The sequence below is a fragment of the Duganella margarita genome, from assembly GCF_009857535.1.
GTDB lineage: Bacteria > Pseudomonadota > Gammaproteobacteria > Burkholderiales > Burkholderiaceae_D > Rugamonas > Rugamonas margarita.
Genome location: NZ_WWCS01000019.1, coordinates 1 through 105,268 on the forward strand (window position 1 = coordinate 1; position 105,268 = coordinate 105,268).

Annotated in this window: 92 protein-coding genes and 2 riboswitches; of the genes, 47 read left to right on the top strand and 45 right to left on the bottom strand. The window is 64.2% G+C overall.

Features of this window, described 5'->3' with window-relative positions; translation table 11 throughout:
* Positions 1-173: 173 nt before the first annotated feature.
* Both ribA and GTP55_RS23230 read right to left on the bottom strand, forming a co-directional pair.
* Positions 174-827, bottom strand: coding sequence for a GTP cyclohydrolase II (gene ribA, locus GTP55_RS23225; protein ID WP_161047187.1), 654 nt, complete (start codon positions 825-827; stop codon positions 174-176).
* A gap of 130 nt (positions 828-957) precedes the next feature.
* Complete coding sequence (locus tag GTP55_RS23230) at positions 958-1,662, bottom strand: pirin family protein (RefSeq protein ID WP_161047188.1); 705 nt, start codon at positions 1,660-1,662, stop codon at positions 958-960.
* A gap of 143 nt (positions 1,663-1,805) precedes the next feature.
* Here GTP55_RS23230 and GTP55_RS23235 point away from each other — a divergent pair, with 143 nt between their 5' ends.
* The 5 genes from GTP55_RS23235 (at position 1,806) to GTP55_RS23255 (ending at position 6,949) form a co-directional block, all read left to right on the top strand.
* A complete protein-coding gene (locus GTP55_RS23235; protein ID WP_161047189.1) occupies positions 1,806-2,744 on the top strand; it encodes a LysR substrate-binding domain-containing protein in 939 nt (312 codons plus the stop codon).
* A 39-nt stretch (positions 2,745-2,783) separates the two neighbouring features.
* The gene (locus GTP55_RS23240; protein WP_161047190.1) at positions 2,784-3,767 is read left to right on the top strand and encodes an EAL and HDOD domain-containing protein; all 984 of its coding nucleotides are present in this window, start codon (positions 2,784-2,786) and stop codon (positions 3,765-3,767) included.
* On the top strand, positions 3,760-5,907 hold the full coding sequence (locus GTP55_RS23245; RefSeq protein WP_161047191.1) for a putative bifunctional diguanylate cyclase/phosphodiesterase: 2,148 nt from the start codon (positions 3,760-3,762) through the stop codon (positions 5,905-5,907). The genes GTP55_RS23240 and GTP55_RS23245 overlap by 8 nt, the downstream gene beginning before the upstream one ends.
* An 87-nt stretch (positions 5,908-5,994) precedes the next feature.
* The gene (locus tag GTP55_RS23250; protein ID WP_161047192.1) at positions 5,995-6,576 is read left to right on the top strand and encodes a BPSL1445 family SYLF domain-containing lipoprotein; all 582 of its coding nucleotides are present in this window, start codon (positions 5,995-5,997) and stop codon (positions 6,574-6,576) included.
* Between the two features lie 7 nt (positions 6,577-6,583).
* Complete coding sequence (locus tag GTP55_RS23255) at positions 6,584-6,949, top strand: glutaredoxin (protein WP_161047193.1); 366 nt, start codon at positions 6,584-6,586, stop codon at positions 6,947-6,949.
* Positions 6,950-6,955: 6 nt separating this feature from the next.
* On the opposite strand, the gene GTP55_RS23260 is transcribed toward GTP55_RS23255, so the two are convergent.
* The 6 genes from GTP55_RS23260 to GTP55_RS23285 are packed head-to-tail and all read right to left on the bottom strand — an operon-like array spanning position 6,956 to position 11,976.
* A complete protein-coding gene (locus GTP55_RS23260; protein WP_202423835.1) occupies positions 6,956-7,261 on the bottom strand; it encodes a protealysin inhibitor emfourin in 306 nt (101 codons plus the stop codon).
* 24 nt (positions 7,262-7,285) lie between these two features.
* On the bottom strand, positions 7,286-8,311 hold the full coding sequence (locus GTP55_RS23265; RefSeq protein ID WP_161047194.1) for a M4 family metallopeptidase: 1,026 nt from the start codon (positions 8,309-8,311) through the stop codon (positions 7,286-7,288).
* Positions 8,312-8,369: 58 nt separating this feature from the next.
* Positions 8,370-8,594: a DUF3820 family protein gene (locus tag GTP55_RS23270; protein WP_161047195.1), complete on the bottom strand. Its 225-nt coding sequence runs from the start codon at positions 8,592-8,594 to the stop codon at positions 8,370-8,372.
* A gap of 14 nt (positions 8,595-8,608) precedes the next feature.
* The gene (fumC, locus tag GTP55_RS23275) at positions 8,609-10,057 is read right to left on the bottom strand and encodes a class II fumarate hydratase (protein ID WP_161047196.1); all 1,449 of its coding nucleotides are present in this window, start codon (positions 10,055-10,057) and stop codon (positions 8,609-8,611) included.
* Between the two features lie 12 nt (positions 10,058-10,069).
* Positions 10,070-11,587, bottom strand: coding sequence for a malate dehydrogenase (quinone) (gene mqo / locus GTP55_RS23280; protein ID WP_161047197.1), 1,518 nt, complete (start codon positions 11,585-11,587; stop codon positions 10,070-10,072).
* Entirely contained in the window at positions 11,584-11,976 is a 393-nt protein-coding gene (locus GTP55_RS23285) for an AraC family ligand binding domain-containing protein (RefSeq protein ID WP_161047198.1), read from the bottom strand. Before GTP55_RS23285 ends, mqo begins: the two co-directional genes overlap by 4 nt.
* A 173-nt stretch (positions 11,977-12,149) precedes the next feature.
* Here GTP55_RS23285 and GTP55_RS23290 point away from each other — a divergent pair, with 173 nt between their 5' ends.
* The 6 genes from GTP55_RS23290 (at position 12,150) to sppA (ending at position 20,390) form a co-directional block, all read left to right on the top strand.
* The gene (locus tag GTP55_RS23290; RefSeq protein WP_161047199.1) at positions 12,150-13,043 is read left to right on the top strand and encodes a VOC family protein; all 894 of its coding nucleotides are present in this window, start codon (positions 12,150-12,152) and stop codon (positions 13,041-13,043) included.
* Between the two features lies 1 nt (position 13,044).
* On the top strand, positions 13,045-14,490 hold the full coding sequence (locus tag GTP55_RS23295; protein ID WP_371868420.1) for an alginate export family protein: 1,446 nt from the start codon (positions 13,045-13,047) through the stop codon (positions 14,488-14,490).
* A gap of 13 nt (positions 14,491-14,503) precedes the next feature.
* Complete coding sequence (locus GTP55_RS23300) at positions 14,504-15,601, top strand: aromatic ring-hydroxylating dioxygenase subunit alpha (protein ID WP_161047200.1); 1,098 nt, start codon at positions 14,504-14,506, stop codon at positions 15,599-15,601.
* 84 nt (positions 15,602-15,685) lie between these two features.
* Positions 15,686-16,888 (top strand): MFS transporter, encoded by a 1,203-nt coding sequence (locus GTP55_RS23305; RefSeq protein ID WP_161047201.1) that lies wholly within the window; start codon positions 15,686-15,688, stop codon positions 16,886-16,888.
* Between the two features lie 123 nt (positions 16,889-17,011).
* Positions 17,012-18,457, top strand: a complete 1,446-nt coding sequence (locus GTP55_RS23310; protein WP_161047202.1) for a sodium:solute symporter — start codon at positions 17,012-17,014, stop codon at positions 18,455-18,457.
* A 40-nt stretch (positions 18,458-18,497) separates the two neighbouring features.
* The gene (gene sppA / locus GTP55_RS23315) at positions 18,498-20,390 is read left to right on the top strand and encodes a signal peptide peptidase SppA (protein ID WP_161047203.1); all 1,893 of its coding nucleotides are present in this window, start codon (positions 18,498-18,500) and stop codon (positions 20,388-20,390) included.
* A gap of 81 nt (positions 20,391-20,471) precedes the next feature.
* On the opposite strand, the gene GTP55_RS23320 is transcribed toward sppA, so the two are convergent.
* Both GTP55_RS23320 and GTP55_RS23325 read right to left on the bottom strand, forming a co-directional pair.
* Positions 20,472-21,728, bottom strand: coding sequence for a sensor histidine kinase (locus GTP55_RS23320; RefSeq protein WP_161047204.1), 1,257 nt, complete (start codon positions 21,726-21,728; stop codon positions 20,472-20,474).
* Complete coding sequence (locus tag GTP55_RS23325) at positions 21,728-22,465, bottom strand: response regulator (RefSeq protein WP_161047205.1); 738 nt, start codon at positions 22,463-22,465, stop codon at positions 21,728-21,730. Before GTP55_RS23325 ends, GTP55_RS23320 begins: the two co-directional genes overlap by 1 nt.
* Before the next feature lie 253 nt (positions 22,466-22,718).
* On the opposite strand from GTP55_RS23325, the gene GTP55_RS23330 reads away from it, so the two are divergent.
* Genes GTP55_RS23330 through GTP55_RS23370 form a run of 9 tightly spaced genes read left to right on the top strand, consistent with a single transcriptional unit; the run spans position 22,719 to position 39,587 of the window.
* The gene (locus tag GTP55_RS23330) at positions 22,719-24,047 is read left to right on the top strand and encodes an efflux RND transporter periplasmic adaptor subunit (protein ID WP_161047206.1); all 1,329 of its coding nucleotides are present in this window, start codon (positions 22,719-22,721) and stop codon (positions 24,045-24,047) included.
* Positions 24,044-27,214 carry an efflux RND transporter permease subunit gene (locus GTP55_RS23335; protein WP_161047207.1) on the top strand — a complete coding sequence of 1,057 codons (3,171 nt, stop codon included), beginning with the start codon at positions 24,044-24,046 and terminating at the stop codon, positions 27,212-27,214. Before GTP55_RS23330 ends, GTP55_RS23335 begins: the two co-directional genes overlap by 4 nt.
* Positions 27,211-30,504 carry an efflux RND transporter permease subunit gene (locus tag GTP55_RS23340; RefSeq protein WP_161047208.1) on the top strand — a complete coding sequence of 1,098 codons (3,294 nt, stop codon included), beginning with the start codon at positions 27,211-27,213 and terminating at the stop codon, positions 30,502-30,504. The genes GTP55_RS23335 and GTP55_RS23340 overlap by 4 nt, the downstream gene beginning before the upstream one ends.
* Positions 30,501-31,946 carry an efflux transporter outer membrane subunit gene (locus GTP55_RS23345; protein WP_161047209.1) on the top strand — a complete coding sequence of 482 codons (1,446 nt, stop codon included), beginning with the start codon at positions 30,501-30,503 and terminating at the stop codon, positions 31,944-31,946. The genes GTP55_RS23340 and GTP55_RS23345 overlap by 4 nt, the downstream gene beginning before the upstream one ends.
* A 46-nt stretch (positions 31,947-31,992) precedes the next feature.
* The gene (locus GTP55_RS23350) at positions 31,993-34,572 is read left to right on the top strand and encodes a chemotaxis protein CheB (protein WP_161047210.1); all 2,580 of its coding nucleotides are present in this window, start codon (positions 31,993-31,995) and stop codon (positions 34,570-34,572) included.
* Between the two features lie 2 nt (positions 34,573-34,574).
* Positions 34,575-36,260 carry a sensor histidine kinase gene (locus tag GTP55_RS23355; protein WP_161047211.1) on the top strand — a complete coding sequence of 562 codons (1,686 nt, stop codon included), beginning with the start codon at positions 34,575-34,577 and terminating at the stop codon, positions 36,258-36,260.
* A gap of 32 nt (positions 36,261-36,292) precedes the next feature.
* Positions 36,293-38,428 carry a S46 family peptidase gene (locus GTP55_RS23360; RefSeq protein WP_161047212.1) on the top strand — a complete coding sequence of 712 codons (2,136 nt, stop codon included), beginning with the start codon at positions 36,293-36,295 and terminating at the stop codon, positions 38,426-38,428.
* Positions 38,425-39,069, top strand: coding sequence for a nicotinamide riboside transporter PnuC (gene pnuC / locus GTP55_RS23365; protein ID WP_229258129.1), 645 nt, complete (start codon positions 38,425-38,427; stop codon positions 39,067-39,069). Before GTP55_RS23360 ends, pnuC begins: the two co-directional genes overlap by 4 nt.
* Positions 39,066-39,587: an AAA family ATPase gene (locus GTP55_RS23370; protein WP_161047213.1), complete on the top strand. Its 522-nt coding sequence runs from the start codon at positions 39,066-39,068 to the stop codon at positions 39,585-39,587. Before pnuC ends, GTP55_RS23370 begins: the two co-directional genes overlap by 4 nt.
* 86 nt (positions 39,588-39,673) lie before the next feature.
* Here GTP55_RS23370 and GTP55_RS23375 read toward each other — a convergent pair whose 3' ends face one another.
* Positions 39,674-41,806, bottom strand: a complete 2,133-nt coding sequence (locus GTP55_RS23375; protein ID WP_161047214.1) for a TonB-dependent siderophore receptor — start codon at positions 41,804-41,806, stop codon at positions 39,674-39,676.
* Positions 41,807-41,863: 57 nt separating this feature from the next.
* A riboswitch (TPP riboswitch) is annotated at positions 41,864-41,962 on the bottom strand.
* Between the two features lie 108 nt (positions 41,963-42,070).
* Between GTP55_RS23375 and GTP55_RS23380 the strand changes: the two genes are divergently transcribed.
* Positions 42,071-42,580, top strand: a complete 510-nt coding sequence (locus GTP55_RS23380; protein WP_161047215.1) for an Imm26 family immunity protein — start codon at positions 42,071-42,073, stop codon at positions 42,578-42,580.
* Here GTP55_RS23380 and GTP55_RS23385 read toward each other — a convergent pair.
* Genes GTP55_RS23385 through ompR form a run of 3 tightly spaced genes read right to left on the bottom strand, consistent with a single transcriptional unit; the run spans position 42,543 to position 45,416 of the window.
* Positions 42,543-43,268 carry a hypothetical protein gene (locus GTP55_RS23385; RefSeq protein ID WP_161047216.1) on the bottom strand — a complete coding sequence of 242 codons (726 nt, stop codon included), beginning with the start codon at positions 43,266-43,268 and terminating at the stop codon, positions 42,543-42,545. The genes GTP55_RS23380 and GTP55_RS23385 overlap by 38 nt on opposite strands.
* On the bottom strand, positions 43,268-44,635 hold the full coding sequence (locus tag GTP55_RS23390; RefSeq protein WP_161047217.1) for an ATP-binding protein: 1,368 nt from the start codon (positions 44,633-44,635) through the stop codon (positions 43,268-43,270). Before GTP55_RS23390 ends, GTP55_RS23385 begins: the two co-directional genes overlap by 1 nt.
* A gap of 13 nt (positions 44,636-44,648) precedes the next feature.
* Entirely contained in the window at positions 44,649-45,416 is a 768-nt protein-coding gene (ompR, locus tag GTP55_RS23395; protein ID WP_161047218.1) for an osmolarity response regulator transcription factor OmpR, read from the bottom strand.
* A gap of 234 nt (positions 45,417-45,650) precedes the next feature.
* On the opposite strand from ompR, the gene GTP55_RS23400 reads away from it, so the two are divergent.
* The 3 genes from GTP55_RS23400 to GTP55_RS23410 all read left to right on the top strand — a co-directional run bounded on the left by GTP55_RS23400 (position 45,651) and on the right by GTP55_RS23410 (position 50,069).
* Positions 45,651-45,986, top strand: coding sequence for a hypothetical protein (locus GTP55_RS23400; RefSeq protein WP_161047219.1), 336 nt, complete (start codon positions 45,651-45,653; stop codon positions 45,984-45,986).
* A 315-nt stretch (positions 45,987-46,301) separates the two neighbouring features.
* Positions 46,302-48,092 carry a flagellar assembly protein A gene (locus GTP55_RS23405; RefSeq protein ID WP_161047220.1) on the top strand — a complete coding sequence of 597 codons (1,791 nt, stop codon included), beginning with the start codon at positions 46,302-46,304 and terminating at the stop codon, positions 48,090-48,092.
* A 111-nt stretch (positions 48,093-48,203) separates the two neighbouring features.
* Positions 48,204-50,069, top strand: coding sequence for a flagellar assembly protein A (locus GTP55_RS23410; RefSeq protein ID WP_371868423.1), 1,866 nt, complete (start codon positions 48,204-48,206; stop codon positions 50,067-50,069).
* On the opposite strand, the gene GTP55_RS23415 is transcribed toward GTP55_RS23410, so the two are convergent.
* Both GTP55_RS23415 and GTP55_RS23420 read right to left on the bottom strand, forming a co-directional pair.
* Positions 50,044-50,778: a hypothetical protein gene (locus GTP55_RS23415; protein WP_161047221.1), complete on the bottom strand. Its 735-nt coding sequence runs from the start codon at positions 50,776-50,778 to the stop codon at positions 50,044-50,046. The genes GTP55_RS23410 and GTP55_RS23415 overlap by 26 nt on opposite strands.
* A 72-nt stretch (positions 50,779-50,850) precedes the next feature.
* Positions 50,851-51,741: a LysR family transcriptional regulator gene (locus GTP55_RS23420; RefSeq protein WP_161047222.1), complete on the bottom strand. Its 891-nt coding sequence runs from the start codon at positions 51,739-51,741 to the stop codon at positions 50,851-50,853.
* 77 nt (positions 51,742-51,818) lie between these two features.
* Here GTP55_RS23420 and GTP55_RS23425 point away from each other — a divergent pair, with 77 nt between their 5' ends.
* Both GTP55_RS23425 and GTP55_RS23430 read left to right on the top strand, forming a co-directional pair.
* Positions 51,819-52,544, top strand: a complete 726-nt coding sequence (locus GTP55_RS23425) for a sulfite exporter TauE/SafE family protein (protein ID WP_308494747.1) — start codon at positions 51,819-51,821, stop codon at positions 52,542-52,544.
* A gap of 73 nt (positions 52,545-52,617) precedes the next feature.
* Complete coding sequence (locus GTP55_RS23430; RefSeq protein ID WP_161047224.1) at positions 52,618-52,974, top strand: Arc family DNA-binding protein; 357 nt, start codon at positions 52,618-52,620, stop codon at positions 52,972-52,974.
* An 18-nt stretch (positions 52,975-52,992) separates the two neighbouring features.
* Here the strand turns inward: GTP55_RS23430 and arfB are convergent, their stop codons facing one another.
* Positions 52,993-53,388 carry an alternative ribosome rescue aminoacyl-tRNA hydrolase ArfB gene (gene arfB / locus GTP55_RS23435; RefSeq protein WP_161047225.1) on the bottom strand — a complete coding sequence of 132 codons (396 nt, stop codon included), beginning with the start codon at positions 53,386-53,388 and terminating at the stop codon, positions 52,993-52,995.
* Positions 53,389-53,502: 114 nt separating this feature from the next.
* On the opposite strand from arfB, the gene GTP55_RS23440 reads away from it, so the two are divergent.
* The gene (locus tag GTP55_RS23440) at positions 53,503-53,982 is read left to right on the top strand and encodes a chemotaxis protein CheW (protein WP_161047226.1); all 480 of its coding nucleotides are present in this window, start codon (positions 53,503-53,505) and stop codon (positions 53,980-53,982) included.
* Here the strand turns inward: GTP55_RS23440 and GTP55_RS23445 are convergent.
* The 8 genes from GTP55_RS23445 to dapC form a co-directional block, all read right to left on the bottom strand.
* On the bottom strand, positions 53,979-55,985 hold the full coding sequence (locus tag GTP55_RS23445) for an ATP-binding cassette domain-containing protein (protein ID WP_161047227.1): 2,007 nt from the start codon (positions 55,983-55,985) through the stop codon (positions 53,979-53,981). The genes GTP55_RS23440 and GTP55_RS23445 overlap by 4 nt on opposite strands.
* An 89-nt stretch (positions 55,986-56,074) precedes the next feature.
* Positions 56,075-56,962, bottom strand: a complete 888-nt coding sequence (prmB, locus tag GTP55_RS23450) for a 50S ribosomal protein L3 N(5)-glutamine methyltransferase (RefSeq protein ID WP_161047228.1) — start codon at positions 56,960-56,962, stop codon at positions 56,075-56,077.
* Positions 56,963-57,008: 46 nt separating this feature from the next.
* Positions 57,009-58,142, bottom strand: coding sequence for a succinyl-diaminopimelate desuccinylase (gene dapE, locus GTP55_RS23455; RefSeq protein ID WP_161047271.1), 1,134 nt, complete (start codon positions 58,140-58,142; stop codon positions 57,009-57,011).
* Position 58,143: 1 nt separating this feature from the next.
* Entirely contained in the window at positions 58,144-58,497 is a 354-nt protein-coding gene (locus GTP55_RS23460) for an ArsC family reductase (RefSeq protein WP_161047229.1), read from the bottom strand.
* An 87-nt stretch (positions 58,498-58,584) separates the two neighbouring features.
* Positions 58,585-60,489, bottom strand: a complete 1,905-nt coding sequence (locus GTP55_RS23465) for a hypothetical protein (RefSeq protein WP_161047230.1) — start codon at positions 60,487-60,489, stop codon at positions 58,585-58,587.
* 79 nt (positions 60,490-60,568) lie between these two features.
* Positions 60,569-61,711 carry a PilT/PilU family type 4a pilus ATPase gene (locus GTP55_RS23470; RefSeq protein ID WP_161047231.1) on the bottom strand — a complete coding sequence of 381 codons (1,143 nt, stop codon included), beginning with the start codon at positions 61,709-61,711 and terminating at the stop codon, positions 60,569-60,571.
* Positions 61,712-61,735: 24 nt separating this feature from the next.
* Positions 61,736-62,563, bottom strand: coding sequence for a 2,3,4,5-tetrahydropyridine-2,6-dicarboxylate N-succinyltransferase (gene dapD / locus GTP55_RS23475; RefSeq protein ID WP_161047232.1), 828 nt, complete (start codon positions 62,561-62,563; stop codon positions 61,736-61,738).
* A gap of 10 nt (positions 62,564-62,573) precedes the next feature.
* Positions 62,574-63,785, bottom strand: a complete 1,212-nt coding sequence (gene dapC / locus GTP55_RS23480; protein ID WP_161047233.1) for a succinyldiaminopimelate transaminase — start codon at positions 63,783-63,785, stop codon at positions 62,574-62,576.
* Positions 63,786-63,873: 88 nt separating this feature from the next.
* Here dapC and GTP55_RS23485 point away from each other — a divergent pair, with 88 nt between their 5' ends.
* The gene (locus GTP55_RS23485; RefSeq protein ID WP_161047234.1) at positions 63,874-65,691 is read left to right on the top strand and encodes a DUF4153 domain-containing protein; all 1,818 of its coding nucleotides are present in this window, start codon (positions 63,874-63,876) and stop codon (positions 65,689-65,691) included.
* On the opposite strand, the gene GTP55_RS23490 is transcribed toward GTP55_RS23485, so the two are convergent.
* Positions 65,684-65,824: a hypothetical protein gene (locus GTP55_RS23490; RefSeq protein WP_229258130.1), complete on the bottom strand. Its 141-nt coding sequence runs from the start codon at positions 65,822-65,824 to the stop codon at positions 65,684-65,686. The genes GTP55_RS23485 and GTP55_RS23490 overlap by 8 nt on opposite strands.
* Entirely contained in the window at positions 65,817-66,371 is a 555-nt protein-coding gene (locus GTP55_RS23495; RefSeq protein ID WP_161047235.1) for an isochorismatase family protein, read from the bottom strand. Before GTP55_RS23495 ends, GTP55_RS23490 begins: the two co-directional genes overlap by 8 nt.
* Before the next feature lie 57 nt (positions 66,372-66,428).
* On the opposite strand from GTP55_RS23495, the gene GTP55_RS23500 reads away from it, so the two are divergent.
* On the top strand, positions 66,429-67,046 hold the full coding sequence (locus GTP55_RS23500) for a TetR/AcrR family transcriptional regulator (RefSeq protein ID WP_202423838.1): 618 nt from the start codon (positions 66,429-66,431) through the stop codon (positions 67,044-67,046).
* On the opposite strand, the gene GTP55_RS23505 is transcribed toward GTP55_RS23500, so the two are convergent.
* Positions 67,047-68,039 (bottom strand): dipeptidase, encoded by a 993-nt coding sequence (locus GTP55_RS23505; protein WP_161047237.1) that lies wholly within the window; start codon positions 68,037-68,039, stop codon positions 67,047-67,049. It abuts the gene before it with no gap.
* Between GTP55_RS23505 and GTP55_RS23510 the strand changes: the two genes are divergently transcribed.
* Together GTP55_RS23510 and GTP55_RS23515 are read left to right on the top strand one after the other, a co-directional pair.
* A complete protein-coding gene (locus tag GTP55_RS23510) occupies positions 68,032-68,484 on the top strand; it encodes a hypothetical protein (protein WP_161047238.1) in 453 nt (150 codons plus the stop codon). The genes GTP55_RS23505 and GTP55_RS23510 overlap by 8 nt on opposite strands.
* A 42-nt stretch (positions 68,485-68,526) precedes the next feature.
* Entirely contained in the window at positions 68,527-69,783 is a 1,257-nt protein-coding gene (locus GTP55_RS23515) for a DEAD/DEAH box helicase (RefSeq protein ID WP_161047239.1), read from the top strand.
* On the opposite strand, the gene GTP55_RS23520 is transcribed toward GTP55_RS23515, so the two are convergent.
* Positions 69,784-70,737, bottom strand: coding sequence for a GlxA family transcriptional regulator (locus GTP55_RS23520; protein WP_161047240.1), 954 nt, complete (start codon positions 70,735-70,737; stop codon positions 69,784-69,786).
* 88 nt (positions 70,738-70,825) lie between these two features.
* Between GTP55_RS23520 and GTP55_RS23525 the strand changes: the two genes are divergently transcribed.
* A complete protein-coding gene (locus GTP55_RS23525) occupies positions 70,826-71,452 on the top strand; it encodes a cysteine hydrolase family protein (RefSeq protein WP_161047241.1) in 627 nt (208 codons plus the stop codon).
* Here the strand turns inward: GTP55_RS23525 and GTP55_RS23530 are convergent.
* Genes GTP55_RS23530 through GTP55_RS23560 form a run of 7 tightly spaced genes read right to left on the bottom strand, consistent with a single transcriptional unit; the run spans position 71,449 to position 76,624 of the window.
* The gene (locus GTP55_RS23530) at positions 71,449-71,793 is read right to left on the bottom strand and encodes a translation initiation factor Sui1 (protein WP_161047242.1); all 345 of its coding nucleotides are present in this window, start codon (positions 71,791-71,793) and stop codon (positions 71,449-71,451) included. The genes GTP55_RS23525 and GTP55_RS23530 overlap by 4 nt on opposite strands.
* Before the next feature lie 3 nt (positions 71,794-71,796).
* Positions 71,797-72,771 carry a nucleoside hydrolase gene (locus GTP55_RS23535; RefSeq protein ID WP_202423839.1) on the bottom strand — a complete coding sequence of 325 codons (975 nt, stop codon included), beginning with the start codon at positions 72,769-72,771 and terminating at the stop codon, positions 71,797-71,799.
* 31 nt (positions 72,772-72,802) lie between these two features.
* Positions 72,803-73,312 carry a DUF2867 domain-containing protein gene (locus GTP55_RS23540; RefSeq protein ID WP_161047243.1) on the bottom strand — a complete coding sequence of 170 codons (510 nt, stop codon included), beginning with the start codon at positions 73,310-73,312 and terminating at the stop codon, positions 72,803-72,805.
* A complete protein-coding gene (locus tag GTP55_RS23545) occupies positions 73,309-73,959 on the bottom strand; it encodes a hypothetical protein (RefSeq protein ID WP_161047244.1) in 651 nt (216 codons plus the stop codon). The genes GTP55_RS23540 and GTP55_RS23545 overlap by 4 nt, the downstream gene beginning before the upstream one ends.
* Positions 73,956-74,924 carry an MlaD family protein gene (locus GTP55_RS23550; protein WP_161047245.1) on the bottom strand — a complete coding sequence of 323 codons (969 nt, stop codon included), beginning with the start codon at positions 74,922-74,924 and terminating at the stop codon, positions 73,956-73,958. The genes GTP55_RS23545 and GTP55_RS23550 overlap by 4 nt, the downstream gene beginning before the upstream one ends.
* 4 nt (positions 74,925-74,928) lie before the next feature.
* Positions 74,929-75,717, bottom strand: coding sequence for an MlaE family ABC transporter permease (locus tag GTP55_RS23555; RefSeq protein ID WP_161047246.1), 789 nt, complete (start codon positions 75,715-75,717; stop codon positions 74,929-74,931).
* A 40-nt stretch (positions 75,718-75,757) separates the two neighbouring features.
* Positions 75,758-76,624, bottom strand: a complete 867-nt coding sequence (locus GTP55_RS23560; RefSeq protein ID WP_161047273.1) for a LysR family transcriptional regulator — start codon at positions 76,622-76,624, stop codon at positions 75,758-75,760.
* A gap of 84 nt (positions 76,625-76,708) precedes the next feature.
* On the opposite strand from GTP55_RS23560, the gene GTP55_RS23565 reads away from it, so the two are divergent.
* Positions 76,709-78,091: an MFS transporter gene (locus GTP55_RS23565; protein WP_161047247.1), complete on the top strand. Its 1,383-nt coding sequence runs from the start codon at positions 76,709-76,711 to the stop codon at positions 78,089-78,091.
* Positions 78,092-78,195: 104 nt separating this feature from the next.
* Here the strand turns inward: GTP55_RS23565 and ribB are convergent, their stop codons facing one another.
* Positions 78,196-78,855, bottom strand: coding sequence for a 3,4-dihydroxy-2-butanone-4-phosphate synthase (ribB, locus tag GTP55_RS23570; RefSeq protein WP_161047248.1), 660 nt, complete (start codon positions 78,853-78,855; stop codon positions 78,196-78,198).
* A gap of 96 nt (positions 78,856-78,951) precedes the next feature.
* Positions 78,952-79,082: riboswitch (FMN riboswitch) on the bottom strand.
* Positions 79,083-79,175: 93 nt separating this feature from the next.
* Between ribB and GTP55_RS23575 the strand changes: the two genes are divergently transcribed.
* Both GTP55_RS23575 and GTP55_RS23580 read left to right on the top strand, forming a co-directional pair.
* A complete protein-coding gene (locus GTP55_RS23575; protein WP_161047249.1) occupies positions 79,176-82,001 on the top strand; it encodes a M16 family metallopeptidase in 2,826 nt (941 codons plus the stop codon).
* Between the two features lie 9 nt (positions 82,002-82,010).
* Positions 82,011-82,211: a hypothetical protein gene (locus GTP55_RS23580; RefSeq protein ID WP_110848843.1), complete on the top strand. Its 201-nt coding sequence runs from the start codon at positions 82,011-82,013 to the stop codon at positions 82,209-82,211.
* Here the strand turns inward: GTP55_RS23580 and GTP55_RS23585 are convergent.
* A complete protein-coding gene (locus GTP55_RS23585; protein ID WP_161047250.1) occupies positions 82,208-82,606 on the bottom strand; it encodes a VOC family protein in 399 nt (132 codons plus the stop codon). The genes GTP55_RS23580 and GTP55_RS23585 overlap by 4 nt on opposite strands.
* 68 nt (positions 82,607-82,674) lie before the next feature.
* On the opposite strand from GTP55_RS23585, the gene GTP55_RS23590 reads away from it, so the two are divergent.
* Genes GTP55_RS23590 through GTP55_RS23600 form a run of 3 tightly spaced genes read left to right on the top strand, consistent with a single transcriptional unit; the run spans position 82,675 to position 85,130 of the window.
* The gene (locus tag GTP55_RS23590) at positions 82,675-84,120 is read left to right on the top strand and encodes a cytochrome P450 (RefSeq protein WP_229258131.1); all 1,446 of its coding nucleotides are present in this window, start codon (positions 82,675-82,677) and stop codon (positions 84,118-84,120) included.
* Between the two features lie 33 nt (positions 84,121-84,153).
* Positions 84,154-84,678: an SRPBCC family protein gene (locus tag GTP55_RS23595; RefSeq protein ID WP_161047251.1), complete on the top strand. Its 525-nt coding sequence runs from the start codon at positions 84,154-84,156 to the stop codon at positions 84,676-84,678.
* Positions 84,679-84,689: 11 nt separating this feature from the next.
* Positions 84,690-85,130 carry a hypothetical protein gene (locus GTP55_RS23600; RefSeq protein ID WP_161047252.1) on the top strand — a complete coding sequence of 147 codons (441 nt, stop codon included), beginning with the start codon at positions 84,690-84,692 and terminating at the stop codon, positions 85,128-85,130.
* Here the strand turns inward: GTP55_RS23600 and GTP55_RS23605 are convergent.
* Positions 85,127-86,149 carry an AraC family transcriptional regulator gene (locus GTP55_RS23605; protein ID WP_161047253.1) on the bottom strand — a complete coding sequence of 341 codons (1,023 nt, stop codon included), beginning with the start codon at positions 86,147-86,149 and terminating at the stop codon, positions 85,127-85,129. The genes GTP55_RS23600 and GTP55_RS23605 overlap by 4 nt on opposite strands.
* Before the next feature lie 102 nt (positions 86,150-86,251).
* On the opposite strand from GTP55_RS23605, the gene GTP55_RS23610 reads away from it, so the two are divergent.
* From GTP55_RS23610 to GTP55_RS23630, 5 genes are all read left to right on the top strand, one after another.
* The gene (locus GTP55_RS23610) at positions 86,252-87,841 is read left to right on the top strand and encodes an FAD-binding oxidoreductase (protein ID WP_161047254.1); all 1,590 of its coding nucleotides are present in this window, start codon (positions 86,252-86,254) and stop codon (positions 87,839-87,841) included.
* Positions 87,838-89,415: a glycerol-3-phosphate dehydrogenase/oxidase gene (locus GTP55_RS23615; RefSeq protein ID WP_161047255.1), complete on the top strand. Its 1,578-nt coding sequence runs from the start codon at positions 87,838-87,840 to the stop codon at positions 89,413-89,415. Before GTP55_RS23610 ends, GTP55_RS23615 begins: the two co-directional genes overlap by 4 nt.
* A 16-nt stretch (positions 89,416-89,431) precedes the next feature.
* On the top strand, positions 89,432-90,994 hold the full coding sequence (locus GTP55_RS23620; RefSeq protein WP_161047256.1) for an FGGY-family carbohydrate kinase: 1,563 nt from the start codon (positions 89,432-89,434) through the stop codon (positions 90,992-90,994).
* A gap of 79 nt (positions 90,995-91,073) precedes the next feature.
* On the top strand, positions 91,074-91,310 hold the full coding sequence (locus tag GTP55_RS23625; protein ID WP_161047257.1) for a type II toxin-antitoxin system Phd/YefM family antitoxin: 237 nt from the start codon (positions 91,074-91,076) through the stop codon (positions 91,308-91,310).
* A gap of 1 nt (position 91,311) precedes the next feature.
* Entirely contained in the window at positions 91,312-91,737 is a 426-nt protein-coding gene (locus tag GTP55_RS23630; RefSeq protein WP_161047258.1) for a type II toxin-antitoxin system VapC family toxin, read from the top strand.
* Here GTP55_RS23630 and GTP55_RS23635 read toward each other — a convergent pair.
* Positions 91,732-94,158 carry a TonB-dependent receptor gene (locus tag GTP55_RS23635; RefSeq protein WP_371868425.1) on the bottom strand — a complete coding sequence of 809 codons (2,427 nt, stop codon included), beginning with the start codon at positions 94,156-94,158 and terminating at the stop codon, positions 91,732-91,734. The two genes, GTP55_RS23630 and GTP55_RS23635, sit on opposite strands and share 6 nt — an antisense overlap.
* 212 nt (positions 94,159-94,370) lie before the next feature.
* On the opposite strand from GTP55_RS23635, the gene GTP55_RS23640 reads away from it, so the two are divergent.
* The 3 genes from GTP55_RS23640 to GTP55_RS23650 are packed head-to-tail and all read left to right on the top strand — an operon-like array spanning position 94,371 to position 98,135.
* Positions 94,371-95,756, top strand: coding sequence for a flavin-containing monooxygenase (locus tag GTP55_RS23640; protein WP_161047259.1), 1,386 nt, complete (start codon positions 94,371-94,373; stop codon positions 95,754-95,756).
* A 10-nt stretch (positions 95,757-95,766) separates the two neighbouring features.
* The gene (locus GTP55_RS23645) at positions 95,767-97,278 is read left to right on the top strand and encodes an aldehyde dehydrogenase (protein ID WP_161047260.1); all 1,512 of its coding nucleotides are present in this window, start codon (positions 95,767-95,769) and stop codon (positions 97,276-97,278) included.
* Complete coding sequence (locus GTP55_RS23650) at positions 97,272-98,135, top strand: SDR family NAD(P)-dependent oxidoreductase (RefSeq protein ID WP_161047261.1); 864 nt, start codon at positions 97,272-97,274, stop codon at positions 98,133-98,135. Before GTP55_RS23645 ends, GTP55_RS23650 begins: the two co-directional genes overlap by 7 nt.
* Here GTP55_RS23650 and GTP55_RS23655 read toward each other — a convergent pair.
* On the bottom strand, positions 98,132-99,226 hold the full coding sequence (locus tag GTP55_RS23655) for an AraC family transcriptional regulator (protein ID WP_161047262.1): 1,095 nt from the start codon (positions 99,224-99,226) through the stop codon (positions 98,132-98,134). The two genes, GTP55_RS23650 and GTP55_RS23655, sit on opposite strands and share 4 nt — an antisense overlap.
* Before the next feature lie 176 nt (positions 99,227-99,402).
* On the opposite strand from GTP55_RS23655, the gene GTP55_RS23660 reads away from it, so the two are divergent.
* Positions 99,403-100,539 carry an MFS transporter gene (locus tag GTP55_RS23660; RefSeq protein WP_161047263.1) on the top strand — a complete coding sequence of 379 codons (1,137 nt, stop codon included), beginning with the start codon at positions 99,403-99,405 and terminating at the stop codon, positions 100,537-100,539.
* Here the strand turns inward: GTP55_RS23660 and GTP55_RS23665 are convergent.
* From GTP55_RS23665 to GTP55_RS23680, 4 genes are all read right to left on the bottom strand, one after another.
* A complete protein-coding gene (locus GTP55_RS23665; RefSeq protein WP_161047264.1) occupies positions 100,517-101,875 on the bottom strand; it encodes a diguanylate cyclase domain-containing protein in 1,359 nt (452 codons plus the stop codon). The genes GTP55_RS23660 and GTP55_RS23665 overlap by 23 nt on opposite strands.
* A gap of 368 nt (positions 101,876-102,243) precedes the next feature.
* Positions 102,244-103,437, bottom strand: coding sequence for an aminotransferase-like domain-containing protein (locus GTP55_RS23670; protein ID WP_161047265.1), 1,194 nt, complete (start codon positions 103,435-103,437; stop codon positions 102,244-102,246).
* 84 nt (positions 103,438-103,521) lie between these two features.
* A complete protein-coding gene (locus GTP55_RS23675) occupies positions 103,522-103,983 on the bottom strand; it encodes a RidA family protein (RefSeq protein WP_161047266.1) in 462 nt (153 codons plus the stop codon).
* A gap of 95 nt (positions 103,984-104,078) precedes the next feature.
* Positions 104,079-105,038, bottom strand: coding sequence for a DMT family transporter (locus GTP55_RS23680; protein ID WP_229258132.1), 960 nt, complete (start codon positions 105,036-105,038; stop codon positions 104,079-104,081).
* Positions 105,039-105,268 lie beyond the last annotated feature (230 nt).

Sequence of the window (105,268 nt, forward strand, 5' to 3'; positions counted from 1 at the left end):
GGCGCCGCGTGGGCCGATTGACCGGCGAGCGGCTTAGCGGTGGGCTGGGCCGGCGCGGCAGCGGTAGCCGTGGCGGCAGCGGCGGCAGCTGCGGCAGCGCCATGGCCGGCGGCGGCCCAGATCAAAACAAGCGTACTAGCGAGCCTGGTGACTTTCATGCATTCCTTCAAGCGTTACAGCGCGCCATCCTCCACCGGCGCCGGCATCAGCGGCGTCATCATGTGGCCCAGCTTGGCGGCCTTGGTATCCAGATAGTACTGGTTGAAGGCATTGCGGTTGACCAGCAGCGGAACGCGCTCGGCCACTTCAATGCCCAGTTTGGTCATGGCATCGATCTTACGCGGATTATTGGTCATCAGGCGCAGGCTTTTCACGCCGAACTGCGCCAGCATCGGCTGCACCAGGCCGTAGGTGCGCTGATCCGGCTTGAAGCCCAGCTGCTCGTTGGCCTGCACCGTGTCGGCGCCGGCTTCCTGCAGGCGGTAGGCGCGGATCTTGTTGATCAGGCCAATGCCGCGGCCTTCCTGGCGCAGGTACAGCAGCACGCCGCGGCCTTCGTCGGCGATCTTCTTCAGCGCGCCTTCGAGCTGGGCGCCGCAGTCGCAGCGCTGCGAGAACAGCACGTCGCCGGTCAGGCATTCCGAATGGACGCGCGCCAGCACCGGCTCGCCGTCGCCGATCTCGCCCAGCACCATGGCCAGATGTTCCTTGCCGGTGGCCTTTTCAACAAACGCGTGCAAGGTGAACTGGGCCCAGGGAGTCGGCAGGGCGCAGGAGGTAACGTAGTTCAGTTCGTCCTGGGACGGGATTTCTGCGCTCTGCGACATGGTTTTGCTCTTTATTCTGTTCATATAAGGTAAAAAAGGCGCGCCGGGCTGTTCCAACAGACCCGGCGCGCCCTTCATGATACCAAAACTGGCGGAAATGTTTCTGAGACCCCCTCGGGCCTCCAGATCCTTATTGTTTTGGCAGGTCGAACAACAGCAGTTCGGCTTCTTCCGCCTGTTCCAGCGTGACCAGCGTTTCATCGCTGATTTTCAGCGCGTCGCCCTGTTTCAGGTGCACGCCGTTGACGGTGACCGCGCCGCGGATCACGTGGACATAGCCGAGGCGGTCTTCGTCCAGCGTGTGTTTCAGGTGATCGCCTTCATCCATGATGGAAGCGTAGATCGCTGCGTTCTGGTGAATCAGCACCGAACCGTTGCGGCCATCGTTGGACGCGATCAGCGCCAATTTGCCTTTTTTATGCTCCGGCGTGAAGTGCTTTTCCTCGTAGCTCGGTGGAATGCCCAGTTCGTTCGGCTGGATCCAGATCTGCAGGAAGTGCACTTGCTGGCTGCGGTCGCCGTTGTACTCGCTGTGACGTACGCCGGTGCCGGCGCTCATGCGCTGGACGTCGCCGTAGTGCAGCACCGAACCGGTACCCATGCTGTCCTTGTGTTCCAGCGCGCCGCTCAGCACGTAGGAGATAATCTCCATGTCGCGGTGACCGTGGGTGCCGAAGCCCTGGCCGCCCTGGACCTGGTCTTCATTAATCACCAGCAACGGACCGAAACCGACGTGCTCCGGATCATGGTAGTGGCCAAACGAGAAACTGTGTTTGGAATCCAGCCAGCCGTGGTTAGCTTTGCCGCGGGAATCAGAATGGCGTACTTGTAACATGATGAGCTCCGTTTCTTTGTGGGTTAATGTGCGATAATTTTGAAAGCGTTCTTTCGTATCGCTGCATCCATGAATCACATTGTAGACCTGTGTTCCGGATTAAAAAAACGGAAAATTTACCCCTCTACTATCGATAAATTCGAATGCTCAGATTAAGCCTGGAAGCCCTGCAAATCGTGGACGCCATCGACCGGCGCGGCTCTTTCTCTGCCGCAGGGAAGGAATTGCACCGCGTTCCCTCGACCATTTCCTATACGGTCAGCAAACTGGAAGACGATCTGGGTGTGCAAGTTTTCGAACGTAACGGCCCGCGCGTCGAGCTGACGGCCGCCGGGGCTGAACTTCTGAAAGAGGGCCGCTACCTGCTTAAGGCAGCGCTGGACCTGGAACACCGCGTGCGCCGTGTCGCCTCCGGCTGGGAAACCGAGCTGGCGGTCGGCATGGATTCGATGTTTTCCGCCTGTCTGTTCCATGATGACGTGCCGGCGTTCTACGACGTCGCCCAGCAGACCCGGCTGCGCATCGTGCAGGAAGCGCTGTCCGGCACCTGGGAAGCCCTGATCGAGCGCCGCGCCGATCTGCTGGTGGGCGCGGCCGGCGACGGCCCGGCCGGCGGCGGTTATGTGTCCGAGCCGATCGGCAAGATCGGGTTTGTGTTCGCGGTGGCGCCGTCGCATCCGCTGGCCGCTGTCGAGGGCAAGCTGAGCCGCACGGATCTGCAGCATTACCGCGCCATCAGCGTGGCCGATTCCGCCCGCAAGATGGCGCCGCGCACCGTCGGCCTGCTGCTGGGGCAGGACACGCTGACCGTGCCGGACATGAAGACCAAATACCAGTACCAGCTGGCCGGCATGGGCTTCGGTTTTCTGCCCGAGCCGTGCGCCCGCTACGCCATCGCCCAGGGGCTGCTGGTGGAAAAGCAGGTGGACGAGCCGAAGCCGGCCGAGACCTTCTACCTGGCCTGGCGCAGCGGCGAAAACGGCGCCGCGCTGAACTGGTGGATCGAGCGCATGCGGCGGCCGGGCCTGTTCGAGCGCCTGCTGAGCCATCTTCCGCATCATAAAGTTGACCAAGGCCAATAATTTCGGGCAACATAGCAGAACCACTGAACGGACCATGTCATGACCGCACTGATCGCCACGCCTGTATTGCTGCATTTGCTGGCTGACCGCAAGGGCAGCCCGGCGGCCTTGCTGCTGGACGCCGGCCGCGTGCCGGCACGCGCGTCGGAACCGCCGGTGAAACTACTGGAAGAACTGGCCAGCGGCGGCATGCATTGCTTCTACCGCGTCGGCATCGACCAGGCGCTGCATCAGGCGCTGGCGCAAGTCGGCTGGCAGGCGCTGGCGGCCGACAAGGTGGTGCGCGCCGACGACGCGCTGCCGAGGGAACTGCCGCCCGGCGTCAACTGGATCGAAGGCGACTGGTTCCTGGCGCCGCCACCCAAGCCGGTCGGCGCCCAGGCCGCTTCGCGCGCGCTGGCGCTGCAACTGGTGCAACTGGTGTCGGCCGATGCTGATACCCATGAAATCGAAGCGCTGCTGCGGCAGGATCCGACGCTGTCGTATCACCTGCTGCGGCTGGTCAATTCGCTCGGCATGGGCACCGGCCGCCGCGTCACCAGTTTTTCGCAGGCCATCCTGATCCTCGGCCGCGCGCAGCTGCGGCGCTGGCTGAACCTGATGCTGTTCTCGTCGCGCGAAGGCGATCCGCGCTCGGCCATGCTGCTGGCGCGGGTGGCGGTGCGCGCGCGCATGATGGAGCTGCTGTCCAAAGCCTGCGGCGAGGACAAGCCGCACCAGGAGCAGGCCTTTATGGTCGGCATGTTCTCGCTGCTGGGCGTGCTGTTCGGCCTGCCGCTGGAGGAAGTGATGAAGCCGCTGACCATCAGCGACGCCGTGCAGCAGGCGCTGCTGGCGCACGCAGGCGAGCTGGGGCAGCTGCTGTGCGTGGTGGAATCGGCCGAGCGCGAGGACCACGACGCGCTGGATGGCTGCCTGGCGGCGCTGCCGCTGGACGCCGACAGCTATAACCGCATCGTCATCGACGCCTACCTGTGGATGCAGGACGTCACGGCAGGCAAAGCAGGTAGCAGCCATGCATGATGCGATCCAGCGTTGTCTTGCACTGAGCCGCCAAGCACGGAATGAGCAAGGCGAGGCGCTGACGCACACGCTGAACGCGCTGGACGCCGCCCTCAATCAGGCGCAGGCGGCGATCAAGCCGGCCGACCTGCCGCCGCAGGACGCCACGCTGGCGCTCGACCTGACCGGTTACGTCACCGCCTGGAGCCTCGGCGCGCAGCAGATGTTCGGCTACACGGCCGACGAGGTGATCGGCCAGCACGTGCTGTTCCTGTACGCCGAGGACGACGAGGACGGCAATATCGCCGAGCTGTTCTTCGATCACGATCCCGGCGCCTCGGCGGCCCGCACCGAAGTGCGCCGCCGCAAGAAGAATGGCGAGATCATCTGGGTGCACCTGGACATCGAGCTGCATGCCGACGACGCCGGCATGCTGGTGACGCTGTCGCAAGCCAACCAGACGCTGTCCGACCTGGACAAGGTCAATCTGCATGCGCGCATTATCGAAGACAGCGAGCAGGGCGTGCTGATCACCGATGCGCATGAACGCATTGTCTCGATCAACTCCTCGTTCACCCGCATCACCGGCTACACCCCGGCCGAATCGATCGGCAAGACGCCCGACCTGCTGCGCTCGGGGGTGCACGACGCCGACTTCCGCGCCAAGGTGCGCAGCGCCATGCAGGGCGGCGGACCGTGGCGCGGCGAGATCATCGGCAAGCGCAAGAACGGCGAACTGTTTCCGCAGTCGGTGACCATCAGCGCGGTGCGCGACCAGCATGGCAAGATCAGCCATACCTTCTCGCTGTTCTCCGACATCAGCGTGCACAAGGACGCCGAGGCGCGCATGCAGCGCATGGCCAACTACGATCCGCTGACCGGGCTGCCGAACCTGTGCCTGCTGACCACGCTGGTGGGCCAGGCGCTGACCGAGACCAAGCGTTCCGGCGAACATGGCGCGCTGCTGGTGGTGGAGATCACCCGGCTGGGCGCGATCAGCGATACGCTGGGCCACGACCTCGGCAACGACCTGCTGTGCGAGATCGGCCGCATCTTCCGCGCCACGCTGCGCGAGGCCGACGTGCTGGCGCGGCTCGATGGCCACCGGTTTGCGATCGCGCTGCTGCACGTGGAGAAACGCGAGCACGCCGGCATCGTCGCCGAAAAGCTGCTGGCGGCGCTGGCGGCGCCGATCGCCATCGCCGGCCATAACCTGCAGGTCGGCGCGCACGTCGGCATCACGGTCTACAACGAGGACGGCGCCGACGTGCCGACGCTGATCCGCTACGCCGACGTGGCGGTGGCCAAGGCCGCGCAGAGCATCGAATCGACCTTCCTGTTCTACAGCGAAGAGATGAACCAGCGCGCCAAGGAGCATCTGCGCATCGAAAGCGAGTTGCGCCAGGCGCTGCAAAATAACGAGTTGCAGCTGTATTACCAGCCCAAGGTCAGCCTGCGTAGCGGCCGCATCGTCGGCGCCGAGGCGCTGCTGCGCTGGCGTCATCCGCTGCGCGGGCTGGTGTCGCCGGGCGTGTTCATCCCGGTGGCGGAAGAGACCGGCCTGATCCTCGAGCTCGGCGCCTGGGTGCTGGAAGAAGCCTGCCGCCAGGTGCGCGAATGGCGCGACGCCAACATGATCACGCCGCCGATTGCGGTCAACCTGTCGGCGCGCCAGTTCGACGCCGAGTTGCCGAATCGCATAGCGGCGGTGCTGGAACGTCATCAGGTGCAGCCAGACCAGATCAACCTGGAAATTACGGAAAGCCTGCTGGTGCGGGGCACTGATAAAGTGATCGCCATCATGAACCAGCTGGTGGCGATGGGCATGTCGCTGGCGCTGGATGACTTTGGCACCGGCTATTCCAGCTTGGCCTACCTGAAGAAATTCCCGATCAGCACCTTGAAGATCGACCGTTCTTTCGTCATCGGCCTGCCGTACGAAGAAAACGATTGCGCCATCGCCCGCGCCATCGTCACCATGGCGCAGCAGCTGCGCCAGGAGATCGTGGCGGAGGGCGTGGAGACGGCCGAGCAGATGGCTTTCCTGCGTGAACTCGGTTGCGACCAGCTGCAGGGCTACCTGTTCAGCCAGCCGGTGCCGGCCGCCGAATTCGCCGCCATGCTACGCGAAGGCAAGAGGTTGGCCTTCGCCAATCGTTGAGCTGCGGTGTGCTACGGAAGAGAGATAGCGTGGTAATGTAGAAGATGAAACAATGGTCTGTTTAATCCACACCTACTGGAGACTTCCATGCAAAAACGTACTTTCCTGATGCGCGCTACCGCCGCTGTTGCTTTCGCTGGTCTGGCCCTGGGCGGCTGCACCACCACCACCGGCGCCGCCAAGCCAAGCTCGGCCGCCGTGAAGACTGAAATCGAACAGGGCTCCTACAACACGCTGGAGCGTCTGTACAAAGAAGTGAAGGGTTCGCGCGAGCTGGTGCACAAGGCCAACGGCGTGCTGGTGTTCCCGAACGTGGTGGCGGCCGGCCTGGTGGTCGGCGGCGAATACGGCAAGGGCGTGCTGCGCACCGGTGGCCAGGTAGCCGATTACTACAGCGTCGCATCGGTGTCGGTCGGCTTCCAGGCCGGCGCGCAATCGAAGGCCGTGGTGCTGCTGTTCATGAGCCGTGAAGCGCTGGACAAATTCCGCAACGGCAAAGGCTGGACCGCTGGCGTCGATGGCTCGGTGGCGCTGATCAAAGTGGGCGCCAACGGCGAGGTCGACACGGCCACCGCCAACAATCCGATTCAGGCGTTTGTGCTGACCAACGCCGGCCTGATGGCGAACCTGAATCTCGAAGGCACCAAAATTTCCAAACTCGACTTATAAGGCAATAATGACCCGACCGCTCCTCGATCAAGCACGCATCCACCCAGCCGCACTGGCGCAGATCGGCAGTTATCATACCGATCTGATCGCCGAGGTGGAGGCCGCCGTCGCCGCCAACAAGGTAGTGGTGGTCGGTATGGGATTGAATCCTTTCCCGGCCAAGGCGCGCAAGATCCTGGACGGTCAGGGCACGCCGTATAAGTATCTGAGTTACGGCAATTATTTCTCGCAATGGCGGCCGCGCCTGGCGCTCAAGCTGTGGAGCGGCTGGGCGACGTTCCCGCTGATCTTCGTCAACGGCACGCTGATCGGCGGCGCCACCGACCTGCAAAAGTTGATCGCCAGCGGCGAGTTCGCCCGCCTGCTGGGCTAGATCAACTTAGTCGGGATCGACTTCGTCGTTGAGTTTTTCGGTCAGCGCCTTCAGCGCCGGCGACGCCTGATCGAGGTGGTAGTGCACGCAATGGGCCTGACCATCATCCTGCACTTCCAGATCGTATTGAAAGTCCCACGACTTGGGCGCTTCCTTGACCAGCTTGGGCGGCAGCGTGAAGAAGTCGCTGGCGTGCAGCAGCTGCTGCAGCTGGCTGGCCTGGTCCTGCGGCAGCTGCGCCAGATCGACGGTGCGGGTTTGCGCGCCAGCGGGGCCGGCGAAGCCGCCGGTGCATTTCAGAGTCAAACGCATGATGCTCCCTTACTTTAATTTGCTCTAGCTCACGCCAACCACTTTCCAGGCCGCCTGCACGGCGTGCTGTTCGGCCGAGTCGGCGCCATACAGCAGCGACGCCGCCTGCGCGGTGGCCTTGGCCATGTCGGCAAAGGTGGCGTTGGGCGTCAGCAGCGACAGCGACTTGTACCAGATCGGCGCGGCCTTTTCCCAGGCATTGCCCTTGAGCGCAATCGCGGCTGCGTAAAATGCGTGGTTGGGGATGCCGGAGTTGGTGTGGACGTCGCCGTTTTCCACATATCCTGCCATAGTTTTCGGCTGGTCGTCGCCCGACCAGGTGAGCGCCTGGTTGCCCGGATCGGCCATCGAGCGCAGCGCCTTGCCGACCGACGGCGCCATGATGCCGGCGCCGATCAGCCAGTCGGCCTGCTCGGCGCTCTGCTTCAGCGTCCATTGTTTGACCACGCTGCCGAAAACGTCGGAAATCGACTCGTTGAGCGCGCCGCTCTGGCCTTCGTACACCAGCCCGCCCGGCACCGCGTATTGCGTTACGCCGTGGGTCAGTTCGTGGGCGATGACGTCGACCGCGCCGGTGAAGCCCATGAACAGCTTGCCGTCGCCATCGCCATACACCATCTGCTGGCCGTTCCAGAACGCATTATTGAATTTGTTCTGGTAATGCACCGTCGAATCGATGCGCAAGCCTTTGTTGTCGATCGAGTTGCGCTGCAGGATTTCCCGATAAAAATCGTAGGTGGCGCCGGCGCCGTCATAGGCCTGGTTGACGGCCTTGTCGGCGGATGGTTTGCTGTCTTCTTCGCGCACCAGCTTGCCGGGCAGCTTGGACTTGTTCTGGGCGTCGTAGACGGTGCGGCGTTTTTCACCGGTGGCGGCAGCAATGCCCAGCGTCATCGGCGCGATGGAGCGCTGGCCGCGCAGATGGGCGGATAACTCAGCCGTATCCAGCAGGCAGTGGCGCTCTTGCTGGTCGCTGGTTTGCTCCGCCAGTTTGCGCAGCATTTTGGACGGAATGATGAAGCAGGTGCAGCCAAGCGGATGCGCAGCCATGACGTTCTCCTAAACAATGCAATAACGTATTTATACACGTATTTTCATTGCTGGGACGTCACGCTGAGCGCGGTGGCTGGCGCAGCGGATCGAGCAGCATGCGCAGGTCGTTATGGTCGAGTTCGTACATCAGCGCGATCAGCGCGCCGAGTTCGCCGGAAGGGAAGCCTTCGCGCGCGAACCAGCCCAGGTAATGCCCGGGCAGGTCGGCGATTTTGCGGCCTTTGTACTTCCCGTAAGGCATTTCTCGGGTCAGCAACAGGGCGAGTTTGTCGGAGTTCATGCGGCGATTTTAACTCAGGCGCCGGCGACTCCGTGGCCGATCATGGTGCGGGCGTCGACCACGCGGTCGAAGGTGGCGGCGTCCACGTAGCCGGAGGCCAGCGCCGCTTCGCGCAGCGTCGAGCCGCTGGCGTCGGCCTGCTCGGCGATGTGGGCGGCGTGCTGGTAGCCGATCACCGGCGACAGCGCCGTCACCAGCATCAGGCTGTTGTCGAGGTAGCTGGCGATTTTGGCCCGGTTCAGTTGCGTGCCTTCGACCGAATAGGTGCGGAACTTCTCGCAGCCGTCGGCCAATATGGTTGCCGAATGCAGGAAGGCGTTGATGATGATCGGCCGCATGGCGTTCAGTTCAAAGTTGCCCTGCGACCCGGCAAACGCCACCGCGCTGTCATCGCCCAGCACCTGGATGGCGATCATCACCATCGCCTCGCACTGGGTCGGATTGACCTTGCCCGGCATGATGGACGATCCCGGCTCGTTCGACGGCAATTTCAGTTCGCCCAGGCCGCAGCGCGGGCCGGACGCCAGCCAGCGCATGTCGTTGGCGATTTTCATCAGCGCCACCGCCAGCCCGCGCAAGGCCGCATGCGCGCGCACCATGGCGTCCAGCGAACCCTGCGCCATGAATTTGTTGGGCGCGGTGATGAACGGCTTGCCGGTCAGCTCGGCGATCTGCTGCGCCACCTGCACCGAAAAGCCGGGCGGCGCATTGATGCCGGTGCCCACCGCCGTGCCGCCGACCGCCAGTTCGTACAGGCCGGTCCGGCTGTTCTCGATGTCGAGCAAAGCGGCGCGCAGCTGGGCCGCGTAGCCGGACCATTCCTGGCCCACGGTCAGCGGGGTGGCGTCTTCCAGGTGGGTACGGCCGATCTTGACCACGTCCATCCACTCGGCCGCCTTGTCCTCGATGACTTCGGCCAGCTGCGCCAGTTCGGGCAGCAGGCGCCGGTCCAGCAGGTCCAGCGCGGCGATGTGCATGGCGGTGGGGAAGGTGTCGTTGGAGCTTTGCCCCATGTTGACGTCGTCGTTGGGGCCGACCGGCTGCTGGCTGCCCAACGTGCCGCCGAGCAGCTGGATGGCGCGGTTGGACAGCACTTCGTTGACGTTCATGTTCGACTGGGTGCCGGAGCCGGTCTGCCACACATACAGCGGGAAATGCTCGTCCAGCTGGCCGGCGATGGCTTCGTCGGCGGCGCGCAGGATGGCTTGCGCCTTCCACGCCGGCAAGCGGCCGGCGGCCTGGTTGACCAGCGCGCAGGCTTTCTTGACAATGCCGTAGGCGTGGTACACCGCCTTCGGCATGCGGTCGTCGCCGATGGAGAAATGCTGCAGCGAGCGGGCCGTCTGCGCGCCGTAGTATTTGTCGGCCGGCACCTCGACGGTGCCCATGGAATCGAATTCCTGGCGCAGGCCGGTGGCCGCCAGCCCGATCGGCAGGTCCTTCAGTTCAGGGATCGCGTTCATGCTGGCGCTCCTTCAGACATTCTCGATTTGCAGCAGCGCGGCGGTGGCGGCGCGGCTCTGACGGCAAGCCTCGGCATCCTGTTTGAGGTCGATGCCGTAGGTCGGGATGATGGCTTTCAGCTTGGGCAGCCAGGCCGTCTCGGTCAGCTGGCCGCCGAAGCAGCGTTGCAGCACTTCCAGCGCGATGTAGGCGGCGGTCGAGGCGCCCGGCGAGGCGCCCAGCAGCGCCACCAGCGACTGGTCGGCGGCCGACACCAGTTCGGTGCCGAATTCCAGCTTGCCTTCCTCATGCTTGAACCAGCCGGCGCTTTCATGCGGGGCGATGGTCTGCACGCGCTGGCCGGCGATGGCTTTTTTCCAATCCTGCTGCACCGCCCTGGGGAAGAATTCCTTGAGCGCGGCAAACTGGTGATCGGCGCTTTGCATCACCTGGCCGATCAGGTATTCGGTCAGTTGCAGGTTGTCGCGGGCCACATCCAGCAGGGGAATGATATTGCTGTGCGTGAGCGTGGTGAACAGGTCCGACAGGCCGCCATGCTTGAGCAGTTTGGTGGAGAAGCCGGCATACGGTCCGAACAGCAGCGACTGCTTGCCGCCGATGATGCGGGTGTCCAGGTGCGGCACCGACATCGGCGGCGAACCGCTGGCAGCCTTGCCGTAGACCTTGGCGTGGTGGCGCTGGCTGACCGCGTCGACATCGCAGCGCAGCCAGATGCCGCTGACCGGGAAGCCGCCGTAGCCCCTGGCTTCCGGGATTTTCGATTTTTGCAGCAGCGGCAGTGCGCCGCCGCCGGCGCCGATGAACACGAAGCGCGCCGTCAGGTGGCGTTTGGCGCCGCTGCGCGTGTCTTCCGCCGTCACCCGCCAGCGTTGGTCGTCCTGCCGTTCCAGGCCCTCGACCTTGCTGTTGTAATGCACCGCAAAGCCGGGCTGCGCGGTCAGGTGCTTGACCAGCAGGTGCGTCAGCGCGCCGTAGTCGACGTCGGTGCCGGTGACCATGCGGGTGGCGGCGATCGGCTGCTGCGGGTCGCGGCCTTCGATTACCAGCGGCGCCCATTTGGCGATCACCGCTGCGTCTTCGCTGTATTCCATGCCGTGGTAGCAGTGGTGCGCCGACATGGCCTGGTAGCGCGCGCGCAGGAAGGCGACGTTTTCCTCGCCCCACACAAAGCTCATGTGCGGGCACGGATGCAGGAAGGCGCGCGGATCGGGAATCGCGCCGCGCCCCACCAGATAGGCCCACAACTGGCGCGAGATGTCGAACTCGGTGTTGACTTCCAGCGCCTTGCTGATGTCGATGCTGCCGTCGTCGCGCTGCGGCGTGTAGTTCAGCTCGCAGTTGGCGGCGTGGCCGGTGCCGGCGTTGTTCCAGCCGTCCGAGCTTTCCTGCGCGCAGTCGTGCAGCGCTTCCAGCATGACGATCGACAGCGTTGGGTCCAGTTCCTTTAGCAGCGTGCCGAGCGTGGCGCTCATGATGCCGCCGCCGATCAGGACGATGTCGTGGTTTTCAGTCGGTAAAGTTTCGCTCATGGTTTGCTCCGTGGGGTGAAGAGGGTGGCCACTTCCGGGCCGACGATGATGTAAGCCCGGCGCCATGGCTGGTCGTCGACCAGGCGCCAGCTGTGGCCGCTGCCGCTGAGGTCGTCGGCCAGCAGCACGTCGCCGGGATGGATGGTGAAGCTGGCGCCGCTGGCGGTGGTGAATTCCAGCGTGCCGCTGAGGGTCAGCACCAGTTGCAGCGCCGGCGCGTGGTGCGGGGCGAACTGGCCGCCGGCCGCGGTTTCGCGAAACGAAATGCTGGCGGCCTGGAGTACCTCGCTCAGCACGTCGCCGCGCTCGCCTTGCAGCAGAGAAATCTGTCCCTCTTCAAACAGCGAATCACCAGCGGGGCCGGTCCATATGCGTATGCAACGTATCATGATTGCTCTCCTTGCAAGATTGCGTGGTGTGGAGCGACTATGCCCTGCATTCGTACCGGACGGACCTCCCGAACGGTAGAAAATCGGCCGACCTGATCCGATGGTAGGGCAATCCGGGCGCGGCGATCGGTATAGTGAAACCATCCCTCATTCACGTTATTTCAGGAGTTTTCATGACCATGCAATCCTTCCGTCACCGTATTCTTGCTGGTGCATTGTCGGCGGCGCTGATGCTGCCGGCGCTGGCGATGGCGGCGCCGGACGTCGCGGTCGGTCCGCAGTACGACACCACCCACGTCTACGTGCAGGACGCCGATCTCGACGCCTTCATCCAGAGCTTTACCGGCACCTTCGGCGGCAAGGCGACCCCGCGCGCGGTGTTCACCGTGACGCCGACGCCGAGCAAGACCGCCTCCCAATATGTGCAGACGCCGGTCGGCATGCTGTCGGTGTTTGCGTTCCAGACGCCGATTCCGTATGGCTTCGGCGAAGAGCGCACCGGCTATCTGGTGAGCGATATTCACACCGCCACCAAGGCGGCGGTGGAGGCGGGCGCCGATGTCACCGTCGAGCCATTCGATGACCCGATCGGCAAGGACGTGATCATCCAGTGGGCCGGTGGCGTGAACATGCAGCTGTACTGGCATACCAAGGCGCCGTCGTACGCGCCGCTGCACAGCGTGCCGGATAACCGTGTGTATGTGTCCAAGGTCTCGGGCGATAAGTTCATCGGCCAGTTCAAGCAGTTTGCGCATGCCAAGGTTACGGCTGACGACAAGATCGATGGCGCGGAAATCGGCCGCGCGGGCACCGAGATTCGCCGTGTGCAGCTGTCGTCGGGCTTCGGCAAGATGACCGTGTTTGTCAGCGACGGCAAGCTGCCGTTCCCGTATGGCCGCGAGACTACCGGCTATCAGGTGGACGATGTGGCGGCCACGCTGGAGAAGGCGGCCGCCAATGGCGTCAAGGTGCTGGTGCCGCCGGTGAAGACGAGTCAGGGTAATGTGAGCGCCATGTTGCAGTTCCCGGGCGGTTACATCAGCGAGATTCACAATGCGGCGAAATAGTTTGACCCTGCGCCGCTGCGGCGGCGCGCTGGCGCTGGTCGTCAGCAGCGCGGCGGGCGCGCAGGCGCTGACGGCGGCCGACGCGGCGCCCGCCAGTGCAGCATCGGGCAGCGCCCCGGAGTCGGTGTGCGACGCCAAGCGGCCTGCCATCAACTTCAATCGCTGGAACGAGAACTGGGGCGTGCTGGGCGATCCCTGTCTTGCGCGTCAGCCGCTGGACGGCCTTAAATACATCCCGCTCAGCGACGACGGCGTCTCCTACCTGTCGCTGGGCGCCGGCCTGCGCGAGCGCTACGAGCATATCGACGCGCCGCTATACGGCGCCGGCACCACGCCGTCCGACGGCTACGTGATCCAGCGCACCAACCTGCACGCCGATCTGCGTCTCGGTCCTTACGTGCAGCTGTTCGGCCAACTGGTGGACGCCCGCACCTTCGGCAAGAAGACCATCGCGCCGCCCGACCGCGACAAACTGGACGTGGAGCAGCTGTTCATGACCGTCGCCGTGCCGACCGCCGACGGCGCCGTCAAGGTCCGCGTCGGCCGCCAGGAAATGGCGTTCGACTTGCAGCGCTTTATCGCCGTGCGCGACGGCCCCAATGTGCGCCAAGCCTTCGACGGCGTCTGGGCCGACTGGGAGCACGGCCCATGGCGCCTGATCGGCTACGTCACGCAGCCGGTGCAAAACCGCAGCGTCGACAGCTTTGACGACTATTCCAACGGTCACCTGACGCTGAACGGCCTCCGGCTCGAATACCAGGGCCTGGGTCCCGGCGACCTGTCCGGCTACTACTCGCGCTATCGGCGCGACAGCGCGCGCTTCCTCGACGCCACCGGCGACGAACGCCGCAACGTCTGGGACATGCGCTACAACGGCAAGAGCGGGGCAGTGGACTTCGATATCGAAGGCATGCGCCAGACCGGCCAGGTGGGCGCCAAACAGGTATCTGCGTGGGCCCTCGGCTCGATCGCCGGCTACACCTTCGCCAAGACCGAATGGACGCCGCGCGTCGGCCTGCAATTCGACATGGCCTCCGGGGACAGGCACGCTGGCGACGGCGAGCTTGGAACGTTCAATCCGATGTTCGCCAACGGCTACTACTTCGCGCTGGCCGGCCTCACCGGCTACAGCAACTTGATCCACCTGAAGCCATCGGTCACGCTCAAACCGGCCAAGACGCTCAGCGTCACAACCGCGCTTGGCATGCAATGGCGCCAGACCACCGCCGACGCGGTGTATGTGCAAAGCATGGCCGGCGTGCCGCGCACTGCGGGACAGGGTTCGCGCTGGACCGGCGCCTACGGTCAGCTGCGCGTCGACTGGGCGGTGACGGCCAATGTGGCGGCGGCGGTGGAGGCGGTGCATTTCCACGCCGGCGACACGCTGCGCAACGCTGGCGGCAGGGATGCCGATTACCTCGGCGTGGAGCTCAAGTTCGGCTGGTAGATTAGAATGCGGCATGCTGATTAATCTCTGGTATGTAGTGCTGCCGTCCGCGCAACTGACGGACGGCCTGAAGCCCGTGCAACTGCTCGGGCAACACTTTGTCGCTTTCCGCGATGAAGTCGGTACGGCGCGGCTGCTGTCGGACATCTGCGTCCATCGCGGCGGCGCGCTGTCGGCCGGCGTCAAGGTCGGCGGCAGCGTGCAATGTCCTTATCACGGCTGGCGCTTCGGCGGCGACGGCGTCTGCAACCACATTCCGGCCCAGCCCGACCTGCGCATTCCGCTGCGCGCACGCGTGGATGCCTATCCGACCATCGAACGCTATGGCTGGATCTGGGCCTTCCTCGGCGACCTGCCGGAAGCCGAGCGGCCGCCGCTGCCGCAGCTGGACTGGGTGGACGATCCGAACGTGCGCGTGGTCTCCGGCCACTTCGACTGGGATGCGAGCTGGGACCGCGTGATGGAAAACGGTCTCGATTTCGCCCACGCGCCGTTCGTCCACGGCTCCACTTTCGGCGATCCCGATCATCCGGAAATCGGCGGCTTCGAGGTGGAGCGCGAGCCGTGGGGCGGCAGCGCCCTGATGACCATGCGCCGGCCGGTGCGCAAAGGCTGGCGGCGCAAGCCGACCGGCGCGCATGTGGACGTGGCCACGCGGCCCGGCTTCCACCTGTCGGGCCCCTGCGTCACGCTGGAACTGGCGCCGCGCGACGGCTGGAAAATCTTCATCGTCTCGGCGCACACGCCGGTGGATGGCAGGCGCACGCGCACCTGGTGGATGATGGGCCGCACCTTCATGCGCTGGCCGCTGCTGGATCGCCGTGTCGTCGCCAGCAACCTGAAAATCTTCAACCAGGACCTGGTGGTGCTCAATAAAGTGCGGCCGGAACGGGTGCCGGATTCGTGGCTGCAGGAGGTGTCGATCAAATCCGACGCGCTGCAAATCGCCTTCCGCCAGAAAATCCATGCGCTTGAGGAGCGCGGCTGGCGCATCGACGAAGTGCGCGTGGAGCGCGAGTTCACCGGCCGCACCGCCTGCGTGGTGCCGTGTCCGGATCGGCGCGAAGGCGGCCCATGGGCCATCGAGACCATCCCCATTATTGCGCAGTAAGCAAAGATGTTTTGGATTTTCGTGTCTTTTTCCCATGCGCGAAAGTCCTGATACTGCATGACATCAACTTCAAGGAGTGACGTCATGCCCATTGCACTACTCGCGCTGACCATCAGCGCTTTCGCCATCGGGACCACCGAGTTTGTCATTGTCGGCCTGCTGCCGACCATCGCCGCCGATCTGGGCGTGAACCTGCCGTCGGCCGGACTGCTGGTCAGCCTGTACGCTCTGGGCGTGGCCGTCGGCGCGCCGCTGCTGACCGCGCTGACCGGCAAAGTGCCGCGCAAGCTGCTGATGGTGTCGCTGATGGTGCTGTTCACCCTCGGTAACCTGCTGGCCTGGAAAGCGCCCGGCTACGAATCGCTGGTGATCGCCCGCATCCTTACCGGCCTGGCGCACGGCGTATTCTTCTCGATCGGCTCGACCATCGCCACCTCGCTGGTGCCGAAGGAGAAAGCGGCCAGCGCGATCGCCATCATGTTCACCGGCCTGACCGTGGCGCTGGTGACGGGCGTCCCGCTGGGGACTTTCATCGGCCAGCATTTCGGCTGGCGCGAGACTTTCCTGGCCGTGGCGGCGCTGGGTGCAATTGCGGTGATCGGCAGCATGCTGTTTGTGCCGGCGACTATCCAGCACAACAAACCGGCGTCGCTGCTGCAGCAGATGAAAGTGCTGGCGGAGCCGCGCCTGTTGCTGGTGTACGCCATGACGGCGGTGGGTTACGGCGGCTCGTTCATTGCCTTCACCTTCCTGGCGCCGATCCTGACCGACATCACTGGCTTCAGCGCCAGCGCGGTGGGGCTGGTGATGCTGGTGTACGGTGTGTCGGTCGCGGTGGGGAATATCTGGGGCGGCAAACTGGCCGACAGGCGCGGCCCGATTGGCGCGCTGAAGATCATCTTCCTGGGGCTGGCCGCTGTACTGGTGGTGTTGAGCTTCGCCGCGTCGTACAAATGGCTGATGCTGGCGACTGTACTGGTGTGGGGCGCGGTGGCGTTTGGTAACGTGGCCGGCTTGCAGGTGTATGTCGTGGAGCAGGCGGAACACTACACGCCGCGTGCGGTGGATGTGGCCTCGGGCCTGAACATCGCGGCGTTCAACCTGGGGATTGCAGGTGGCGCATGGGGCGGTGGTCTGATCGTTGAGCATGTGGGCCTGGTGCACACCGGCTGGATCGGCGGGCTGGTGGTACTCGGCGCGCTGGGCCTGACCGCCCTGAGCGGACGGCTGGATCGGCTGAATCCACGTGCCGTGCGGGGCAGCAGCGTGCGCGTGGCCGCACACTAAGCCCGCACTGCGCTTGGGGTCTGACCACGTACGGGGTCAGACCCCGGTTTGGCTTCGGGGTAAAAGCCAGCGCCGCCAACTGGTGTATATTGGCGGCGATCTGAATTCTTCGCCGCCCACCCCATGTCCGCAGTCTCGCTGTTTTGCCTCGTCTCCGCTTATTTCGCCGTGCTGCTGATCGTTGCCTGGCGCACCTCCCGCAACGCCAACAACGACAGTTTCTTCATCGGTAACAAGCGCAGTAACTGGCTGCTGGTGGCGTTCGGCATGGTGGGCACCACGCTGAGCGGAGTGACGTTCATCAGCGTCCCCGGCGCGGTCGGCCGCGATGGTTTCGGCTACCTGCAGGTGATCCTCGGCTATGTGCTGGGCTACATCGCCGTCACCTTCATCCTGCTGCCGCTGTACTACCGCCTCAAGCTCACCTCGATCTACACCTATCTCGAACAACGCCTCGGCCAGCGCGCCTACCAGAGCGGCGCCGCGTTCTTCAGCATCTCGCGCCTGCTGAGCGCCTCGGCGCGGCTGTACCTGGTGGTCAACATCCTGCAACTGACGATCCTCGACAGCATGGGCGTGCCGTTCTGGCTGACGACCACCGTCATCCTCGTCATGATCCTGCTGTACACCTACGAAGGCGGTGTCAAGACCATCGTCTGGACCGATACGCTGCAAACCACCGGCATGGTCCTGGGCCTGGTGATCTGCGCCGGCTGGCTGCTGCACGCCATGCACCTCGGCCCGCTGGACAGCTTCGCGCAGATGCAGGCGCACGGCCTGACGCGGGTCATCACGACCTCGGTCGACAGCCCGGCCAACTTCTGGAAGCAGCTGCTGGCCGGATTCTTCATCGTCCTCGCGATGACCGGCATGGACCAGGAGACCATGCAGAAGAACATCTCCGTGCAAACGCTGCGCGACTCGCAAAAGAACATGCTGCTCACCACCGCTGTACTGACCGGTGTACTGGTACTGTTCATGTACCTTGGCGGGTTGCTGTACCTGTACGCGCCGACGGCCGGTGTAACGGCGGCAGGGGACAAGCTGTTCCCCGCCGTGGTGATGGGCCACATGCCGGCGGCGCTGCAACTGATATTCTTCATTGGCCTGATCTCGGCGCTGTTCCCCAGCGCCGACGGCGCCATGACCGCGCTGACCTCCAGCTTCAGCATCGACATTCTCGGCGTGCAGCGCCGCAGCGAGCTGACGGAAGCCGGCCGCAAACGCCTGCGTCACCGCGTGCACCTGGCGTTCTGCGCCATCTTCCTGGCGCTGGTACTGGTATTTAAATGGGTGGACAACGCCAGCATGGTCGGCCTGGTGCTCAAGCTGACCGGCTACACCTATGGCCCATTGCTGGGGCTATTCGCCTTCGGTATCCTGACGCGCCGTGCCGTGCGTGACCGCTGGGTGCCAGTCGTGGCGCTGGCCGGCCCGCTACTATGCTATGTTATTGATTTTAATCAGCAATCGCTGTTTGGAAGCTATCGGATCGGGCTGGAATTGCTTATCCTGAACGGCTTGCTGGTGTTCGCCGGCCTGCTGGTCATTTCCAAAAAGCCGCTGTAGCGGTATTATCATTGCAAATTACGCAACCACTGGAGTGTTGATGAGTCAGTCCCCGCAATCCCCGCAAAAACCGCGTTCGTTTGTCCGTCGCGGCTTCGCCTTTTTCTGGCGTTCGGTCGACGCCACCCGCCGCACGGTGCTGAACCTGATTTTCCTGGCCATCGTGCTGATCCTGCTGTACGCCATCTTCGGCGGCGGCGCCAAGCCGCTGCAGCCGAAAACCACGCTGGTGCTGGACCTGAAGGGCCAGCTGGTCGAACAGTCCAGCGTTAACGCCACGGAAGCGCTGCTGGCCAATGCCCGCGGCGGCGAAGTGCACAAGATGATCCAGCTGCGTGACGTGCTGGCCGTGCTGGACACCGCCGCCAAGGACCCGAACGTGGAATCCGCCGTGCTGCTGACCGACGACCTGCAAGGCGCCGGCCAGGCTTCGCTGCGTGAAGTGGCGGCCGCCATCGATCGCTTCAAGGCGGCCGGCAAGCCGGTCATCGCCTGGGGCGCCAGCTACGACCAGCGCCAGTACCTGCTGGCCGCGCATGCCAGTGAAGTCTATCTGCATCCGATGGGTATGGTGATGATCGAAGGTTTCGGCCGCTATCGCAATTACTACCGCGATGCGCTGGACAAGCTGGGCGTCACGGTCAATCTGTTGCGCGTCGGCACCTACAAGAGTTTCGGCGAGCCGTACATCGCCAACGGCCCGTCGCAGGCCGCCACTGAAGCGGAGTCGTATCTGAACAATGCGCTGTGGGCGTCGTACACCGACAATGTCGAGAAAGCGCGCAAGCTGCCGCAAGGCCAGATCATGAAGACCATCAATGACCTGCCGACGCAAGTGGCGGCGGTGAATGGCGACCTGGCCAAGCTGTCGCTGGCCGAGAAGCTGGTCGACGGCCTGAAGACCAAGGACGAAATCCGCCAGATGATGATCAAGCGCGGCGCCGCCGATGCGGACGCCAAGAGCTTCCGCCAGGTAGCGTTTGACGAATACCTGGCGCGCGTGCCGCACAAGCTGACCGGCGACGCCGTCGGCGTGATCGTGGCGCAGGGCGAGATCAGCGACGGCAGCGCCGGTCCTGGTTCGATCGGCGGCGATTCGACCTCGAAGCTGATCCGCATGGCGCGTGAAGACAACAGCATCAAGGCCGTGGTGCTGCGCATCGATTCGCCCGGCGGCAGCGCCTTCGCTTCGGAGCTGATCCGCCGCGAACTGGAACTGACGCGCGCCGCCGGCAAGCCGGTGGTGGTCTCGATGGGTAACGTGGCAGCTTCGGGCGGCTACTGGATTTCGATGTCGTCCGATGAAGTGATCGCCGAGCCGACCACCATCACCGGTTCGATCGGCGTGTTCGCCATCCTGCCGACCGCCGACAAGGTGATCGACAAGCTTGGCATCCACACCGCCGGCCAGCCGACCACCTGGCTGGGTGATGCAGGCAACCCGCTGCGACCACTGGACCCGCGCTTCGGCCAGGTGATCCAGGGCAGCATCAACCATATCTACGCCGAGTTCACCACCAAGGCGGCGCAGGCGCGCAAGACTACGCAGGAGAAGATCAACGAAGTGGCGCAGGGCCGTGTGTGGACTGGCGCGCAGGCCAAGGATCGCGGTCTGGTCGACCGTCTGGGCAGCTATGGCGACGCGCTGAAATCGGCCGCCGCCCGCGCCAAACTGCCGGCCGATTACCGCGTGGTGTACGTCGAGCGTGATATCAGCAAGTTTGACCGTTTTGTGGAGATGATCGGCGGCGGCACAGCGCAAGCGGTGGCGCAGGCGGTGTCGGCACAGCTGAAACTGGGTGCTGCGGCCACCACCGGCCTGCCGCCAAGCGCGGCAACCGGTATCGCCCAGGACCTGGGCTGGCTGACGGAGATCACGGCGCAGCACAAGCCGTTCACCGCGATCACCCACTGCCTGTGCGAATCGCCGTAACGTCATTCCCGCGAACGCGGGAATCCATGCCGAGTCTGATGAGCTAGCGTTCTATGGATCCCCGCTTTCGCGGGGAGGACGTCAGGCTAGCGGCAACTCCACCTCGAAGCAGCTGCGCCCATCCCGCATCAGGGCGCAGCGGGCTTCGCCGCCATGGCGCCGGGCGATCTGGCGCACCAGTGCCAGACCCAATCCCGCACCATTGTTATCCAGCGTGCCGCGACGGCGGAAGAAGGGTTCGAATACGCGCTCGAATTCCGGATCCGGCACGCCAGGACCCTCATCCCATACCCGCAACGTCGCCACATTATTCGCGCAGGTGATGCGCACGCTGGCCGGCGGCACGCCGTGGCGGTGCGCGTTCTCCAGCAAATTGCGCAGCAGTCGGCGCAGCAGGCGCGGATCGCCCTGCATCAAGGCCGACTCGCCATCCAGCATGGTGTCGTCGTAGCGCGCGCATTCTTCGGCGGCTAACGCCAGCAGGTCCAGTTCTTCGGAGTCGGTATTTTCCGGGATTGCGCCCAGGCGGCTGGCCAGCAGGATTTCGTCCAGCAGGTGATTCAGTTCGGCGATGTCCTGTTCCAGGCCCTTGCGGCGTTTCGGGTCGATGCCTTCCGGGATCAATTCCAGCGCCAGCCGGATGCGCGCCAATGGCGTGCGCAATTCGTGCGAAGCGTTGGCCAGCAGCGTCTTGTGCGCGCCGACCAGCTGCTCGATCTGGTCGGCGGCGCGGTTGAAACTTTGCGCCAGCCGCGCCACTTCGTCCTTGCCTTCGATCGGCACGCGCGCGGTGAAATCGCCGGCGCCGAGTTTTTCGACGCCGATCTGCAGCCGCTCCAGCCGCTTGGTCAGATGCCGCACCAGCGGGAAGGCCGCCACGCCAATGCCCAGCGCCACCAGCAGCAGGGCGTTGTGCAGCATGGCCTTGGGCCGCGTGAAGCCCAGCGGTTCGCTCGACAGCAGCTTGCGCCCGTCCGGCAGGCGCACGAACGATTCCGGCGGCGGTCCGGTCACGCCCTGGCGGCGCCAGTGACGCGCCGGGATCAGGTCTCCCACCACGGCCAGCGGACGCCAGTCGCGGGTGTACAGCGTCATGTGAGCGTTATTCAGGTTGGCGGCGACGCGCGCCAGCGCGGCCTGTTGCATGTCTGGCGGCGCGTCGGGCGGCGCCAGCACGTTTTGCATTACTTGCGCCAGCGTGGCGTTGGAGCGCTCCAGCGGGCTGCCGGTACGGTTCCAGATTTCCAGCGTGGCGAAGGCGAAGATCGCCAGGATCACCAGCAGCGCGACGTAAAAGCGGAAGTAAAGGCGCGGCAGGCCTATATTAAAACGCTTCATCAATCCTGCACCTTGGCGAACAGGTAGCCGGCGCCGCGCACGGTGATGATGCGGCGCGGTTTTTTGGGATCGTCTTCCACGGCAGCGCGGATGCGCGACATGTGGACGTCGATCGAGCGGTCGAAGGCTTCCAGCGGCTCGCCCTTGAGCAGGTCCATCAGCGCATCGCGCGACAGCACGCGGCCGGCGTGTTTTGCCAGCACCAGCAGCAGGTCGAACTGGTAGGCGGTCAGTTCGCACGGCACGCCGTCCAGCCGCGCGGCATGGGCGGCCGGGTCGACTTCCAGCCGGCCGAAGCGCAGGAACTCGTCCTGACCGGGCTGCGCGCGCTGGCCGGCGCCGGGTGGCGTGTCCAGGTGGCGCACGTCGACGCGGCGGCGCAGGATCGCGCGCAATCGCGCCAGCAGTTCACGCGGTTCGAAAGGCTTGGGCAGGTAGTCGTCGGCGCCGATTTCCAGGCCGACGATGCGGTCGATGGCGTCGCCGCGCGCGGTCAGCATCAGCACCGGCACGTCGGAGGTGGCGCGCAGCTGGCGGCACACGTCCAGGCCATCCATATCAGGCAGCATCAGGTCGAGGATCACGGCGTCGATCTCGGAGGCGGCGATATGGTCCATGGCGATGCGGCCTGTGGGCGCGTGCAGCACGCGAAAGCCGGACTGGCCCAGGTACTCGGTAAGCATCTCGGCCAGGCGCGGGTCGTCTTCTACCAGCAAAATTCGGTCTACAGGGTTCATGCGATTAATTCTACGCTACGGTGAGGGTACGGTCAGTGCGGCCAGTATGCCGCGCGCGCATGTAGGAGCGATGTCGGCTCGGTAAAGATATGTAAAGGTAGTTTAACGATAAATGCGCAAAGTCCTTGATTTGTAGCGAGTTTGTAACCCCAGACAAAGGCCGACAGACAGCGGCAGGACCTTGTGCTAGAGTCCACGCATTGATTCCATGGCGCGTTTGCCATGGACACGCACGCCTAGAAAAAGGATAACGATGGATTCGCAAGCCAAGCCGACTTTGAATGCCAAACCTCCCAAACGCAGCCGCAAGCTACTCGGCAGCGTGATCGCCGTCGCCGTGATGGCGGCGTTAGGGGGATTGGCGTGGTATCTGACGCACCAGCCGGCAGGCGGCGCGCCCGGTGCGCAAGGTGCCGGCGGTCCTGGCCCGGGCGGTCCCGGTGGTCCTGGCGGTCCTGGTGGCGGTGCAGGCGGCCGCCGCATGCCGGCCACCACGGTCGGCGTGGCGACTGCTGAAAAAGCCGACGTGCCGGTCACGCTGGAAGCCCTCGGCACGGTGACGGCGGCTGCCACCACCACGGTGCGTCCGCAGGTGTCGGGCATCCTGCAATCGGTGTTGTTTAAAGAAGGTCAGATGGTCAAGGCCGGCCAGGTGCTGGCGCGGATCGATCCGCGTCAGTTTGAAATGGCGCTGATGCAGGCCACCGGTAACCGCCAGCGAGACGAAGCGCAGCTGGAAAACGCCAGGCTGACGCTGAACCGCTATCGCACGCTGTTGACCCAGGACTCGATCGCCCGCCAGGACGTGGACACGCAGGCGGCGCTGGTCAAGCAGCTGGAAGGCACGGTGCTGACCGACAAAGCGGCCGAAGGCACGGCCAGGCTGAATCTGGGCTACACCAAGGTGGTGGCGCCGATTTCCGGCCGCGTGGGTTTGCGCGTGGTCGATATCGGTAACCTGGTCAGCTCCAGCGACACCGGCGGCCTTGCCGTGATTACCCAGCTGTCGCCGATCGACGTTGAATTCTCGATCCCGCAGGACAGCGTGCCGGGCGTGGCGCAGCGCGTCAACGACGGCGCCACCTTGCCGGCGCTGGCGCTGAACCGCACCCGCACCGCGACGCTGGACAGCGGCGCCTTCAAGGCCATGGACAACCAGATCGACACCCAGACCGGCACCGTCAAGGCCAAGGCGCGCTTCGCCAATGCCAAGCTGGCGCTGTTCCCGAGCCAGTTCGTCAACGTGCGCCTGGAACTGAACACCATCAAGGACGCCGTCATGGTGCCGGTGAACGCTGTGCGTCACGGTAACAGCGGCGACTTCGTCTACGTGCTGAAAGAAGACAAGACCGTTACCGTGCGGCCGGTCACGCGCGGCGTCGCCACGGTCGACAAGGTGCAGATCACCGACGGCCTGAAACTGGGCGAACAAGTCATCACCGAAGGCGCCGACCGCCTGAAAGAAGGCGCCAAGGTCACGCTGCCTGGCGCCAAAGGGCAGGGCGCTGGCGCGGCCGGCGCCGCATCGTCGCCGAACGGCGAGCATCATCGCCGTAACAAGGAAGGCGCAGCGAAGCAATGAGTCCATCCGCACCCTTCATCCAGCGTCCGGTAGCGACGTCGCTGCTGATGCTGGCGATCGTCCTGGCGGGTATCGTCGGTTTCAAGTTCCTGCCGTTGTCGGCGCTGCCGCAGGTGGACTTCCCGACCATCCAGGTACAAACGCTGTACCCGGGCGGCAGCCCGGAAGTGATGGCGCAGACCGTGACCGCGCCGCTGGAACGCCAGTTCGGCGCCATGGCCGGCCTGTCGCGCATGAGTTCCACCAGCGCCGCCGGCGTTTCCATCATCACGCTGCAGTTTGGCCTGGGCCAGACGCTGGACGTGGCCGAGCAGGAAGTGCAGGCCGCGATCAACGCCGGCAACTCGCTGCTGCCGACCGACCTGCCGGCGCCGCCGGTGTACGCCAAGGTCAACCCGGCCGATGCGCCGGTGCTGACGCTGGCGATCACCTCCGACACCATGCCGCTGACCGAAGTGCAGAACGTGGTCAACACCCGCCTGGCGCTGAAAATGAGCCAGGTCTCCGGCGTCGGCCTGATTACCCTGAGCGGCGGCCAGCGTCCTGCGGTCCGCATCCAGGCCGACACCAACGCCCTGGCCTCGTATGGCCTGGGCCTGGACACGCTGCGCACCGCCATCACGGCGGCCAACGCCAATGGCGCCAAGGGCAGCTTCGACGGCCCGACCCGCGCCTACAGCATCAACGCCAACGACCAGCTGGTGACCGCCAAGGACTATAAAGACCTGATCCTGGCGTACAAGAACGGCGCCCCGGTGCGCCTGTCCAACGTCGCCCAGGTGATCGACAGCGCCGAGAACGTGGAGCTGGGCGCCTGGTCCGGCACCAAATCCAGCCTGAAACAGGCGATTATCCTCAACGTGCAGCGTCAGCCCGGCGCCAACGTCATCGCCACCGTGGACGCCATCAAGGCGCGCCTGCCGGAATTGCAGGCCGGCCTGCCGGGCGCCATCCATGTCGAGGTGCTGAGCGACCGCACCACCGGCATCCGCGCTTCCGTCGAACACGTCGAGATGGAGCTGGTGCTGGCCGTGGTGCTGGTGGTGCTGGTGATCTTCGCCTTCCTGCACAGCATCCGCGCCACCGTGATCGCCAGCCTGTCGGTGCCGATTTCGCTGATCGGCACCTGCGGCGTGATGTATCTGCTGGGCTATAGCCTGAACAACCTGTCGCTGATGGCGCTGACCATCGCCACCGGCTTCGTGGTCGATGACGCCATCGTCATGATCGAGAACATCGCCCGCTACATCGAAGAGGGCGAAACGCCGATGGCCGCCGCGCTCAAAGGCGCCAAGCAGATCGGCTTCACCATTATTTCGCTGACGGTGTCGCTGATCGCCGTGCTGATTCCGCTGCTGTTCATGGGCGATGTGGTGGGCCGCCTGTTCCGCGAATTCGCGATCTCGCTGGCGATCACCATCCTGATCTCCGCCGTGGTGTCGCTGACGCTGGTGCCGATGATGTCGGCCCGCTGGCTGAAGAGCCACGCCGAAGAGAAGCCGTCGCGCTTCGCGGTGCGCTTCCAGCAGTTCTTCGACTGGGTGATCGGCCATTACGACAAATCGCTGACCTGGGTGATCAACCATAGCGGCCTGACGCTGCTGGTGGCGCTGGCCACCTTGCTGTTGACGGCGCTGCTGTACGTGGTGATTCCGAAAGGCCTGTTCCCGACCCAGGACACCGGCCAGCTGCAGGCGCGCCTGGAAACCGGCAAGGCTGTTTCGTACGACAAGATGGCGGAGCTGCAGCAGAAGGCTGCCCAGGTGATCCTGCAGGATGCGGCGGTCGAGAACCTTAGCTCGGTGGTCGGCGTGGATGCGGCCAACAACACCATGCTGCACACCGGCAGCATGCTGATCAACCTGAAGCACGACCGCAGCGGCAACCAGCAGGACATCATGGACCGCCTGCGCGCGCGCGTGGCCGAGATTCCGGGCCTGACGCTGTACCTGCAACCGACCCAGGACTTGACCATCGACGCCGAAACCGGCCCGACCCAGTTCCGCGTATCGATTGAAGGTGCGGATAACGCCTCTGTCAACGAGTGGGCCACCAAGCTGGAAGCGCAGATGCGCACCAAGGCCCAGCTGCGCAACGTCACCTCGGACGTTGGCGCCAGCTCGGCGGCGGCCTATGTCACGGTTGATCGCGACACCGCGTCGCGCCTGTCGGTGACTGCCGCCTCGATCGATGACGCGTTGTACAGCGCCTTCGGCCAGCGCATCGTCTCGACCATCTTCACCGAGACCAACCAGTACCGCGTGATCCTGGAAGCGCGCCGCAATTCGATCAACACCCCGGCCGATCTGGAAAACCTCCAGCTGCGCACCGGCTCCGGCAAGGCCACGCCGCTGGCGGCGGTAGCCAGCGTGACCGAACGCACCGCGCCGTTGCAGGTGACGCACGTGGCGCAGTATCCGGCCACCACGCTGGGCTTCGACACCGCGCCGGGCGTGTCGCTCGGCACCGCGGTGGACAGCATCAAGCAGGCCGCCGCCGAGATCAAGTTCCCGTCCGCCGTGACGCTGACCTTCCTCGGCGCCTCCGGCGCGTACCAGAATTCGCTCAACAACCAACTGTGGCTGATCCTGGCCGCCGTGGTCTGCGTCTACATCGTGCTGGGCGTGCTGTATGAAAGCTATATCCACCCGCTGACGATTCTGTCGACGTTGCCGTCGGCCGGCGTCGGCGCCTTGCTGGCGCTGTGGATCACTGGCCAGGACCTTGGCGTGATCGGCATCATCGGCATTATCCTGCTGATCGGTATCGTCAAGAAAAACGCCATCATGATGATCGACTTCGCCATCGAGGCGGAGCGCGACGAGGGCAAGCCGCCGCGCGAGGCGATTCACCAGGCCGCGCTGCTGCGTTTCCGCCCGATCCTGATGACCACACTGGCGGCGCTGTTCGCCGCCGTGCCGCTGATGCTGGGCTGGGGCGAGGGCGCTGAATTGCGCCGTCCACTGGGCCTGGCCATCTTCGGTGGCCTGATTGTCAGCCAGATGCTGACGCTGTTCACCACGCCGGTGATTTACCTGGGCTTCGACAGCCTGGCGCGCCGCGTCAACCGCCGCTTCAAGGGCGAGCCGCCGCGCGACCCGCACCAGGCGGCGCTGCTGTCGCCGCAGGTGGGCCACCAAGGCCAGGGCAAAGGTGACGCGTCGTGAATCTGTCGTCCCCATTCGTCAAGCGTCCGATCGCCACCGTCCTGCTGACGGTGGGCGTGGCGCTGGCCGGCATCGGCGCGTTCTTCGTGCTGCCGGTGGCGCCGCTGCCGCAGGTGGACTTCCCGATTATTTCGGTGAGCGCCACGCTGCCCGGCGCCAGCCCGGACACCATGGCCACCAGCGTCGCCACGCCGCTGGAGCGGCACCTGGGCACCATCGCCGGCGTCAATGAAATGACCTCGCAGTCGAGCACCAGCTCCGCCAACGTCACCTTGCAGTTCGATTTGAACCGCAACGTCGACTCGGTGGCGCGCGAGGTGCAGGCCGCGATCAACGCCAGCCGCGTCGACCTGCCGTCCACGCTGCGCAGCAATCCGACCTACCGCAAGGCCAACACCTCCGGCGCGCCAATCATGATTCTGGCGCTGACCTCGAAGACGCGCACGCCGGGCCAGATCTACGACGCCGTCTCCAACATCGTGCTGCAACGCCTGTCGCAAGTGACCGGCGTCGGCGACGTGGAACTGGGCGGCAGCTCGCTGCCGGCGGTGCGGGTCGAACTGAACCCGTATGCGCTCAACAAGCAGGGGCTGTCGATGGAGGACGTGCGCGCCGCCATCCAGGCCGCCAATGCCAACCGGCCGCGCGGCGCCTTGCAGGGCAACGGCCGCCGCCTGCAGATCTATTCCGAGTCGGCCAACGCCTCCGGCGGCCGCAGCGCCGCCGACTACCAGAACCTGATCGTCGGCTACCGCAACAGCACCGCGATCCGCCTCCGGGATGTGGCGGAGGTGGTGGACGGCGTCGAGGATCAGAACAACCTTGGCCTGTTCAACGGCGAGAAGGCCATCATCGTGCTGCTGCGTTCCCAGGCCGGCGCCAACGTCATCGAGACGGTGGACAGCGTGCGCGCGCAACTGCCGATGCTGCAGGCGCAGCTGCCGCCGGACGTCAAGATCCAGGTGGCCAGCGACAGCACCAACTCGATCCGCTCGTCGCTGCATGAAATCGAGATTACGCTGATTATCTCGATTCTGCTGGTGGTGCTGGTGGTGAGCGTTTTCCTGCGCAATGTGCGGGCGACCATCGTGCCGACCGTGGCCACCATCGTCTCGCTGCTGGGCACTTTCGGCGTGATGTACCTGCTGGGCTTCAGCCTGAATAACCTGTCGCTGATGGCGCTGACCGTGGCCACCGGCTTCGTGGTCGATGACGCCATCGTGGTGCTGGAAAATACCACCCGCCACATCGAGGCCGGCATGGACCGCTTCGAGGCGGCGTTGCTGGGCGCACGCGAGGTGGGCTTCACCGTGCTGTCGATCAGCCTTTCGCTGATTGCCGTCTTCATTCCGCTGCTGTTCATGGGCGGCCAGTTCGGCGCGCTGTTCAAGGAATTTGCGATTACGCTGTCGGCCGCCGTGGTGATTTCGCTGGTGATCTCGCTGACCACCACGCCGATGATGTGCGCCTGGCTGCTGTCGCCGGGGAATGTTCACGCCAAGCCGCCAGGCCGCATCGCGCGCTTCTTCGAGCGCGGCTTCGACGCCATCCTCAAAGGCTACGAGCATGCGCTGGACTGGGCGCTGCACAGCGTCTGGCTGGTGATGCTGAGCCTGGTGTTCGTGATAGGCCTGAACTTCTACCTGTTCGCGGCGATTCCCAAGGGCGGCTTCCCGCAGCAGGACACGGGCCAGATCAACGGCGGCATCCGCGCCGACCAGAGCATCTCGTTCCAGGCCATGCAGGGCAAGCTGAAACAGCTGGTCGACATCATCAAGGCCGATCCGGACGTGGCCACGGTGGTCGGCTTTACCGGCGGCCGGCGCGCCGGCGGCGGCTTCATGTTCGTCAATCTGAAGCCAGCCAATGAACGCAAGGTGGCAGGGCAGGCGGTGATTGCGCGCCTGCGGCCGAAGCTGGCACGGGTCACCGGCGTCACGCTGTTCCTCAGCCCCGTGCAGGACTTGCGCTCGGGCGGCCGTTCGGCCAACGCCAACTACCAGTACACGCTGAAGTCCGACAACCAGGCCGACCTGAAAAAATGGGCGGCCCGTCTGGCGGAAGCGATGAAGGGGCAGAAAGCGCTGACCGACGTCGACTCCGATCAGGCCGACAACGGCGTCGAGACCTTCGTCACCATCGACAAGCAGAGCGCTTCGCGTCTCGGCATCTCGACCAAGGATATCGACAATGCGCTGTACGACAGCTTCGGCCAGCGCCAGGTGGCGACCATCTACGATGAGCTGAACCAGTACCACGTCATCATGGAAGTGGCGCGCGAGTATGCCAAGAGCCCTGAATCGCTGAAGGACGTCTACGTGCCGTCCACCGGCCTGCCGGCGCCGAGCGCCGCCAACCCGAGCGGCGCCCAGGTGGCGACGACGGCGGCGGCCACCAGCACCAGCGGCACCAGCAGCAGCACGACCACGTCGTCGGCCACCGCCGCCAACATCGCCGCGCCGGCGGTACGCGATGCCTCGTCCGGCAATTCGCTGAGCACCTCGGCCACCACCATGGTGCCGTTGTCGACGGTCGCCAGCTACGCCGAAAGCTCGGCGCCGACCTCGATCAACCACCAGGACGGCGAACTGGCCACCACCATCGCCTTCAACCTGGCGGACGGCGCCAGCCTGTCCGAGGCGGCGGCGCAGATCGCCCAGGCAGAAGCGGAAATCGCCATGCCCAATAATGTGCGCGGCAGCTTTGCCGGCGCCGCCAAGTCGGCGCAGGACAGCAACAAGTCGTTGCCGCTGCTGATTCTGGCAGCCATCGTGGTGATCTACATCGTGCTGGGCATCCTGTATGAAAGCCTGGTGCACCCGGTGACGGTGCTGACTACGTTGCCGTCGGCCGGTGTCGGCGCGGTGCTGGCGCTGCTGATCTTCAAGATGGAGTTCTCGACGATTGCGCTGATCGGCATCTTCCTGCTGATTGGTATCGTCAAGAAGAACGCCATCCTGATCATCGACTTCGCGCTGGAAGCCGAGCGCGCGCGCGGCCTGTCGCCGATGGAAGCGGTGCGTGAAGCCTGCCTGCTGCGTTTCCGCCCGATCCTGATGACCACCGTGGCCGCCGCCCTGGGCGCGCTGCCGCTGGCGATCGGCTTTGGCGAAGGCTCGGAGCTGCGCCAGCCGCTCGGCGTGGCCATTATCGGTGGCCTGATCGCCAGCCAGCTGCTAACGCTGCTGACAACGCCCGTGGTCTACATCCTGATGGACAAGCTGCGTCGCCGCAGCCCGTCCGAACAACAACTAAGCCGCATTCATAGCGACGAGCCGATTACATCATGAGCAAATACGCACCAACCTCCCGTTATCCCCTGACTGCGCTGGCCATGGCGGTTGCGCTGCTGGCCGGCTGTTCGGTCACGCCGACCTACAAGGTGCCGGAGACGCCGCAGCCGGCGGCCTACAAGGAGACCCCGAGCGACACCGACAAGGCTGCCGCCGGCTGGACCGCCGCCGCCCCGGCCGACACGCTGGAACGCGGCCCGTGGTGGCAGCTGTTCGGCGATCCGCTGCTGAACCAGCTGGCCGACAGCATCGAGGTGAATAACCAGAACGTGGCCGCCGCCATCGCTTCGTACGCGCAGGCGCGCGCGCTGGTGGCCGAGCAGCGCGCGTCGCTGTTCCCGGTGGTGGACCTGAACGGTAGCGCCACCCGCAGCGGCGGTGGCGGCAACACGCAGACCGCCAACCAGTACCGCGCCAACATCGGCGCCAGCTGGGAGCCGGACGTGTGGGGCAAGCTGCGCGCCGGTGTCGGCAACGCCAACGCCAGCCTGCAAGCCAGCGCCGCCGACCTGGCCGCCGCGCGTCTGTCGGCCCAGGGCGAGCTGGCCACCAACTACTTCGCACTGCGCGAGGCGGACGCCGAGAAGGCACTGCTGGAGCAGACCACCGAAGGCTATGAGCGCGTGCTGCAAATCACGCAGAACCGCTTCGACGCCGGCATCGCCGCCAAGTCCGACCTGCTGCAGGCGCAAACCCAGCTGGCCAGCGCCCGCATCGACCAGATCACGCTGGTGCGCACCCGCGCCACCTACGAACACGCGATCGCGGTCCTGCTGGGCAAGGCCGCCAACGACTTTTCGCTGGCGCCGGCCGAGTGGAAGATCACCGTGCCGGATGTGCCGACCGGCCTGCCATCGACGCTGCTGCAACGCCGTCCGGACATCGCCGCCGCCGAGCGCCGCGTGGCCGCCGCCAATGAAAACATCGGCATCGCCCGCAGCGCCTACTTCCCGAGCCTGAACCTGACCGGTTCCTTCGGCTACGGCGCGGCCTCCACCGGCGGCTTGTTCAACGCTTCCAACAATCTGTGGTCGCTGGGCCTGACGGCGGCGCAGACGCTGTTCGACGCCGGCGCCACCAAGGCCCGCGTCAGCGGCGCCGAGGCGGCGCGCGACCAGGCCATCGCCAGTTATCGCCAGGCGGTGCTGACGGCGTTCGCCGATGTCGAGAACCAGCTGGTGGCCACGCGCGCGCTGGTGCAGCAGCAGGATCTGCGCAAGACGGCGTCGGAAGCGGCCGACCAGGTCGAGGCGCAGCTGCTCAACCGTTACCGCGCCGGCCAGGTCAGCTACAGTGATGTGGTCACGGCGCAGCAGACCGCGCTGACCGCGCGCCGCGCGCTGGTGCAGGCCCAAGTCAACCGCCAGACCACGGCGATTGCGCTGATCCAGTCGCTGGGCGGCGGCTGGCACGCCGCTGGCAACCCAGCCGCCGACTAAGCATCACGCTTGGTTTTTAGGGGAGGGCTTTGTATAATCAGGCAAGATGATTACGCCCGCCCCCGCCCCTGACGACGCAGCCGCCAGCGCCACCGCGTCGCCAGACGCCGCAGTGCCGGTGGTGGGAATTGGCGCATCCGCCGGCGGGCTCGATCCGATCTGCGAATTCCTGGCCAGCGTGCCGCCCGCCAGCGGCATGGCCTATGTGGTGGCGCAGCATGTCGACGCCCAGCATCAGGACATTCTTACCCAGCTGTTGCAGCGCGTGACGCCGATGCCGGTCAGCGAGGTGCAGGACGGCATGGCGCTGATGCCCGATCGCGTGTACGTGGTGCCGGCGCGCGGCCAGCTCAGTCTTGACGGCGACCGTTTCGCGTTGCAGCCGCCGCCGGCGCGGCGCACCGACCATCTGGCGATCGACCGCCTGTTCATGGCGCTGGCCGAGCATGGCCCCGGCCATGCGGTCGGCGTGGTGCTGTCCGGCATGGGCGCGGACGGTACCCTCGGCCTGAAGGCGATCCGCGAGACCGGCGGCCTGACCATGGCGCAGCTACCGCCGTCGGCCCGCTTCGAGTCGATGCCGGCCAGCGCCATCGGCGCCGGCGTGGTCGATGTGGTGGCGCCGCCGGCCGAACTGGCGCGCCACGCACTCGACTGGTGGCGGCGCGATGACGGTATCGTCGCGGGTGGCGATGCCTTGCGCCAGCGCGACGCCCTGCAGCAGATGTACCAGCTGCTGCAGTCGCAAACCGGCGCCAACTTCGCCGATTACAAACTGAGCACCGTCATGCGCCGCATCGAGCGCCGCATGAAAGTACACCAATGCCGCGAGCTGCCGGACTATATTGTCTTCCTGCGCGCCAATCCGGGGGAAGTCGACCTGCTGTTCAAGGAACTGCTGATCGGCGTGACCAACTTCTTCCGCGGCCCCAAGGTGTGGGAGTACCTGATCGAGACGGCGCTGCCGCAGCTGCTGGCGCGCCATCCGCAGGGCGCTGCGTTCAAGGCCTGGGTGCCGGCCTGTTCGACCGGCGAGGAAGCCTATACGCTGGCCATCAGTTTTCACGAAGTGCTGGCGCAGCTGCGTCCAACTGCCCAGTACACGTTGCAGATTTTCGCCACCGACCTCGATGACGACGCCGTGACGCGGGCGCGCCAGGGCGTGTTCAGCGCCGCCATTCGCGACGATGTCGGCGAGCGGCGCCTGCAGCGCTATTTCGTCGCCACCGACAGCGGCGGCTACCGCATCCGCAAGGACATCCGCAACACCATCATCTTCGCGCGTCAGAACATCATTTCCGATCCGCCGTTTACCAAACTCGATCTGCTCTGCTGCCGCAACCTGCTGATATACTTTACAGCGAAGCTACAGCGCGACCTGATTCCCCTGTTTCACTATGCGCTCAAGCAGGACGGCTTGCTGTTGCTGGGGAGTGCGGAAACGCCGGGCGAGTTTACCGAGCTGTTTGCGCCGCTGAATGCGGCGGCGCGCGTGTACCGCCGGCTGGAAGCGTCGATCAACCATGTCGCCAGTTATTTTCCCACCCGGGTCAGCAATGTCTCGGCCCCTTCCGTTATCGCATCCGATCTCCCATCCATGAACGGCAATCTCCAAACTCAGGTCGAGCAGCAGCTGCTCAAGAAGCATACGCCGGCGGCGGTGTTGCTGAACGTGCATGGCGACATCCTGTACATCCATGGCCGTACCGGCGCCTATCTCGAGCCGGCCGCCGGCAAGGCCAACTGGAACATCCATGCGATGGCGCGCGAGGGCTTGCGCCACGAACTGGCCGGGCTGCTCAAGCGCGCCATGCAGGGCGAGGGCGCCCCCAGCGTGCGCGGCCTGATCCAGCGCGATGCCGCCGGCAACCCCGCCACGGCGGTCGACATGACGGCGGAGGCGATGGCGGCAGACAGCCCGCTGGCCGGCGCCGTGCTGGTCACCTTTGCCAGTGTCGCGGTGCCGGCCGAGCGCCGTCGTCCGCGTTCGCGCAACCCGCAACTGCTGGAGCTGGAGCAGCAGCTGGCGCAGGCGCGGCTGGAAATCCAGGCGGTGCGCAACGAGATGCAGGCTTCGCGCGAGGAACTCAAGTCGGCCAATGAAGAGCTGCAGTCGACCAACGAGGAACTGCAATCGACCAACGAGGAACTGACCACCTCCAAGGAAGAGATGCAGTCGCTGAACGAGGAACTGTACACCGTCAACGCCGAGCTGCAATCCAAGGTGGACGACCTGTCGATGGTCAATGGCGACATGAAGAATCTGCTCAACAGCACCGACGTCGCCACCATCTTCCTCGACAGCGAACTGCGCATCCGCCGCTTTACCGATCGCGCCACCCAGATCTACAAGCTGATTCCGGGCGACGTGCAGCGCCCGCTGGGCGACATCGTCAACGACCTGGACTACCCGGAGCTGCAGGACGACGCGCGCGAGGTGCTGCGCACGCTGGTGTACAGCGAGCGCCAGATTCCCACCCGCAGCGGCGGCTGGTACACGGTGCGCATCATGCCGTACCGGACGGTGGACAACGTCATCGACGGCGTGGTCGTCACCTTCATTAACATCAGCGAAGCCAAACAACTGGAGGCCAGGCTGCGCTTGATACAAGGTACGCCGGAGTGATCATGAAAAAGCCGCCGCGCCCCGAGCTCGACCCCGTGCAACTGCGGGCGGCGGCCGAGCATGCGGTGGCGCGCCATCCGCTGCCGCCGGCGCCGGACGCCGGCAGCGATGAACTGCGTCACTGGCATGAACTGCAAGTGAGCCAGATCGAGCTCGATCTGCAAAGCGAGGCGCTGGCCGAACTACAGACCGAGCGCGATCAGGCCAGCGCGCTGCATGCGCGCTACGCCACGCTGTACGAGCAGGCGCCGGCCGGCTACGTGTCGCTCAACCACAGCGGCTACATCACGCGCGCCAACCTGGCCGCCGCCGAACTGCTGGACAGGGCGCAAGCCCCGCTGCTCGGCAAGCGCTTCGAACAGTTTGTGATGCCGTCGGCGCAGGCCGAGCTGCGCCGCTTCCTGCAACGGTTGTTCGATAGCGGTGAGCGGGCGGCGCTGGAAGTGCTGCTGTTTGAACCACCCGGCGCGGCCGGCACCGGCCAGGAGTCGCGCCGGCTGCGCATCGAAGCCAATCTGGATGCCGGCGCGCAGACCTGCCGCATGATCCTGACCGACGTCGGCAACGCCAGCACGCGCGACGCCGCGCGGCTGCGCGCCATGCAGGTGCTGAGCAACATCAACGAGGGCGTGCTGGTGTGCGACGCCGAGCTCAATATCGTCTCCGTCAACCACGCCTTCAGCCAGCTGACCGGTTATGCGGCGGAAGAAGCGCTGGGCCGCAATCCGCGCTTCCTCGGCCGCGCCGGCGCCCATCCGCCGGGCTACCACGCGGCCGCGCTGGCCCAGGTGCGCAGCCAGGGGCGCTGGCAGGGCGATGTGTTCAACCGCCGCCGCGACGGCACGCCGTACGTGGCCGCCATGTCACTGACGGTGATCCGCGACGGCGACGGCGCCATCACGCATTACATCGGCGTGTTTTCGGACGTGACGGCGCAGCGCGACGCCGACGCCGCGCTGCAGCGCTGGTCGCAGGAGCTGGATGCGCGGGTGGCGGCGCGCACCGCCGAACTGAGCGCGTCGCGCGAAGAGCTGCGCCAGCTGGCCACGCACCTGGAAACCATCAAGGAGGATGAGCGCAAGCGCATTGCCCGCGACATCCACGACGAACTGGGACAGAACCTGCTGGCGCTGCGTATCGACCTGTCGATGTTGAACGCGCGCACCGCCGGCAGCCATGGGCGCCTGCACCAGCGCGTCAGCGCGGCGCTGGAGACGGTGGACGCCACCATCCGCAGCGTGCGCGGCATCATGAACGAACTGCGGCCGGCGGTGCTGGACCTGGGCGTGCAGGCGGCGCTGGAGTGGCAGGCCGCCGAATTCGCCCGGCGCACCGGCCTGGCCTGCGCGCTGACGCTGCCCGATGCGGACGGCTTGGCGGCACTGGCCGGGCTGTCGCCGGAGATGCAGATCGTGTTGTTCCGCAGCCTGCAGGAGGCGCTGAACAATGTGCGCCGCCATGCGCATGCGCGGCGGGTGAACATCGTGCTGTCGCTGCGCGCCGGCCATCTGGCGCTGAGTGTGAGCGACGACGGTGTCGGCATCGGCCTGCAGCAGCCGGAGCGGCGCAAGCCCGAGTCGTTTGGCCTGATCAGCATGAACCAGCGCGTCGCCGCGCTGGGCGGACGTGTGGAGCTGTGCAACCAGCCGAGCGGTGGCTGTAGGCTGACGTTGAGCTTCGATCTATAATACCGGCGCCGTAATCATTCAGGGGCCATATCTTGTTAAAATATTTAGTTATTCCCGCCGCACTGCTGTGCGCCACCAGCGCACACGCCGACGAAGGGCAATGGCAGCCATACCAACTGCCGCAGCTGAAATCCGAACTCAAACGCATCGGCATCGCCATCCCGGCGGAAAAGCTGGCCGACCTGTCGAAACATCCGATGAGCGCCATCGTCTCGCTGGGCGGCTGCTCGGCGTCGTTCGTGTCGGACGCCGGCCTGGTGGTCACCAATCACCACTGCGCGTATGGCGCCATCCAGCGCAACTCGACGCCGGAACATAATTACATCGCCAACGGCTACCTGGCCAAGACCCGCGCCGACGAGCTGCCGGGCGGCCCGAATACGCTGGTGTACGTGACCGACAAGGTGGAGAATGTCACCGGCCGCGTGCTGAAGGACATCACGCCGACCATGAGCGGCAAGGCGCGCAGTGAAGCGGTGGACAAGAACATCAAGGCCCTGATCGCCGAATGCGAGAGCGACAAGTTCTATCGCTGCTCGGTGCCGGCCTTCCATCGCGGCCTGGAATACTACCGCATCCGCCAGATGATGATACGCGACGTGCGCCTGGTGTACGCGCCGGCCAATTCGCTGGGCGACTTTGGCGGCGACATCGACAACTACGAGTGGCCGCGCCACGTGGGCGATTATTCGTTCCTGCGCGCCTACGTCGGCAAGGATGGCCGTCCGGCCGAACCGTCGCCGGACAACGTGCCGTATAAATCGAAGGACTTCCTGGTGGTGTCGGCCGCAGGCCTGAAGAACGGCGATCCGGTGCTGCTGGCCGGTTACCCTGGCCGCACCAGCCGCTACAAGCTGCCGTCGGAAATCCGCTACGCGCGCGACGCCGCCTATCCGGCCAAGGCAGCCGAGATCCAGTCCGACCTGGACGTGATCGCCGCCTCCACCGAGAAGAGCGAAGCCAATGCGGTGCGCTACGCCAGCGTGGTCAAGAGCCTGAACAACGTGATGAAGAAAACGCGTGGCCTGATCGACGGCTTTGCGCGCAAGGACATCGCCGCCATCAAGGACGTGCAGGACGCCGAGTTCCGCGCCTGGTACGCCAAGCAGCCGAACAGCGACAAGAAGCTGCTGGCCGAACTGGATGCGCTGATCGCCGCCGACATCGCGCTGAGCGACGAGGAATTCGGCTATAGCGTGGCCACCACCAGCGACCTGCTGAAAGCCGCCGCACCGCTGTATCGCCTGGCGCAGGAAAGCGCCAAGCCGGATGCGGAACGTGAGCTGGGCTTCCAGCAGCGCGACCTGCCGTTCATCAAGGCGCGCCTGAACCGCCTGGAACAGTCGTATGTGGGCAGCGTTGACCAGGCGCGCTTCGTCGCCGCCTTGCAGCGCTATGCCAAGCTGCCGAAGTCGATGCACGTCACCGGCCTGGATGCGCTGCTGCCGTCAGTGGATGCGGTGCCGGCCATGTACGCGCAATCGCAACTGGGCGATACGGCCGCGCGCCTGTCATGGGTTGGCAAGGACACCGCCGCCTTCGGCGCGTCCAATGACGCCTTCATCAAGCTGGCGGTGAAGACTGACCAGGTGTCGCAATCGCTGAAGGACCGCCGCAAGGAACTGGATGGCAATCTGGAACGCGTGATCCCGCAGTACATGGCGGCAGTCATCGCGTGGAAGAAATCGCAGGGCAAACCAGTTTATCCTGACGCGAATTCGACGCTGCGCGTGACCTACGGCACCGTATCGCCGTACTCGCCGAAGGACGGCATCACCAAAGGTCCGTTCACCACCATCGAAGGCATCGTCGAGAAGAACACCGGCAAGGCGCCATTCGACGCGCCGCAAAACCTGCTGGATGCGATCAAGGCGAAGCGTTACGGCCAGTTCAAGGATCCGGTCCTGGGCACGGTGCCGGTCGACTTCCTGACCAGCGCCGACACCACCGGCGGCAACTCCGGTTCGGCTGTGATGAACAAGAACGGCGAGCTGATTGGCCTGAACTTCGATTCCACCTACGAATCGATCACCAAGGACTGGTACTTTGACCGCGACATCACCCGCGCCATTCATCTGGATATCCGGTATATGCTGTGGGTGATGTCGGAAGTCGATCACGCCGACAACGTGCTCAAAGAAATGACCATCAAATATCCTAAAAAATGAACGTACTGACGCTCCTGCTGGGTTACGCGAATATGCCGCTGCACCTGGCAGTATTTGCCACGACCCCGCTGGAGCTGTTGTCGTTCCTGCTGTCGGTGGCCACGGTGTGGCTGAACATCCGCCAGAGCCATTGGGGCTGGCTGTTCGCCATCATTTCCTCGGCCACCTATGGCCTGGTGTTTTACGGTTCGCGGTTGTATGGCGACATGGGCTTGCAGCTGGTGTTCATCGCAGTGTCGGTATTCGGCTGGTATCAGTGGCTGCACGGCGATGACAGCCACGACAAGCTGCCGGTGACGGCGCTGTCGGCGCGCGGCCGCTGGCTGGCCGCAGGCGCCTGGCTGGCCGGCTTTGTGCTGCTGGCGTGGTTCCTCAAGTCCTATACCGATACCGACGTGCCGAACTCGGACGCCTTCCTGACGGCCGGTTCGCTGGTCGGCCAGCTGCTGCTGTCGCGCAAGAAGATCGAGAACTGGCATGTGTGGATCATTGTCGATGTGCTGTACGTCGGGCTGTATCTGCACAAGCACCTAATGCTGACGGCGATCCTGTACGCCATCTTCGTTGGCATGGCGGTAATCGGCCTGCGCACCTGGAGCGGTGACACGCATACGGGCGGCCGCCGTCTGGCAATGGAATGAAACCGCTGCGCATCGCGATTCTCGGCACGGCGTCGTCTGGCAAAAGCACGCTGGCCGAAGCGCTGGCGCGTCGCTTCGATACCGTCTGGGTGCCGGAATATTTGCGCGAGTTTGTCGATGTGGCGCAGCGTATTCCGGTGGAGGCGGACCAGATCCACATAGCACGCACGCAGCGTGCGCGTGAGGACGAGGCAGCGCCGCGCGCGCGACGCTTCCTGTTCTGCGACACCACGCCGCTGATGACGGCTGTCTACAGCCGCCATTACTTCGGTGGCATTGACGCCGAACTGGCCGTGCTGGCGGACGCGCACCGGCGCGATTACGATCTCACCCTGCTGACGGCGGCGGACATCCCGTGGGTGGCCGACGGTCTGCAGCGGGAAAACGAGGAAGTCAGCATCACGATCAACCGCATGCTGCATGAGGAACTGGCGGCACGTGGAATTGCCTACGTGCCGGTGGGCGGTGATGCTGATCAGCGCATCGTCCAGGCGGCGAACGCGCTCGCCGCCATCTGACCCGCGTCGTTCCCGCGCAAGCGGGAACCCATACTGAGCACGCTCTTACGCGCCGTATGGATTCCGGCCTACACCGGAATGACAAATCAGAGGTCGAAGGTGGCCGACACCCGCAAGGTGCGCGAGGCGCCCGGCATCAGATAGCCGCCAAGGTCCGGCGTCACGTCACGCCAGTAGAACTTGTCGAACACATTGGCGATACCGGCGCGGAAGGTGGTGCCGATATTGCCGATGCGGGTGGCGTACGATCCGGTCAGGTTGACCACATGGTAGCTCGGCACGAACACCGAGTTGGCGGCGTCGAACGCTTTCTTGCCCGAGTACTGCCAGTTGGCGCCGACCTTCAGGCCCTGCACCTGCGGCACGGCGTAATCCGCATACACCGATGATTTGAACGCGGCGACGTCGGTCACGCGCTTGCCGTCCAGCTCCACCGAACCGGTGCCGCTTTGCTGTGTGTTCAGCGCGGTGGCCGATACGCCGACCGTCAGGTCGCGCGATGCGCGGCCGTTTAGTGCTACTTCCAGGCCGCGGTTCTGCGCTTCACCGTTGCGCACGTAGAAATTGGCCGCGTCGGTGTATTCCAGGCCTTTGCGGATCTGGAACAGCGCCACGCTGGCGCTCAGGTCCTGGCGGATGTCGGCCTTGATGCCCACTTCCACCTGTTTCGATTTGCCCGGTTCCAGCGCGCGGTGCTCGTTCCCGGTGCCCATCGGCGCCACGCCGCCATGTTCCAGGCCCTGCGCGTAGGAGACGTAAGTCGCCACGTTGGGACGCACGTTGTACACCAGCGCCACATTCGGCAGCCAGAAGCCGATGTCGGTATGGGCGTACGGCAGCACGGCGCCGTCATCGTCGAGGCCGACGTATTCGTCGCGCTTCAACTTCACGTAGCGCGCGCCGGCGTGCAGCTTGAGTCGTTCATTCAGACTGACGATGTCCTGCGCGAACAGCGCGCGTTCGTTGTCGCGGCGGCGCTCCGAGACCGGGCCGCTGGTGCCCGGCGCCGGCGCCACCACCACCGGATGATAGATGTTGCTGACGCCGGACAGGTCGTACAGGTAGTCGCCCCATTTTTCGCTGTTCTTGAAGAACGATGCGCCGCCGGTGAAGTCATGCTTGATCGCGCCGGTGGCAAAGCGCCCTTGCAGCAAGGCCTGCGCCGTCAGCGGCGATTTCTTTTCGCCCAGGCTGATGTAGTTGTAGACGTCGTAATCGCCATTGCCGCAGAAACCGGGATACAGGTCCTGCGCGCCGCAGCCGTAAGGGAAGGCGGTGTAGTCGTCGCGCTTGAAGTGATGCTGGTTGGCGCTGATGGTGGCGTTCCAGTCCGGCGAGAACTTGTACTCGAAGCGCGCGCCGACGTTGCTGCTGGTGGTTTCCACCGGCCGGCTCCACGGCTGGTCGTTGAGCAGCTGGTCGGCCGGCACATTCGGCAGCGTCAGGTTGTTCAGCAGCTGGTAGCCAGGCGCGGTGACCTGGGATTTGCGCTGGTAGTCGGCGTCGATTTGCAGCAGCGCCTGCGGCGAGATGCGCCAGTCGAAGGCGGCCGAGACGAACTTGCGGTTGCCGTCGGCGCCCTTGATGTAGGAACGCAGGCGCTCGGCGGCGGCGTTGATGCGGTAGCCGAAGTCGGTGTTGTCGAAGCGGCCGCCCAGGTCGACCGCGCCATACAGGTTGCCGCGTTCGCGTTCTTCCAGCACCACGGTGCGCAGCGGCGTGTCGGTCGGGCGCTTGGTGACGTAGTTGACGATGCCGCCCGGCGCGGACACGCCGGCCTGCAGGCCGGACAGGCCTTTCAGCACCTCCAGCCGTTCCTTGTTCTCCAGCGGGATCTGGGTGTCGCCGGTGATGGCCATGCCATCCTTGCGGTAGCTCGATTCGTTATCCAGCTTGAAGCCGCGGATCGAGAACTGCTCGGCGTAGCCGACCGCGTTGTAGGCGTCGCTCAGGCTGGCGTCGTAGCGGGCGGCGTCGGTGGTCGAGCGGATTTGCAGGTCCAGCATCTGCTGCGCGGTCAGCACGCTGACCGAGGCCGGCGTCTCCAGCAGCGGCGCGTTGGCGAAGCCGGCCACGCTGGCGCTGGTGGCGCGCGTCTTGGCGGCGCTGACCACCACTTCCTGCATGGTCTGGTCGGGATCTTCGGCGCGCACGGCGCTGGAAGTCATCTGTAAAACCGCCAAGGCGATGGCGGACACTGCGAAGTTTGGTGTTGACATATTTGCTCTCTGCTTGTCTCGGCTGGGGGCCGGCGAAGAGAGCCATCAAAGGAGGGAGATCCGACTTTTGCGCTTTCCTTCGCTGGCATTATCCAGATCAGGTACGAAGGGTATCTCTCACCCGGAAACAATGTTCCAGGACCCCTAGCGAAGCGGCGAGTGTATCACAGTTCCAGTTCACATTTGACATCTCGTGCGCCACGTTTCGCACGCCGTCGCTACACTGCCAACTTGCGCCGCTGGGCGGAAGTGGAAGGGGTTGGAATGAAGCAGTCGTATCAAGAGGGGAGCTGGTTTGCCGTGCCATTGCTGGACGGCGGCTATGGATGGGGTCTGGTGGCGCGGCTGTCGCCGGGCAGTAAAATCATGCTGGCCTATCTGTTCGGCCCCAAGCTGCCGCGCTTCCCGTCGCTGGAAGAACTGAACACGCTGCGCCCGCAGGACGCCGTCAAGGTGCTGCGTTGCGGCGACATGGCGCTGGCCAGCGGCCACTGGCGCGTGCTGGGCGATATCGATGCGTGGGAACCTTCCATGTGGCCGGTGCCGCAATTCCTGCGCCGCGCCGATGCGCTCAAGCGCGCCTGGCGCGTGACCTATGCGGATGCGGATCCGAGCCGCTCGGAACGTGAGGAGTCCGTACCTTACGATACACAAGGGCTGGATATCGATTCGCTGTACGGTTACGGCTCGGCCGAGCTATTGCTGACCAAATTGCTGGAAGCGCCGGATCATCCGATTAACCGGCAGGCGGCGCAGCAGACCCCGAACAGCTGACATTCCACGCTGCGTACTCGCCGCGGCTCTTGCGCACCGCGACCCGCACCTGCGTGTCGCGGTCGCTGTCGAACACCATGCCTACCATGGCTGGCGCGCCGTTGGACGGCGGCGCCGGCTCGATGGCGCTCAGGCGGAAAGTCAGCGCGCGTTGGCGCGCGCAGCCGGAGTTGCCGGCAAATAGCAGCCGCGCCCGCGCCAGTAGTGCGCGGTGCTGCCAGATCAGCGCCTTGACGTCGTCCGGATGCACGGCCGGGTCCATGCGCGTGGTGTATTGCGCGGCGGTGCAGATCACCTTCGGCGTGGCCAGCCACACATACCATTCCGGCGCGGCGGCGGACGGCGTCCAGCGCTGGTCCTGCGGCGCGTTGGGATTGTAGATGTAGCTGGTGCGCACCTGCCGGCACAGGTCCGGCGTGAAGTGACGCGGCGACGAATCGACGCGCGCGATCACCTGCCACGGTTCCTTTCCGCGCCGCTGGATGTCGAACGCCGGCGCAAACAGCGACGGCCCGCCACTGACACGGGCCGGCACCTGCAGGCGATAGTATTCCTCGAACGAGCGGCGCTCCTCGTCGGTGGGCTCGCGCAACTGCACGGAGGGCGGCGCCTTCGGCCTGGCGGCCGGCGCGGCGGCCCAGGCGCTGGCGGTCAGCGCCAGCGCGGCGGCAAACAGGAGGCGCCGCATCACAGCGCCTTCATCACGATCTGGATCTGCAAGCCGCCGCCTTCGCGGTTGCGCACCAGCAGTTCGGCGCCGTGGCGCATGATCACGCGGTCGACGATGGCCAGCCCCAGGCCGGCGCCATTGGCCTGGCCGCGCGCGGCGTCGAGCCGGGTGAAGGGCTTGAGCAGCTGCTCGATCTGGTCGGGCGGCACCCCTGGGCCGTGGTCCTGCACCTCGATCGTCAGCCGCTTGGCGGCGTGCATGCCCTTGACGCTGCACTTGATGTCGATTTCCGTGTAGTCGGCATCCGCCGTGCGGCCGTAGCGGCGGGCGTTTTCGATCAGGTTGTTGATCACGCGCTTGATGTCGGTGGCGTTGCCCATCGCATGGGCGTCGGGCACGATGTCGGTGTTGATGCGCACGTCCGGCAGGCGCGAGACTTCATGCGCGGTGTCGGTCAGCAGTTCGCTGATGTCGACGTTGACGAAGCTGGACGCCTCGGTGGGCTTGGCGTAGTCGAGGAACTGGCCGATGATGGCGTCCATCTGGGCGATGTCGGACTGCATGCCTTCACGCGCCTCGGTCGACAGATTGGCCATTTCCAGTTCCAGCTGCATGCGCGCCAGCGGCGTGCGCAGGTCGTGCGAAATGCCGGCCAGGATCACGGCGCGATCCGATTCCACCTGCTGCAAATCGGTGACCATCTGGTTGAAGCTGCGGTTGGCCTCCATGATCTCGGCCGGGCCTTTTTCCGGCAGCGGCGCAGGGCGCTTGCCCTGGGCGAAGTCGCGCGTGGCCTGGGTCAGGCGGCGCAGCGGCAGGTTGATCAGGCTGGAGATGAAGGCGGCGCCCAGCAGCGACACCACCGACACCACGCTGGCCCAGCCCAGCCACTGGATGCCGGTCAGGCCGCGGATGCGTTCGCGCTCCAGCATCAGCCAGTACTGGTCGTCGTCGATCTTGAAGCTGACCCAGAAGCCGGAGACGCCGTTCACCTTGGACGAGAAGCGGGTGTCCTGTCCCAGCTTGGCGCGCACCAGCTGCTCGATGTCCGGCATCAGCGCGTTGTTGGCCGGCGGCGCCACCTGGTCGTCCTCTTCCAGCGTGAACACGCGGATGCCCTCGTTGGCCACCAGGTCGAACAGCAGCTCGCGCCGCAGTTCGGGCGCGGCGTGGGTCAGCGCGGCGTGGGTGATGGTGACCACCGAGATCACCTGGGCGGAAATCTGCTGCACCTGCGGCTCGTGCTGCACCACGCTGATCATGCCCACCCAGGCCGTCATGCTGGTGGTGGTGAGGGCGCCGAGCAAAAAGAAGGTGCGCCAGAATAAGCCGCTTTTCAGGCTGGCCAGGCGGAGCGGGAACGGGAACTTCAGCAGCGACTTCATAGGCGTCCGCAGATTAGCGCGGCTGTCCCTCCGGAATGAACACATAGCCCAGGCCCCACACGGTCTGGATGTACAGCGGGCTGGAAGGATCCGGCTCGATCAGCTTGCGCAGGCGCGAGATCTGCACGTCCAGGCTGCGGTCGAACACCTCGTATTCGCGGCCGCGCGCCAGTTCCATCAGTTTTTCGCGCGACAGCGGCTGGCGCGCATGGCGGGCGAATACTTTTAGTACCGAAAATTCGCCGGTGGTCAGCGGCACGGTCTCGCCGTTTTTCTTCAGCGTGCGGGTGCCCAGGTCCAGCACGAACTGGCCGAACTCGAAGGTCTGCGGGGTTTCCGACGGCGCGCCGGGGATTTCGTCCGGGCCGCGGCGGCGCAGCACGGCGCCGATGCGGGCCACCAGTTCACGCGGATTGAAGGGCTTGGGCAGGTAGTCGTCGGCGCCCATTTCCAGGCCGACGATGCGGTCGACGTCTTCGCCTTTGGCGGTCAGCATGATGATCGGCGTCTGGTCGCCGGCGCCGCGCAGGCGGCGGCAGATCGACAGGCCGTCTTCCCCGGGCAGCATCAGGTCCAGCACCAGCAGGTCGTAGCGCTCGCGCAGCCACAGTTTGTTCATGGCGGTGGCACTTTCCGCGGTGAAGACGTTGAAGCCTTGCTCGGTCAGGTAGCGGCGCAGCAGGTCACGCAGTCGGACGTCGTCGTCGACCACCATGATCTTGGCGGCATGGCCCTGGCCATGGGTGGCGGTGTTGCCGGAATCAGTCGTTGTTGTAGTCATTTGGCTGCCAGATTTGTCTTATTCATGTTGCTATGGTAACGTCATATTCGTCCTGCGAAAACACGCACGACAACCCATTACAAAGTGTTACAAACTTTACCCAATTCGCCTTACCCCCTCAGGCAAAGCATCATACACTGCGGGCATAGATTCAGCTTTCCAGGGGACGTCATGTTCATCGATCACAAAAGAAAATTCGCGGCAGCTAGCGCATCTTTTTGCGTTCGATTCACTATGGCGTCCGCGCTGGCGTGCGGTTTGCTCGGCGCCAGCCTGGCGCATGCCGACGGTGACGGCCCCAATGGCCAACGCCGCGACCAGCAGCAACCGCAGCAGCACCAGCAGAACGCCCCGCGTGGCGAACAGCCGCGTTCCAGCGATGCGCGCCAGCTCGATCCGCGCAGCTACGAAGCGCGCGCCGAAGAACAGCGCCGCGCCATGCAGGACGCCAGCCGCAACGCCGAGATGAGTCGCCGCGTCGGCCGCATGACGCCGGACGAGCGCCGCGACCTGCGCCGCCAGATCAACGAAGTCAGCCAGGATTTGTACGCGGTGCCGCCGCGTCGTTGATGATTTCGTTAGTTGCCCGTCAAGGGAAGATAATAAAACGCTAAATTTGTTATTTGCGTATTATTGTTTTGTATCAATATCCTCACACTTGTCGCTTTCTGAACCGCGTTTCTCCTGTCTTTTCCTTGGCCTGCGTGTAAGATCAATTAATTACACGCAACGCCTTCCGGCTGCCTGCGTGCCGTTTGGAGGAAGACCGTGGTTCAAGACGTTGCATCCGCAGCGCTCGCCGCCGGCCCGGAGCCAGAAGCTCCCGGTCCCGGCCTGCCTATTGGTTTAGTAAAGCGCGCAGACGGAATTTATATCGATGTGGGCATGAGCCAGCCGGCGCTGATGGCGGCGGTGGAGCACGTGTTCCAGTCGGGCGGCTACTTCGCCGGCCTCGATTACCCCGCGCTGATGCGGGCGCTGTATGGCATCGGCCCCGACGTTGGCGAGGTGCAGGCGCTGCGCCTGGCGGACGCCGTGCGCGTGTTCGACGGCGCCCGCCTGGCGCTGTACAAAAATCCCAAAATCAGCCTGTCCTACGCTGAATACACTTTCCAGCCGCTGTTCCTGGACGAGATTACGCTGCCCGACGGCACCGTGATTCCCGAGCGTCCGGCGCATCTGGATATCGACGAATTCATCGCCGACATGTGGAACAAGGGCATCCGCTTCGGCATCGACGTGGCGGCGGTGAAGGCGGCCATGGCCTCGCCCAAGGCCGACCGCATCACCTTCGCCAACGACCTGGAGCCGGAGGACGGCAAGAACGCCACCGTGGTGGAGGTCTCGTCCGATCTGCACCGCAGCGATGCCCCCAAGGCGCGCGCCGACGGCCGCATCGACCTGCAAAGCTTCCAGAACCGCTTCCCGCAGATCAAGGCCGAAGTGCGGCTGCTGAAGAAGGAGCCCTCGGCGCCCGGCTTGCCGGGTTTCGACCTGGCCGGCCGCAGGACCGAGCCGGCGCCGCCCAAGGATTTGACGCTGCGCTTTCTGGCCGGCGAGGGCACCGAGGCCAAAACCTTCGAGGACGGCGAGTACCTGGTCTCCACGCGCGAGGGGTTTTTGAGCGTGGACGCCAAGTCCAATCGCATTTCCATCACCGATAAAATCGTCAGCCTGGAAGGCGTCAGCGGCCGCACCACCGGCAATCTGCAACTGGCCGGCGCATATGAGGAATACGGCGACGTACAGGAGCAGCGCGACGTCACCGGCTCGGACATCACGGTGCACGGCAATGTCTATGGCAATATCCATTCGCGCGGCGGCACCGTGGTGCTGGACAAGAACCTGGTCAGCGGCAGCGTGCATAACGTGGCCGGCAATATCAACATCGCCGGCGTGGCGTCCAACTCGGTGATCCATGCGGTCAATGGCACGGTCACCATCCAGCGTGCCGAGAACTGCGTGATCTCGGGTGTGAACGTCAAGATTGAGGAAGCCTCCAACTGCGAAATCATCGGCGACGGCGTGCTGATTGCGGTGGCCGAAGGCTGCGCCATCGCAGGCCGCAACGTCGAGGTGGAAAGCGCCGGGCCGCGCCGCCGCACCGAGATGGTGATCTATGTCCTGGTGAAGGACGTGACGCAGTTCGACCAGGAGATCGCCGAGCTGGAAGCGCGGGTGGCCGCTTTCGCCCAGGCCAACGCCGACAGCCAGCAGGAGATCGAGCGCATCTCGGCGCTGCCGGACGTGCGCCGCTACCTGGCGCTGGCGGCCAAGCTGCGCACGCAGGAACTGGTGCTGACGCCGGAGCAGGGCCAGTTCCTGCGCAAGATTGCCACCGCGGTGGCGGAAGAGATTCAGGCCATCCAGAAGCACAAGCTGGATTTGCAAGTCGGCCAGACCCAGCACACGCTGCTGAGCGAGCGGCTGGCGCGGGTCATCGAGCAGAAGGTGGAAGCGGCCGGCATTGCCCGCTGCGGCCTGCACATGGCCAGCGGCGAGACGCTGGTGCGCACCATGCCGTTCGTTGCCGAGACGGCGGTGCTGCGGCAGCTGCCGCCCAAAGACCTTAAGCAGCGCCTGCGCGGCACGCCGAGCGGCGGCCAGTTGCTGTTTGCCGACAGTGCCGGCTCGCTGGACTGGCACCTGGATCCGCGCCTGCGGCCGGCGCCTTGATGCGGCTGGCGCAAGCCCGGCGTAACATGCTAATCTTGGGCTAACATCAAAAAGTGAAGGGGACGCGCCATGGCGCGCCGGCCCGACGTACATCTTCCTGGGGATTAGACTGTGTCAGACGACGCTACGGCGCTGGAACCAACTGCGGAAGGCGATCTCCCGACAGCGATCGTCAAGCGGGCCGACGGCATCTTCTTCAAGGGCGATGCGTCGGCCGTGGCTTGCGCCCTGGCGGCCAGCCAGGTCTTCATGGGCAGCGCCTACTTTGCCGGGCTGGATTACGCAGTGTTCAGCAAGATGCTGTACAACGTCGGCCCGGACCTGCCGGAAACCCTGCGCGGCCAGCCGCTGCTGCGCTTCGCCGACGCCATCGAACCATTCCACGCGCCGCGCCGCGCCTTGTACAAGACCGTCAAGGTCATCAACGGCGAGGCCGAATACTATTTCGAGCCGGTGTTTTTTGATGTACCTGATATGCCGCCGCAGCCGGCGCGCCTGAACTTCGACGAATTCGTCGCCGACATGTGGGTCAAGGGCATTCGCTTCGGCATCGACGCGCCGGCGGTGCGCGACGTCATCGCCACCGGCCGGCTGGCGCGCATTGTCGTCGCGCGGCGGCTGAACGCGTTGCCGGGCAAGGACGCTGCCATCGTTGAAGTGTCGCAGGATATCCACCGCAGCAATGCGCCCAAGGACATCGGCGATGGCCGGCTGGATTTGCAATCGTTCCAGAACCGCTTCCCGCAGGTGAAGCCGAACGTCAAGCTGCTGCGCAAGATGCCGCGCGCGGCGGGCGTGCGCGGGTATGAGTTGTCCGGACTGGTGCTGGAACCGCCGCTGCCCAAGGATATCGAACTGGCCAGCGTGGCCGGCGAGGGCACGGTAATCGAAAACCTGCGCGGTGGCGAGTTCCTGGTGTCGGCGGTCGAAGGCTTTTTGAGCGTGGACCCGGGCACCAAGCGCTTGTCGATCGGACCCAAGATCATCAGCCGTGAAGGCGTCAGCGCGCGCACCACCGGCAATTTGCAACTGACCGGTGAGTACGAGGAGTTCGGCGACGTGCAGGAACAGCGCATGGTCGACGGCGGCAACATCACCATCCACGGCGATGTGTTCGGGAATATCGTCTCGCGCGGCGGCGATGTGCTGCTGAGTAAAAACCTGATGGGCGGCACCGTCACCAATGCCGACGGCGCGATCCGCGTGCGTGGCGTGGCGTCCGGCGCGGTGCTGCAAACCAGGCGCGGCGAAGTAGCCCTGACGCGCGCCGAAAGCTGCATCATCTCCGGCAGCCGGGTGGTGATCGGCGAGGCCAGTAACTGCGAGATCATGGCCGATGAAGTGGTCATCAAGGTGGCGGAAGGTTGCGCCATCGCCGCCCGCAAGATCGAAATCGTGCACGCCGGGCCGCGCAAGCAGAACGAGATGCTGCTGTACGCGCTGGTGCCGGACACCACGAAGTTCGACAAGAAGATCGCCGAGTTGCAGCCCAGGGTGCAGCACGCGGCGCGCGAAGCGGATGCGCGCAAGGCGGAGATGGACGCCATTACCGCCCAGACCGAAGTGCGCAATTACCTGACGCTGGCCACGCGCGTGCGCAAGCGCGAAGTGGTGCTGACGCCGGAGCAGCTGCCGCTGTTCCAGAAGATGGCCGAGGCGGTCGGCCCGTCGCTGCGGCAGGTGGCGAAGATTTCGCTGGCGATCAAGGCGGCGCAGGTGCAGCAGGAGCAGGCGCAGGGCGAGGTGGATCAGGTGCAGCGGCAGAAGGCCGCGCTGATCCGCGGCTCGCGCTGCACGGTGGAGTTGATCACCGGCGACGTGCTGCTGCGGACCATGAGCTTCGTGCCGGGCGAACCGCCGCCATACGACCGCCCGGCCAAGGAACTGAAAGCCAAGGTGCGCACCGCCGTACCGGGCATGACGGTGCTGCACTCAGGCCCGGTGGGACCGATCAATTGGGCGCCGTACGTGGAGTGAAGCCGACCACGGCGCCGTCGGCCACTGCCAGCACTTCCGCGCCGTAGGCGAGATGGGCGTGGGCGTCGCGCGGATCGCCTTTGTAGGGCTGGCCGTCCTGATACTTCTTCCAGTCGATCGCGTAGCGGCGTGTGTTGTTGGCCAGGCCGCCGGCGACGAACACGCCGGTGCGGTGGTGCGATGCCAGGCCGGGACCATTGTCGGCGCTCCAACCGGGACCGCTCAATGGTGGTCCCAGCGCTTTCAATGGCGTGGTGTGGGTACCGATTAGCGGACCATCGGCAAAGCTGTCGGCGAGCAGCACGCGGTTGCGCAGCGCCTGAGGCACGGCCGTGCCGTCAAACGCCAGGCAGAGGAAGACCACGGCCGTGCCGCCGCTGCCATATTGCCGCATGCGATTCTTGAGCTGCGCTTCGCTGACGTTGGCCAGCAGCCGGCCCTGATCGCTGATGATTTCCACGCCCTTGACCGACAGCGGCTGGTCGGCATACGTGTGCAGGTGCAGTTCGTATAGCAGCAGGTTACGGCCTTCAATAGGGAAGGCGGTCGGCGGTTGCGGTGTGCGGATCTCCAGCTGGACCGGCGGGAAGGCGGGCTGGCGCATCTGTGCGACCAGCGGTGCTGCTGGGATGTCGTCGCAACCCTGGGGCATGGCGGCGTGCGCCGTGGCGATGGTGCAGCAGAGTACAGCAAAGGTTTTGATCGACATGGGCTGGCCGGTGAAAGAATGCAGGTAGTTTAGAATCGAACCGGGTACGCAGACTGCCAATTTGAGATGAATTTATGCCAGCACCAGTGCGCTCAGCAGGACGCGCGCGTAGCCGGGCAGCGCGGCCTCGTCGCGCACGCAGACCAGCAGCTTGCGGTCGGCCCAGGCGTCGCTTAGCTTGACGATGCGCAGTTGGCCCGGGCTGCGGCGGGCGGCGGTTGCGGGCAGCAGGGCGAGGCCGGCGCCGCTGGCGACCATGCGCGCCATCGCTTCAAAGCTGCGCAGGCGGATCTTGCAGTGCAGCCGTCGGCCCAGCCGCGCGGCTTGTTCGGCGGCTTGCTGCTGAAAGGCGCTGTCGCCGGCCAGGCCGATGAAGTCGTGGTCCAGCGCCTCGGCAAACGCCATGTGGCGCTTGTGGCCCAGCGTGTGCGCCAGTGGATGGCTGCGCGCCATCGCCAGCACCAGCGGGTCGTCGCGGAACGGGAAGGTCTGCAGCGCGGCGTGCTCCACCGCATCCGAGATGATGCCGATGTCGGCTACACCGTCGGCCACCGCTTGCACGATGTCGCGACTCAGGCGCTCTTCCAGGTTGATGCTCAGTTGCGGATGGGTTTTCAGGAACGCCGCCAGCGCGTCCGGCAGGAATTCGGTCATGGCGGAGGTATTGCACAGCAGCCGCACCTGGCCTTTCAATCCGGTAGCGAATTGCGCCAGGTCGGCGTGCATATCGTCCACCTGGCGCGTGATGGCGCGCGCATGCTGCAGCAGCGTGCGTCCGGCCTCCGTCGGTTCGGCGCCGCGCCGGCCGCGGTGCAGCAGCGGCACGTCCAGCGCTTGCTCCATGCCGCGCACGCGGGCGCTGGCAGAGGGCAGCGCCAGATGTGCCAACTGCGCGCCAGCCGTAATGCTGCCGCTATCGGCGATATGGATGAAAAGCCTAAGATCGGTCAGGTCGAAGCGCATAGCCTATGGATTATCCGAAGTCTGCCTCAGTATATGCCAGATTTTCAGCAGCGTGCCGGCGGCGCACAATGGCGGTTATGGATACGCTATTTATTATTTTGGTCTTCGTGCTGGCCGGCCTGGTGAAGGGCGTGACCGGCATGGGCCTGCCGACGGTCGCGGTGGCGCTGCTGACTTTGCGCATGTCACCGCTGGAAGCCGCAGCCTTGCTGATTGTGCCTTCGTCGATTACGAATGTATGGCAGCTTTCGGCCGGGCCGGCGCTGTACCCGCTGTGGCGGCGTTTCCGCGGGCTGCTGCTGGCGGTCTGCGTGGGGACGGGCTGCGCGCCGTTATTGGCGGCTGCCTCATGGAGCGGCGCGGTACTCGGCCTGGCGCTGTCGGGCTACGGCGTGCTGGGGCTGACCGGCTGGCGCATGCAGGTTGCGCCGCGCGTCGAACGCTGGGCCGGACCGCTGGCCGGCGCCACCACCGGCCTGATGGCCGGCGTGACCGGTGTCTTCGTCATGCCGGTGGCGCCATATCTGCAAGCGCTCAATCTGGACCAGGATGATCTGATCCAGGCCATGGGCATGGCCTTTACCGTCTCCACGCTGGCGCTGGCCGCCATGCTCGCCGCGCGCGGCCAGTGGCATGCGGCGGCGGCGGCCAATTCGCTGCTGGCGCTGATCCCCGCTGTCGCAGGCATGCAACTCGGCCAGTGGCTGCGGGGTCGCATGCAGCCGGCCGTGTTCCGGCGCTGCTTCTTCATCGCCTTGCTGGCGCTGGGGGCGCACCAGCTGGCAACCCTGTTTTTGTATTAATTTAGGTGAAGTGTCACTATTTAAAGTTTTCCTGTCACTAGCCAGTTTCTGCGGTTAATGCCAAGATACCGGCATGTCAGATATCTACCGCAGTCAATTCCGTATGCCCTTCGCGCTGTTCGAAAAGCTGAAGGCAGAAGCCGGCAAAGCTGGCCGAAGTGTCAATGCCGAATTGGTCGGGCGGCTGGAGCGGAGCCTGACCGACAGCTCCAATGATCTGGACGTCCGCCTCATCTTTGAGGCGCTGGAACGGCTTTCGCTGCGCAACCCGGAACTGCGGTATAGCTTCGGCGTCAACCTGGGCAGCCAGCTCGATGAACGGCCCGCCGAAATCGAAGGCGGCAACTGGACGCTGGCGGTCAATCCCGGCTCCGCAGCAGCAGATACCTACCTCAAACAGAATCCCGACCTGCTGCAAAAGAAAGCCTGAGCGCCGAACGATCAACGGTTACAGCAGGACTTTGCCGCGCAGCTGTTTGCGCTCGCCGTCCTTGCTCTTGCCTTCGAGGCGGCGGCGTTGCGATCCCATGGTGGGCTTGGTGGCGCGGCGCACGGCGGGCAGCACGGCCACGCTGTCGACCATCTCCTGCAGGCGGCGCAGCGCGTCCTGCTTGTTGGCCCCCAGGCTGCGCGACTGCTGCGCCTTCATCACAATCACCCCTTCGCGCGTGATGCGGCTGTCGCGCAACGCCTGCAGGCGTTGCTTGATATGGTCGGGCAGCGACGACGCGGCGATGTCGAAGCGCACATGCACGGCGTTGGACACCTTGTTCACATTCTGCCCGCCCGGTCCCTGAGCGCGGATGGCGGTGAATTCCACTTCATCGGGATTAATCTGGTTCATACGGCGATTGTAGCAAACACGCCCACGCGCCGGGGAAGGTTGACGCCTGTCAACGCCCACTGCGGCGCGCGCGGTTAGGATGGCATTTGCTGTTCTCCGAACGAAAGGATCAACATGTCTTCCTCGACCACGCAGGTCAGCGCCGCTGAGGCGCAGCAGTACCTGGTATTCCGGCTCGGCGGACTCGATTACGCGCTGGATTTCAGCAAGGTGCAGGAATTGCGCCCTTTGCAGGCACTGGAGCGCTTCTCGTCGGACGACGGCGAGATTATCAGTGGCGTGGTGGTGTCGCGCGGCGTGATCATGCCGATCGTTGACATGCGTATCGCCTTTGGTCCGCGTCCGCCGCAGCATGATCCGCTGACGGATGTGATCATCCTCAAGCTATCGAGCTGCGTGATGGGAATGGTGGTGGATGGCGTGACGGACATCGTCGCGCTGAAGCTGGATCAGATCGAACCGATTGCCGGTGCGGCGTCGGTGGACTATCTGATCGGCCTCGGGGAGGTGGACGGACGCCGTCTGATCGTGGTCGACATCGATAAGCTGATGTCGATCCGCAAAGTGCAATTCGGCGCCCGCCAGGCCGCTTAACCCAATGCTTCCATCTGTTCGTTCAACTCCAGCCACTGGGCTTCCAGCTCGCCCAGGTCTTTATTGAAGAAGGTCTGGTCGGCCAGCAGCTGTTTCAGCTTGGCCTTGTTGGCGGCGTCGTAAATCGACTCCTCGCCCAACTTGGCTTCCACTTCCGCCTTCTGCACGGTGCGCTTGGCGATCTGCTCGTCCAGGCGCTTGATTTTCTGCTCCAGCGGTTTACGCAGCGCGGACAGGCGCTGACGTTCTTCCGCCTCCTTGCGCTTCTGTTCCTTGGTGTTGACCACCGGCGCTTCAACCGCAGCCTTTTCCGGCGCGACCGGCGACTGCACCGGGAAGGCAGTCTTGTTGTCCTTGCCCGCCGCCGGCAGCACATCGGTGCCTTTACCCAGCTTGGTCTGGAACAGCCAATCCTTGTAGTCATCCAGGTCGCCGTCGAACGGTTGCAGCTTGCCGTCGGCGACAATGATGAACTGGTCGGTGGTGGCGCGCAGCAGGTGGCGATCGTGGGATACCACCACCAGCGTGCCTTCGAACTGCGCCAGCGCTTCGGTCAGCGCTTCACGGGTTTCCAGGTCCAGGTGATTGGTCGGTTCATCGAGCAGCAGCAGGTTGGGACGCTGCCAGACGATCAGCGCCAGAGCCAGGCGCGCCTTCTCGCCACCGGAGAACGGCGCGATCGAGCTGGTGACCATGGTGCCGGGGAAGTTGAAGCCGCCCAGGAAGTTGCGCAGTTCCTGCTCGCGCACCGTCGGCGCGATCTTCGCCAGGTGCCACAGCGGCGACTCGTCGTGGCGCAGCATCTCCACCTGGTGCTGGGCGAAGTAGCCGATGTTCAGGCCCTTGCCGGTGGTCGATTCGCCGGTCAGCGGCATGATGTCGCCGGCGATGGTCTTGATCAGCGTCGACTTGCCGGCGCCGTTCACGCCCAGCAGGCCGATACGCTGGCCGATCTGCAGCGAGAAGTTGATGTTGTTGACGATGGTCTTGTGGGTGATCTCGCCGGTCGCCTGGTCTTCGATCTTGTAGCCGGCATCCACGTCTTCCATCACCAGCAGCGGATTCGGTGCGCTTAGCGGCTCGCGGAATTCGAACGAGAATTCGGCGGCGGCGCGCAACGGCGCCAGTTCTTCCATCTTGGCCAGCGCCTTCATGCGGCTCTGCGCCTGGCGGGCCTTGGAGGCCTGCGCCTTGAAGCGGTTGACGAACGATTCCAGGTGGGCGCGTTTGCGCTGCTGCTTTTCCAGCGCGCCGGCGGCCAGGATCATCTGCGCTGCGCGCTGACGTTCGAAGGCCGAGTAGTTGCCCGAGTAGCGTTTCAGCTTGCGCTCATCGATGTGCACCACCACGTTGACGATTTCGTCGAGGAAGTCGCGATCGTGGGAGATGATCAGCAGCGTGCCGGGGTAGCGTTTCAGCCAGTCTTCCAGCCAGATGATCGCGTCCAGATCCAGGTGATTGGTTGGTTCATCGAGCAGCAGCAGGTCGGAAGGGCACATCAGCGCCTGCGCCAGATTGAGGCGCATGCGCCAGCCGCCGGAGAAGCTGGCCACCGGTTGCTGCATCTGGTCGAGCGAGAAGCCAAGGCCCAGCAGCAGCTGTTCGCCGCGCGACTGCACGGTGTAGGCGTCGGCGTCGGCCAGCGCGCTGTAGATTTCACCGATGGCGATGCCGTTCTCGGTGGTTTCCGGTTCGGACTCCAGGCGCGCCAGTTCGGCTTCCAGCTTGCGCAGGGTGACGTCGCCGTCGATGGCGTAGTCCAGCGCCGCGCGTTCCAGCGGCGGGGTTTCCTGCGCCACGTAGGCGACACGCCATTTGGCCGGGAAGTCGATATCGCCCTGGTCCGGGTGCAGCTCGCCGCGCATCATCGCGAACAGGCTGGATTTGCCGGCGCCGTTGGCGCCGATCAGGCCAATCTTGTCGCCGGGATTGAGGGTAACGTCGACTTGTTCCAGCAGCGGCTTTATGCCGCGCATCAGGCTTACTTGGTTAAAACGGATCATTGCATATTCTCGATACCGTCGTCCCCGCGCAAGCGGGGATCCATACTCAGCATGGATTCCCGCCTGCGCGGGAAAGACGCGGGTTATTTTTAGAGTTTCAACTGGTCGGCGGTCAGCAGGAAGACCATGTCGTCGCCATTGCTGGTGGTGAGCCACGTCAGGCCCAATTCGCCGAATGCGGCTTCGGCGAATGCTTTTTCATTGCCGATTTCGACGATCAGCAGGCCGTCGTCGGTCAGGCGTTCGGCGGCGCCGGCCACAATGCGGCGCACCAGGTCCATGCCGTCCTTGCCGCCATCCAGCGCCAGTTCAGGCTCGGCGCGGTATTCCATCGGCAGCTTGCTCATCGAGGCCGAATTCACGTACGGCGGATTGGTGATGATCAGGTCATACTTCTTGTTCGGCACATTGGCGTACAGGTCGGACTGGATCAGCGTCAAACGGTCTTCCAGCTCGTAGGTGGCGACGTTGCGCTTGGCGACTTCCAGCGCGTCAGCCGAAATGTCAACCGCATCGACGGCGGCATCCGGGAAGGCGTCCGCCATCATGATCGCCAGGCAACCGGACCCGGTGCACAGTTCCAGGATGTTCGACACGTTCTCAGGCTCGTTAACCCACGGCGCGAAGTATTCCGGAATCAGTTCGGCGATGAAGGAGCGCGGCACGATGGTGCGCTCGTCGACGTAGAACTTGTAGGCGCCGAGAAAGGCTTCGTTGGTGATGTAGGCAGCCGGCACGCGGTCGTTGGTGCGGCGATCGATCACGGCCAGCACCGCAGCCACTTCTTCAGGCAGCAGCTTGGCGTCCAGGAAAGGATCGAGCAGGTCCAGCGGCAGCTTGAGCGTGTGCAGGATCAGATAGGCTGCTTCGTCATACGCTTCAGTGCTGCCATGGCCGAAGAACAGCTTGGCGGTGTTGAAGCGGGTGACGGCATAGCGCAGCAGGTCGCGCGGCGTGGTGAAAAGAGTCGTGTTCATGGCTATCTCGGTAAAACGGTCATCGGAGCCCACGCCGCGCTGCTGTTTACGTCAGCAGGTTTTCCAGCGTGCGGCGATAGATATTCTTCAGCGGATCGACAAATCGCAGCTCGATATGCTCATCGATCTTGTGGATACTTGCGTTGGGAGGCCCGAATTCTATCACCTGAGGGCAGATCTGCGCGATAAAGCGGCCGTCCGAGGTGCCGCCGGTGGTCGACAATTCGGTCGTAACGCCGGTTTCCGACTTGATCGCCGCCGACAGCGCATCGCTCAGGGTGCCGCGCGGGGTCAGGAACGGCAGGCCGCTCAGCGCCCATTTGATGTCGTAATGCAGATGGTGCTTGTCCAGGATGGCGTGCACGCGGCGCTTCAGTTCCTCGTGGGTGCTGGCGGTGGAGAAGCGGAAGTTGAAGTCGACCACCATCTCGCCCGGGATCACATTATTGGCGCCGGTGCCGGCGTTAATGTTGGACATCTGCCAGGAAGTCGGCAGGTAGTACTCGTTGCCGTGGTCCCAGACTTCGGCCACCAGCTCGGCCAGCGCCGGCGCGCCCAGGTGGATCGGGTTCTTGGCCAGTTGCGGATAGGCGATGTGGCCTTGCACGCCCTTGATGGTCAGCTTGCCGGACAGTGAGCCACGGCGGCCGTTCTTGATCATGTCGCCCAGCGTTTCGTCCGAAGTCGGCTCGCCGACGATGCAGTAGTCGATGGTCTCGCCGCGTTCCTTCAGCAGGTTGCAGACGATGACGGTGCCGTCGGTGGCCGGGCCTTCTTCATCGCTGGTGATCAGGAAGGCGATCGAGCCTTTGTGGTCGGCGTGCTTGGCGATGAACTCTTCGCAGGCCACGACGAAGGCGGCGATCGAGGTTTTCATGTCGGCCGCGCCGCGGCCATACAGCTTGCCGTCGCGGTGGGTCGGCGTGAAGGGCTGCGAGCGCCATTGTTCGACCGGGCCGGTCGGCACCACGTCGGTGTGGCCGGCGAACACCATCACCGGCGAGGTCGTGCCGCGGCGTGCCCACAGGTTGGTGACACCGTTCGATTCGATGGTTTCGCAGACGAAGCCCAGTGGGGTCAGCAGGTCGATCAGGTGCTGCTGGCAGCCCTTGTCGTCAGGCGTGACGGACGACAGGGAGATCAGCTTTTCGGTCAGCGCCAGGGTCTTGGAGGGAGTCATATCAGCCATTGAAGATTTGTTGGTATTGCGCGTCGGAGAAGCCGACCGAGAAGGCGCCGTTGTTGTCCAGCACCGGGCGTTTGATCACGGAAGGGTTTTCCAGCATCAGCGCGATGGCCGCGTCGTCGTCGACGATGGATGCCTTGCGCTCGTCGGACAGCGCGCGCCAGGTGGTGCCCTTGCGGTTCACCAGCACGTCGCGCGACAGGTGTTTCAGCCAGCCGGCGACGATGTCGCGGCTCAGGCCTTGCTTTTTAAAGTCATGAAAGACGAATTCCTGCTGATGTTCGGCCAGCCAGGTGCGTGCTTTTTTGACGGTATCGCAGTTTGGGATACCGTAAATAGTAATTGTCATGAAGTAATTAATGCCGGGTGCGGAGGAGCGATAGCATACCATGCGCCCGCGGTCCAGCGGGATGCTCAAAACACATCAATAAGGGCTTCAGTCCCGCACCGCCTTGACACTGATGTCATACAGTTTGAACGCGTGCTTGCCTGCCCAAAGATTGCGGAATTCCAGCACCGGCGCCTTTTGCAACGAGATGATCTTGAAGTCGGCCGTGAATTCGCTGACGGCGCCATCTGTCCCCGGCAGTTCTCTGATCATCAGCGCTTGCTGGGCGCCGGTATCCAGCACATCGAACAGCGCAACCGGCTCGCTGCGTGCCGCCGGACTGCTGTATTTGACAGTGATGCGATAGGTCGACCTTGGGTATGGAAGATAGGGGCCAAAGCTGACGAAGCCCGGTGTGTCCTTGCCTGGTTCGGCAACGCGGGTACTGCCGTCAATCCGTCCGGTTTGCGACGGCAGGGTCGCAGCGGCGAAAACTTCATCCTTGTGCGCTGGCAGTGGCGAGGACGCGGCGTTGATGATCGCCGTGCCCACGCCGTACATGAGGGCGAAAAAGGCTGCGGCTAACAGACCGAAACGCTTGAACTCGACTTTGCGCGCAAACCCAGCCAGCGGCAGCACGATGACCACGGTGAGCCATGTGTAGTTGGGCAGATGGCTGACGGCCCAGGTGATGGAATACAGTGCCGGCAGCCAACTGTGGATGGCTGGGTAGAGCTCTGCATAGGCGTCGAACGGTGTCGTTGGCGCGCGGTTATACAGATCGGGTGCGGTAAATGCATAGTGGTACAGCAGGTAAGCCTGTATCAGCATCACCAGCAGCACGATGGCGGCGAATGCCCGTTCACTGCGCCGGGCCAGTTCGAGCAAACCGTATAGTGTCGGAATCATGAAGACCACGACAGCGGTCCAGCCGAAGCGGCCCGAAAAACTCCAGCCGCCATACCAGTTGGGATGCAGCGCATTCAGCAATATCATCGACAGGAACAGCACGCCGCCGAGCAGTGCCAGCGGACGCCGGCTGCGATACAGCCAGCCCATGCCCAGCAAGCCGATCAGGAATACCGGATTTTGCACGAGGAAGCCCTGATTCTGGTCTATGAACAGGCCCAGGAATACCATCAGGCTAGCAGGGCTGGCGTCCAGAGCGCCCTGCAGATAAGGGCCGGATGCTTTGCCAAATGCGTAGGAGTTATAGGCAATCAACGTCAGGCAGGACAGGGCGGCCACCGCCGCGATGCGGGCAATCCGTTTGAGGTCGCGGGACTCGGCAAAAATCTTCGACATCACGGCCAGCAAAATCACGCCGCAAGCCGGGCCGAATTTGATTTGCAGCCAGGGCAGGTAGGCCACGGCAGCGGCGAACAACAGTTCCAGTGGCATGCTGCGCTTGTCCTGGGTAGTGCTGAACCAGTACAAGCCCATCATGGCCAGCGCGCCTGCCATCAAGTCGGGATAGATCTGGTTGGCGGCCGGGAGTAGCGGCATGCCGATACAGGTGGCGCACACGGCCAGCCAGCGATGCCGCTGGTTGGTCGAGAACAGCGCGGAGAATTTCCATGCAAACACGACGATCAGTGCGCCAAACAACATCATGAACACCTTGGCGCCGACCATTCCGCCAATGGTGAAAGGAATCGCCAGCAGCAAAGGCAAGCCGATGTTGTGGACGTTGAATTGGCCGTGGGGGCCAGCCACTGAATGTACGAATGACGCGTCTGGTTTCGTGCCGGGCGGCTGACCGAATGCCTTGGCACGTTCCGGCGGCTCCAATGCGCTCTTGTACGCAACCGTCTGTTCCAGTGTCCCATGTTGGGCCAGGCCGTTGGCCATGATCAGGTAGTGCGGTTCATCGCCAGTGACGCCGTTAACGTGTCTGGCGTTCCAGACGATAATGACCATCAGCGCACATAAGCCATATATCAGCAGGAGGGAAGCGAGCGAAAAGAGTTTTTCCCTTGCCGGGGAAAGATTCTGGACGTGATGAAAAGGCATAAATAAAAAACATTATAGCAGTGCGCCGTTGTTAACACCGCAACGTTTCATATCCCTTAATGCCCGAATGCTACCGGCGTCAGGTGTTCAGCGTGAATTCCGTAAAGGATGTTTCGCTCTGCACCGGCTTGGCTTCGGTCTCTGCCTGGGAGGCTTTGCTGTCCGGGCCATTATTGATGAGCCACAACAGATTGGTGGCTGAATCGGCGTTGGCCAGTGCCTCGTCCTGGCTGATCAGCCCATCCTGCACCAGCTTGAGCAGCGATTGCTCGAACGATTGCGAACCGGGCGACAAACTCTTCTCCATCGCTTCCTTGATCTGGCTGATTTCGCCTTTCTCGATCAGGTCCGAGATATAGCGCGTATTGACCATCACCTCCACCGCCGCCGACCGCGTGCCGCCGTGGATCGAGCGCACCAGCCGCTGCGATACAATCGCCTTGATGGCGCTCGACAGATCCTGCAACAGGGCAGGGCGGTTCTCGATTGGATAGAAGCTGATGATGCGATTGAGCGCGTTGTAGCTGTTGTTGGCGTGCAGCGTCGCCAGCACCAGGTGGCCGGACTGCGCATAGGCCAGCGCCGCCGCCATGGTTTCCTTGTCGCGGATCTCGCCGATCAGAATGCAGTCCGGCGCCTGGCGCATCGAGTTGCGCAGCGCCGTGGCAAAGTCCCTGGCGTCGCTGCCGATCTCGCGCTGGTTGACGATGGATTTTTTATTGCGGAACAGGTACTCGATCGGATCTTCCAGCGTCAGGATATGGCCGGAGCGCAGTTCGTTGCGGTGATCCAGCATCGAGGCGATGGTGGTCGATTTGCCGGAACCGGTGGCGCCTACCAGCAGCAGCAAGCCGCGCTTTTCCATGATCAGGTCCGCCAGCACCGGCGGCAGCTGCAAATCGGCCAGCAGCGGGATGGTGGCGGGCACAAAGCGGAACACGGCGGAGATGCTGCCGCGCTGCTTGAACGCTGACAGACGGAAGCGGCCCAGGTTCGGCACCGATACGCCCATGTTCAATTCGTTGGTGGCAGCCAGTTCGTCCATCTGCTCCGGCGTGGCGATTTCCGCCAGCAGGGCATGGATGTTTTCCGGCTCCAGCTTCTGCTGGTTGATCGGGATCAGGTTCCCGTTGATCTTGATGTGAACCGGAGAGTTCACCGCGAAGAACATGTCCGACGCGTTTTTTTCCTTCATCAGCTGGAACAGGCGGTCCATGGCCATGGCGAATCTCCGGTTTTTACTGCATTAAACGCCGCGCAGCAGTTCGTTGATGCTGGTCTTGGAACGGGTCTGCGCATCGACGCGCTTGACGATCACCGCGCAGTACAGCGAGTACTTGCCGTCTTCCGATGGCAGCGAACCCGATACCACCACCGAACCCGAAGGTACGCGGCCGTAGGTCACTTCGCCGGTGGCGCGGTCGTAGATCTTGGTCGACTGGCCGATGTACACGCCCATCGAGATCACCGAGTTCTCTTCGACGATCACGCCTTCGACGATTTCCGAGCGGGCGCCGATGAAGCAGTTGTCTTCAATGATGGTCGGATTGGCCTGCATCGGTTCCAGCACGCCGCCGATGCCGACACCGCCCGACAGGTGGACGTTCTTGCCGATCTGTGCGCACGAACCGACGGTGGCCCAGGTATCGACCATCGCGCCTTCATCGACGTAGGCGCCGATGTTGACGTACGACGGCATCAGCACCACGTTCTTGGCGATGAAGGAGCCGCGGCGCGCCACGGCTGGCGGCACCACGCGGAAGCCGCCCTTGGCGAAATCGTCGGCGGTGTAGTTGGCGAACTTGGTCGGCACTTTGTCGTAGAACTGCATGGTGCCATCCGATGGGAGGACCACGTTGTTCTCCAGGCGGAACGACAGCAGCACGGCCTTCTTGACCCACTGATTCACGACCCAGGTGCCGGTGGCTTTGTCGGCTACGCGAATGGTCCCCGCGTCCAGACCGGCCAGCACGTGGTTGACTGCTTCGCGCAGTTCGGCGGCGCCGTTGGACGGGTTGATGTTCGCGCGGTCTTCCCAGGCGGTTTCGATGATGTTCTGGAGTTGTTGGCTCATGATGGACTCTTTATTTATTAAGGGACTTGCAGAATTGGACGATGCGCTGGGCCGCTTCCAGGCCTTCCGCCGTTTCGGCGACCAGCGCCATGCGGATGCGGTTGCGGCCTGGGTTGACGCCATGCGCTTCGCGCGCCAGGTAGCTGCCCGGCAGTACGGTGACATTATATTCGGCGTACAGGCGCTGGGCGAATTCGGTGTCGGACAGGCCGGTGCGGCTGACGTCAGCCCACAGGTAGAAGCCGGCGTCCGGCAGTTCGACATCCAGCACTTGCTTCAGCAAAGGCGTGATGGCGTTGAACTTGGCGCGGTATTGTTCGCGGTTTTGTTCGACATGGGTTTCGTCGTTCCACGCCGCGATCGACGCAGCCTGCACGGAGAGGCTCATGGCGCCGCCGTGATAGGTGCGGTACAACAGAAATTTTTTCAGCACGTCGGCGTCGCCGGCCACAAAGCCCGAGCGCATGCCCGGCACGTTGGAGCGCTTCGACAGGCTGCTGAACACCACCAGGCGCGCATACGGCTGGTCGATGGTGGCCAGGCCCAGTTGGTGCGCCGCTTGCATCGCGCCCAGCGGCGGCTCGCCCTGATAGATCTCGGAGTAGCACTCGTCGGCGGCGATGATGAAGTTGTAGCGTTCCGACAGCGCGAACAGGTTTTCCCAGTCGGTCAGCGACAGCACGGCGCCGGTCGGGTTGCCCGGCGAGCAGACGAACAGCAGCGCCACGCGCTGCCACACCTCGGCCGGAATGCTGTCGTAGTCGCAGCCGAAGTTGCGCGCCGGGTCGGAATTGATGAAGTACGGCTCGGCGCCGGCCAGGTAGGCCGCGCCTTCATAAATCTGGTAGAACGGATTCGGGCTGACCACCAGCGACTTGGCGTCCTTGTCGATCACCGCCTGCGCCAGCGCGAACAGCGCCTCGCGCGAGCCGTTCACCGGCAGCACCTGGGTGGCGGGATTGAGCTTGGGCAGGTTGTAGCGGCGTTCCAGCCAGCCGGCAATGGCGGCGCGCATCTCGGGCGAACCGATGGTGGTTGGATAGACGGCCAAACCGGACAGGTTATCGGCCAGCGCCTGCTCGATGAACTTCGGCGTCGGATGCTTGGGCTCACCCATGCCAAGGCTGATGGCCTTGTACTCGGGGGCGGGCGTGACCTGCTCAAACAGCAGACGCAGTTTTTCGAACGGGTAGGGATGCAGCTTGTCGAGAAGTGGATTCATAGTCTTTGATTATAGCGCCTCCACGCTTGCCCGGTCATCCATGCTAAATTGTCAAACTAATCGAATTCATCATCATTGGACGGAAAAGATGGAACACAACGAGATCGCGCTGGAAGCGCAGGTCAGCCGCAAGGTGATGGCGACGCGGCTGGCGGTGGGGCTGGTGCAGGGATTGCTGCTGTATTGGCTGTACGCCGCCAGCCGGGATGTGGCATGGCCGGCCGCCGCGCCGTACCTGATGGTGCCGCTGCTGACGGTGCTGCTGATACTGCCCGTATTGCTGGTCTCCAGTCTTGGTCACCTGGCGCCGCGCCAGGCAGCCGTCTGGCTGCTCTCGGCGCTGGCCGTGCTGCTGGCGCTGGCGCTGCATGATGTGTGGCGCGGGGCGAACAGCTATCCCTTGCTGTCCAACTGGGACAACAAGCCGGTTTACTCGCCATCGATGATGCTGGTGTTCTTCAGCTGCGTGTTTTTCTTCATCGCCCACGCGCTGGTAATGGCCGGCGCGCAGGACGGCAAACGCATCGCCAGCTACAACACGTATTTTGAAGTGGCGTGGAAGCTGGCGATACAGCTGCTGTTTTCCGCCTTTTTCGTCGGTGCGCTGTTCCTGGTGCTGCACATGGGCGCCACCCTGTTCATGCTGGTCAAGCTGAAATTCCTGCATGAGCTGCTGGAGAATTCGTGGTTCAACGTGCCGGTGATCTGCACTGCCTTCTCTTGCGCGATGCATGTGACGGATGTGCGGCCGTCGATCGTGCGCGGCATCCGCACATTGCTGCTGGTGCTGATGTCGTGGATCTTGCCGGTGGCCGTGGTGCTGGTAACCGGCTTCCTGTGCACGCTGCCGTTCACCGGGCTGACCGCGCTGTGGGAGACGCGCCACGCCACCTCGGTGCTGCTGTTCACGGCGGCAGTGCTGCTGGTGCTGGTCAACGCCGCCTTCCAGAACGGCCAGGCGATCGTCGCCTTGCCGCTGCGCGTAGGCGCGCGCACCGCCGCCATCCTGATCCTGCCGATCGTCATGGTCGGCATGTATGCGCTGGGGCTGCGGGTGGTGCAGTATGGCTGGACCTCGGACCGCGTGATCGCCGCCGCCTGCCTGCTGGTGGCCAGCAGCTACGCCATCGGCTACCTGTGGGCCGCGTACCAGTACGACACGTGGCTGCGGCCGCTGGCGATGGTGAATATCTTTACCTCGTTCCTGGTGCTGGCGGTGCTGCTGGCCTTATTTACGCCGATTGCCGATCCGGCACGTATCGGCGTCAATAGCCAGATGGCGCGGCTGGCCAAGGGCAAGATCATCGCATCCAAATTCGACTTCCGCTATTTGCGCTTTGAGGGTGGCCGATACGGGCAGGCCGCGCTGGAGGAACTGAAACGCAGCACGGGGCCGGACGCCGCGCTGTTGCAGCGAGAGGCCGCCGCCGTGCAGGCGCTGGACAACAAACAGCGCTGGCAGGCGCCGGTGCGGTCGACCGCGCCGGTGTCGGTCGCTGCCAATATGACCGTGTGGCCCGCTGGCGCGCAGCTGCCAGCCAGTTTTGTGGCGCAGAAGTGGGATGCGATGCAGGACGACCGCAAACCGGAGTGCCTCACCAGCAGGAACGGCAAGTGCGACGCCTTTGTCCTCGTTCTCGGTGGCGATGGCAAGCAACAGGTGCTGTTAGTGCCAGAGCAGAATGCGGGCCAGGGCCGTTTGTTTGCGGCCGGGGCGGATGGCAAGTGGACCGTGGTCGCTACGCCGCGCTACAGTGACATCGCCTGCAAAGCAGTGTTGGACAAGCTGCGCAAAGGCGAATTTAATCTGGTCGACCGGCCTTACAAAGACCTCAACGTCGGCGGCCGGCGCGTGGAGTTTGAACTCAGCGCCACGCCGGAGGAGGAGTGCTCCAAGATCAGGTAGCCGCGCCTTGCAGCGGGCAGGCCTGCATGTCGGCGCCGGGGCGGCGCGTCAGTTCGCCGCGCAGCAGGTGCAGTCCGTCGATGCGCTGATCGATATCGGCGAGCTTGCGCTCCAGCGCCGGGGCGTTATCCAATGGTGGCCAGTAGCTCGGCTGTCGAACGCACATGGCCAAGTATCGGGAAGATGGTCTGTACCGAGAACTGGTGCATCTCCGCCTTGATGCTGGACATGGCGTCTTCTGCGAACATCAGCGCGTAGCCCAGATCCTGCGCTGCGCGCGCGGTGGATTCCACGCCGAAGTTGGTGGCGATGCCGCCCAGGATGATGGTCTTGATGCCGCGCCGGCGTAGTTGCTGCTCCAGCGAGGTGCCGTGGAACGCGCCCCATTGGCGCTTGTCGATGACGATGTCGCCCGGCTGCATGCCGGCAGCGTCGACAATCTCCCAGGCCTGCGGCGGCAGCGGCGCGGCGGATGGATCGCGGTTCACCGAAACGTCGCCGGGCTGCGGCAGCAGTTCGTTCACCAGCACGCGGACGTAGACCACCGTGCCGCCCTTGCCGCGTACCGCGTCCGCCAGGCGCGCGCCGTTTTCCACCACCTGTTGCGCGGAATGCGGCGCCAGCGTGCGCGCCACGTTGCTATGTTGAAGATCAATTAATACCAGTGCTGTCGTTTCCATGGTTTGCGCTCCTTGAATGTGAGGATATCCTCATATATTGTAGCTTATAATGTGAGGATGTCCTCAGATACTCAAAAACGGCGTAAGCCGCAGCAGTTGCGTGGCGAGCAGCGGATGGCCGCGATGCTGGATGCCGCCGCCGCTGTCTTCGCAGAATCCGGCTTCGACGCCGCCACCATGACCGCCATCGCCGAGCGTTCCGGCTCGTCGATCGGCGCCCTTTATCAATACTTCCCCAACAAGCTGACGCTGGCCCGTGCGCTGCGCGAACAGTATGGCGAAGACATGGCGCAGCGCTGGAGCGGCCTGACAACCGATGCGGCACATCTGAGCGTCAACGCGCTGGCGGACCGGGTATTCGATTTGATGATCGGTTTCTTTGACGAGCATCCGGCCTATTTCGCGCTGCTCAACGCCACGCTGGGCTACCAGCGCAGCGCCGACGCGCGCCAGCGTTTGCGGGCGCAATTCGGCGCGGTGTTAAGGCAGAAAAATCCGGAGATGGAGGAGGAAGAAGCGCTGCGCACCGCCAATGTGGCGCTGCAGATCGTGAAGGGATTGAATCCGCTTTACGCGCAAGCCAGTGCGGCGGAGCGCCGCAAACTGGTGGCGGAATTCAAGCTGGCCTTGCAGGCCTACCTGAAAATCCGCCTGCATAAATCATCTGCCGGCTAATCAGGCGGCTTGAGCCAGCGCCGCCTCGGCCGCGCCCCAGACCTGCTGCGCCACGCGCATCATGTTGCGGCCCAGGACCAGCTCCGCCTCGGTCTCGCTCATGCCGGCGCGGCGCAATGCGGCCGGCAGTTCGCGCCAGACCTCTGGCGGCGTAAAGCTGGGCGGCTTGTCGGCGCTGTAGCCGGCGGACGCGGGCCACCAGTGCGAAGGATCGAAATCGCCGGGCGGCGTGTCGTCCAGACCTGGCTGCTGGAAGCAGATATCCAGGCCGATGCCCGCATGCTTGATGCCCACCAGATCCGCGATGTAGGCCACATGGCGCGCCACGTCGTTGGCGTCCGGCTGCGCGCTGCCGAGGAAGAAGGAGAGGCCGGACACGCACACCACGCCGCCGGTCGCAGCGCAGGCGCGGATCTGTTCATCGGTGACGTTGCGGCCATGCTGCACCAGCGTGTACGGATTGGCGTGGCTGAATATCACCGGATGCGACGAGGCGTTCATGATCTCCAGGCTGCACAGGCGCCCGGTATGCGAGCAATCCATCAGGATGCCGTTCTGGTTAACCGCTTCCACCATGCGCTGGCCGAGCGGCGTCAGGCCGCGCGCGACGTCATGGCAGCCGTCCGCCACGCTGTTATTGCGGTTGTAGGCAAAGTGCATCTGGCGCACGCCCAGTTGCGCATACAGCGCCACCATGTCCGGCTGCTCCAGCAGCGGCAGCGCGCCTTCCAGGTCGAAGCTGATCGCCATGCGGCCGTCGGCGGCGGCCTGGATGATGTCGTCCACGCTGGAGACCAGCGCATAGCGTTCCGGATCGGCGGCGATGGTGGCGCGGTAGCCGGCGATGACCGACATTACCTGCGACAGCGGATTCATGTCGGCGCCGACGTTCAACGACACATAATTGACCCCGGCCGCATGCAGCCGGTGCACAGGCGTGAAGTCGGCCAGCGGATGCTGTGGCAGGCAGGCATGGGCGTCCCAATTGATCATGGTAGTTTTCTTTGTCAAAACGGCTATTCTGAATGATAATGCATTCAATGACGATAACGGAGAAATTCTCATGCGTTTGTCCGGTTTGACGCTATTGGCTGCATTGTCCGCCGGCGCGCAAGCGCAGACTGCGGAAAAAGATCCGTATCTTGATGCCGCGGTGTCAGCGCAGCAGGTCAAGGCGCTGCAGGAGCATACCGATCCGGCTGTGAAGAAGGTGGTGACCGAAGCCATCGCCTCCGAGCCGAGGCCGCAGCCTTTGCTGCAAAGCGAGCCGGCATTCAGCGTTGCCAAATCGAACATGATGACCGCAGCCTTTAACGAAGCCAAGGTGCCGGACTGCCTGCATTCGGAAGGCCTGAAGCGGCAGCCGACCTTTTTCCTCTCTGGATATCTGGCGCTGCCGTTCATCGCTGTCGCCGCCTTGCGCGGAGTGTGCAACTAGCATGCTTTATACTGTCGCCTGATTTCTTTCATTTAGGCCGATATGTCTTTTTCCACACTGGGCCTTGCTCCCTCCCTGCTCAACGCCATTACCGAAATCGGTTACGAAGAGCCGACCGCCATCCAGCGCGCCGCCATTCCCGCCATCCTGCGCGGCGAGGATGTGCTGGGCGCCGCGCAAACCGGCTCCGGCAAGACGGCCGCCTTCGCGCTGCCACTGCTGCAATCGCTGCTGGATAACCGCGACGGTCCGCGCCAGCTGCATGGCCTGGTGCTGGTGCCGACGCGCGAACTGGCGGTGCAGGTGGGCGAGTCGATCCGCAAGCTGGTGTCCCACCTGAATATGCCGGTCAAAGTCGCCATCGTGTTCGGCGGCGTGTCGATCAACCCGCAGATGATGGCGCTGCGCGGCGGCGCCGACATCGTGGTTGCCACGCCTGGCCGCCTGCTGGACCTGATCGACCACAACGCGCTGAAGATCTCGCGCGTCTCCATGCTGGTGCTGGACGAGGCGGACCGCCTGCTGGACCTGGGCTTCAGCGAGGAATTGAACCGCATCCTGGAGCTGCTGCCCAAGCAGCGCCAGAACCTGTTCTTCTCCGCCACCTTTCCGCCGGCGGTGCAAAAGCTGGCCGACGGCATCCTGCATCAGCCATCGCGCATCGAAGTGCTGTCCGAGCCGTCCAGCAAACCGGATATCGTGCAGCGCGCGATTGCGGTCGATGTGCCGCGCCGTACCATGCTGCTCAAGCACCTGATCCAGGAGCATAAGTGGCGCGGCGTGATGGTCTTCGTCGCCACCAAGTATGCTGCCGATCACGTGGCCGACAAATTGAATCGCAACGGCATCCATGCCGCCTCCTTCCACGGTGAATTGAGCCAGGGCGCACGGACCCAGACACTGACCGATTTCCGCTCCGGCTATCTGCAGGTGCTGGTGGCAACCGATGTGGCGGCGCGCGGCATCGACATTGCGCGCTTGCCGGCGGTAGTCAACTATGACCTGCCGCGTTCCGCCGTCGACTACACGCACCGCATCGGCCGCACCGGCCGCGCAGGTGAAAGTGGCGTGGCGATCAGCTTTGTGACGGCGGAATCGGAGCCACATTTCCGCCTGATCGAGAAACGCCAGGAGCAACGCGTGCCACGCGAGACCATCGCCGGTTTCGAGCAAACGGAAACGGCGGCGCCGGTCAGCGCCGTCACCGACGTGGAAAACGGCGGCATCAAGGGCAAACGCAAGAGCAAGAAGGACAAGCTGCGCGAAGCCGCCGCTGCCGCCGGCGAGGCAGGCGAATAATCAGGCAGCGCCGGCCCGGAACTGGCGGCGATAGTCGGACGGTGAGGTAAGCAGCACGGCGCGGAAGTGCTGGCGCAGCGACAGTGCCGAACCGAAGCCGGCTTCCTGCGCCACCAGCTCGATCGAGGCGTCGCTGCTTTCCAGCAGCCGCTGGGCATGCGCCACGCGCTGGTTCAGCAGCCATTGCTTGAACGAGGTGCCGGTGGCGTCGCGGAAGTGGCGCGTGAAATTACGGCGGCTCATGGCGGCGCGCGCGGCCAGCGCGTCGATGCTGTGGTTATCCGCCAGATGGCGGTTGACCCAGTCCAGCACCTGCGTAAAGCGGTCGTCGCTGCCGCTCACAGGTACTGGACGCTCGATGAATTGCGCCTGTCCACCCTGACGGTGCGGCGCCACCACCAATTGCCGCGCCACCTGGTTTGCCGCGTCGGCGCCGCACAACTGGCGTAGCAGATACAGGCAGCAGTCCAGGCCCGCCGCCACGCCGGCGGAGGTCAATACATCATCATCCACATACAATACTTCGCGGTCGACCACGACGGCGGGATGGCGTTCGGCCAGCGCGTCGGCATACGCCCAGTGGGTGGTGGCGCTGCGGCCATCCAGCAAGCCCGCCTCCGCCAGCGGGAAGGCGCCCAGGCACAGACCGACGATGCGGGCGCCGCGCTTGTGTGCGCGTTTCAGCGCTTCCAGCAGTGCTGCTGGCGCTGGCCGGCAGTCGTCGTGCCAGGTCGGAAGGATGACGATATCGGCGCGGCTAAGTGTCTGTAGTCCATGCTGGACGCTGATGTCGAAACCGCCGGTGGTGCGCAGCGGCGATGGATCGGGCGAGCAGATTTTGAGGTCGAACGCGGCGTCGCGGAACACCATGCCCGGAACGGACAGGTGGAAGGGCGTGATGCCGTCAAAGGCGATGACGGCGATTCGGTGGCGTTTTGCAGTGGGCGCGTTCATGGCCCGATTATATCGTATGTATGCCTTCGGGCCGCTGTTGGCGCGGCGCTGCAAGGCGCAAAATAGGCTCATTAACCAACCGGAGAATATGATGCGCCGAGCCTTGATCGTCATTGATGTGCAAAACGAATACTTCAGCGGCAATATGAAGATTGAATATCCGCCGGTGGATGTGACGCTGCCGAACATCACGCGGGCGATGGATGCTGCCCGCGCCGCCGATATCCCGGTGGTGGTGGTGCAGCACGACGCGCCGGAGCAGTCGCCGATTTTCGCCAAGGGATCGCCGGGCTGGCAGCTGCATGACGAGGTGGCGAAGCGCGCGGCCAGCTACCGTGTCAACAAAACCTATGCCAGCGTGTTCACTGGCACCGGTCTTGCGGCGTGGCTGGCGGAGCATGAGGTCGACACGCTGACCATCGTTGGTTACATGACGCATAACTGCGACGCCGCCACCATCTACGAGGCGGCGCACAAAGGATTGACGGTGGAATTCCTGGCCGACGCCAGCGGTTCGCCGTCCTACGAAAACGCGGCCGGCAAGGCCAGCGCGGAAGAGATACACCGCGTATTCAGCACGGTGTTCCATTCCGGCTTTGCCGCCGTGGCCAGCACCGATGCATGGATCGCCACAGTGGCCGAGGGCAAGGCGCTGGAGCGCGACAATATCTACCTGTCGGTCCAGCGCGCGCAATCACGACAGGCTGCTGGCTAACCGCCCACGCGTTTGGGCTTGTGGCCGAGTTTAGTCAGTTCGGCCAGCACGCGTTCGCAATGGTCGCCCTGGATTTCGAGCACGCCGTCCTTGACGGTGCCGCCGGAACCGCAGGCGCTGCGCAGCTGCTTGCCCAATGCTGCCAGCGCGTCGGCATCCAGCGGCAGGCCGCGCACCAGCGTGACGGTCTTGCCGCCGCGTCCCTTGGATTCGCGCGACACGCGCACATTGCCGTCGCCGGCCGGTTTGGCCTTGGCGGCGCTCTTGCAGTCGCAGTCGGTCAGCGGCTTGCGGCAGTCAGGGCACATGCGGCCCGTTTCGGTGGAATAGACGAGCGCCATGGCTTAATCCTTCAACAGTCGTGGCATAAAGATCTCGAAGAATCGCTTCTGGTCAGATGCAAGGCATACCTGCGCATTCGGCTTGCCCGCCTGTTCGCGGGTGTAGCCATCCTTGTCCACCACGATATGCAGCGGCGTTAGGTGGCAGACAGCGGGATCGAGCAGCCACGCCACCGGCACCACGTCAAACAGAGATGGCATATTGCTGGACCACGGCTGGTAAGCATCGATCCATTGATGGTAGAGCAGCGCCAGTTGGTCGGTGACCGCCGAGCCGTGGCCGAGCAGGGCGTTGCGTTCCACTTCATCCAGGCGGATTTGGGTGGAGTCGACCGGCATCATCACGATCGGCACGCCGGCGGTGAACAGCTTTTGCGCGCCGGCGATGTCGGAGACGATGTTGTATTCCTTGTCGGCCGGGCGTGATGGCACGTATTGCGATTTGCGATAGCCGCTGCGCACCGAACCGCCCATCATGACCACTTGTTTGAGTTTGCCGAAGGTGGCGGCGTCGCGCTCGATGGCGGCGCCGATGTTGGTCAGCGGGCCGAGGGCCAGCAATGTGATCTGGCCGGGCTGGCGCTTGATCTGATCCAGCATGAAACCGATGGCGTCCACCGGCGGCAGCGCTTTGCCGCGCTGCGCGTAGCGGGCTTGCGTGAAGGGCTGCGGGTTGTTGGTGGTGCGGACGCCTTGTGCGACCGGGATCTGGCTGTGGCCTGTTTCGCGCAGCATGCGTTCCAGCAGTTGCGCGCGCAATGCGGTGTCGCCCCAGGCAGTAGTGATGCCGACGATCTCGATCTCCGGGCTTTGCAGCAGCAGGCCGAGGGCGAAGGCGTCGTCGATGTCGTCGCCGATGTCCATGTCGACGATGACTTTTTGCGGCGCGGCCGCCTGCGCAGGAACACCCAGCATCGCGCAAGACAGTGCCAGCACGTTGAACAGCCCGCGCAGCGGCCGGGCAAGGTTATAAGCCATGTAAGTCCTCGATTCGTTGGAAGCGGGGATTTTACAGGAAGCGGGCGTTCCTCAGCGTGGCCGGCACAATGCGGCGGTGGGCCGGCGCTACGAACAGCATGTAGATGCGGCCCAGCGCATTACGGGTGTGCACCACCGTGCTGACGGCCACCTTGTCGGTCAGCTTGCAGACCGAGACTTCCACGTTCAGGTGCTTGTCGGAGTCGCCAAGGATGACTTCCTGGTCGCTAAGGTAGACAATGGAGAAGATGCCGACACGGTCGCCCACTCGGTAGGCGCTGGCCGGCTTGGCGCTATCGGTGTCGCCCAGTGCGCCCAGGTTTTTCAGGCCCACCAGCTGCACGATGCGGTTACGCAGCGTCATCATGGCGTTCACCCAGCGCGGCGTGGCGGCCACCACTTTCAGATAAAGCGCCAGCGCGGACTCGGAGGTCGGCGCGATGTCTATCTGATAGCAATCGTGAAAGTCCGCGCCGCGCAGGTGCTGGGCGATTTCAGTGTGTTGCGGTATGGCCGTGGTGGCGATGGTGGCGGTGGTCATTTGGCGGTAATCAGGTCGATGCGGCGTTTGATGCGTTGGGCTTCGGCGCTGTCGCCGGCTTGTTCTGCGCGCATAGCCTGTACGCCCAGCCAGGCCAGCAGCGGCCGGCGCCAGCCCTGGGTGGACGCGGTGTCCACGGCGTCCGCCAGCACCGGCGGGCTGGCTTTGCCGGCGCGTAGCAGCACGCCGCTGGCGACCAGCTTCGATAAAGGATCGGTGATGGCCTGCACCGCGCTGGCGGCGGCTGCATCGCTCGTTGCTGCGGCCACCGGCTGATGTTGCGCGGGCAGCAGGGCGGCGTCGCTGGCGGTGGCGCGTCCGGCCAGATAGGCGGCATAGGCGCGGTCGGCGGGGCTGGCGTCTTGCGCCAGTTTGTCGAAGCCGGCGCAGTCCTCGAATACCAGCGCGGCCACGCGGGCAGCGCATTGCGTCAGTTCGGCGCGGATGATCAGATCGACCTTGCCGGTGCTGGACAAGGCTTCGCGGGCGCGCTTGTATTCGGCCGCTTCCACGCGGGTGTTGCCCTCCATGTAGGCGGCGGTGGCGCGGTCGATGCCATTTTTGGCGTTCATTTGCCAGTCGGGCACGGTCGGGTTGTTGCCGCAGGCGGCTAATAATAGGGTGGTGATGACGATGCTCTTCTTCATGGCAGCTTGATCTCCGTATCGCGCTTGAACGGCCATTTGCGGTTGATTTCATTGACCAGCTGCTCGACGCGCCGCAAGCTGCTTTCCACTTCGCCGCGCAACGTGCCCAGATCGGCCGTGGCTTCCTTGGTGTTGGACGCCACCGCCTGCGCTTCCACCAGTACCGCGTCCATTTTCTTCAGCGAGTTGCGCGCATCGGCCAGCAGGCCGTTGAGCTGGACGATGGTGGCCTGGGCATCCGTCAGCACGCCTTGCTGGCCGAAGACGCGTTCGTCGGCGTGGCCGATCAGGCTATCGGCTTTCAGCGTCAGCGCGTTCACGGTGGTCAGCAGCTTGTTGGCGCGTTCGGTCAGCCGCTGCGCGTTCTTGTCGTCGCCGGCGATCAGGCCCATGGCGCCGTGCGGGCCATTCAGCTTGCCGGTAACGCCGGCCACGTTGGCCAGGCTGGCGGCCAGCGCGGAATTTTCCGCCGTCAGGTCGTTCAGGTTTTGCAGCAGGTCCTTGGCGGCCGACAGCAGGCGCGGAATTTCGGCCGCCGCATCGCCGACCAGCAGCGAGCGGGTGGCGCCGTCTTCCAGCGGCGGATCGGTGGGAATGCCGCTGAAGGCGCGCAGCTTGGCGCCGCCCACAATCGCCCGTTCCAGCGTAAAGATGCTGGAACTGCGCAGCCAGTGGGCGTCGTCGCGCGGCACATCGACCACCAGCCGCGCCTTGCCTTCCTTGCTCAGTTCTATGCGCCGCACGCGGCCGATGGGGAAGCCGGCGAAGGTCACGTCCATGCCGACGCTGACGCCTTCCGAGTCCTCGGCTTGCAGGATCAGCGTCTGTGTCGATTCGAACGCGCCGCGCGCGTACAGCAGGTACAGGGCGGAGCCGAGCACCAGTACCGCCATCAGCACCAGCAGCAGGGCGGCCTTGAATTCAGCATTGCGCACGGGGGCGGCTTGGTTGATTGGTTCTGTCATAGTTTTAGTAGTAGTTACCCATGAGCGAGGCGATTTCGATCAGCAGGATCACGGCAAACAGCCGCACCATGTCCGACAGGCCGTGCGTGACCTTGTTGCGGTAGCTGGCGCCGAAGTAGAACGAGGACGCCATCGGGATCAGGCCGACGGCAAGGCTGAAGAAGACGATCTTCAGCACCAGGATCAGCGTCACGGCGGGATTGAAGACCTGCCCGACCACGCGCGTGTAGCCGGTCAGCGCCCACGGCGTGAAGCCGTACAGCGATAGGTAGGCCAGGATCAGCGTCAGCACGCAGCTGACCGCCGCCAGCATCCACACGGCGAAAATGCCGGCCGCCACGCGCGGGAAGAAGTCGTTGTGCAGTTCCTGCTCGGTCACCTGGCGGTCGGCGCTGCGGCCTTGCGAGAATTCCAGCCCGGCCGGCAGCGTGGTGCGCAGCGCCACGAAGGCGGCGGCGGTCAGCGGGATCAGCTCCAGCACCAGTACGCGCACCACCATCTCCAGCGCAAAGCGCGACAGGCCGTAGCTCAGCGAGGTGACCACCACGATGCGGATCAACACCAAACTGACCAGCGCCGACATCACGCCGTACCAGGCCAGGTTGGGGGCGGTGTCCGCCACCAGATGGGCGGCCAGCACCGGCCGTTTGTCGCGGCCATAGCTGGATGGCGTCAGCGCCACCGAGAACATCAGCACCGCGAAGTGCAGCAGCCGCCACCAGCTGTGCAGCCACGCGACCGCGCCGAGGTGCAGCCGTTGCAGAAGGTTGGGAAGTGATGCTTGTGGACTCATGTTGGCATATTAGCACCGCAGGCCGTCAAACCGGTGTACGTTACTTTTCCGGGAAGGTGTCGATGATGGCGTCGGCCACGGCGCGCACGCGGGCGCTGCGGCTTAAATCGCTGTGGGTCACCAGCCACACATCGTACTGGTCGACCCGCTCCGGCCACACCCGCACCAGGCGCGGGTCGTCGTCGGCCATGTGACAGGGCAGCTCGGTCACGCCCATGCCCAGCCGCGCCGCTTCCAGCAGCGCCAGGCCGCTGTTGACCTCTATCGCCACGCGGGCGCTGTGCACCGGCTCCAGGCAGATCTTTTCCTGATGGCGCGGCGCCACCGAGGCCTGGTAGATGACGATGTCATGCCCGGCCAGGCCGTTGCCCGGCACTGGCATGCCGCGCTCCTTCAGGTAGTCCGGCGTGGCATACAAGCCCATGCTGCGGCGGGTCAGGTGGCGCGAGATCAGGTCCGGGCTGGTGGGCTTGAGGGTGCGCACCGCCAGGTCGGCCTCGCGCCGCGTCAGGCTGGTGATTTCGGTGCTGGTACTGAGCACGATGCGGATTTCGGGATGCATCACGTGCAGCCGCTGCATGGCGGCGATGACGAAATGGGCGGCCATGGTGTCGGAGGTGGTCACGCGTACGCTGCCGGACAGGCGGTTGTCGATGCCCTGCATCTCGCGCTGGAATTGCAGCGCCGCCTGTTCCATCTTTTCGGCGGCCGTGACGGCCAGTTCGCCGGCCGGCGTGGCCAGATAGCCGGACGGCGTGCGCAGGAACAGCCGCGCGCCGAGCGACTTTTCCAGCGCGTTAAGGCGGCGGCCGACGGTGGCCTGGTCGATGTCCAACTGCGCAGCGGCGGCGCGCAAGGTGCCTTTGCGGTAGATGGCGAGGAAAATGCGGGCGTTGTCCCAGTCCATGGTGTTCTCCATGATGCATTTTTGCATCAGAGTGCTGATGTTATGCGTATTTACTGCATCACGCAAGCGGCCTACCATGCGGGCATGAATACTTCCATTTCCACTGCGGCGCCAGCCCGCCAGGTACCTCCCTTATTGATGCTGATGACGCTGGCCATCGGCTTTGTGATGGCGATGATCGACGTCACCGCCGTCAACACGGCGTTGTCCGACATTTCCGTGAGCCTGGCGGTACCGCTGACTGGCCTGGTGTGGGTGGTGGACGGCTACACGCTGACCTTCGCCGCGCTGCTGATGGCGGGCGGCGCGCTGGCCGACCGCTTCGGCCCCAAGACCGTGTATCAGGGCGGCTTGAGTGTGTTCATCCTCGGTTCGGTGCTGTGCGCGGTGTCGCCGACCGGTCATGCGCTGATTGCGGCGCGCCTGTTGCAGGGCGTGGGGGCGGCGCTGTTCATGCCCAGTTCTTTGAGCTTGCTGACGCATGCGTATGAGGATCAGGCCACGCGGGCGCGCATGCTGGGGACGTGGTCGGCGATTGTCGGCTGTTCGTCGGCGGCGGGGCCGCTGGTGGGCGGGCTGCTGGTGCACGAATTTGGCTGGCGCAGCGTGTTCTGGGTGAATGTGCCGATCGGTGTGGTGGGGATTGTTCTGACGCAGATGCTGGCGCCAGCTACGGCGCGCCATGCGCGTGATCTGTCGATCCTGAGTCACGCACTGGGTGTGGTGACGCTGGCGGCGCTGAGTTTTGTGCTGATCGAGGGGCCGGCGCTGGGCTGGACTTCGTCGGCGGTATTGATGGCTGCGGCGGTGGCGCTGGCGGCGGCTGCGCTACTAGTGCGGCGGGAACGGGGTGGCGCGCATCCCTTGCTGCCCAGGGCCTTGTTTGAGACACCGGCGTTTGCGGCGGCCAATGGCGTGGGCTTCCTGATTAATTTTGCGGTGTTCGGCCAGTTGTTCTTGCTGAGTTTATTTATCCAGCAGGGCGGGGCGGATGCACTGCAAACGGGCGTGAAGCTGATTCCGATGATGGCGGCTTTCGCGATTGGTAACCTGACCTCGGGCCGGATTACGGCGCGGGTGGGCACGCGGCCGCCGATGATGTATGGCCTGCTGGTTGGACTGGGCATGGCGCTGGTGATGCTGTTTGGCTTGCGTCCGGATTCGCCATACTGGCAGCTGGTGACGGCGGCGGTGCTGATGAATGTGGCGATCGGGATTGCGATACCGGGTATGACGGCGACGGTGATGCTGGTGGCGGGCAAGGCGCATGCCAATAGTGCGGCTGCGGCGCTGAACGCCAATCGCCAGATCGGCGCGCTGGTGGGCGTGGCGATGATGGGGACGGTGATGCATATGGCGCCGGCGTGGGGAATGCGGCTGCCGCTGGCGTTCACGCTGATCGCAGCGGCATACGCAGGCGCGCTGTGCCTGGTGTACCGCTACGTTAAAACAGGAAAGCCAGCATAAGCATGTCATTCCCGCGCAGGCGGGAATCCATAGGCAGCATGGGCTCCCGCCTGCGCGGGAGTGACGGCTAGCCAGTGTGGCGGGTGCGCCACTCGATGTGACGGCTAGCCAGCGTGGCGGGTGCGCCACTCGATCATTTCGGCGATGGTCAGGATCGGCATCTGATGCAGCTCGGCGAAGCGTTCGATGTCGGCGCCGCGCATCATGGTGCCGTCTGGGTTCATCAATTCGCACAGCACCGCCGACGGATTCAGTCCCGCCATGGTGGCCAGGTCCACCGAGCCTTCGGTATGGCCTTTGCGCGACAGCACGCCACCCGGCGTCGCCCGCAGCGGGAATACGTGGCCCGGATGCACCAGGTCCGACGGCTTGGCGTTGGCTGCCGTCGCCGCGCGGATGGTGGTGACGCGGTCCGCCGCCGAGACGCCGGTGGTCACGCCTTCGCGCGCTTCAATCGACACGGTGAACGGCGTGCCATAACGGCTGCCGTTATTCGCCGCCATCATCGGCAACTCCAGGTCGCGCACCCGGTCGGCGGTGAGGCACAGGCAAACAATGCCGCTGCACTCGCGGATCATCATGGCCATGGTCTGCACGGTCATTTTTTCTGCCGCGACGATCAGGTCCGCTTCGTTCTCGCGGTCGAAATCGTCCAGCAGAATGACCGGCACGCCGGCGCGCATGGCTTCCAGGGCCGCGTGGATGCGGCCTTCCAGATCATCGGAAACAAGGGAATAAGGGGATACTGCGGTGTGGTCCAGCATGGTGATACGCTCCTTGGTAAGAATCAGGAACGCGACAGGGCAAGCGAATACGCGCAGCCAGCCACGCCACAAGTGGGCAGCAGGATGCGTTCAAGCGCACATCTTCTTTCATCCGGACTCTAACCGTCGGCCCTGGAATTACACCAGATCTGCGCATTTCTGCGCTCGCGGGCTTGGTTGTGAACCTTACCGCCGGTGGGGAATTACACCCCGCCCCGAAGACGTTGTTATTGCCCGCCAAGCGGCAGGCAACAGGATTTTAGCCTAAACCGGGGAATTCGGTGTAAGGTAGCCGTTCCCTTAGATTTTGTGCATTCGGAATGAAGCTGATTACCCTGCGTATCCTGTCCGGCGCTGCAATCCTGGCGTGTTCTTTCCTGGCGCAAGCCGACGATCTTCCCCCACCGCAGCTGAGCGACCCGATTCCGGTTGGGCCGCAGGTTAAAGTTGGCAAATTGGCCAATGGCCTCACGTACTACATCCAGCAGAATGGCCGCCCGGAGAAAAAGCTGGAGCTGCGGCTGGTGGTCAAGGCGGGTTCGATCCTGGAAGACGAGGATCAGCAAGGCCTGGCGCACTTCACCGAACACATGGCGTTCAACGGCTCCACGCATTTCAAGCGCAATGAGCTGGTGTCCTACCTGCAGTCGATCGGCGTGAAGTTCGGCGCTGACCTGAACGCCTATACCAGCTTCGACGAAACGGTCTACATCCTGCCGATACCGACTGATAAACAGGAAACCGTCGACAAGGGCTTCCAGGTGCTGGAAGACTGGGCCCATGGCCTGTCCTTCAACGACGCCGATATCGACAGCGAACGTGGCATCGTGCTGGAGGAACTGCGCCTCGGCAAAGGCGTGGATGACCGCATGAACAAGGTGGTGCTGCCCAAGGTGCTGAATGGCTCGCGCTACGCGCAGCGCATGCCGATTGGTAAAGAATACATCATCAAGGGCTTCAAGTATGACGCCATCAAGCGCTTTTACCGCGACTGGTATCGGCCGGACCTGATGGCGGTGGTGGTGGTCGGCGATATTGAACCGGCTGCGGCGCAGCGCCTGATCGAGCAGCACTTCGCGCACCTGAAGAATCCTGCCCATCCGCGTCCGCGCACTTACGCCACCATCCCTGAGCGCCAGGATTCGGAAGGCATTGTCTTCACCGACAGGGAAGTCAGCGCCAACACGGTGTACATCCGCTACCCGATCCAGATCCTGCCGGAAGAGCGCACCTTCGGCGATTATCGCCAGAAGCTGGTCGAGAACTTGTACAGCTTTATCCTCAGCCAGCGCATGTTTGAATTGACGCAGCAGGCCAATCCGCCGTTTCTGCAAGGCGGCAGTGGCATGAACAAGATCGTGCGCGGTTACCGTTCATACGGCGCTGGCGCGGTGCTGGGCAAGGGCGGCGTTACGCCGGCCATCAATGCGCTGGTGCAGGAAGACCAGCGCGCGCGCCAGTACGGCTTTAGCGCGTCGGAAGTGGAGCGCGCCAAGAAAGGCATGCTGCGCAACTACGAGCGCATGTACAACGAGCGCGAAAAATCCGATTCGGGCGGCTATGCGGCGGAGTATATCCGCAACTTCCTCGAAAATGAATCGATTCCCGGCATCGCCGCCGAATACCGCTACGTCAACCAGCTGCTGCCGAGTATTTCGGTGGACGAGGTCAACGCCGCCGTGCGCGCCGCCATTCCGGACAACCAGAGCAAGCTGGTGATCTACAGCGGCATCGACAAGCCCGGCATCGTGCAGCCGAAGGCCGATGACCTGGTTAGCACCGCCAGCGCGGCCGAGAAGATTACCGTCAAACCGATGGAAGACAAGGTCTATGCGACCCAGCTGATGCCCAATCCGCCGAAGGCCGGCAGCATCGTCAGCGAAAAGTTCAACGCCAGGATCGGCACCACGGAACTCACGCTCAGCAACGGCGTGAAGGTGGTGCTGAAGCCGACCGACTTCAATAACGATCAGGTGATCCTGGGCGGCTTGCGCTACGGCGGCTGGTCGCTGCTGCCGGACAGCGATGTCTTCGCCGCGCAGTATGCCAGCAGCATCGTCGGCCAGATGGGCGTGTTGAATTACACGCCGAATGACTTGGTCAAGGTACTGGCCGGGAAGAGCGTCAGCTCCACTGCCAATGTCAGTTCGCTCAATGAATCGGTGGGCGGCGTGTCCGGCAGTTCGGACGTGGAAGCCATGCTGCAGCTGGTCTACTTGCAGATGACGCAGCCGCGCAAGGATGCCGCCATCTATACCGCCTACGTCGACCGCCAGCGCGAACTGGCGCAGAATAATCTGGCGCGGCCGGAGTCGGTGTTCTACGATACCGTGACGGCGACGCTGTACAACAACAGCCCGCGCGTGCTGCGCGCCGCCCGTCCGGCGGACTTTGACCAGCTGGGACTGGACCGCGTGCTGGATATCTACAACAGCCGCCTGTCGAGCGCGCGCGACTTCACCTTCTTCATCGTCGGCAGCTTCGACGTGCAGAAGATCAAGCCGCTGATCGCCAACTACATCGCCAGCCTGCCGGTGGGCGAGATTCCGGTGGCCTTCAAGGACGAAGGCGTGCGGCCGATCAAGGGCGTGGTGAAGAAGGAAGTCCATGCCGGCTCGGAGCCGAAGAGCACCATTTCACTGTCCTTTACCGGCGAGGTGGAATACTCGCGCGCCGCGCGCATGCGTTTGCAGGCGCTGGTCGAGGTGATGAACATCAAGCTGATTGAAACGTTGCGCGAGAAGATGGGCGCGATGTACAGCGGCGGCATGAGCGGCAGCATGAGCCGCATCCCGTATGGTAATTACACCATCAACGCCAATCTGCCGTGCGCGCCGGAGAACGTGGACAAGGTGCTGGCCGCCACGTTCGCCGAGATCGAGAAGCTCAAGCAGGACGGCGTCGACGAGGCGGACCTGAACAAGGTCAAGGCTTCGTGGATCAAGGGTTACCGCAAGGGCCTGCGGGAAAATGGCTACTGGATGGCCTCCCTGCAGAATGCCTTCTTCAATAATAACAATCCAGAGGATATACTTGCTTATGAGTCGCGCGTGAACGCGTTGACGACGGCGGACCTGAAAGAGGCCGCACAGCGCTACTTCGATACCAACAACTATCTGCAAGTGGTGCTGTACCCTGAGAAGTAAGGAGCAATCATGGCAAAGAAAAAAGAAGAGCTGGACCCGGAAACCCTGGAACTGATCAACTGGTGCATTGAAGTGGAGGGCTTCCTGGTGAAGGGCGGCGCCACGGTGCAAGAGGCGCAGGACCATATCGAAGAGCAGGTGGAGTGGTTCACCGACCAGTTCTACGACGGCCTGACGCCGGAGGAAGCGGCCAAGGAAGCACTGGCTTAATCCGGAAAGGCGTCGTGACAGACGACGCTGAGTTTATTCCCGTCCGGGTCGCGGAAGTAGGCGCCGTAGTAGTTGGCGTGGTACTGCGGCCGCAGGCCCGGCGCGCCTTCGCAGGCGCCGCCATGTGCCCGCGCTGCGGCGTAGGCGCGGTCCACCATCGCGCGCGAGGTCGCCATCAGCGCGATCATCTGGCCATTGCCGCAGCCAGCCGGTTGGCCGTCGTACGGCGCGCCGATCACCAGCAACGGCCGCGACGCATCGGCCGGTTCCCACGCGGCCCACGGCCGGGTGGCATCGACGAAGCGCTGACGGGCGCCGATCACTTCCATGACCGCGCTGTAGAACGCCAGCGCCGGTTCAAAGTTGTTAATCCCCACATAAACATGCGACAGCATTTGCATCCTCCGGCGAGTGAGTATATCGTCAACATTTGGAGATGATAGTGTAGCGGAGAAGAACAGCTATGGGCAAAACCACCATGGAACTCACGCCGGGCATCGCGCCGTTGCGCCAGCTTGCCGACCTGCCGGGGCCGAAGGCGAGGCCGTTGCTGGGCAATGTGCGCGAGATCCGCGCGCAGCCGTTTCACCAGGTGCTGGAGGGCTGGGGCCGCGAGTACGGCCCGCTCTATCGTTTCCGCGTCATGCGCAGGCAGATGCTGGCCACCGCCGACCGCGAGCTGATCGTGGCGCTGCTGCGCGACCGGCCGGACATGATGCGCCGCTCCAGCCGCACGGCGGAGATGCTCAACGAGATCGGCACGCGCGGCCTGTTCACCGCCGAAGGCGAAGACTGGCGCCGCCAGCGCAAGCTGGTGATGCGGGCGCTGACGCCGGAAGTGATCCATAATTTTTTTCCGATGCTGGCGGCGATGACCGACCGCCTGCGCCTGCGCTGGGAGCGCGCGCTGGCCGCCGGCCAGCCGGTTGATCTGCTGCGCGACCTGAAGGCGTACACGCTGGACGTGACCATCGGCCTGGCGATGGGGCAGGACATCAACACGCTGGAGCTGGAGGAGCATCCGCTCCAGCGCGACATTGAATTTTTGTTCAAGCTGGTGGCGCGACGCCTGACCACGCCGTTTGCCTACTGGCGCGTGCCGGTGCTGAAGCGCGCGCAGGACCATGAGGCGATTGCCGCCTCGGCGCGCATCCAGCAGGCCATTTTTGGTTTTATCGCCGACGCGCGCAAGCGGCTGGCGCAGAATCCGGCGCGGCGGCTCAAGCCGGGCAATCTGCTGGAAGCGCTGATCGTGGCGCGCGACGAGCCGGATTCCGGCTTCACCGACGAAGCGGTGGTGGGCAACGCCATCACCATGGTGTTTGCCGGCGAGGACACGACGTCGAACACGGCGGCGTGGCTGATCGAATTCCTGGCCGACCATCCCGCCGCCGCTGCGGCCATGGCGGGCGAGTCGCAGCAGGTGCTGGGCGACGGCGCGGTGCTGACCGATTATCATCTGCTCGATCAGCTCAAGTACATCGACGCCGCCACGCGCGAGGCCATGCGTCTGAAGCCGGTAGCGCCGTTCATGGCGGCCGAGCCGAATCAGGATGTGGTGCTGGGCGACCTTGCGGTGCCGGCCGGGACGGTGATCTTCCTGCTGCTGCGCCATGCGTCGGAACGCGAGTGCGACTTGCCGCAGCCGGAGCGATTTTTACCCGAGCGCTGGCTTGACGGCGCGGCCGCGCACGGCGATGATCCCGGCCGCAAATTGCTGCCGTTCGGCGGCGGGCCGCGTTTCTGTCCCGGGCGCTATCTGGCCATGGCGGAGATTAAAATGGTGATGTCGATGCTGGTGCGGCACTTCGCGCTGGAGCGCGTGCCGGGGGCGCCGGCCGCGCGCGAGTGCTTCACCTTTACCATGACGCCGGACGCGCTGCCGGTGCGGCTGGCGCGCAAAAAATGATAGGATCGGGTCACAATAAAAAGGAGAATAACCATGTTCAAAAAAATCATTATCGGCATATCGGTCCTGGTGCTGGTGCTGCTGGCCTGGGCCGCCATCCAGCCGTCGACGTACAGCGTGCAACGCTCGATCGTCATCAAGGCGCCGCCTGAAAAGATCGTGCCGCTGATCAGCGATTTCCACAACTGGCCGCAGTGGTCGCCGTGGGAGGGACTGGACCCGGCCATGAAGCGCACCTTCAGCGGCGCACCCAAGGATCTCGGCGCGGTGTATGCGTGGGAGGGCAACAAGGATGTCGGCTCCGGCCGCATGGAAGTGGTCAGCCTGACGCCGACCAAGGTGGGCATCAAGCTGGACTTCCTGACGCCGGTGAGTTCGACCTCGATGACGGATTTCGTGCTGGAGCCGCACGGCGACAGCACCACCGTGCGCTGGACCATGTCCGGCAATAGCGATTTCATGGCCAAGATGATGAATGTGTTTATCAGCATGGACAGCATGATCGGGCCGGCGTTCGACAGCGGCCTGGCGAAAATGAAAACGGCGGCGGAAAAATAAGGAGGCGCGCGATGCGGATGGCATGGACGATACTGGCGATGACGGTGGCGCTCGTGGCCACAACGATGGCGATGCCGGCGGCCGCAGCGCCGCTGCGGCACGACCATCCGCTGATCGGCATCTGGCGGATCATGCTGCCCGATAGTACGTGCAGCGAAACTTACCGCATGCGCGCCGACGGCAGCACGCTGGTGTTCAGCAATGAGGAGGTGGCCGAGTCCAGCTTCACCATCTCCGACCAGCCGGACAAGAATGGCTTCTACAAGCAGGTCGACACCATCACCAAGGACAACGGCAAGCCCGATTGCAGTGGCGATATCACCAAGCCGGGGCGCGCCGTGACCAGCTACCTGCAATTCAACCAGAGCGGCACGCTGTTCGTGATGTGCGTGGAGCCCAATCTCCAGCGCTGCATCGGTCCCTTTATCCGCGTGCGCGGGATGCGCATCTAGCCGCTGCGCCAGGCGCCGGGATTGATCCCGGCCCATTCCTTGAAGGCGTGGTTGAACGCGCTCTGTTCCTGGTAGCCTAGCAGGAAGGCGATATCGACCAGGTTCAGTTCCTGCCGTTTCAGATACTGCTTGGCCAGCGCAAAGCGGGCCTGGTCCAGCACCTGCTGAAAGGTGGCGCCGGCGTCGCTCAATTTGCGTTGCAAGGTGCGCGGCGACAGTTTCAATGCATCGGCGATGGTGGCCAGCCGCACCTGGCCGCCCGACAGGCCGGCGACGATGGCGTCATGCACCTGCTGCGTGATGGCCGGTGCGTTGCTGGCGCGCTGCTGCAGCAGCTGTTCCGCGTGCTGTTGCAGCACCGGGTACAGGCTGACGTCCGCGTTCGGCACCGGCCATGACAGCATCATGGCGTTGAAGCTGGCGACGTTGGCCTCGGCGTTAAATAGCGGCATATCGCCCAGCACCTTCACATATTCTTCGCGCAGCGCAGGCGGCCCGCCGTCGTGCGTCAGCGTCAGCTGGTTGGCGGGCAGCGTGATCCCTGCCAGCCAGTTGCTGAACACGCGGATGCCGGCGAACACGCTGTCGGCCAGATGGCGGTGTGCGCTGCCGTAGTGGCTATGCCAGGTGTAGTGGGCGAGGTCGTCGTCGATGGTGATGGCCGAGCGGCCCAGGTCATGCGCCAGCTGTTCGTAGCGCATGGTCTGCTCGAACACCTGGCCGAAATCACGGCAGCTCAGGAGTATCAGGCCGTACACGGTATAGGTGCCCAGCTTGACGCATTGGCCCACGTGCAGGCCGAAGTGCGGATCGTTGGCCAGTGCGGCGCCGACGTCGAGCAGGCGCACGTAGTCGTCGGCCGGCAGCGATTCCGGCAACGGCTCCAGTGCGCCAGGCGGCAGGCCGGCTGCGTGTTCCAGCGCTTGCGCCGTCACGCCGCGCAGGGCGGCGGCTTCCAGCAGCGGCTGCAGATACGAGCCGGCGACGCGTTTGGCATGATCGAACAAGGGGGATGTCATGAATACGCAATACCGGCGGGCGGCATTGTTTTAATCTCAATTGGTGAATAATCGGTGCGCTTGCCAGTATAGCAAGCGCGTCGCCAGGGAGATAGAAAAACAATGAGACGCTGGAATGGTTGGGGGGACGAGTCAATTGAATTTGCGCTGCACGCGGATGCGCTGGCGTTTCTGGCGCGGCGCATTGGCGCAGGCCGGCAAGTAACGGATGCCGGCCTGGCGCAGGCGCGCGCGCAGATCGGTGCATCGCGCTTGCCCGAGCATGCGCTGATCGATACCTCGCCCGAGGTGCGACTGCGGAATGCGCTGGGCCAGAGCTTGCCGGATTGGCTGCGGCTCCGGTACGGCGTCATCGGCCGGGCGCCGGATGGCGTGGCGTATCCGCAAAGCGCGCAGGATGTCCGGGAACTGCTGGCGTATGCGACGCAGCATGGCGTGGCGCTGATCCCGCAAGGCGGCGGCACCAGCGTGGCCGGGCATCTGACGGCGCCGTCCGGCATGCCGTCAGTGGCGGTGAACATGACGCGCATGCGGCAGTTGCTGTATCTAGATACCGAGTCGCAGCTGGCGACGTTCGGCGCCGGCGTACTTGGGCCGGACCTGGAGGCGCAGTTGCGGGCGCGCGGCTATACGCTGGGCCACTTTCCGCAGTCGTTTGAGTATTCGACGCTGGGTGGCTGGATTGTCACGCGCTCTTCGGGGCAGCAATCCCTGAAGTATGGGCGCATTGAGCAGATGTTCCGAGGCGGATCGATGGAGACGCCATCCGGCACGCTGCATCTGCCGACCTTTCCGGCATCGGCGGCGGGGCCGGATCTGCGCGAGATGGTGCTGGGTTCCGAAGGACGGATGGGCATCCTGACCGAGGCCACGGTGCGCGTGACGCCGGCGCCGGCATTTGAGGCGTTTCATGCGGTGTTCTTCCCCAACTGGCATGCGGCGGAGACGGCGGTGCGGCAGGTGGTGCAGGCGGGATTGTCGCTGTCGATGCTGCGTTTGTCGAATCCGCTGGAGACGACGACCATGCTGGCGCTGGCCGGCCACAAGAAGATGATCGCGCTGCTGGAAGGGTATCTGTCGCTGCGCGGCTGCAAAGGCGAGAAGTGCATGCTGATGATCGGCGTGAGCGGCCGCAAGTCGCTGGCGCGGGCGGCGCTGCGCGAGGCGCTGGGATTGACCTTGCCACATGGCGGCGTACATGTAGGCCGCTCCATGGGCGAGAAGTGGAAGCAGAACCGCTTCCGGAATGTCTATCTGCGCAACGCGGCCTGGCAGCACGGCTATGCCATCGATACGGTGGAGACGGCGGTCGATTGGCCGCGCGTGGAGGTCATGATGCGGGCGTTGGAGGTGGCTGGCGCTGCAGCACTGGGGCAGTACGGGGAACAGGTGCACGCTTATACCCATTTGTCGCACCTGTATGCGCAAGGAGCCAGTGTTTATACGACATTCGTGTATCGGCTGGCGGGCGATTACGAGGCCGATCTGGCGCGCTGGAAGTCGCTGAAGAAGGCTGCCTCAATGGCGATTGTGGACAACGGCGGGACGATCAGCCATCAGCATGGCGTGGGCAGAGATCATGCGCCGTATCTGGCGGCGGAGAAGGGCTGGCTGGGGATGTCGACGCTACGCGCAGTATTTGCGCATGTGGACCCGCAGCAGATCATGAATCCTGGGAAGCTGGCGCCATGAGCCGGGCGGATTTTGCGCGCGAGTGGGATCTGGTGGTGATTGGCGGTGGCATCACCGGCGCCGGGATACTGCTGGAGGCGGCGCGGCGTGGCTTGCGGGCGCTGCTGGTGGAGCAGCGCGATTTTGCATGGGGGACGTCGAGCAGGTCTTCAAAGCTGGTGCATGGTGGCTTGCGCTATCTGAAGGAAGGGCAGTTTGGCTTGACGCGCGAGTCGGTGCATGAGCGGGAGCATTTGCTACAGCAGGCGGCGGGGCTGGTGGAGCCGCAGAGTTTTGCGTTTGGCGATTACGTGGGGCGCAAGCCGGGCAAGCGGACGTTTCTGGCGGGGCTGGCGATTTATGACCGCATGGCCGGGCAGCGTGGGCGGCACTATTACAGCCGCGAAGAGTTCGCGGCGCTGGCGCCGAATGTGGCCACGGACGGTCTGCAGGGCGGCATGGTCTACATGGACGCCAAGACGGACGACGCGCGGCTGGTACTGCGCGTGCTGCAAGAGGCGCGCCGGCATGGCGGCGTGTCGGTGAACTACATGGCTGCCGAAGCGCTGCTGCGCGCGGATGCAGTCGACGCGGCCACCGGAGAGGCTGGCGACGTGTGCGGCGTGCGGCTGCGGGATGGTCTGAGCGGCACGCAGCACGAGGTCCGCGCTCGGCTCGTCATTAATGCCACTGGCGCATGGGCCGACCAGTTGCGCGCGCCGCAGTCGACTGCGATAAGGCTGCGGCCTTTGCGCGGCAGCCATCTGGTGCTGCCGGCGTGGCGGCTGCCGCTGGCGCAGGCGATCAGTTTGATGCATCCGGCCGACGGCCGTCCGGTGTTCGCTTATCCATGGGAAGGCGTAACGCTGGTCGGCACGACGGACGTCGATCACCATGACGATCTGGCCCGCGAAGCGGCCATCACGCGCGCCGAATGCGACTACCTGCTGGCCGCCTTGCATGCCCAATTCCCGCAACTGCACCTGACCGACAGCGACATCATCGCCACCTACGCCGGCGTGCGTCCGGTGATCGACAGCGGCAAAGCGGATCCATCCAAAGAAACGCGCGACCACGCGCTATGGCTGGAACACGGCCTGCTCACCGTCACCGGCGGCAAACTGACAACCTTCCGCGTGATCGCACTGGACGCGCTCAAGCTGGCCGCCACAAGGCTGCCGGAACTGCGCGACAAGCTGACGCCGCAACCAGTATTCGCCGCCACGCCGCCGCTGCGCTACCTGCCCGACCTGCCGGCAGGACAAGCGCAACGCCTGCAAGGCCGCTACGGCGCCGACGCCCAGGCGCTGATCGACGCCGCGCAAGCGGACGAGCTGTCCTGCATCGCCGGCACAGAAACCATCTGGGCCCAACTGCGCTGGGCTGCGCGTCACGAAGACGTCTGCAAGCTGGAAGACCTGCTGCTGCGCCGCAGCCGGATCGGCATCCAGTTGCGCGGCGGCGGCATCGATATTCTGCCGCGCATCCGCAGTATCTGCCAGCAGGAACTCGGCTGGAGCGACCAGCACTGGGACGAGGAGCAAGCAGCCTATCTGGCGCTATGGAGCGCGCATTACAGCGTGCCCAAACCATAAAATATAAAGAGACATTATGGCAGACCAATTCCTGCTCTCCATCGACAACGGCACGCAAAGCGTGCGCGCGCTGCTGTTCGACTTGAACGGCAACCTTGCGGCCAAGGCGCAGATCCATCTGCAAGCCTATTTCTCCGACCATCCCGGCTGGGCCGAGCATGACGCCGACGGCTATTGGGACGCTGTCGCCGCCGCATGCCAGCAGCTGTGGTGCAGCACCGATATCCCGCGCAGCGCCGTCAAAGGCGTGGCAGTCACCACGCAGCGCGGCACGGTGGTCAACCTGGACTGCGAGGGCAAGGTGCTGCGGCCGGCGATCACCTGGCTGGACCAGCGCCGCGTCGGCAAGCAAAAGCCATTGAGCCTGTGGTGGCGCACCGCCTTCAAGCTGGCGCGTGTGGACGGCACCATCGAATACTTCCGCCGCGAAGCGGAGATCAACTGGATCGCCGAACACCAGCCGGAGATCTGGGCCAAGACATACAAATACGTGCTGCTGTCGGGATTTCTCAACTATCGCCTGTGCGGACGGCATGTGGACTCGATCGGATCGCAGGTTGCGTACTTACCGTTCGACTACAAGCGCCACAAATGGGCCGGCGCGCGTGACTGGAAATGGGAAGCCTTGCACGTTCGCAAGGACATGCTGTCCGAGCTGGTGGCGCCGGGCACAGTCATCGGCGCCATTAGCGCCAGTGCCGCTGCGGCGACCGGCATCCCCGAAGGCACGCCGCTGGTGGCCGCCGCCGCCGACAAAGCCTGCGAAGTGATTGGCGCGGGCAGCCTGGAGCCGCACATCGCCTGCCTGAGCTACGGCACCACGGCCACCATCAATACCACCAGCCGCAAATACGTCGAAGTCACGCCTTTTATTCCGCCGTATCCCGCTGCGGTGCCGGGCGCGTACAGCACCGAAGTGCAGATCTTTCGCGGCTACTGGATGGTCAACTGGTTCAAGGAGCAGTTTGGCCATCTGGAACAGATAGCCGGCGCGGAGCAGGGGCTGTCGCCGGAAGCCATGTTTGACCGCCTGGTCAATGAAGTACCGCCGGGCTCCATGGGACTGATGCTGCAGCCTTACTGGAGTCCGGGTATTCGTATTCCCGGCCCGGAAGCCAAGGGCGCCATGATCGGCTTCGGCGACGTGCACACCCGTGCCCATATGTACCGCGCCATTCTCGAGGGCTTGGCGTATGCGCTGCGCGAAGGGAAAGAGCGCATCGAGAAGCGTAGCGGCGTCGCCGTGACGGAACTGCGCATCGCCGGCGGCGGATCGCAAAGCGACGCCGCCATGCAGCTGACGGCCGATATCTTCGGCCTGCCAGCCGCGCGTGCCCACGTCTACGAAACCTCCGGCCTGGGCGCCGCCATCGCCATCGCCGCCGGTCTCGGGCTGCACAAGGATTTCGACACCGCCACCCGCGCCATGACGCGCCCCGGCCGCATCTTCCATCCCATCGCCGCCAACCAGCAAATCTACGACCAGCTATACCGGCGCGTCTACCTGCGCATGTACAAGCAACTCCAGCCGATGTACCAGCAAATCGCCGACATCACCGGCTACCCCGAGCAGCTTTGAACATCGCTTGCAATGACCTGGTCTGGTGTATAGACTAGGTTATATCTACTTTATATCTACTGATTTACAGGAGACGGCCATGCGGGTGTATGGAATTTACGAGGCTAAAACCAAGCTGCCAGACCTGATCAAACAGGTCCAGCAGGGAGAGCGCGTGACGATTACCAACCGTGGCGCGCCGGTTGCTGACTTGGTACCGAGCGCCAGCGGTGTAGCGCAACAGGCATCCAATGCGATAGCAGCCATCAAAAATCTTCGTTCCGGAAGCATTACGCAAGAAGAATTCACGGCGTTCCGTAACAAAGGCCGGCGGTAATATGGCTGAGGGGTTTGTTCTTGACGCCTCGGTAACAATACGCTGGGCGCTTCATGACGGCACTGTGGCGGATCGAACTTACGCGGACAAGGTACTCGACTCGTTCGTGAACGGGACGGCAATGGTGCCGGCGCTTTGGGCAACTGAAGTAGTCCACGTACTGCGCTGCGCTGAGCAAGCTGGCCAACTCGGTGAGGCGGCGGTGGCGGCCTTCCTTTATCAGCTTGGACAACTTCCCATCAGCTCTGATTCCGCCGCGCCTATTGGATTACAGTTGGCGGTGGCTGCGGTTTCGCGTGAATTCCGTTTGAGCGGATACGATGCGCAGTACCTTGAGCTGGCGCGTCGACTCGGCCTGCCTCTTGCCACCCTGGACAAGGATCTGCGCAAGGCGGCGAAGAAGGCAGGCGTGTCGATTTATCTATAAACTGCCGCGCAGTTCGAGGGCGATGGTGCGGGGCGCGGTGATGCTGGCGTAGGGCAGGCCGAAGGCTTTGGTCTGGCCATCCAGGTTGTAGACGTAGCGCTTGTCGAACAGGTTGTTGACCAGCAGGCCGATGCCGAATTTGCCGTCGGCCGTGTCCCAACCCACGCGCAGGTCGGCCTTGCTGACGGCGGTGCCGGTGCGGAAGGCCGGGGCATTCAGGCATTGCAGCGCGCGGGTGTCATCGTTGCAGCGGTTCTTGCCGTGGTAACTGCCTTGGAACGTGGCGCTCATGCGGCCGTTCAGTGCTTCCCAGTTGGCGTTGACGCCGGCCATGCCGCTGAACGCCGGCGTGCCGACCGGCTGGCCGGACAGGTTGAGCGTGGCGCCGCTGGTGTCGGTGGTTTCAAAGCGCTGGTAGGTCTGGTCGATGAGCTCCACCCCCGCGAACAGCGTGACGCGCTGCGTGATGCGGATGCGGCCGTCCAGATCCAGCCCTTTCGCTTCCTGGTCGCTGTTGATGATGTTGTAGGTGGGGATGGCGCTGCTGCCACCCAGTTTGACGTCCTGCAGATTCTTGAAGCGGTAGGCGAATAAGGAACCGTTCAATGTAGCGCGCAGCGACGGCGCATATAGTTTGAAGCCCAGTTCCAGATTGGTCATCTTCTCCGGGTTGAAGCTCGGGTCGCGCTCACGCGGATTGGACGACGTGGGATTCGGCGGCGTGAAGACGTTGAAACCGCCGGCCTGGTAGCCGCGTGACAGCGACGCAAACAGCAACAGGTCTTCCGTCAATTTATGGTCCAGCACCAGGCGCGGACTCCAGTCGGTCCAATTGTGGGTGGCGTTGACCGGCGTGGCGGCCAGCGGGCCGGCGGCGGCGAAGATGACGTTGGCCGGCAGTGCGGAAGCGTCGATGCCGGCGGCGGGACCGTAGGTGTTCAGTAGCGTATCCAGCGCGGCGGACTGCCGGCCCGGCACGTACCACTGCATCTCCTTGCGGTCGCGGCTCCAGCGCAGACCTGTCGTCAGGCGTGTACCGGGTGCCAGGCGCCAGATCAAGTCGCCGTACAGCGAGAAGGCGCGCGTGTGCAGTTTGGCCTCGTTGTTTTCTTCCCAGTTGAAGATTGAGCTGCCGTCCACGCCCGGCACGCCGGCCATGCCAAGGCCGGTGAACAGTGTAGCGAAATCCGGCGTGCCACCTTGCATCAAGCTGATGCTGTCCAGCGTTTGCGTGTTGACGATGGCGGAGCTGCGCTGGCGTTCGCGGTTGTCGTAGAAGCTCACGCCCGCCACCCAGTCCAGTTTGTCAGTGGCGCCGGACAGTTTGAATTCCTGCTGCCAGTTGTAGGCCTTTTTCTGGTCCTGGGTGGCCAGCATGAAATCGGTGCGCGCGGTGCCGTCGTTGTCGGTCAGGTTGAGCGAGGAGAAGGTTCGGTAGGCGGTGGTTGAACGCAGCGTGACGCCTCCCAGCGGCACTTCGGCGCGCAGCGTCACACCATCGAAGTTGCGGGTCTCGCGGCCGTCGGTGTCGTTTTCCAGCGGCGCCTTGCGCGGATCGCTGAAGTTGGCGACGTAGGCGGCGTCATACACGCCGGTGTAGCCAGCCATTGGCAGCGCGCTGCCTTTAACCACGCCGAATGCCGGCCAGCCGTGCTGGCGCAACTGCTCGTGTTCCCACGACAGCAGCAGCGTGGCGTCGCCGGCTTTCTGCTTGACCGACAGGCGCGTGGCCCATGAGTTGTCGCCGCCCGTACGCGTGCCGGTAGTGGCGTTGCGCACCCACCCGTCGCTGGTGTCACGTACGAATACCAGCCGCGCGGCGGTGGTCGCACCGAGCGGCACATTGAGCATCGCGTCCAGATTGGCCCGGCCATAGTCGCCCACCTTGATATGGCCGGAAGCGTCGAAGTCCGATTCCGGTTCATTGGTCACCACCGAGATGGCGCCGGCGGCGCTGTTACGACCGAACAGCGTGCCTTGCGGTCCCTTGAGTACTTCCACCCGCTGGATATCGATGAAGTTCATCAGCGCGCCGCCGGTCTTGCCGGTGTAGACCCCGTCCACATAAATGCCGACCGGCGTGTCGGTGCCGATGCCGAAGTCACCCGCCTGCACGCCTCGGATGCCGAAGATCGGCTGCGTGGCCTGGGTGGCGTCCACTTGCAGGCCGGGGAGGTAGCCGGTCAGGTCGCCGAGGTTGCGCGCGCCGAGGTTCTGGATGTCGCGCGCAGTGACCACTTCCATTGAAATCGGCACCTCCTGCGCCGACTGCGCGCGCGATTGCGCAGTGACGATCACTTTCTGCATCTCGTCGTCCGCCTGCGCGGCGTGCTGAATCATGGTGCCGGCAAAGGCAAGGGCGATGCTGCGCGCAAGGATGCGCATAGGACGTGGTGGCGGCTTCATTGCAGATGGCTTCACGGTCTCTCCTCGGTTGTTTGGTTTTTTTTCAATGTAGACGCGTGCTTTGCCATGCCGGGGGCCGGATCGGACAGACAAGGACGCCCACACGGCCAAGCGGCCCAGGTGTTGCGTGGCCGCTTCGGCTCCCCGTCTGTCCTTTTGGCCCCCGTACCGCGTGTCCTTTGTTTGCACAATGACCCCGGGACTTTCAACAATAGGGGAGAACGACAATGAGCAACGAGATTATCGACTGCGGCAACGCGGTGTGCGTGGTGGGTGCGGGGCCGGGCGGCTTGTCGGCGGCGCGGGCGCTGAAGTCCATGAACCTGGCGTACGAGCAGTTCGAGCGCCACTCGGACGTGGGAGGCATCTGGGACATGCACAATCCCGGCAGCCCGATTTACGAATCGGCGCACTTCATTTCATCGCGCGACCTGTCGGGCTTTATCGGCTTTCCGATGCCGAAGTCGTATCCGGACTATCCGACCAACCAGCAGATCCTCAGCTATGTGCGCAGCTATGCGGATGCCTTCGGCCTGCGTGCATCGATCCGATTCAGCACGCCGGTGCAGCATGTGCACAAGGAGGACAGCGGCAAATGGGTAGTGACGCTGAGCGATGGCACGCACCGCCGCTATCTTGCGGTGATCTGCGCCACAGGTTGCAACTGGGACGCCAATATGCCGGAACTGAAGGGACACTTCAACGGCGAGATTCGCCATTCCGTCACCTACAAGAGCAGCGATGAATTTGCCGGCAAGCGGGTGATGATCGTCGGCGCCGGCAATTCGGGGGCGGACATCGCCTGCGATGCGGCCAACCGCGCGGACCGGGCTTTTATCAGTCTGCGGCGCGGCTACCACTTCATTCCCAAGCATTTGTTCGGCATCCCGGCCGACCAGGTGGGCGAGAGCGGCCCCCCGTTGCCGCTGTGGGTGGCGCGTCCGGTTATGAGCCTGCTGCTGAAAATGTTTACCGGCGACCTGACGCGCTTTGGTTTGCCCAAGCCGGATCACAAATTGTTCGAGAGTCATCCGCTGCTTAACTCGCAGCTGCTGCACAACCTCCAGCACGGCAATATCGCGGTCAAGCCGGATGTGTCGCATTACGACGGCGACGACGTGGTGTTCAAGGATGGCAGCCGCGAGAAGCTGGACCTGGTAATCTACGCCACCGGCTACAAGTGGAGCTGCAAATACGCCGCCGAATACTTCGAATGGCGCGGCGGCAGGCCGCAGCTGTATCTGTCGATGTTCAGCCGCGATCACCGCAACCTGTTCGGCATCGGCTACGTGGAGACCAACTCCAGCGCCTACAAGCTGTTTGACACCGAAGCCTTCATGATTGCCGCCTACCTGCGCGACCAGCTGGACAACCCCGGCAGCGCCAGCCGCTTCGACGAACTGATCGCGAATGACAATCCGGACCTGTCCGGAGGGCTGAAGTTTGTGCAGTCGCAGCGGCATGAGGTGTATCTGGAAGCGCATGCTCTCAAGTCTTACCTGAAGCGCTTGCGCCGCAAGATGGGCTGGCCGGAGCTGACCGAAAACTACTATGACAAGCTGCGCGTGGATACCGCCGTCGCGCGTCCCGCCGCCTTGCGCGCGGCGGCTTGAGGAGCGCGGCATGGAGAAGACTTTTGAGTACTACCAGCAGCAAGCCACGCAACTGGACTTTGAAACCCGCGCGTTGATCGACGGCCGCTTCGTCAACGCCATCTCGGCCGAGGAATTCGAAACCATCAATCCCGCTAGCGGCCAGCGGCTGGCCGGCATCGCCCGTTGCGGCGCGCTGGAGGTGGACGATGCGGTCAGCGCCGCGCGTCGCGTGTTCGAGCGTGGCGACTGGTCGCGCGCCGCACCCAAGCACCGCAAGAAGGTGCTGCTGCGCTTTGCCGATCTGGTTGAAGCCAATCTGGAGACGCTGGCGCTGATGGAGAGCCTGGACTCCGGCAAGCCGATACGCGATGCGCTGTCGGCCGATCTGCCGGACATGATCGAAAGCCTGCGCTGGCACGCGGAAGCGGCCGACAAGCTATACGACCAGGTGGCGCCGACCGCGCCGGATATCGTCGCCATGATCGTGCGCGAACCAATCGGCGTGGTCGGTGCGGTTCTGCCGTGGAATTTCCCGATCTATCTGGCCGGCTGGAAGATCGGCCCGGCGCTAGCCAGCGGCAACTCCATCGTCATCAAACCCGCCGAACAGACCACGCTGACGGCGCTGGTGCTGGGCCGCCTGGCACTGGAAGCGGGCGTGCCGGATGGCGTGCTGAATATTGTGCCGGGCTATGGCGAAACGGTGGGGCAGGCGATTGGCCGCCATCGCGACATTGATTGCGTCAGCTTTACCGGCTCGGGCGAGGTCGGACGGCAGTTCCTGAAATACTCGGCCGAGTCGAATATGAAGCGGGTGGTGCTGGAGTGCGGCGGCAAGAGCCCCGCGCTGGTGCTGGCCGATGCCTACGATCTGGCCGGCGTGGCGCAGCAGGTGGCGTTGGGGGCGTTGTTCTGCCAGGGCGAGAATTGCAGCGCCGGTTCGCGGCTGATCGTGCACCGCTCGCGCAAGGACGAGCTGCTGGAAGAGGTCAAGCGCGCCTTCGATCAGTGGCGCGTCGGCGACCCGCTCGATCCGTCCACGCGGGTGGGGGCAATGATCGAGCCGCAGCATATGCGGCGGGTGCTGGGCTACATTGAAAGTGGCAAGGCGCAAGGTGCGCAGCTGGTGTATGGCGGCCGTCAGTTGCGGCAGGAGAGCGGCGGCAGCTTTGTCGAGCCGACCATTTTTGATGGCGTGCGCGCGCAGATGACCATCGCCCGCGAGGAGATTTTCGGCCCGGTGCTGTCGGTGCTGACGTTTGATGATCTAGCGCAGGGTGTGGCCATTGCCAACGACACCAGCTACGGCCTGGCCTCGTCGGTCTACACCAGCAGCCTGGATGCGGCGCACGGCGTGGCGCGGCAGATTCGCGCCGGCACGGTGTCGGTCAACTGTTTTTCGGAAGGCGATACCGGCGTGCCGTTCGGCGGCTACAAGGAGTCCGGATTCGGCGGCCGCGAGAAGTCGCTGCTGGCGCATGACCAGTACACGGAGACCAAGACCATCTGGATGCAACTGGGAAGGGGTGCGCCATGCTGACGACAGCACCGGGCCGCGTGGCCTTGATTACCGGCGGCGCCGGCGGCATCGGCCGCGCCATCTGCCGTGGCCTCATTGAGCGCGGTATCCAGTGCGTGCTGGCGGATTACAACCAGGCCTCGCTGGATCTCGCCGTGGCCGAACTGGGGCCGGCGGCGACCGGCGTGCAGATCGATCTGCGCGACTTCAATAAGCTGCCGGAGCTGCTGGCGCTGATACAGGAGCGCTACGGGCGGCTGGATATCCTGGTCAATAACGCCGCCATTACAGGCACCGGCCATTTCGAGGAGCGCTCGGTCGAGAATATTCTCGGCGAGTTGAATATCAATCTGCTGTCGCCGATTGTGCTGACGCGGCTGGCCTTTCCGGCCTTGCAGCGCTCAGGCGACGGCCGCGTGATCAACACGGTATCGCTGGGCGGGATTTTTCCGCTACCGGAGACGGGCATTTATTCGGCCACCAAGTTCGGGCTGCGCGGCGCCATGCTGTGCCTCGGCATGGACACCGAGCGGCATGGCGTCAAGATCGGCAACGTCATGCCATCGGCGACCGAGACGCCAATGCTGATGCGCGAGGCGATCGAAGGCGGCAACACGCTGCAATTCATGGACCCGCCGCAGCAGCCGGACGACGTGGCGAAGCAGGTGATGCGGATGCTGGATAGTCCATGCCTGGAGCGCTATCCGCGCGTTAGCGAGTCATGGACGGTGCGGCTGGCGATGCTGGTGCCGAACATGCTGCCCAAGCTGATACCGCTATTCCGCAAGAAGGGCTTACGCGGGCATGCGCGCTATCTGGAGTCGCTGCGGCGGCGCGGACTGGTGGAGGTCCGCGCCGGCAAGTGGGAGCTGTCCTAAACGGCGGTTTGCGACCCGCTGCTGCCGGCCCGCTCCATGGGGATCAAACGTGGAGCGGGCGCGCCCTGGCGGATCTGGTTGGGCAGCATGCCGCACCAGCGCTTGAAGGCGCGGCGGAAGTTGCGGGCATCGGTAAAGCCGGTGGCCATGGCGATATCGATCAGCGGCATGTCGCTGCGCTTTAGAAGATCCAGCGCGCATTCGTAGCGCACCTGGTCCACCAGCCGCTGGTAGGAGGTGTCCAGTTCCGCCAGCCGGCGGCGCAGCGTGCGTTCGCTCAGGTTGAGCGCTTCGCCGATGCGCGCCAGCGCCGGCACTTCGTCGATGGAGCCGCGCAGTTCGTTCATGATCGATTCCACCAGATCGTTGCGCGGCGTTTCCTGTTCCAATAGCTCGTCGATCTGCGCTTGCAGGCTGTCCTGCATGTAGCGGTCGTGGGTGGGCAGCGGGCAGTGATACCAGGCCATGTCGCAGATCAGCCGATTCATTGGGGCGTTGAAGACGACCGGGCAGCGGAAGTACTCGCTGTAGGCCGCCGCATACTCGGGGCGCGGATAGCGCAGTTCCAGCCGCGCCGGGCGGAAGTGCGATCCGACCATCGCCCGCGACACTTCCACACCGCTGACGAAAATCTCTTCGATGAAGAATGGCTCCAGCTCCGGATCGTGAAAGCGCGTATTCACCTCCGTGACGAAGTGGTGCTCGTCGAGGATGCTCATTTCGTTGGTGGTCAGCGCGCCGGCCGCGCGCTGGTATTTGATCAGGTACTGGAATGCCTCGCCCAGCGTGGCGCAGGTCAGCATGCCGAGACCCGGCAGGCCGAAACACACCACCGTCTGGCGCGCACCAGTGGCGATGCCGATGGCCGGATCGCCCCAGCGCTGCATGGCGCGCCGCACCAGCAGACTGGTTTGGCGGTAGGAGACGCGGAAGTTGGCGTCGCACAGGTTTTCCGGCGTGAAGCCCAGCCCCTTGCACAGGCGTTCCGCCGAGTGGCCACGGCTGGCCACCAGTTGCAGCACCTGGCGAATCACGTGCGGCGGCACGTCGGCTGCGGCTTCGGCGTCGGGATGATGCGGTTTGAGCGGCATGGATGCTCCTGGTGGTGAACTTTGCGGTTAGCATAGTATGGTTTGTGGCGGCTGGATCACGCATGATCGCAGTGGCCGTTTCGGTGCCTTGTTTGGCCATTTTAGACCCGTTACACGGCGCCGCCATCGTAAGCTTGGAAAAAAGCGGCAATGCCGCCAACAACTGGGGACACGACATGACGCAACCTCCGACCTTCATCCTGTCCTGCACCTGGGCGCTGGGCATCGGCGGCACCACCATGATGCCGCTGCTGGTAACCAACGCGATGGCGCGCCTGCATCTGGACGAAGGACAGGCGACCATGCTGACCGGCGCCGAGATGATCGGCATGCTGGCGGGTTGCATCGTGCTGCCGTCGCTGGCGCGGCGCGCGCCGACCGCGTTGACTACGGGCGCCTTGCTGTTGCTGGCGCTGTGCCAGGCGGCGTGCGTGCTGGTGCTGCCGGTGGCGGTATTCAGCGTGCTGCGGCTGGTGGCCGGCTTGTGCGAGGCGCAGATGATCGTCATGGTCGGCATCTGCCTGGCCTGCCATCGCGATGCGGAGCGTCTGTGGGGACTGGTGCTGCTGCTTTCCGGCCTGGCGGTGGCGGGCGTGTTCACGCTGTTGACGCTATTTCCCGATGCGGCCAGCGGCGCGGCGGTGTGGCAAGGACTGGCGCTGATGACGGCGGTGCTGGGCGCGGTGGCGATACGCGTGCCATCGCTGATGCCGGAGCGGCCGGCCGGCGCCGAGGTGGGGCGGCAGCGCGGCATGGCGGAGATCTGGCTGGCGTGGGGCGTGTTCGTCGGCGTGTATAGCGTGCAGGCAGGCGTGTGGGCGGTGTCGGCGTTGCAGGGCGAGCGGATAGGCCTGACGCTGCCGCAGATCGGCGTGTTGCTGTCGGTGTCGTCGCTGCTGGGATTCTTTGGCGCGGTGGTGCCGGCGATACCGGCGCTGGCGGCGCGGCGCGGGCTGACGGTGATCGGCGCGCTGGCGGTGATGTTTGCGTCGGTGGCGTGCTTCTTTACCGCGCATGACGCGCTGCTGTTCTTCGTCGGCCAGCTGATGCTGAACGCGGCCTTCTACACCATCATGGCGGTGCTGAACAGTTTCATCTCGGCGCAAGACCGCGACGGTACGCTGCTGTCGCGCTCCGTGGTGGTGACGTTTGCGGCGGTGGCGCTGGGCACGGTGGGCGCGGGCGAGTTGTTCCAGGATGCCGGCGGCATGGGCGTGATCGTGTTTGCGCTGCTGGCGCTGACGGGCAGCGTGCCGCTCGGGCTCAAGGCCTTGCGCCGCACAGCCAACGTCAGCGCATCACCAGTGCTTTGACGGCGGCCAGCGACGCGCTACCGGTTTTGGTGGCCTGCACCTGATTGCGGCCGCCTTCCTTGGCCACGTACATGGCGCGGTCGGCGGCGACGAACAGCGATTCGGTGTTGTCCAGCTGGTGCGGGTGGATGGTGGCCACGCCGATGCTGACCGTCAGCCACGGCGAGGTGGTAGAGCGGGGATGCGGGATCTGCAGCGATTCGATGTGGGCACGAATCGCTTCGGCCAGCAGGTAGGCGGCATCGCCATCGGTTTCGGCGAACAGCAGCACGAATTCCTCGCCGCCGTAACGCGCCGCCAGGTCGGTTGGCCGCAGCGCGTGCGAGGCGATGGCCGCGGCCACCTGTTGCAGGCAGCTGTCGCCGGCCGGGTGGCCCAGCGTGTCGTTGTAAAGCTTGAAGTGGTCGACGTCCAGCACCACCAGCGACAAGGGCTGGCCGCTGCGCATGGCGCGTTGCCATTCTTTTTCCAGGAAGCTGTCGAAGTGGCGGCGGTTGGCGATCTTGGTCAGCGGGTCGACCATGGCGGCCCGCAGCAGCGTGTCTTCCGACTGCTTGTGGTGCGTGATGTCGTGCAGCAGGCCGATAAACAGCGGCTGGCGCAGGTACATCGGCGTCAGCGTCAGGTCCATGCACACCGAGCTGCCGTTGCGGTGGCGGATGATCACTTCACGCGTGCCGTGGTTGTGCGCAGTCTGCGGCGCGGCGGCGTAGCGCTCGAAGTAGTCCAGGTATTCCTGCGCCACCAGGGGATTGAGCAGGTCGGCGATGGTGCTGCCGGCCAGTTCGTCCGCCTGGTAGCCCAGGTATTTGTCGCAGGCCGGGTTGGTGAACTGGATGCGGCCATCGGCTTCGATGATCAACAGGCCCTCGGCCATGTTGTTGACGATGGTGCGCAGGCGTTCGGCCTGTTCTTCGTGGGTCTCGCTGCGGCTGCGGATTTGCAGCTGCGTGCGCACCCGCGCGCATACTTCCGCCATGCGCAGCGGCTTGCTGATGTAGTCGACCGCACCGAGGTCGAAACCGGCCACCACGTCGTCGGTATCGGTGCGCGCGCTCATGAAGATCACCGGGATGCGCTGGGTGGCTTCGTGGCTTTTGAGCTGCCGGCAGGTTTCGTAGCCGTCCATCCCCGGCATCATGATGTCGAGCAGGATCAGGTCCGGATGGACGCGGCGGGCGATTTTCAGCGCGCGCTCGCCGCTGGTGGCCACAAAGGTCTGGTAACCCTGTTCGACCATCAGCTTGCGCAGCGCGCCCAGATTCTCGGGGGCGTCGTCCACGATCAGGATCGCGGCATCGCGCCGCGTCGCGTAACTCAGACTTCCGGGGTTCATTGGTGGGCGCCCTTAACCTGGTGAATGGCGCAGGTGTGGCTGGCCGGTTGCGCAGGGCGGCAACGGCGGTGGCATGCAATGACGGTGAGGGCGCGTTTCAACAAAGGCTGGCCTGATATGAAAGTGACTATCCGTTCAAATCATACCGCTTTGCAACGCCTGTAGGTGAAAAAAAATCCAGGCGAATGAGGGTGTTGCTTTGGATGCATCAGGTCGCACGCAGACTCGCGCCAGATGGTGTAAGTAATGTTGGTGGGATGTTACGGAATCGGCCGATTCAGGTGACTATTGGTGATAAAGTCGCTGGCGATGTGTTGTATTTTTGCGGGCGGCCGTCGTCGTACAACGACCGCCCGCAACGGTGCCGCTTACAGTTTTGCGGCGATCAGCTTGCCCAGGATTTCGATGCCGTGGCGGATGCGTTCCGGCGGCACGGTGACGAACGACAGACGCAGCGTGTTGGTGGCCGGCTCGTTGGCGTAGAACGGCGAACCCGGCACGAAAGCGACTTTTTGCGCAATCGCTTCGTCCAGCAGTTTCATGGCGTCGATGTGCTTCGGCAGCGTGACCCAGATGAACATGCCGCCCTCCGGCTTGGTCCACTCAACGCCGGCCGGGAAGTGCTGGGCCATCGCGTCCAGCATGACCTGGCACTGGTCGCCGTACAGCGCGCGGATTTTCGGAATGTGCTGGTCGAGGAAACCGTCCTTGATTACCTCGTGCACCACCATCTGGGTCAGCTGCGACGTATGCAGGTCGGCCGCCTGTTTGGCCAGTTCCAGGCGGCGCGCCAGCGGCAGCGGGGCCACCACGTAGCCGAGGCGGATGCCAGGCGTCAGCACCTTGGAGAAGGAGCCCATGTAGATCACGCCGTCCGGGTTCATCGCCACCATCTTCGGCAGCGGCTCGCCCTTGTAGCTCAGCGAACCGTACGGATCGTCCTCGATCAGCGGCAGGCCCAGACGGGCGCAGGTCTCCACCAGTTCCTGGCGGCGCTCGAACGACAGGCTGCGGCCGGTCGGGTTCTGGAAGTTCGGCAGCGAGTACAGCAGGCGCGCGCCTTGCGCGACGGCGGCGATCGACGACGGCACCAGGCCATGGTCGTCGGTGTCCACCGATTTGAACTCCGGCAGGTAGACGGAGAAGGCTTGCAGCGCGCCGAGGTAGGACGGCGTCTCGACCAGCACGCGGCTGCCTTCGTCGATCAGCACTTTGCCCAGCAGGTCGAGCGCTTGCTGCGAACCGGAGGTCATCAGCACTTGTTCCGGCAGGATCCTGGCGCCGCCGGTCGACAGCGAGTCGGCGATCCACTGGCGCAGCGGGGTGTAGCCATCGGTCGGGCCGTATTGCAGCGCCACTTTGCCGTTATTGGTCAGCACTTTGTCGTAGGCGACCTTCATTTCGTCGACCGGGAAGGTCAGCGGCGACGGCAGGCCGCCGGCGAAGGAGATGATCTCCGGCTGTTGCGTGATCTTCAGGATCTCGCGGATGAAGGAAGCTTGCAGCTGTTCGGCGCGTTGGGCGAACTGCCACTGGATCGGATTGGGATTTTCGATTTTCATACGTGTCTCACTAGAGGATAACAACAAGCTCGCTTGTGGCGTGCTTTTATAGATGGAACGGCAACGGGTAAGTTGCCGCCCGCTTTACGCGACTTCCGCGATCAGTTCGATTTCGACGCAGGCGCCAAGCGGGATTTGAGCGACACCAAAGGCCGAGCGGGCGTGTTTGCCGGCATCGCCGAAGACTTCGCCCAGCAGCTCGGAAGCGCCGTTGGTGACCAGATGTTGTTCAGTAAATTCAGCGGTGGAGTTCACCAGGCTCATGACTTTGACGATGCGCTTGACGCGGGTCAGGTCGCCGCCGACGGCCGCCTGCAGGGTGCCAATCAGGTCGATGGCGATGGCGCGCGCGGCGGCCTTGCCTTCTGCGGTGTCGATGTTCTTGCCTAGCTGGCCGACCCAGACGCTGCCGTCGGCGCGTTTGGCGATGTGGCCCGACAGGAATACCAGGTTGCCGGTTTGAGCGTACATGACGTAGGCGGCGGCCGGAGTGGCTGGCGCAGCCAGGGTGATATCCAGCGCTTTGAGTTTTTCGTAAACAGACATGTGCTTATCCAGTTGTTATGTGTGTTGAGACCGATATTGTACTCTCGCGGCGCGGCAGCTCTCCAGTTGCCGCGAAATCGAGATACTGTACGGCGTCAGCCGCGTTTTACCTGCATTTTGCGGCCTGCGGCCACAGTGGCGATGACGGCGATTGCAAAGACCACGGTTGGCCAGGCCAGCGTCTCGCCCAAGACCACGGTGGCGCCCAGTACAGAGAGGAAGGGCTGGACCAGCTGTACTTGTCCCACCCGCGCCACGCCGCCCAGCGCCATGCCGCGGTACCAGAAGAAAAAGCCGATAAACATCGAGAACACCGAAACATAGGCGAAGCCGGTCCAGGCGGCGGCGCTGGCGTGGGCCAGTTGCGCACTGTCCTGCCAGGCCAGCCAGCCGACTACCGGCAGCAGCGGCGGCGCGGCCAGGATCAGCGCCCAGCAGATGGTTTGCTGGCCGCCCAGCGTTTGCGACAGGCGGCCGCCGGCGGCGTAGCCCATGGCGGCCAGCAGCACCGCCAGGAAGATCGCCAGGTCGGCCGCGTGCAGGGCGCCGCCGCTCTGGCGCAGCGCAAAGCCGATCACCAGGACAGATCCTAAGATGGCCATGATCCAGAAGCCCCTGGACGGTTTTTCGCCGCCGAGCAGGGCCGCGAATAGGGCGGTGGCCAGCGGCAGCACGCCGACCAGCACGGCGCCGTGGGCGGCCGGCAGGGTGCGCATGGCAACTGACGTCAGCCACGGGAAGCCGATGACGCAGCCGATGGCGACCATGGCGAGGGCTGGCAGGGCGGAGCGCGGCGGCAGCGGCGCGCGTTTCCAGTACAGCCAGCCGGCGGCCAGGACGGCGGCGGTCAGGGCGCGGCCCAGGGCGACGAACATCGGCGACAGGCCAGCGCCGGCAGCGCCAATGCCGCTGCTGCCCACGCCGCCGCTGACGGCCAGGCGGGTGAAGGGCAGCGTCAGGCTGAAGATGGCCACGCCGATCAGGCCCAGCAGCATGCCGGTAGTTTCGTCGCTCAGGCGGCGGTGGCTGGTCAGGACTGGTGTATTTGTATTCATGGGTTTATGCTACGTGACAAAACCAGTACAGTGCCAGTACACTTCGCAACATAATTTCTTATACTGTGACGGTAAAATGACCAATACACGACCACGCACTTCGCTGCTGGGCGCCGCTGCGGCAGCGGCGGCGGAAGCAGTCAATGAGGCGCTGGCCGCCGCACAGGCCCGCGAGACGCGTGCCTTGGCCGCGCCTGCGCCCGGGCCGGCGGTGACGTCGGTGCCGGTGC

What these genes read in the sequence shown, in the direction of transcription:
- GTP55_RS23430 (WP_161047224.1), top strand. Translation starts at nt 52,618, where the DNA reads ATGTCAGATATCTACCGCAGTCAATTCCGTATGCCCTTCGCGCTGTTC.
- GTP55_RS23485 (WP_161047234.1), top strand. Translation starts at nt 63,874, where the DNA reads ATGGAACACAACGAGATCGCGCTGGAAGCGCAGGTCAGCCGCAAGGTG.
- GTP55_RS23500 (WP_202423838.1), top strand. Translation starts at nt 66,429, where the DNA reads ATGTCCTCAGATACTCAAAAACGGCGTAAGCCGCAGCAGTTGCGTGGC.
- GTP55_RS23385 (WP_161047216.1), bottom strand. Translation starts at nt 43,268, where the DNA reads ATGCGGCGCCTCCTGTTTGCCGCCGCGCTGGCGCTGACCGCCAGCGCC.
- sppA (WP_161047203.1), top strand. Translation starts at nt 18,498, where the DNA reads ATGAGTCAGTCCCCGCAATCCCCGCAAAAACCGCGTTCGTTTGTCCGT.
- GTP55_RS23345 (WP_161047209.1), top strand. Translation starts at nt 30,501, where the DNA reads ATGAGCAAATACGCACCAACCTCCCGTTATCCCCTGACTGCGCTGGCC.
- GTP55_RS23625 (WP_161047257.1), top strand. Translation starts at nt 91,074, where the DNA reads ATGCGGGTGTATGGAATTTACGAGGCTAAAACCAAGCTGCCAGACCTG.
- fumC (WP_161047196.1), bottom strand. Translation starts at nt 10,057, where the DNA reads ATGAACGCGATCCCTGAACTGAAGGACCTGCCGATCGGGCTGGCGGCC.
- mqo (WP_161047197.1), bottom strand. Translation starts at nt 11,587, where the DNA reads ATGAGCGAAACTTTACCGACTGAAAACCACGACATCGTCCTGATCGGC.
- GTP55_RS23560 (WP_161047273.1), bottom strand. Translation starts at nt 76,624, where the DNA reads ATGGACTGGGACAACGCCCGCATTTTCCTCGCCATCTACCGCAAAGGC.
- GTP55_RS23675 (WP_161047266.1), bottom strand. Translation starts at nt 103,983, where the DNA reads ATGTCTGTTTACGAAAAACTCAAAGCGCTGGATATCACCCTGGCTGCG.
- GTP55_RS23660 (WP_161047263.1), top strand. Translation starts at nt 99,403, where the DNA reads ATGACGCAACCTCCGACCTTCATCCTGTCCTGCACCTGGGCGCTGGGC.
- GTP55_RS23320 (WP_161047204.1), bottom strand. Translation starts at nt 21,728, where the DNA reads ATGAAGCGTTTTAATATAGGCCTGCCGCGCCTTTACTTCCGCTTTTAC.
- GTP55_RS23470 (WP_161047231.1), bottom strand. Translation starts at nt 61,711, where the DNA reads ATGGCCATGGACCGCCTGTTCCAGCTGATGAAGGAAAAAAACGCGTCG.
- GTP55_RS23305 (WP_161047201.1), top strand. Translation starts at nt 15,686, where the DNA reads ATGCCCATTGCACTACTCGCGCTGACCATCAGCGCTTTCGCCATCGGG.
- GTP55_RS23240 (WP_161047190.1), top strand. Translation starts at nt 2,784, where the DNA reads ATGACCGCACTGATCGCCACGCCTGTATTGCTGCATTTGCTGGCTGAC.
- GTP55_RS23550 (WP_161047245.1), bottom strand. Translation starts at nt 74,924, where the DNA reads ATGACAGAACCAATCAACCAAGCCGCCCCCGTGCGCAATGCTGAATTC.
- GTP55_RS23610 (WP_161047254.1), top strand. Translation starts at nt 86,252, where the DNA reads ATGAGACGCTGGAATGGTTGGGGGGACGAGTCAATTGAATTTGCGCTG.
- GTP55_RS23445 (WP_161047227.1), bottom strand. Translation starts at nt 55,985, where the DNA reads ATGATCCGTTTTAACCAAGTAAGCCTGATGCGCGGCATAAAGCCGCTG.
- GTP55_RS23440 (WP_161047226.1), top strand. Translation starts at nt 53,503, where the DNA reads ATGTCTTCCTCGACCACGCAGGTCAGCGCCGCTGAGGCGCAGCAGTAC.
- GTP55_RS23600 (WP_161047252.1), top strand. Translation starts at nt 84,690, where the DNA reads ATGCGGATGGCATGGACGATACTGGCGATGACGGTGGCGCTCGTGGCC.
- GTP55_RS23405 (WP_161047220.1), top strand. Translation starts at nt 46,302, where the DNA reads ATGAGCCAGCCGGCGCTGATGGCGGCGGTGGAGCACGTGTTCCAGTCG.
- GTP55_RS23540 (WP_161047243.1), bottom strand. Translation starts at nt 73,312, where the DNA reads ATGACCACCGCCACCATCGCCACCACGGCCATACCGCAACACACTGAA.
- GTP55_RS23420 (WP_161047222.1), bottom strand. Translation starts at nt 51,741, where the DNA reads ATGCGCTTCGACCTGACCGATCTTAGGCTTTTCATCCATATCGCCGAT.
- dapE (WP_161047271.1), bottom strand. Translation starts at nt 58,142, where the DNA reads ATGACTCCCTCCAAGACCCTGGCGCTGACCGAAAAGCTGATCTCCCTG.
- GTP55_RS23595 (WP_161047251.1), top strand. Translation starts at nt 84,154, where the DNA reads ATGTTCAAAAAAATCATTATCGGCATATCGGTCCTGGTGCTGGTGCTG.
- prmB (WP_161047228.1), bottom strand. Translation starts at nt 56,962, where the DNA reads ATGAACACGACTCTTTTCACCACGCCGCGCGACCTGCTGCGCTATGCC.
- GTP55_RS23255 (WP_161047193.1), top strand. Translation starts at nt 6,584, where the DNA reads ATGACCCGACCGCTCCTCGATCAAGCACGCATCCACCCAGCCGCACTG.
- GTP55_RS23620 (WP_161047256.1), top strand. Translation starts at nt 89,432, where the DNA reads ATGGCAGACCAATTCCTGCTCTCCATCGACAACGGCACGCAAAGCGTG.
- GTP55_RS23425 (WP_308494747.1), top strand. Translation starts at nt 51,819, where the DNA reads ATGGATACGCTATTTATTATTTTGGTCTTCGTGCTGGCCGGCCTGGTG.
- GTP55_RS23585 (WP_161047250.1), bottom strand. Translation starts at nt 82,606, where the DNA reads ATGCTGTCGCATGTTTATGTGGGGATTAACAACTTTGAACCGGCGCTG.
- GTP55_RS23355 (WP_161047211.1), top strand. Translation starts at nt 34,575, where the DNA reads ATGAAAAAGCCGCCGCGCCCCGAGCTCGACCCCGTGCAACTGCGGGCG.
- GTP55_RS23330 (WP_161047206.1), top strand. Translation starts at nt 22,719, where the DNA reads ATGGATTCGCAAGCCAAGCCGACTTTGAATGCCAAACCTCCCAAACGC.
- GTP55_RS23580 (WP_110848843.1), top strand. Translation starts at nt 82,011, where the DNA reads ATGGCAAAGAAAAAAGAAGAGCTGGACCCGGAAACCCTGGAACTGATC.
- GTP55_RS23250 (WP_161047192.1), top strand. Translation starts at nt 5,995, where the DNA reads ATGCAAAAACGTACTTTCCTGATGCGCGCTACCGCCGCTGTTGCTTTC.
- GTP55_RS23640 (WP_161047259.1), top strand. Translation starts at nt 94,371, where the DNA reads ATGAGCAACGAGATTATCGACTGCGGCAACGCGGTGTGCGTGGTGGGT.
- GTP55_RS23545 (WP_161047244.1), bottom strand. Translation starts at nt 73,959, where the DNA reads ATGAAGAAGAGCATCGTCATCACCACCCTATTATTAGCCGCCTGCGGC.
- GTP55_RS23390 (WP_161047217.1), bottom strand. Translation starts at nt 44,635, where the DNA reads ATGAAGTCGCTGCTGAAGTTCCCGTTCCCGCTCCGCCTGGCCAGCCTG.
- GTP55_RS23605 (WP_161047253.1), bottom strand. Translation starts at nt 86,149, where the DNA reads ATGACATCCCCCTTGTTCGATCATGCCAAACGCGTCGCCGGCTCGTAT.
- GTP55_RS23665 (WP_161047264.1), bottom strand. Translation starts at nt 101,875, where the DNA reads ATGAACCCCGGAAGTCTGAGTTACGCGACGCGGCGCGATGCCGCGATC.
- GTP55_RS23650 (WP_161047261.1), top strand. Translation starts at nt 97,272, where the DNA reads ATGCTGACGACAGCACCGGGCCGCGTGGCCTTGATTACCGGCGGCGCC.
- GTP55_RS23505 (WP_161047237.1), bottom strand. Translation starts at nt 68,039, where the DNA reads ATGATCAATTGGGACGCCCATGCCTGCCTGCCACAGCATCCGCTGGCC.
- GTP55_RS23680 (WP_229258132.1), bottom strand. Translation starts at nt 105,038, where the DNA reads ATGAATACAAATACACCAGTCCTGACCAGCCACCGCCGCCTGAGCGAC.
- dapD (WP_161047232.1), bottom strand. Translation starts at nt 62,563, where the DNA reads ATGAGCCAACAACTCCAGAACATCATCGAAACCGCCTGGGAAGACCGC.
- GTP55_RS23670 (WP_161047265.1), bottom strand. Translation starts at nt 103,437, where the DNA reads ATGAAAATCGAAAATCCCAATCCGATCCAGTGGCAGTTCGCCCAACGC.
- GTP55_RS23325 (WP_161047205.1), bottom strand. Translation starts at nt 22,465, where the DNA reads ATGAACCCTGTAGACCGAATTTTGCTGGTAGAAGACGACCCGCGCCTG.
- GTP55_RS23335 (WP_161047207.1), top strand. Translation starts at nt 24,044, where the DNA reads ATGAGTCCATCCGCACCCTTCATCCAGCGTCCGGTAGCGACGTCGCTG.
- GTP55_RS23370 (WP_161047213.1), top strand. Translation starts at nt 39,066, where the DNA reads ATGAAACCGCTGCGCATCGCGATTCTCGGCACGGCGTCGTCTGGCAAA.
- GTP55_RS23515 (WP_161047239.1), top strand. Translation starts at nt 68,527, where the DNA reads ATGTCTTTTTCCACACTGGGCCTTGCTCCCTCCCTGCTCAACGCCATT.
- GTP55_RS23630 (WP_161047258.1), top strand. Translation starts at nt 91,312, where the DNA reads ATGGCTGAGGGGTTTGTTCTTGACGCCTCGGTAACAATACGCTGGGCG.
- GTP55_RS23350 (WP_161047210.1), top strand. Translation starts at nt 31,993, where the DNA reads ATGATTACGCCCGCCCCCGCCCCTGACGACGCAGCCGCCAGCGCCACC.
- GTP55_RS23285 (WP_161047198.1), bottom strand. Translation starts at nt 11,976, where the DNA reads ATGATACGTTGCATACGCATATGGACCGGCCCCGCTGGTGATTCGCTG.
- GTP55_RS23530 (WP_161047242.1), bottom strand. Translation starts at nt 71,793, where the DNA reads ATGGCGCTCGTCTATTCCACCGAAACGGGCCGCATGTGCCCTGACTGC.
- ribA (WP_161047187.1), bottom strand. Translation starts at nt 827, where the DNA reads ATGTCGCAGAGCGCAGAAATCCCGTCCCAGGACGAACTGAACTACGTT.
- GTP55_RS23300 (WP_161047200.1), top strand. Translation starts at nt 14,504, where the DNA reads ATGCTGATTAATCTCTGGTATGTAGTGCTGCCGTCCGCGCAACTGACG.
- GTP55_RS23520 (WP_161047240.1), bottom strand. Translation starts at nt 70,737, where the DNA reads ATGAACGCGCCCACTGCAAAACGCCACCGAATCGCCGTCATCGCCTTT.
- GTP55_RS23645 (WP_161047260.1), top strand. Translation starts at nt 95,767, where the DNA reads ATGGAGAAGACTTTTGAGTACTACCAGCAGCAAGCCACGCAACTGGAC.
- GTP55_RS23525 (WP_161047241.1), top strand. Translation starts at nt 70,826, where the DNA reads ATGATGCGCCGAGCCTTGATCGTCATTGATGTGCAAAACGAATACTTC.
- GTP55_RS23590 (WP_229258131.1), top strand. Translation starts at nt 82,675, where the DNA reads ATGGGCAAAACCACCATGGAACTCACGCCGGGCATCGCGCCGTTGCGC.
- ompR (WP_161047218.1), bottom strand. Translation starts at nt 45,416, where the DNA reads ATGACTACAACAACGACTGATTCCGGCAACACCGCCACCCATGGCCAG.
- GTP55_RS23565 (WP_161047247.1), top strand. Translation starts at nt 76,709, where the DNA reads ATGAATACTTCCATTTCCACTGCGGCGCCAGCCCGCCAGGTACCTCCC.
- GTP55_RS23465 (WP_161047230.1), bottom strand. Translation starts at nt 60,489, where the DNA reads ATGCCTTTTCATCACGTCCAGAATCTTTCCCCGGCAAGGGAAAAACTC.
- arfB (WP_161047225.1), bottom strand. Translation starts at nt 53,388, where the DNA reads ATGAACCAGATTAATCCCGATGAAGTGGAATTCACCGCCATCCGCGCT.
- GTP55_RS23375 (WP_161047214.1), bottom strand. Translation starts at nt 41,806, where the DNA reads ATGTCAACACCAAACTTCGCAGTGTCCGCCATCGCCTTGGCGGTTTTA.
- GTP55_RS23235 (WP_161047189.1), top strand. Translation starts at nt 1,806, where the DNA reads ATGCTCAGATTAAGCCTGGAAGCCCTGCAAATCGTGGACGCCATCGAC.
- GTP55_RS23260 (WP_202423835.1), bottom strand. Translation starts at nt 7,261, where the DNA reads ATGCGTTTGACTCTGAAATGCACCGGCGGCTTCGCCGGCCCCGCTGGC.
- dapC (WP_161047233.1), bottom strand. Translation starts at nt 63,785, where the DNA reads ATGAATCCACTTCTCGACAAGCTGCATCCCTACCCGTTCGAAAAACTG.
- GTP55_RS23290 (WP_161047199.1), top strand. Translation starts at nt 12,150, where the DNA reads ATGACCATGCAATCCTTCCGTCACCGTATTCTTGCTGGTGCATTGTCG.
- pnuC (WP_229258129.1), top strand. Translation starts at nt 38,425, where the DNA reads ATGAACGTACTGACGCTCCTGCTGGGTTACGCGAATATGCCGCTGCAC.
- GTP55_RS23310 (WP_161047202.1), top strand. Translation starts at nt 17,012, where the DNA reads ATGTCCGCAGTCTCGCTGTTTTGCCTCGTCTCCGCTTATTTCGCCGTG.
- GTP55_RS23615 (WP_161047255.1), top strand. Translation starts at nt 87,838, where the DNA reads ATGAGCCGGGCGGATTTTGCGCGCGAGTGGGATCTGGTGGTGATTGGC.
- GTP55_RS23245 (WP_161047191.1), top strand. Translation starts at nt 3,760, where the DNA reads ATGCATGATGCGATCCAGCGTTGTCTTGCACTGAGCCGCCAAGCACGG.
- GTP55_RS23265 (WP_161047194.1), bottom strand. Translation starts at nt 8,311, where the DNA reads ATGGCTGCGCATCCGCTTGGCTGCACCTGCTTCATCATTCCGTCCAAA.
- GTP55_RS23400 (WP_161047219.1), top strand. Translation starts at nt 45,651, where the DNA reads ATGGCGTCCGCGCTGGCGTGCGGTTTGCTCGGCGCCAGCCTGGCGCAT.
- GTP55_RS23535 (WP_202423839.1), bottom strand. Translation starts at nt 72,771, where the DNA reads ATGGCTTATAACCTTGCCCGGCCGCTGCGCGGGCTGTTCAACGTGCTG.
- GTP55_RS23270 (WP_161047195.1), bottom strand. Translation starts at nt 8,594, where the DNA reads ATGAACTCCGACAAACTCGCCCTGTTGCTGACCCGAGAAATGCCTTAC.
- ribB (WP_161047248.1), bottom strand. Translation starts at nt 78,855, where the DNA reads ATGCTGGACCACACCGCAGTATCCCCTTATTCCCTTGTTTCCGATGAT.
- GTP55_RS23380 (WP_161047215.1), top strand. Translation starts at nt 42,071, where the DNA reads ATGAAGCAGTCGTATCAAGAGGGGAGCTGGTTTGCCGTGCCATTGCTG.
- GTP55_RS23575 (WP_161047249.1), top strand. Translation starts at nt 79,176, where the DNA reads ATGAAGCTGATTACCCTGCGTATCCTGTCCGGCGCTGCAATCCTGGCG.
- GTP55_RS23655 (WP_161047262.1), bottom strand. Translation starts at nt 99,226, where the DNA reads ATGCCGCTCAAACCGCATCATCCCGACGCCGAAGCCGCAGCCGACGTG.
- GTP55_RS23415 (WP_161047221.1), bottom strand. Translation starts at nt 50,778, where the DNA reads ATGTCGATCAAAACCTTTGCTGTACTCTGCTGCACCATCGCCACGGCG.
- GTP55_RS23495 (WP_161047235.1), bottom strand. Translation starts at nt 66,371, where the DNA reads ATGGAAACGACAGCACTGGTATTAATTGATCTTCAACATAGCAACGTG.
- GTP55_RS23230 (WP_161047188.1), bottom strand. Translation starts at nt 1,662, where the DNA reads ATGTTACAAGTACGCCATTCTGATTCCCGCGGCAAAGCTAACCACGGC.
- GTP55_RS23555 (WP_161047246.1), bottom strand. Translation starts at nt 75,717, where the DNA reads ATGAGTCCACAAGCATCACTTCCCAACCTTCTGCAACGGCTGCACCTC.
- GTP55_RS23460 (WP_161047229.1), bottom strand. Translation starts at nt 58,497, where the DNA reads ATGACAATTACTATTTACGGTATCCCAAACTGCGATACCGTCAAAAAA.